78 protein-coding genes, 20 tRNA genes and 9 rRNA genes (2 of these 107 cut by a window edge) are annotated in these 115,343 nt (G+C 45.9%); 61 read left to right on the top strand and 46 right to left on the bottom strand.

All coding sequences use genetic code 11. The annotated features are described in order from the left end of the window. Positions 1-2,624 carry the 3' portion of a DNA-directed RNA polymerase subunit beta gene (rpoB, locus tag VA249_RS13805; protein ID WP_221068309.1) on the top strand. The gene continues 1,405 nt to the left of window position 1, outside the view, so 2,624 of the gene's 4,029 nt are visible here — the last part of the coding sequence; its start codon lies beyond the left edge, outside the window; its stop codon occupies positions 2,622-2,624. A 105-nt stretch (positions 2,625-2,729) separates the two neighbouring features. Beyond that, positions 2,730-6,932 (top strand): DNA-directed RNA polymerase subunit beta', encoded by a 4,203-nt coding sequence (gene rpoC, locus VA249_RS13800; RefSeq protein WP_128809899.1) that lies wholly within the window; start codon positions 2,730-2,732, stop codon positions 6,930-6,932. A 277-nt stretch (positions 6,933-7,209) separates the two neighbouring features. On the opposite strand, the gene rsd is transcribed toward rpoC, so the two are convergent. Next, positions 7,210-7,701, bottom strand: a complete 492-nt coding sequence (gene rsd / locus VA249_RS13795; protein ID WP_128812218.1) for a sigma D regulator — start codon at positions 7,699-7,701, stop codon at positions 7,210-7,212. A 177-nt stretch (positions 7,702-7,878) separates the two neighbouring features. Between rsd and nudC the strand changes: the two genes are divergently transcribed. Together nudC and hemE are read left to right on the top strand one after the other, a co-directional pair. After that, positions 7,879-8,661, top strand: coding sequence for an NAD(+) diphosphatase (nudC, locus tag VA249_RS13790; protein ID WP_221068308.1), 783 nt, complete (start codon positions 7,879-7,881; stop codon positions 8,659-8,661). Between the two features lie 262 nt (positions 8,662-8,923). Next, positions 8,924-9,991 carry a uroporphyrinogen decarboxylase gene (gene hemE, locus VA249_RS13785; RefSeq protein WP_221068306.1) on the top strand — a complete coding sequence of 356 codons (1,068 nt, stop codon included), beginning with the start codon at positions 8,924-8,926 and terminating at the stop codon, positions 9,989-9,991. A 239-nt stretch (positions 9,992-10,230) separates the two neighbouring features. Here the strand turns inward: hemE and VA249_RS13780 are convergent, their stop codons facing one another. Then, the gene (locus VA249_RS13780; RefSeq protein ID WP_009697536.1) at positions 10,231-10,803 is read right to left on the bottom strand and encodes a uracil-DNA glycosylase family protein; all 573 of its coding nucleotides are present in this window, start codon (positions 10,801-10,803) and stop codon (positions 10,231-10,233) included. Between the two features lie 7 nt (positions 10,804-10,810). Next, complete coding sequence (locus tag VA249_RS13775; RefSeq protein WP_221068304.1) at positions 10,811-11,734, bottom strand: D-2-hydroxyacid dehydrogenase; 924 nt, start codon at positions 11,732-11,734, stop codon at positions 10,811-10,813. A 66-nt stretch (positions 11,735-11,800) separates the two neighbouring features. Between VA249_RS13775 and VA249_RS13770 the strand changes: the two genes are divergently transcribed. Together VA249_RS13770 and VA249_RS13765 are read left to right on the top strand one after the other, a co-directional pair. Then, positions 11,801-12,388, top strand: a complete 588-nt coding sequence (locus tag VA249_RS13770; RefSeq protein WP_128809904.1) for a YjaG family protein — start codon at positions 11,801-11,803, stop codon at positions 12,386-12,388. A gap of 117 nt (positions 12,389-12,505) precedes the next feature. After that, complete coding sequence (locus VA249_RS13765; protein WP_221067583.1) at positions 12,506-13,942, top strand: IS1182 family transposase; 1,437 nt, start codon at positions 12,506-12,508, stop codon at positions 13,940-13,942. A gap of 119 nt (positions 13,943-14,061) precedes the next feature. Here the strand turns inward: VA249_RS13765 and VA249_RS13760 are convergent, their stop codons facing one another. Continuing rightward, the gene (locus VA249_RS13760; protein ID WP_128809905.1) at positions 14,062-15,192 is read right to left on the bottom strand and encodes a CNNM domain-containing protein; all 1,131 of its coding nucleotides are present in this window, start codon (positions 15,190-15,192) and stop codon (positions 14,062-14,064) included. Positions 15,193-15,445: 253 nt separating this feature from the next. On the opposite strand from VA249_RS13760, the gene hupA reads away from it, so the two are divergent. The 3 genes from hupA to VA249_RS13745 all read left to right on the top strand — a co-directional run bounded on the left by hupA (position 15,446) and on the right by VA249_RS13745 (position 18,033). Further along, the gene (gene hupA, locus VA249_RS13755; RefSeq protein WP_005433627.1) at positions 15,446-15,718 is read left to right on the top strand and encodes a nucleoid-associated protein HU-alpha; all 273 of its coding nucleotides are present in this window, start codon (positions 15,446-15,448) and stop codon (positions 15,716-15,718) included. A 39-nt stretch (positions 15,719-15,757) separates the two neighbouring features. Beyond that, positions 15,758-16,456: a DUF1481 domain-containing protein gene (locus tag VA249_RS13750; RefSeq protein WP_221068299.1), complete on the top strand. Its 699-nt coding sequence runs from the start codon at positions 15,758-15,760 to the stop codon at positions 16,454-16,456. A gap of 140 nt (positions 16,457-16,596) precedes the next feature. Further along, positions 16,597-18,033: an IS1182 family transposase gene (locus VA249_RS13745; protein ID WP_221067583.1), complete on the top strand. Its 1,437-nt coding sequence runs from the start codon at positions 16,597-16,599 to the stop codon at positions 18,031-18,033. A gap of 128 nt (positions 18,034-18,161) precedes the next feature. Here the strand turns inward: VA249_RS13745 and purD are convergent, their stop codons facing one another. After that, complete coding sequence (purD, locus tag VA249_RS13740) at positions 18,162-19,451, bottom strand: phosphoribosylamine--glycine ligase (protein WP_221068297.1); 1,290 nt, start codon at positions 19,449-19,451, stop codon at positions 18,162-18,164. A gap of 94 nt (positions 19,452-19,545) precedes the next feature. Next, positions 19,546-21,153: a bifunctional phosphoribosylaminoimidazolecarboxamide formyltransferase/IMP cyclohydrolase gene (purH, locus tag VA249_RS13735; RefSeq protein ID WP_221068292.1), complete on the bottom strand. Its 1,608-nt coding sequence runs from the start codon at positions 21,151-21,153 to the stop codon at positions 19,546-19,548. A 282-nt stretch (positions 21,154-21,435) separates the two neighbouring features. On the opposite strand from purH, the gene zntR reads away from it, so the two are divergent. The 19 genes from zntR to rrf (VA249_RS13640) all read left to right on the top strand — a co-directional run bounded on the left by zntR (position 21,436) and on the right by rrf (VA249_RS13640) (position 45,392). Continuing rightward, positions 21,436-21,846: a Zn(2+)-responsive transcriptional regulator gene (gene zntR, locus VA249_RS13730; protein ID WP_221068291.1), complete on the top strand. Its 411-nt coding sequence runs from the start codon at positions 21,436-21,438 to the stop codon at positions 21,844-21,846. A gap of 143 nt (positions 21,847-21,989) precedes the next feature. Next, positions 21,990-23,564: a lysine decarboxylation/transport transcriptional activator CadC gene (cadC, locus tag VA249_RS13725; protein WP_221068290.1), complete on the top strand. Its 1,575-nt coding sequence runs from the start codon at positions 21,990-21,992 to the stop codon at positions 23,562-23,564. Positions 23,565-24,381: 817 nt separating this feature from the next. After that, positions 24,382-25,725: a cadaverine/lysine antiporter gene (gene cadB / locus VA249_RS13720; protein ID WP_128809910.1), complete on the top strand. Its 1,344-nt coding sequence runs from the start codon at positions 24,382-24,384 to the stop codon at positions 25,723-25,725. 117 nt (positions 25,726-25,842) lie between these two features. After that, a complete protein-coding gene (locus tag VA249_RS13715) occupies positions 25,843-27,978 on the top strand; it encodes a lysine decarboxylase CadA (protein ID WP_221068289.1) in 2,136 nt (711 codons plus the stop codon). Positions 27,979-28,841: 863 nt separating this feature from the next. Continuing rightward, positions 28,842-30,396 (top strand): 16S ribosomal RNA (locus tag VA249_RS13710). An 89-nt stretch (positions 30,397-30,485) separates the two neighbouring features. After that, a tRNA-Glu gene (locus VA249_RS13705) sits at positions 30,486-30,561 on the top strand. A 327-nt stretch (positions 30,562-30,888) separates the two neighbouring features. After that, positions 30,889-33,781 (top strand): 23S ribosomal RNA (locus VA249_RS13700). 91 nt (positions 33,782-33,872) lie between these two features. Further along, positions 33,873-33,989: ribosomal RNA gene (rrf, locus tag VA249_RS13695) — 5S ribosomal RNA — on the top strand. Between the two features lie 367 nt (positions 33,990-34,356). Beyond that, a 16S ribosomal RNA gene (locus tag VA249_RS13690) occupies positions 34,357-35,909 on the top strand. A gap of 67 nt (positions 35,910-35,976) precedes the next feature. Beyond that, positions 35,977-36,053, top strand: a tRNA-Ile gene (locus VA249_RS13685). A gap of 40 nt (positions 36,054-36,093) precedes the next feature. Beyond that, positions 36,094-36,169 (top strand) — tRNA-Ala (locus VA249_RS13680). A gap of 306 nt (positions 36,170-36,475) precedes the next feature. Continuing rightward, positions 36,476-39,368 (top strand): 23S ribosomal RNA (locus tag VA249_RS13675). 91 nt (positions 39,369-39,459) lie between these two features. Beyond that, positions 39,460-39,576, top strand: a 5S ribosomal RNA gene (gene rrf, locus VA249_RS13670). A 367-nt stretch (positions 39,577-39,943) separates the two neighbouring features. Continuing rightward, positions 39,944-41,496 (top strand): 16S ribosomal RNA (locus tag VA249_RS13665). 90 nt (positions 41,497-41,586) lie between these two features. After that, a tRNA-Glu gene (locus VA249_RS13660) sits at positions 41,587-41,662 on the top strand. Between the two features lie 2 nt (positions 41,663-41,664). Further along, a tRNA-Lys gene (locus VA249_RS13655) sits at positions 41,665-41,740 on the top strand. A gap of 67 nt (positions 41,741-41,807) precedes the next feature. Beyond that, positions 41,808-41,883: transfer RNA gene (locus VA249_RS13650), tRNA-Val, on the top strand. A gap of 369 nt (positions 41,884-42,252) precedes the next feature. Beyond that, positions 42,253-45,145 (top strand): 23S ribosomal RNA (locus VA249_RS13645). A 130-nt stretch (positions 45,146-45,275) separates the two neighbouring features. Then, positions 45,276-45,392 (top strand): 5S ribosomal RNA (rrf, locus tag VA249_RS13640). Together the 16S, 23S and 5S rRNA genes with 6 tRNA genes alongside form the textbook arrangement of a ribosomal RNA operon. Positions 45,393-46,008: 616 nt before the next feature. Here rrf (VA249_RS13640) and VA249_RS13635 read toward each other — a convergent pair. From VA249_RS13635 to VA249_RS13590, 10 genes are all read right to left on the bottom strand, one after another. Next, a complete protein-coding gene (locus VA249_RS13635) occupies positions 46,009-46,998 on the bottom strand; it encodes a GGDEF domain-containing protein (RefSeq protein ID WP_221068287.1) in 990 nt (329 codons plus the stop codon). A 200-nt stretch (positions 46,999-47,198) separates the two neighbouring features. Beyond that, positions 47,199-47,495 (bottom strand): DNA-binding transcriptional regulator Fis, encoded by a 297-nt coding sequence (gene fis / locus VA249_RS13630; protein WP_000462885.1) that lies wholly within the window; start codon positions 47,493-47,495, stop codon positions 47,199-47,201. 23 nt (positions 47,496-47,518) lie between these two features. Then, a complete protein-coding gene (dusB, locus tag VA249_RS13625) occupies positions 47,519-48,487 on the bottom strand; it encodes a tRNA dihydrouridine synthase DusB (protein WP_164837134.1) in 969 nt (322 codons plus the stop codon). A gap of 139 nt (positions 48,488-48,626) precedes the next feature. Continuing rightward, entirely contained in the window at positions 48,627-49,514 is an 888-nt protein-coding gene (gene prmA, locus VA249_RS13620) for a 50S ribosomal protein L11 methyltransferase (protein WP_221068286.1), read from the bottom strand. Positions 49,515-49,644: 130 nt separating this feature from the next. Beyond that, positions 49,645-50,988 carry an acetyl-CoA carboxylase biotin carboxylase subunit gene (gene accC, locus VA249_RS13615; RefSeq protein WP_128809915.1) on the bottom strand — a complete coding sequence of 448 codons (1,344 nt, stop codon included), beginning with the start codon at positions 50,986-50,988 and terminating at the stop codon, positions 49,645-49,647. 14 nt (positions 50,989-51,002) lie between these two features. After that, positions 51,003-51,467 (bottom strand): acetyl-CoA carboxylase biotin carboxyl carrier protein, encoded by a 465-nt coding sequence (gene accB, locus VA249_RS13610; RefSeq protein ID WP_221068284.1) that lies wholly within the window; start codon positions 51,465-51,467, stop codon positions 51,003-51,005. 59 nt (positions 51,468-51,526) lie between these two features. Next, positions 51,527-51,976, bottom strand: coding sequence for a type II 3-dehydroquinate dehydratase (aroQ, locus tag VA249_RS13605; protein WP_221068283.1), 450 nt, complete (start codon positions 51,974-51,976; stop codon positions 51,527-51,529). 306 nt (positions 51,977-52,282) lie between these two features. Then, positions 52,283-54,235, bottom strand: coding sequence for an acetate--CoA ligase (gene acs / locus VA249_RS13600; RefSeq protein ID WP_128809918.1), 1,953 nt, complete (start codon positions 54,233-54,235; stop codon positions 52,283-52,285). A 235-nt stretch (positions 54,236-54,470) separates the two neighbouring features. Beyond that, entirely contained in the window at positions 54,471-55,103 is a 633-nt protein-coding gene (locus VA249_RS13595; RefSeq protein WP_221068281.1) for a 3'-5' exonuclease, read from the bottom strand. 35 nt (positions 55,104-55,138) lie between these two features. Next, positions 55,139-56,965: a DUF294 nucleotidyltransferase-like domain-containing protein gene (locus VA249_RS13590; RefSeq protein ID WP_221068279.1), complete on the bottom strand. Its 1,827-nt coding sequence runs from the start codon at positions 56,963-56,965 to the stop codon at positions 55,139-55,141. 235 nt (positions 56,966-57,200) lie between these two features. Here VA249_RS13590 and VA249_RS13585 point away from each other — a divergent pair, with 235 nt between their 5' ends. After that, positions 57,201-58,391, top strand: a complete 1,191-nt coding sequence (locus VA249_RS13585) for a 3-phenylpropionate MFS transporter (RefSeq protein WP_221068277.1) — start codon at positions 57,201-57,203, stop codon at positions 58,389-58,391. Between the two features lie 136 nt (positions 58,392-58,527). After that, positions 58,528-61,959 carry a hybrid sensor histidine kinase/response regulator gene (locus VA249_RS13580; RefSeq protein WP_221068276.1) on the top strand — a complete coding sequence of 1,144 codons (3,432 nt, stop codon included), beginning with the start codon at positions 58,528-58,530 and terminating at the stop codon, positions 61,957-61,959. A gap of 53 nt (positions 61,960-62,012) precedes the next feature. On the opposite strand, the gene VA249_RS13575 is transcribed toward VA249_RS13580, so the two are convergent. The 8 genes from VA249_RS13575 to aspA form a co-directional block, all read right to left on the bottom strand. Then, entirely contained in the window at positions 62,013-62,495 is a 483-nt protein-coding gene (locus tag VA249_RS13575) for a hypothetical protein (RefSeq protein WP_221068275.1), read from the bottom strand. A 213-nt stretch (positions 62,496-62,708) separates the two neighbouring features. Next, on the bottom strand, positions 62,709-64,436 hold the full coding sequence (locus VA249_RS13570; RefSeq protein WP_221068274.1) for a sodium:solute symporter family protein: 1,728 nt from the start codon (positions 64,434-64,436) through the stop codon (positions 62,709-62,711). Between the two features lie 12 nt (positions 64,437-64,448). Then, complete coding sequence (locus VA249_RS13565) at positions 64,449-64,715, bottom strand: DUF4212 domain-containing protein (RefSeq protein WP_128809925.1); 267 nt, start codon at positions 64,713-64,715, stop codon at positions 64,449-64,451. A gap of 204 nt (positions 64,716-64,919) precedes the next feature. Further along, positions 64,920-65,543 (bottom strand): MarC family protein, encoded by a 624-nt coding sequence (locus VA249_RS13560; protein ID WP_221068273.1) that lies wholly within the window; start codon positions 65,541-65,543, stop codon positions 64,920-64,922. Between the two features lie 220 nt (positions 65,544-65,763). Beyond that, positions 65,764-66,399, bottom strand: a complete 636-nt coding sequence (locus VA249_RS13555) for a response regulator (RefSeq protein WP_211915797.1) — start codon at positions 66,397-66,399, stop codon at positions 65,764-65,766. A 193-nt stretch (positions 66,400-66,592) separates the two neighbouring features. Beyond that, on the bottom strand, positions 66,593-68,428 hold the full coding sequence (locus VA249_RS13550) for a protein-disulfide reductase DsbD (protein WP_221068272.1): 1,836 nt from the start codon (positions 68,426-68,428) through the stop codon (positions 66,593-66,595). Positions 68,429-68,590: 162 nt separating this feature from the next. Beyond that, positions 68,591-69,898 carry an anaerobic C4-dicarboxylate transporter gene (locus VA249_RS13545; RefSeq protein WP_128809929.1) on the bottom strand — a complete coding sequence of 436 codons (1,308 nt, stop codon included), beginning with the start codon at positions 69,896-69,898 and terminating at the stop codon, positions 68,591-68,593. Between the two features lie 177 nt (positions 69,899-70,075). Next, complete coding sequence (gene aspA / locus VA249_RS13540) at positions 70,076-71,527, bottom strand: aspartate ammonia-lyase (protein WP_128809930.1); 1,452 nt, start codon at positions 71,525-71,527, stop codon at positions 70,076-70,078. Between the two features lie 457 nt (positions 71,528-71,984). On the opposite strand from aspA, the gene VA249_RS13535 reads away from it, so the two are divergent. Further along, a complete protein-coding gene (locus VA249_RS13535; protein WP_221068271.1) occupies positions 71,985-72,503 on the top strand; it encodes an FxsA family protein in 519 nt (172 codons plus the stop codon). A 71-nt stretch (positions 72,504-72,574) separates the two neighbouring features. On the opposite strand, the gene trmL is transcribed toward VA249_RS13535, so the two are convergent. The 3 genes from trmL to VA249_RS13520 form a co-directional block, all read right to left on the bottom strand. Continuing rightward, complete coding sequence (gene trmL, locus VA249_RS13530; RefSeq protein WP_128809932.1) at positions 72,575-73,054, bottom strand: tRNA (uridine(34)/cytosine(34)/5-carboxymethylaminomethyluridine(34)-2'-O)-methyltransferase TrmL; 480 nt, start codon at positions 73,052-73,054, stop codon at positions 72,575-72,577. A 154-nt stretch (positions 73,055-73,208) separates the two neighbouring features. Next, the gene (gene cpxA / locus VA249_RS13525; protein ID WP_221068270.1) at positions 73,209-74,612 is read right to left on the bottom strand and encodes an envelope stress sensor histidine kinase CpxA; all 1,404 of its coding nucleotides are present in this window, start codon (positions 74,610-74,612) and stop codon (positions 73,209-73,211) included. Beyond that, positions 74,612-75,301 carry a response regulator gene (locus VA249_RS13520; RefSeq protein ID WP_128809934.1) on the bottom strand — a complete coding sequence of 230 codons (690 nt, stop codon included), beginning with the start codon at positions 75,299-75,301 and terminating at the stop codon, positions 74,612-74,614. The genes cpxA and VA249_RS13520 overlap by 1 nt, the downstream gene beginning before the upstream one ends. A 190-nt stretch (positions 75,302-75,491) precedes the next feature. Between VA249_RS13520 and VA249_RS13515 the strand changes: the two genes are divergently transcribed. The 3 genes from VA249_RS13515 (at position 75,492) to pfkA (ending at position 78,283) form a co-directional block, all read left to right on the top strand. Beyond that, on the top strand, positions 75,492-76,004 hold the full coding sequence (locus VA249_RS13515; RefSeq protein ID WP_221068269.1) for a CpxP family protein: 513 nt from the start codon (positions 75,492-75,494) through the stop codon (positions 76,002-76,004). A gap of 122 nt (positions 76,005-76,126) precedes the next feature. Next, positions 76,127-77,035: a CDF family cation-efflux transporter FieF gene (gene fieF / locus VA249_RS13510; RefSeq protein WP_221068268.1), complete on the top strand. Its 909-nt coding sequence runs from the start codon at positions 76,127-76,129 to the stop codon at positions 77,033-77,035. Positions 77,036-77,320: 285 nt separating this feature from the next. Further along, positions 77,321-78,283 (top strand): 6-phosphofructokinase, encoded by a 963-nt coding sequence (gene pfkA, locus VA249_RS13505; protein WP_128809937.1) that lies wholly within the window; start codon positions 77,321-77,323, stop codon positions 78,281-78,283. Positions 78,284-78,396: 113 nt separating this feature from the next. Here the strand turns inward: pfkA and VA249_RS13500 are convergent, their stop codons facing one another. After that, on the bottom strand, positions 78,397-79,776 hold the full coding sequence (locus VA249_RS13500) for an MATE family efflux transporter (RefSeq protein WP_221068267.1): 1,380 nt from the start codon (positions 79,774-79,776) through the stop codon (positions 78,397-78,399). Between the two features lie 228 nt (positions 79,777-80,004). Between VA249_RS13500 and VA249_RS13495 the strand changes: the two genes are divergently transcribed. The 3 genes from VA249_RS13495 (at position 80,005) to VA249_RS13485 (ending at position 83,023) form a co-directional block, all read left to right on the top strand. Next, positions 80,005-80,295 (top strand): co-chaperone GroES, encoded by a 291-nt coding sequence (locus VA249_RS13495; RefSeq protein ID WP_069490608.1) that lies wholly within the window; start codon positions 80,005-80,007, stop codon positions 80,293-80,295. A 73-nt stretch (positions 80,296-80,368) separates the two neighbouring features. Then, on the top strand, positions 80,369-82,012 hold the full coding sequence (groL, locus tag VA249_RS13490) for a chaperonin GroEL (RefSeq protein ID WP_221068266.1): 1,644 nt from the start codon (positions 80,369-80,371) through the stop codon (positions 82,010-82,012). Positions 82,013-82,459: 447 nt separating this feature from the next. Beyond that, entirely contained in the window at positions 82,460-83,023 is a 564-nt protein-coding gene (locus VA249_RS13485; RefSeq protein WP_221068265.1) for a VC2662 family protein, read from the top strand. 99 nt (positions 83,024-83,122) lie between these two features. Here the strand turns inward: VA249_RS13485 and VA249_RS13480 are convergent, their stop codons facing one another. Together VA249_RS13480 and epmB are read right to left on the bottom strand one after the other, a co-directional pair. Beyond that, positions 83,123-83,620, bottom strand: coding sequence for an MgtC/SapB family protein (locus VA249_RS13480; RefSeq protein WP_221068264.1), 498 nt, complete (start codon positions 83,618-83,620; stop codon positions 83,123-83,125). A gap of 96 nt (positions 83,621-83,716) precedes the next feature. Next, positions 83,717-84,739: an EF-P beta-lysylation protein EpmB gene (epmB, locus tag VA249_RS13475; RefSeq protein ID WP_221068263.1), complete on the bottom strand. Its 1,023-nt coding sequence runs from the start codon at positions 84,737-84,739 to the stop codon at positions 83,717-83,719. Between the two features lie 32 nt (positions 84,740-84,771). Here epmB and efp point away from each other — a divergent pair, with 32 nt between their 5' ends. Continuing rightward, positions 84,772-85,338 (top strand): elongation factor P, encoded by a 567-nt coding sequence (gene efp / locus VA249_RS13470; RefSeq protein ID WP_128809943.1) that lies wholly within the window; start codon positions 84,772-84,774, stop codon positions 85,336-85,338. Between the two features lie 118 nt (positions 85,339-85,456). Here efp and frdD read toward each other — a convergent pair whose 3' ends face one another. Genes frdD through frdA form a run of 4 tightly spaced genes read right to left on the bottom strand, consistent with a single transcriptional unit; the run spans position 85,457 to position 88,811 of the window. Then, complete coding sequence (gene frdD / locus VA249_RS13465) at positions 85,457-85,834, bottom strand: fumarate reductase subunit FrdD (RefSeq protein ID WP_211915809.1); 378 nt, start codon at positions 85,832-85,834, stop codon at positions 85,457-85,459. 12 nt (positions 85,835-85,846) lie between these two features. Continuing rightward, positions 85,847-86,230: a fumarate reductase subunit FrdC gene (gene frdC, locus VA249_RS13460; RefSeq protein WP_128809945.1), complete on the bottom strand. Its 384-nt coding sequence runs from the start codon at positions 86,228-86,230 to the stop codon at positions 85,847-85,849. Positions 86,231-86,232: 2 nt separating this feature from the next. After that, entirely contained in the window at positions 86,233-86,991 is a 759-nt protein-coding gene (locus VA249_RS13455; protein WP_221068262.1) for a succinate dehydrogenase/fumarate reductase iron-sulfur subunit, read from the bottom strand. Then, positions 86,991-88,811 (bottom strand): fumarate reductase (quinol) flavoprotein subunit, encoded by a 1,821-nt coding sequence (gene frdA / locus VA249_RS13450; protein WP_221068261.1) that lies wholly within the window; start codon positions 88,809-88,811, stop codon positions 86,991-86,993. Before frdA ends, VA249_RS13455 begins: the two co-directional genes overlap by 1 nt. 449 nt (positions 88,812-89,260) lie before the next feature. Between frdA and epmA the strand changes: the two genes are divergently transcribed. The 4 genes from epmA (at position 89,261) to VA249_RS13430 (ending at position 92,367) form a co-directional block, all read left to right on the top strand. Further along, positions 89,261-90,232, top strand: a complete 972-nt coding sequence (gene epmA, locus VA249_RS13445) for an elongation factor P--(R)-beta-lysine ligase (RefSeq protein WP_221068260.1) — start codon at positions 89,261-89,263, stop codon at positions 90,230-90,232. 9 nt (positions 90,233-90,241) lie between these two features. Then, positions 90,242-90,616, top strand: coding sequence for a VanZ family protein (locus VA249_RS13440; protein WP_128809949.1), 375 nt, complete (start codon positions 90,242-90,244; stop codon positions 90,614-90,616). Between the two features lie 21 nt (positions 90,617-90,637). Further along, positions 90,638-91,273: a TetR/AcrR family transcriptional regulator gene (locus VA249_RS13435; RefSeq protein WP_221068259.1), complete on the top strand. Its 636-nt coding sequence runs from the start codon at positions 90,638-90,640 to the stop codon at positions 91,271-91,273. Between the two features lie 137 nt (positions 91,274-91,410). After that, on the top strand, positions 91,411-92,367 hold the full coding sequence (locus VA249_RS13430) for a DHH family phosphoesterase (protein WP_221068258.1): 957 nt from the start codon (positions 91,411-91,413) through the stop codon (positions 92,365-92,367). A gap of 127 nt (positions 92,368-92,494) precedes the next feature. Here the strand turns inward: VA249_RS13430 and VA249_RS13425 are convergent, their stop codons facing one another. The 5 genes from VA249_RS13425 to VA249_RS13405 form a co-directional block, all read right to left on the bottom strand. Next, positions 92,495-93,643, bottom strand: coding sequence for a murein hydrolase activator EnvC family protein (locus VA249_RS13425; protein WP_221069956.1), 1,149 nt, complete (start codon positions 93,641-93,643; stop codon positions 92,495-92,497). 25 nt (positions 93,644-93,668) lie between these two features. After that, positions 93,669-94,490 (bottom strand): serine O-acetyltransferase, encoded by an 822-nt coding sequence (gene cysE, locus VA249_RS13420; protein ID WP_128809952.1) that lies wholly within the window; start codon positions 94,488-94,490, stop codon positions 93,669-93,671. A gap of 78 nt (positions 94,491-94,568) precedes the next feature. Continuing rightward, the gene (gpsA, locus tag VA249_RS13415; protein WP_128809953.1) at positions 94,569-95,606 is read right to left on the bottom strand and encodes an NAD(P)H-dependent glycerol-3-phosphate dehydrogenase; all 1,038 of its coding nucleotides are present in this window, start codon (positions 95,604-95,606) and stop codon (positions 94,569-94,571) included. A gap of 200 nt (positions 95,607-95,806) precedes the next feature. Then, the gene (gene secB / locus VA249_RS13410) at positions 95,807-96,271 is read right to left on the bottom strand and encodes a protein-export chaperone SecB (protein ID WP_221068257.1); all 465 of its coding nucleotides are present in this window, start codon (positions 96,269-96,271) and stop codon (positions 95,807-95,809) included. A 201-nt stretch (positions 96,272-96,472) separates the two neighbouring features. Then, positions 96,473-96,907: a rhodanese-like domain-containing protein gene (locus VA249_RS13405; protein ID WP_128809955.1), complete on the bottom strand. Its 435-nt coding sequence runs from the start codon at positions 96,905-96,907 to the stop codon at positions 96,473-96,475. Between the two features lie 486 nt (positions 96,908-97,393). On the opposite strand from VA249_RS13405, the gene gpmM reads away from it, so the two are divergent. Next, complete coding sequence (gene gpmM, locus VA249_RS13400) at positions 97,394-98,926, top strand: 2,3-bisphosphoglycerate-independent phosphoglycerate mutase (RefSeq protein WP_221068256.1); 1,533 nt, start codon at positions 97,394-97,396, stop codon at positions 98,924-98,926. Between the two features lie 92 nt (positions 98,927-99,018). Here gpmM and VA249_RS13395 read toward each other — a convergent pair whose 3' ends face one another. Beyond that, entirely contained in the window at positions 99,019-99,906 is an 888-nt protein-coding gene (locus tag VA249_RS13395) for a DMT family transporter (protein ID WP_221068255.1), read from the bottom strand. Positions 99,907-100,091: 185 nt separating this feature from the next. Here VA249_RS13395 and VA249_RS13390 point away from each other — a divergent pair, with 185 nt between their 5' ends. Then, complete coding sequence (locus tag VA249_RS13390; protein ID WP_221067583.1) at positions 100,092-101,528, top strand: IS1182 family transposase; 1,437 nt, start codon at positions 100,092-100,094, stop codon at positions 101,526-101,528. Between the two features lie 112 nt (positions 101,529-101,640). Here the strand turns inward: VA249_RS13390 and VA249_RS13385 are convergent, their stop codons facing one another. The 5 genes from VA249_RS13385 to rsgA form a co-directional block, all read right to left on the bottom strand. Continuing rightward, positions 101,641-103,521 carry a methyl-accepting chemotaxis protein gene (locus VA249_RS13385; RefSeq protein WP_221068254.1) on the bottom strand — a complete coding sequence of 627 codons (1,881 nt, stop codon included), beginning with the start codon at positions 103,519-103,521 and terminating at the stop codon, positions 101,641-101,643. A 277-nt stretch (positions 103,522-103,798) separates the two neighbouring features. Next, a complete protein-coding gene (locus VA249_RS13380) occupies positions 103,799-105,214 on the bottom strand; it encodes an SLC13 family permease (RefSeq protein WP_221068253.1) in 1,416 nt (471 codons plus the stop codon). A 174-nt stretch (positions 105,215-105,388) separates the two neighbouring features. Beyond that, a complete protein-coding gene (locus tag VA249_RS13375; protein WP_221068252.1) occupies positions 105,389-107,467 on the bottom strand; it encodes a carboxypeptidase-like regulatory domain-containing protein in 2,079 nt (692 codons plus the stop codon). A gap of 267 nt (positions 107,468-107,734) precedes the next feature. Then, a complete protein-coding gene (gene asd, locus VA249_RS13370; protein ID WP_221068251.1) occupies positions 107,735-108,592 on the bottom strand; it encodes an archaetidylserine decarboxylase in 858 nt (285 codons plus the stop codon). Positions 108,593-108,708: 116 nt separating this feature from the next. After that, positions 108,709-109,773 carry a small ribosomal subunit biogenesis GTPase RsgA gene (rsgA, locus tag VA249_RS13365; RefSeq protein WP_221068250.1) on the bottom strand — a complete coding sequence of 355 codons (1,065 nt, stop codon included), beginning with the start codon at positions 109,771-109,773 and terminating at the stop codon, positions 108,709-108,711. A gap of 129 nt (positions 109,774-109,902) precedes the next feature. Between rsgA and orn the strand changes: the two genes are divergently transcribed. The 15 genes from orn (at position 109,903) to VA249_RS13290 (ending at position 112,423) form a co-directional block, all read left to right on the top strand. Further along, positions 109,903-110,448, top strand: coding sequence for an oligoribonuclease (orn, locus tag VA249_RS13360; protein ID WP_128809962.1), 546 nt, complete (start codon positions 109,903-109,905; stop codon positions 110,446-110,448). A gap of 156 nt (positions 110,449-110,604) precedes the next feature. Then, positions 110,605-110,680 (top strand) — tRNA-Gly (locus tag VA249_RS13355). Positions 110,681-110,735: 55 nt separating this feature from the next. Next, positions 110,736-110,812 (top strand) — tRNA-Met (locus VA249_RS13350). 52 nt (positions 110,813-110,864) lie between these two features. Continuing rightward, a tRNA-Gly gene (locus VA249_RS13345) sits at positions 110,865-110,940 on the top strand. 54 nt (positions 110,941-110,994) lie between these two features. Then, positions 110,995-111,071: transfer RNA gene (locus VA249_RS13340), tRNA-Met, on the top strand. 52 nt (positions 111,072-111,123) lie between these two features. Further along, a tRNA-Gly gene (locus VA249_RS13335) sits at positions 111,124-111,199 on the top strand. Positions 111,200-111,253: 54 nt separating this feature from the next. Further along, positions 111,254-111,330: transfer RNA gene (locus tag VA249_RS13330), tRNA-Met, on the top strand. Positions 111,331-111,382: 52 nt separating this feature from the next. After that, positions 111,383-111,458 (top strand) — tRNA-Gly (locus VA249_RS13325). Positions 111,459-111,506: 48 nt separating this feature from the next. Beyond that, positions 111,507-111,582, top strand: a tRNA-Gly gene (locus VA249_RS13320). Between the two features lie 49 nt (positions 111,583-111,631). Beyond that, positions 111,632-111,707 (top strand) — tRNA-Gly (locus VA249_RS13315). A 35-nt stretch (positions 111,708-111,742) separates the two neighbouring features. Next, positions 111,743-111,818, top strand: a tRNA-Gly gene (locus VA249_RS13310). Positions 111,819-111,926: 108 nt separating this feature from the next. After that, positions 111,927-112,003, top strand: a tRNA-Met gene (locus VA249_RS13305). Positions 112,004-112,055: 52 nt separating this feature from the next. Beyond that, a tRNA-Gly gene (locus VA249_RS13300) sits at positions 112,056-112,131 on the top strand. A 54-nt stretch (positions 112,132-112,185) separates the two neighbouring features. After that, positions 112,186-112,262: transfer RNA gene (locus VA249_RS13295), tRNA-Met, on the top strand. Positions 112,263-112,346: 84 nt separating this feature from the next. Then, a tRNA-Met gene (locus VA249_RS13290) sits at positions 112,347-112,423 on the top strand. 611 nt (positions 112,424-113,034) lie between these two features. Here VA249_RS13290 and queG read toward each other — a convergent pair. Then, on the bottom strand, positions 113,035-114,162 hold the full coding sequence (gene queG, locus VA249_RS13285; protein WP_221068249.1) for a tRNA epoxyqueuosine(34) reductase QueG: 1,128 nt from the start codon (positions 114,160-114,162) through the stop codon (positions 113,035-113,037). Between the two features lie 283 nt (positions 114,163-114,445). Here queG and tsaE point away from each other — a divergent pair, with 283 nt between their 5' ends. Both tsaE and VA249_RS13275 read left to right on the top strand, forming a co-directional pair. Beyond that, a complete protein-coding gene (gene tsaE / locus VA249_RS13280; protein ID WP_128809964.1) occupies positions 114,446-114,910 on the top strand; it encodes a tRNA (adenosine(37)-N6)-threonylcarbamoyltransferase complex ATPase subunit type 1 TsaE in 465 nt (154 codons plus the stop codon). Beyond that, a protein-coding gene (locus VA249_RS13275) for a LysM peptidoglycan-binding domain-containing protein (RefSeq protein ID WP_221068248.1) crosses the window boundary here: on the top strand, positions 114,904-115,343 show its 5' portion. 1,288 nt of this gene lie beyond the right edge of the window; the window shows 440 of its 1,728 coding nt (coding positions 1-440); the start codon lies at positions 114,904-114,906; its stop codon lies beyond the right edge, outside the window. The genes tsaE and VA249_RS13275 overlap by 7 nt, the downstream gene beginning before the upstream one ends.

The following is a 115,343-nucleotide window of genomic DNA, read 5'->3' as shown; positions in this document are numbered from 1 at the left end:
TACGTGTTGAGCGTGCGGTTAAAGAACGTCTAAGCCTAGGCGATCTTGACGCAATCATGCCTCAAGACCTGATCAACGCGAAGCCAATCTCTGCAGCTGTTAAAGAATTCTTTGGCTCTTCACAGCTTTCACAGTTCATGGACCAAAACAACCCGCTATCAGAAGTAACGCATAAGCGTCGTATTTCTGCATTGGGTCCTGGCGGTCTAACTCGTGAACGTGCTGGCTTCGAAGTACGTGACGTACACGTAACTCACTACGGTCGTCTATGTCCTATCGAAACGCCGGAAGGTCCAAACATCGGTCTGATCAACTCTCTATCTGCGTTTGCGCGTTGTAACGAGTACGGTTTCCTAGAGACACCATACCGTCGCGTTGTAGATGGTGTTGTAACGGACGAAGTAGATTACCTATCTGCAATCGAAGAAGGCCAATTCGTTATCGCACAGGCTAACGCTGCGCTAACTGAAGAAGGCGGTTTTGCAGATGAGCTGATCACAGCTCGTCAAAAAGGTGAATCTGGTCTACACCCTCGTGAGCACGCTCAGTACATGGACGTTGCGACAAACCAGGTTGTATCTATCGCTGCATCGCTTATCCCGTTCCTAGAACACGATGATGCGAACCGTGCATTGATGGGTGCAAACATGCAACGTCAGGCAGTTCCAACACTGAAAGCTGACAAACCGCTTGTTGGTACTGGTATTGAACGTAACGTAGCAGTTGACTCAGGTGTAACTGCAGTTGCTAAACGTGGTGGTGTAATCCAGTCAGTAGATGCTTCTCGTATCGTTGTTAAAGTGAACGAAGAAGAGCTAGTACCAGGCGAAGCTGGTATCGACATCTACAACCTGACTAAATACACACGTTCTAACCAGAACACATGTATTAACCAGCGCCCATGTGTGATGCCAGGTGAACCTGTATCACGCGGTGACGTTCTTGCTGATGGTCCATCAACAGACCTTGGTGAACTAGCGCTTGGTCAAAACATGCGTATCGCGTTCATGCCTTGGAACGGTTACAACTTCGAAGACTCGATCTTAGTATCTGAGCGCGTAGTTCAAGAAGACCGCTTCACGACTATCCACATCCAAGAACTTACTTGTGTGGCGCGTGATACTAAGCTTGGTTCTGAAGAAATCACAGCTGATATTCCAAACGTAGGTGAATCTGCTCTGTCTAAACTAGACGAGTCAGGTATCGTTTACATCGGTGCTGAAGTTAAGGGTGGCGACATCCTAGTTGGTAAAGTAACACCTAAAGGTGAAACTCAGCTGACTCCTGAAGAGAAGCTACTACGTGCGATCTTCGGTGAAAAAGCATCGGACGTTAAAGATACGTCACTACGTGTACCTAACTCTGTATCAGGTACGATTATCGACGTTCAAGTCTTCACTCGCGATGGCGTAGAGAAAGACAAGCGTGCGCTTGAAATCGAGCAAATGCAGCTTAAAGAAGCGAAGAAAGACCTAACTGAAGAATTCCAGATTCTTGAGGGTGGCCTTCTAAACCGTGTTCGCGCTGTATTGATCGAGGGTGGTTACTCTGAAGCGAAACTAGACACGACTGATCGTAAGAAGTGGCTAGAGCTAACGCTAGAAGATGACGCACTGCAAACACAGCTTGAGCAACTAGCTGAGCAGTGGGATGAGCTGAAAGCTGACTTCGATAAGAAATTCGAAACTAAGCGTCGCAAGATCACTCAAGGTGATGATCTAGCACCTGGCGTACTGAAGATCGTTAAGGTTTACCTAGCGGTTAAACGTCGTATCCAGCCTGGTGATAAGATGGCGGGTCGTCACGGTAACAAGGGTGTAATCTCTAAGATCAACCCTGTTGAAGACATGCCATACGATGAGAAAGGTCAGCCTGTAGACATCGTACTTAACCCGCTGGGTGTACCATCGCGTATGAACATCGGTCAGATCCTAGAAGTACACTTAGGTCTGGCAGCGAAAGGTATCGGTGACAAGATCACTCAGATGGTTAAAGAGCAGCAAGAACTAGCGAAATTCCGCGAGTTCCTACAAAAAGTTTACGATCTAGGCGACACTCGCCAGAAAGTAGACATTGCTTCTCTATCTGATGACGAAGTACGTACTCTGATCAAGAACCTACGTGGCGGTCTACCGATCGCAACGCCAGTGTTCGACGGTGCTCCAGAATCGTCAATTAAAGCGCTTCTAGAGTTAGCAGACCTACCAACATCTGGTCAGCTAAAACTGTTTGATGGTCGTACTGGTGATGAGTTTGAGCGTCCTGTAACTGTAGGTTACATGTACATGCTGAAACTAAACCACCTTGTTGATGACAAGATGCACGCTCGTTCAACTGGTTCGTACAGCCTAGTAACTCAGCAACCACTTGGTGGTAAAGCTCAGTTCGGTGGTCAGCGTTTCGGTGAGATGGAAGTATGGGCACTAGAAGCATACGGTGCGGCTTACACTCTACAAGAAATGCTAACGGTTAAGTCTGATGACGTTAACGGCCGTACTAAGATGTACAAAAACATCGTAGACGGTAACCACAGCATGGAACCTGGCATGCCAGAATCGTTCAACGTATTGTTGAAAGAGATTCGCTCGCTAGGTATCAACATCGAGCTAGAAGACGAAGAGTAATCCCTTTCTCTCTTGATTAAATTCGAGAGAATCAAAAGCGATTATTTGGTAGAAGGTGCTCACTTTAGCGAGTGAGCTCCTTTTAACTCCTTACAGGAGCTGATTGTGAAAGACTTATTAAACTTTCTAAAAGCACAGCATAAGACCGAAGAGTTTGATGCAATCAAAATCGGTCTATCTTCACCAGACATGATCCGTTCATGGTCTTTCGGTGAAGTTAAAAAACCTGAAACGATCAACTATCGTACGTTCAAACCTGAACGCGATGGTCTGTTCTGTGCGCGTATCTTTGGTCCAGTAAAAGACTACGAATGTCTTTGTGGTAAATACAAGCGCTTGAAGCACCGTGGTGTTATCTGTGAGAAGTGTGGTGTAGAAGTTACACAGACTAAAGTACGTCGTGACCGCATGGGTCACATCGAACTTGCTTCACCAGTAGCTCACATCTGGTTCCTAAAATCGCTACCGTCTCGTATCGGTCTACTAATGGATATCCCTCTACGTGATATCGAACGTGTTCTTTACTTCGAAATGTACGTAGTAACTGAACCGGGTATGACTGATCTAGAAAAATCTCAGATGCTTACTGAAGAAGAGTATCTGGATCGCCTAGAAGAGTGGGGTGACGAGTTCACTGCTAAGATGGGTGCAGAAGCTATCAAGGACCTACTAGGTTCTATGGATATGCACGCTGAAGCAGAACAAATGCGCGAAGAGCTAGAAACGACTAACTCTGAAACTAAGCGTAAGAAAGTAACTAAGCGTCTTAAACTGGTAGAAGCATTCATTACTTCGGGTAACAACCCAGAGTGGATGATCCTAACTGTACTTCCAGTACTTCCGCCAGATCTACGTCCTCTAGTACCACTAGATGGCGGTCGCTTTGCGACTTCTGATCTAAACGACCTATACCGTCGTGTGATCAACCGTAACAACCGTTTGAAGCGTCTTCTAGAGCTAGCAGCTCCGGACATCATCGTACGTAACGAAAAACGTATGCTGCAAGAGTCTGTTGATGCACTACTAGATAACGGTCGTCGCGGTCGTGCGATCACTGGTTCTAACAAGCGTCCTCTGAAATCTCTTGCTGATATGATCAAGGGTAAACAAGGTCGTTTCCGTCAGAACCTTCTAGGTAAACGTGTAGACTACTCTGGCCGTTCTGTAATCACAGTAGGTCCATACCTTCGTCTACACCAGTGTGGTCTTCCTAAGAAGATGGCACTTGAGCTATTCAAACCATTTATCTACAGCAAGCTAGAGACTCGTGGTCTTGCGACTACAATCAAAGCTGCTAAGAAAATGGTAGAACGTGAAGAAGCGGTTGTTTGGGATATCCTAGACGAAGTAATCCGTGAACACCCAGTACTATTGAACCGTGCACCGACACTTCACCGTCTAGGTATCCAGGCGTTCGAACCAGTACTGATCGAAGGTAAAGCGATTCAGCTACACCCACTAGTGTGTGCGGCGTACAACGCGGACTTCGATGGTGACCAAATGGCGGTTCACGTACCTCTAACTCTAGAGGCACAGCTTGAAGCTCGTACTCTGATGATGTCGACAAACAACATTCTGTCGCCAGCGTCAGGTGATCCGATCATCGTACCTTCTCAGGACGTTGTATTGGGTCTGTACTACATGACTCGTGACAAGATCAACGTGAAAGGTGAAGGCATGTACCTTTCTGGCCCAGCAGAGGCCGAGAAAGCATACCGCACTAAGACAGCTGAACTACACGCACGTGTTAAAGTACGTATTACAGAGACAGTTGTAGACGAAGATGGCAACAGCACGACTGAAACTAAGATGGTTGATACAACTGTCGGTCGCGCAATGCTATGGCAAATCGTTCCAGCTGGCCTACCGTTCAGCATCGTTAACCAAAAACTAGGTAAGAAGCAAATTTCTAACCTACTTAACGAGGCTTACCGTAAGCTAGGTCTGAAAGACACTGTTATCTTCGCTGACCAAATCATGTACACAGGTTTCGCATACGCGGCACTATCTGGTGTATCTGTTGGTATCGACGACATGGTTGTACCGCCAGCTAAGTACACTGAAATCGCGGAAGCGGAAGAAGAAGTACGTGAAATCCAGGAACAGTACCAATCAGGTCTTGTTACTGCGGGCGAACGATACAACAAAGTTATCGATATCTGGGCATCGACCAACGATCGCGTAGCAAAAGCGATGATGGCAAACCTTTCATCTGAAACGGTAGTTAACCGTGATGGTGAAGAAGAACAACAAGAATCGTTTAACAGCATCTACATGATGGCTGACTCGGGTGCTCGTGGTTCTGCAGCTCAGATTCGTCAGCTAGCGGGTATGCGTGGTCTGATGGCTCGTCCGGATGGTTCGATCATCGAAACGCCGATCACAGCGAACTTTAAAGAAGGTCTAAACGTACTTCAGTACTTTATCTCAACGCACGGTGCTCGTAAGGGTCTTGCGGATACGGCACTGAAAACAGCGAACTCGGGTTACCTAACTCGTCGTCTAGTAGACGTTGCTCAAGACGTGGTTGTATACGAACACGACTGTGGCACGCTAGAAGGCGTTGATATGATGCCTCATATCGAAGGTGGTGACGTGAAAGTTGCACTGACAGAGCTTGCGCTAGGTCGTGTAGTTGCTGAAGACGTTCTAAAACCAGGTACTGAAGAAGTTCTGATCCCACGTAATACTCTAATTGATGAGAAGTGGTGTCAGATCATGGAAGAAAACTCAGTAGACAGCATGAAAGTGCGCTCTGTAGTTACCTGTGATGCAGACTTCGGTTGTTGTGCACAGTGTTACGGTCGTGACCTTGCACGTGGTCACCTAGTGAACCAAGGTGAAGCAGTAGGTGTAATCGCTGCTCAGTCTATCGGTGAACCAGGTACACAGCTAACGATGCGTACGTTCCACATCGGTGGTGCGGCATCGACAGCAGCGGCAGAGAACAGTGTTCAAGTTAAGAACAACGGTTCTATGAAGCTAAACAACGCTAAATTCGTACTAGCAGACGATGGTAAGATTGTTATCACTTCTCGTGCAGCAGAACTAACTATCATTGATGAGTTCGGCCGTACGAAAGAGAAGCACAAACTGCCTTACGGTACGCTACTAAACAAAGCTGATGGTCAAGCAGTTGAAGCTGGTGAAACAGTGGCAAACTGGGAAGCGCACACGCTACCAATCATCACTGAAGTAGCAGGTCGTGTTCAGTTCGTTGACATGATTGATGGTGTAACTATCTCTCGTCAAACGGATGACCTAACAGGTCTATCTTCAAGCGAAGTAACAGACCCAGCTGCTCGCCCAGCTGCAGGTAAAGATATGCGTCCAGCTATCAAACTTGTAGATGAGCAAGGTAACGACGTAATGATCCCTGGTACTGATATGCCAGCGCATTACTTCCTACCAGGTAAAGCGATCGTAAACATCGTTGATGGTGCTGAAGTTGGTGTGGGTAACACACTTGCTCGTATCCCACAAAAATCTGGCGGTAACAAAGATATCACCGGTGGTCTTCCACGCGTAGCAGACCTGTTCGAAGCTCGTAAGCCTAAAGAGCCTGCGATTCTTGCTGAACACACAGGTACAGTAAGCTTCGGTAAAGAGACCAAAGGTAAGCGTCGTCTAGTTATCACTCGTGATAGTGGTGAAGTTTACGAAGAAATGGTACCTAAGCATCGTCAGCTAAACGTGTTCGAAGGTGAGCGCGTTGAACGTGGTGATGTTATCGCTGATGGTCCAGAGTCTCCACATGACATTCTACGTCTACGTGGCGTGCATGCTGTGACGCAATACATCGCGAACGAGGTTCAGGAAGTTTACCGTCTACAAGGCGTTAAGATTAACGATAAGCACATTGAAACTATCGTTCGTCAAATGCTACGTAAATGTACAATTACTCACGCTGGTGACTCTGAGTTCCTACCTGGTGAGCAAGTTGAATACACGCAAGTTAAGATCGCTAACCGTGAACTAGAAGCTGAAGGCAAAGAGCCTGCACGTTTCGAACGTGAGCTACTAGGTATCACTAAAGCATCTCTAGCAACCGAGTCGTTCATCTCTGCGGCATCGTTCCAGGAGACAACTCGCGTACTAACAGAAGCTGCGGTTTCTGGTAAGCGTGATGATCTACGCGGTTTGAAAGAGAACGTAATTGTTGGTCGTCTGATCCCAGCTGGTACTGGTTTCGCATACCACCAAGAGCGTCAAAGCAAGCGTGCTGAAGCGCAAGAAGGTCCATCTGCTGAACAAGCAACAGATAACCTAGCGGCACTTCTAAATGCAGGCTTCTCTTCTGAAGACTAAGCTTTCTGACGAATAATCGTTAAGAAATGAAATTGAAAGGCACCTTAGGGTGCCTTTTTTGTTTCTGTTGGTTATTGGTTATTGGTTATTGGCTATTGGCTATTGATTACTGGAAATAGTGTTCTGTGGGTAATAAGCAATTTTTAGGATAAAGCAGATTTTAGGAAAAGGCATAGCTCGGACGTTAACTTCACGTCCATCTCATTACACTGCTTTCATCAGGCGAGTCACGTCCAAGGGACAATGTTTTACCATCATCCCAGAGACCACATCTTCTTCAGGCGCCAGGAGGCATCGCTAGACTGTCAGCGATTAGCTGAATCAGGTGATCTTCCACTTCAAAACGTGTTTCAATAATCTCACCGACTAACGACATATCAGCATCAAAACTTACGAGCTCATCTTCCTCTGATACGTTGGAATACTTGTCATTAAAGTTGAGGAGCGGCTCTGTGGTGAGCACAATTTTTCCATAGGTTTGGTTGATATCATCGGTCGCAACAAACCCCGTTGATTTCCACTTATCCATTACCATGTCGTAGATTTTAAAATGACCTTCGGATATGTAGTCAACAAGGTGCTGACAGAAGTGCTGAAGTTCAGCTGGAGATGGGAGTTCAATGACGTTTGTTTTCGAACAAGGTTGCAGTGCTGCAAGCTTACAATATTCGACAATCAGCGATTGTCTTGTTTCTAGCCAATGATCAATGACTTCACTTGAGCCACCCCATTGGTCTTGTGTTTGTTTGAATTTTTTTAGCATGACCATGCCCTCATGATCTGTCACCCAGTGGGTGAGGAAATCCTTTGCAAAGCAAAGTGAATGTAGTTATTACAAACTCTTGTCCTTACTAGACTTTGTTTACGCAAATTTGCGACTTACAAACTCTGGTATGAATTTAGATTGCCAGTAAAATGAATGAACTTCAAGCAAAGGGACGCAGTAATGTTAAGAAAAGGTAAAGTAGACCATATGATAAATGCATATTGGTGTGTTGTTGCAGGAAGTGAGGCCTGGTTAGTCGATGGTTCTATACCTTTTGGTACTTCGAAGGAGTTATCACTACCAGAAAACTGTGCGCGACATATTGGGGACTACCAGAATTCGCCTGTGATGTGGGTGAACTTATCCGAATTAGAACAAGACCGTCCTCTTACATCACTGCGAGATTGTTTGCACTTCCCTGAACCCATGTTTCTTCTGTTGAGTAAGGCAATTCAATATGGCCATATGACACAGAGTATGCGCTTTTGTCCCCAATGCGGCGGTCGTAATTTTCTCAATAATAATCAATTATCCATGCAGTGTGGTGAATGTCGAACATTACATTATCCGCGAATTTTTCCATGCATCATCGTCGCGGTGCGCAGAGATGAGCAAATCTTATTGGCTCAGCATCCACGTCATCGAAATGGCATGTATACCGTGATAGCGGGATTTTTGGAAGTCGGTGAAACTTTAGAAGAGTGCGTCGCGCGTGAAGTACACGAAGAAACGGGAGTTAATGTTAAAAATATTCGTTACTTTGGCAGCCAACCTTGGGCCTTTCCATCCAGTATGATGATGGCATTTCTAGCTGACTACGAGTCTGGCGAATTGAATCCAGATTACACTGAACTCTCAGATGCACAGTGGTTTGGGGTTGATGAAATGCCACCAGTAGCACCAAAAGGGACGATAGCAAGAGCTCTTATCGAACAGACGCTGCAAGATATCGAATCTAATTAGTTGAAAATGAGATAAAAAAAACCCTCCGAGAGGGAGGGGGTAAGTAAGATGTCGTTATGAGATGCCGAGTACTGGGTACTCAGTTTATAATTGTAGTTTTCGCTAGCGAACAAATTTTTAACACTGATAAAGATTGGGTGCAAATTAAGCATTGATTTAAAAGTTAATAACTTGATCCAGGTTGCAAAGCACACAGCTATTGGCCTTAAATCAGTGATAGAATACCTCCTTTCACAGAAAGCCTAACAATTGGAATTACGGAATGACTGAATTAAAAAATGATCGTTATCTACGTGCACTTCTTAAAGAGCCAGTAGACTACACGCCAGTATGGATGATGCGTCAGGCAGGTCGTTACCTACCAGAATACAAGGCAACTCGTGCGCAAGCGGGCGATTTCATGTCTTTGTGTAAGAACGCGGAGTTGGCGTCAGAAGTAACGCTTCAACCACTACGTCGTTTTCCTCTTGATGCTGCGATCTTGTTCTCTGACATCCTAACCATCCCTGATGCAATGGGTTTAGGTTTGCGCTTTGAAACCGGGGAAGGCCCGGTGTTCGATAAGCCGATCACATGTAAAGCCGACGTTGAAAAGATCGGTATTCCCGATCCAGAAGGTGAACTGCAATATGTAATGAACGCGGTACGCCAGATCCGTAAAGATTTAAATGGCGATGTTCCACTGATTGGTTTCTCTGGTAGTCCTTGGACGCTAGCGACTTACATGGTTGAAGGTGGTAGCTCTAAAGCGTTTACTAAGATCAAGAAGATGATGTACGCAGAACCACAAACTCTGCACCTACTTCTAGATAAGCTAGCAGACAGCGTTATCGAGTATCTAAACGCGCAAATTAAAGCGGGTGCGCAATCGGTGATGGTATTTGATACATGGGGTGGTGTACTGACACCTCGTGACTACAACCTGTTCTCACTGCAATACATGCACAAGATTGTAGATGGTCTGATTCGTGAAAACGATGGCCGCCGCGTACCAGTGACGCTATTCACTAAAAATGGTGGCATGTGGCTTGAGCAAATCGCAGCAACTGGCTGTGATGCGGTAGGTCTAGACTGGACAATCAACATTGCAGACGCGAAAGCGCGTATCGGCGATAAAGTGGCTCTACAAGGTAACATGGACCCATCAATGCTATACGCTTCACCAGAGCGTATCCGTGAAGAAGTAGCGGGTATTCTAGAAGGCTTTGGCGATGCAGGTACTGGTCACGTGTTCAACCTAGGCCACGGTATCCACTTGGATGTGCCGCCAGAAAACGCGGGCGTATTTGTGGAAGCGGTACACGAGCTATCTAAGCCTTACCACGAGTAAATTCGACTTTTTGAAATTAAATGCCGGCAATCAGTGCCGGTATTTTTTTTCCTGAAATTCAGTTTTTTATCTGAAACGCAAGGCTGTACAGCTCTGATAGTATTTGGTCTGCCATAATCTAATTACTATTCAATCTGTACGTTAGATGTGAAAGGTCTTTATAAACAATGGCTTATGTCAGATTGTTTTGTGCGCTAAATTTCTTGTACAGATAAATAAGCAATTAGATCATGGGTAACCTAAAGCATCGAGTGAACGCGTTTTTTAAGATATGGCACGACGTCAGATTCAAACCAAGGGTTCTTCTTTAACCACAATGTGTTACGTGGAGAAGGGTGAGGAAGCGGAATAAAGTCAGGTTCCCAATCTTGCCATTGCTGAACAGTTTGCGTGAGCGTCTTTGGTTTGTTGGTGAGATAGTATTGCTGTGAGTACTGACCAATCAGTAGCGTCAGCTCTATATTGGGCAACTGCTCAAGAATCTGTTTATGCCAAGCGGGCGCGCATTCTTTACGAGGTGGCAAATCGCCGGAGTTTCCTTTACCTGGATAGCAGAAGCCCATCGGGACAATGGCAATTTTGTTAGGGTCGTAGAAAATGTCTTTGTCGATATCGAGCCATTGGCGTAACCGATCGCCGCTTGGATCGTTCCAAGGTATCGAGGTTTTGTGTACGCGCGTCCCCGGCGCTTGTCCGATGATTAGGATGCGTGCGTCTTTTGCGGCTTGTACGATAGGGTTGGCACCTAAAGGTAAATCGTCTGCACAGATCTGGCAGGCTCGTACTTGCTTGAGCAATGTTTCTAAAGACATAAGATGGTTAATACCCTTTATCGAAATCGACCTGATTATTAAGAGAGAAGCCGTCCCGCCAACTCAAGTAGTTATCTGCAAAAATGTCGACCACTTGCTCAGGAAAACTCAATGCTGCGATGTGGGGTGTGATGGTTACCTGCGGGAGTTTCCAAAACGGATGTTGCGGCGAGAGTGGTTCTTGTTCAAACACATCGAGAAATGCGTGCTCTACCCAACGGTTTTTTAAAGCCAGTAATAAACCAGCCTCATCAATCACATCGCCTCGTCCGACATTAAATAACAGTGCCTGATTAAGGTGGCTTAGCACTTCACTATTAAGTATTCGGCGGGTATCTGGAGTACTGGGTAGTGTATTGACGATGATATCAGCTTGATGCAGGGCGCAGGCTAACTCGTTAACATGAAATGTTTGATCGAATTCGCCACCAGAAGTTGGGATGCCCGTACGATTGATCCCTACGGTTTTCATTCCCATCAATTGTGCCGCTTTACCCAAGTGGTTACCTATGCTGCCTGTACCAAGAATCAACATAGTTTTGTTTTGCAGTGAGGTATACAGATGCGGTTGCCACTGCTTGCTCTGTTGTTGCTGGTGGTATTGCATAAAATGGCGGAAGTGAGCAATGCAGTAGCCAATCACATACTCGGTAATCAATGGGCCGAAAATACCGCGTACGTTGGTTAAAGTGTAATCCTGGCGTAGATTTGGTGACATTAAGGCATTCACACCAGCAAATGTGGATTGCACCCACTCAAGCTGTGAAAACTCGTCTAACCTTTGTGATAGCAATGGTGGATCCGCCAGCACGATCTGAGCATCTTGAGGTTTGTTTGTGATGGCCAGATCGGGCAGGTTTCTCTCCGCCAGTAACGTTTCGTAGGTGTCATGATGCTCTGAGAGCAGGAAAATCTGATTTCGACGCTGCATTAACTTTTTTCCCTGTGATGAATCAAGTACACTTTCGCTGATTTTTTCTTCAATGATTGAGTGACTATGCTTAAGAATCCTCTTCAGGTTCGTTTGGAAAAACTAGAACCTTGGCAACAAATTACTTTCATGGCGTGTCTGTGTGAACGCATGTATCCAAACTATGCGATGTTTTGTGAGAATACAGAATTTGCTGAGCCACGTGCTTACCGAGCGATTCTTGATAGTGTATGGGAAATTCTGACGGTTAAGAACGCAAAAGTGAACTTCGAACGCCAACTAGAGAAGTTAGAAGAGCTATTCCCAAGTGCGGATGAGTACGACTTTTATGGTGTTTACCCTGCGATGGATGCGTGTCAGGGTTTGTCGACGCTGCTGCATGGTCTGTTGGATCGCGACTACCTTTTCGATTCAATGCTTAAAGTGAGCCAACAGTCAGTACAAACTGTCGCTGACCTAGAGCAAGCACAAGGTGCAGAACCAATCACGAACGACAATCAAAAAGAAAACGAAGCCGTATGTGAAGAGTGGGATGTTCAGTGGGCAATTTTCCGTCCACTGCGTGAAGCGGTAGAACGCGACATCAGCTTGATTAAAGATTTGCGTGAGGAATTACGCGAAGAGGGCGTGAGCAATATCGGTATCGCACTTTAATCGTTGAATAGATATGAAAAAGGCATCCTAGTTGGATGCCTCAGACTGCTGACAAAGGTCTAGCTTTCAAGCTAGACCTTTGATCTAATAGGGGTATCGAAATATGGATACTCCGACATGCTTCAAGAACCGACTCCGCAACAATACGAACTGGAAATGGTAACGATGGAACAGTTGGTTCCTAAAGACCATTTAGTGCGTAAAATCGATAATGCTATCGACTTTGAATTCATTCGTGATGAAGTCGCTCATCTTTATTGTAAAGATAATGGGCGTCCACCTGTTGACCCTGTTCGTCTCTTCAAAATCATCTTACTTGGCTACATCTTTGGCATAAAAAGTGAGCGTCAGCTCGTTAAAGAAATTGAAGTGAATGTCGCTTACCGTTGGTTCTTACGGATGTCATTAACAGAGAAAGTCATTCACGCATCTACTCTCAGCCAAAACCGCATTCGTCGCTTTAATGGCACGGATGTATTCGAACGTATTTTTATTAATATCGTAGAGCAAGCCATATCGAAAGGTTTGGTCGCGGGTCAAGAGCTCTTTACGGACAGTACTCATCTCAAAGCGAACGCCAACAAGAATAAACACACCAATAAAGTCACGGCGGTTCGCGCGAGTGCCTATCTTGATATGCTGGATGAAGACGTCACGTTAGACCGAGAAATAGCGGGCAAGAAGCCGCTTAAGGCTCGCGGATCAGAGTCAAAAACAAAGAATACTAAAACCAGTACTACTGACCCAGAGAGTGGCTTCATGACTCGTGATAATAAGCCACAAGGCTTCTTCTATCTCGACCATAGAACCGTTGATGGTCAACACGGAATTATCCTCGATACCTATACCACTGCAGGTAACATCAATGACTCACAACCTTACGTTCAACGCTTAGATTACACGCTTGCCACATTCCAATTGAACCCGATAGCTGTTGGACTGGATGCAGGCTACTTTACCGCCCCAGTGGCGGAGTCACTTGAACGTCGAGGTATTCTTGGCGTGTTCGGTTATCGACGCCCATCGAGAACGAAAAATACATTCAAAAAGAAACACTTTACTTACGACGCACAAAGAGACAGCTACCAATGCCCGAATGGTCAGGAGTTGCTTTATAAAACCACATCACGTGATGCCTACCGAGAATACCATTCAGACCCCAAAGAGTGTGCGTTCTGTCCAATGAGGAATGACTGCACTCAAAGCAAAAACATGAAGAAAGTGATTGCTCGGCATATCTATAGCGATGCAGTAGAGAGAGCAAATCAAATGCGGCTCTCTTCCTACGGAAAAAAGACTTATCGACGTCGAAGTGAAACCGTAGAACGGAGCTTCGCAGACGCCAAGCAACATCATGGTCATCGTTATGCTCGCTTTCGAGGTCTAGCCAATGTGCAAATGCAATGTTGGTTGGCAGCAGCAGCTCAAAACATCAAGAAGATAGCGTTGGTGATGAGTTATCTACGAAAAATGGGCTTAAACATGGCAGAAATAAGGCAAATACTTGCTTCTGTATGCCTATGTAATGAATGGAAACTTCTGCGCACGATATAACAAAAAATATCACGATCGCGACCTACGGTCGCTTCCAAAAAAGAACCCCGCTTAAAAAGCGGGGTTCGTCATCAATCTGAGGCATCCTAGTTGGATGCCTTTTTGCTAATTGGAAATGGTTATGAGTCCTTAGAGTCTGATTTCTTTGTTACTTGAGCTTCTTGCTCTTTCACCTGTTTCTCTTGCTCTTCTTCCTCTTCATCGTCTCGGCTTTCAATCACACCGTGCTGTTCTTTCCAATTTTCCCAACGCTGGTAAGCCAGTTCTTGCATATCTGTGCTCTTATCTGCTTCATCGATGATCTCTTCACCCAATAGGTGCTCAAAAATATCTTCTAGCGTTACTAGGCCTTGAATTGTGCCGTATTCATCGACAACCAATGCAAGTTGTAGGCGGTGGCTCATCATTTGATCAAATACGCGTGGTAAAACCGTATTGTTTAAAACCACTTGAATTGGACGCATAACAGAGCCAAGTTGCTTTTCGCCACTTCCCGATTGCTGGAGCTTAAACAGCTCTAAACGGTGCACGAAACCAACGATGTTATCTGTTTGCTCACTGTACACCAATGGACGTGAGAAAGGCGTCTCTTTGTGTTTATCAAGGAACTCATTGATGGTCATTGTTGCATCCACACGGAATACAACAGGACGTGGCGTCATCACTTGCGTTACAGGTACATCTTGAATACCAAGCAGGTTGCTTAGGATTTTTGACTCACCCTCTGCAAATTCGCCACTTTCTTTCGCTAAGATTGCCATTGCCGATAGTTCATCACGCATCTTAGGCGCTTGGTGGTTACGAGCAAGGCGTTTAGTGATCTGTTCAGAGAACCAAACGAATGGCGTTAGTGCCCATACCATCCAGCGAAGTGAAACCGCTGCGGCAGGTGCTAATTGACGCCAGTACGTTGCGCCAATGGTCTTTGGTACAATCTCAGACAAAACAAGAATTGCTAGAGTTAATACCGCAGAGAAGATACCTAGAGCTTCGCTACCAAATACGACAGCAGCTTGTGCACCCGCGGTAGCTGCACCAATGGTATGAGCAATGGTATTTAGCGTTAGGATAGAAGCCAATGGTCGGTCGATATCCGCTTTTAGTTTTTCTAACTGCGCGGAAGCAGGGTGCCCCTGTTGTCTAAGTTGAGCAATGTAGCTCGGACTGATACTAAGTAGCACCGCCTCCAGCACCGAACAGATAAATGAAACGCCGATAGCAATAGAGATATAAATGGATAACAGCAGCATAGTTGCCCTTGATTGTAGTGTGATAGAAGGTATTTGCGGCAATTATAACCGCAAAAGTGCCATATAAATTGGTTTTATTGCATTAGAAAGCAAGGGGTTTACTTAAGCAAGTAGTAACAAATTGTGAGTTAATACTCATATTATGGCTAAAACTACGTCAGAAAATCGAAAGATCGCTTACAAACCTTTGCCAGATGGGGCATTTATGTTTTAGAGTGAGACGAATTCGATAACATATGAGAAGGGAAACCTAATGAACAAGACCCAATTAATCGACTTTATTGCAGAGAAAGCAGACCTATCTAAAGCACAAGCTAAAGCTGCTCTTGAAGCAACTCTTGAGGGTGTAACTGGCGCTCTTAAAGAGGGTGACCAAGTTCAACTAATTGGTTTTGGTACATTCAAAGTAAACCACCGCGCTGCACGTACTGGCCGTAACCCTAAGACTGGCGATGAGATTCAAATCGCAGCAGCTAACGTACCTGCATTCGTAGCAGGTAAAGCGCTGAAAGAATCAGTAAACTAAGTTAAAATGCACCGAGGTCTCCTGCCTCGGTGCAATTTCATGAACAAACATCTACTCACTTCACTTCTCTTAACAAGTCTTGCTCTTGCAGGCTGTGCTTCCGTTGAAACTCCAAATCTAGAACAATTTACTCACTTCTCTGGCGGAAAAGTCATGGGAGACACGACCAGCTTGTACTGGATGACCGAGCGTCTCACTCGGGTTAGTACTGCGGCTGACTATGTCACGATGGGGGATTATGGGTATTATCAAAGTGACTACCGTTGGGACGATGGTGAATTGCGAGAGTTGATTCGAAAAGGCAAGCTACTTGATACCAAGCAAGGGTTAGTGCCTTTTCAAATCCACATTCGATTCAATAAAGATGGTGATGCGATTTATCAGCAATATCGTGTGAACGGTAAGGTGCTACCAATACAGCGTGAGCAGCTAGGACGCTACAAGGTGGAAGCGAATGGTGTTGTTGACTCGATTAAGCAAGAATCTCGAGATGGTCAGAATCTAATACAAGGCTATTGGGATGGTGAAACATTCGAAACGTGTAAAGGACGCGAATACGCTACGTTAGAATTTAATCAAACGTTGCCGAATTTTGTCATTGATAGACTCGCTTCAGTCGATAGTTACATTGCATTTATCGGCAAAGAGTCACGTAATACAGCAACTGTTGACGAATTGTTGATGCTTAATGATGACAACTTTGATTGTATCCCACGACCAAAGCTGATCTCTGAGTAAGTTCTGAGCTTAGCTTCATGCTAGTGGAGTCACATGAATAAAAAAGGCGCTTAATGCGCCTTTTCAGACTGCTGACAAAGGTCTAGCTTTCAAGCTAGACCTTTGATCTAATAGGGGTATCGAAATATGGATACTCCGACATGCTTCAAGAACCGACTCCGCAACAATACGAACTGGAAATGGTAACGATGGAACAGTTGGTTCCTAAAGACCATTTAGTGCGTAAAATCGATAATGCTATCGACTTTGAATTCATTCGTGATGAAGTCGCTCATCTTTATTGTAAAGATAATGGGCGTCCACCTGTTGACCCTGTTCGTCTCTTCAAAATCATCTTACTTGGCTACATCTTTGGCATAAAAAGTGAGCGTCAGCTCGTTAAAGAAATTGAAGTGAATGTCGCTTACCGTTGGTTCTTACGGATGTCATTAACAGAGAAAGTCATTCACGCATCTACTCTCAGCCAAAACCGCATTCGTCGCTTTAATGGCACGGATGTATTCGAACGTATTTTTATTAATATCGTAGAGCAAGCCATATCGAAAGGTTTGGTCGCGGGTCAAGAGCTCTTTACGGACAGTACTCATCTCAAAGCGAACGCCAACAAGAATAAACACACCAATAAAGTCACGGCGGTTCGCGCGAGTGCCTATCTTGATATGCTGGATGAAGACGTCACGTTAGACCGAGAAATAGCGGGCAAGAAGCCGCTTAAGGCTCGCGGATCAGAGTCAAAAACAAAGAATACTAAAACCAGTACTACTGACCCAGAGAGTGGCTTCATGACTCGTGATAATAAGCCACAAGGCTTCTTCTATCTCGACCATAGAACCGTTGATGGTCAACACGGAATTATCCTCGATACCTATACCACTGCAGGTAACATCAATGACTCACAACCTTACGTTCAACGCTTAGATTACACGCTTGCCACATTCCAATTGAACCCGATAGCTGTTGGACTGGATGCAGGCTACTTTACCGCCCCAGTGGCGGAGTCACTTGAACGTCGAGGTATTCTTGGCGTGTTCGGTTATCGACGCCCATCGAGAACGAAAAATACATTCAAAAAGAAACACTTTACTTACGACGCACAAAGAGACAGCTACCAATGCCCGAATGGTCAGGAGTTGCTTTATAAAACCACATCACGTGATGCCTACCGAGAATACCATTCAGACCCCAAAGAGTGTGCGTTCTGTCCAATGAGGAATGACTGCACTCAAAGCAAAAACATGAAGAAAGTGATTGCTCGGCATATCTATAGCGATGCAGTAGAGAGAGCAAATCAAATGCGGCTCTCTTCCTACGGAAAAAAGACTTATCGACGTCGAAGTGAAACCGTAGAACGGAGCTTCGCAGACGCCAAGCAACATCATGGTCATCGTTATGCTCGCTTTCGAGGTCTAGCCAATGTGCAAATGCAATGTTGGTTGGCAGCAGCAGCTCAAAACATCAAGAAGATAGCGTTGGTGATGAGTTATCTACGAAAAATGGGCTTAAACATGGCAGAAATAAGGCAAATACTTGCTTCTGTATGCCTATGTAATGAATGGAAACTTCTGCGCACGATATAACAAAAAATATCGCGATCGCGACCTACGGTCGCTTCCAAAAAAGAACCCCGCTTAAAAAGCGGGGTTCGTCATCAATCTGAAAAGGCGCTTAATGCGCCTTTTGTCTTTTTAGCCAACTGAAGTTGTTTTTATTTTTCTTGCTCACGTGCGATTGCACGGTAGCCGATATCGTTGCGATGGAACATGCCATCCCAACTGATCTGTTTTGCAAGTTCATAAGCGCGTTGCTGTGCTTCTGATACGCTGTTACCAAGTGCTGTTGCACAAAGTACACGGCCGCCGTTTGTCACAATGTCGCCGTCTTTGTTGTGTGTACCTGCGTGGAAGACCTTCTCACCTTCAATTTCAACTTGTGGAAGACCTGAGATAATGTCGCCCTTGTTGTACGCAGCAGGATAGCCTCCGGCGGCTAACACAATACCAATCGATGCTTGTGGATCCCATTTTGATTCCACTTGATCCAGTTTGGCATCAATAGCAGCCAGACATAGATCAACAAGATCCGATTCCATGCGCATCATGATCGGTTGCGTTTCTGGATCACCAAAGCGGCAGTTGTACTCGATCACTTTCGGCGTACCGTCTTTATCGATCATTAAACCCGCGTATAGGAAACCTGTGTAAGGGTTGCCTTCTGAAGCCATCCCACGCACTGTTGGGTAAATCACTTCTTCCATGATGCGGTTATGAATTTCAGATGTTACCACTGGAGCAGGAGAATAAGCGCCCATGCCGCCTGTGTTTGGACCGGTATCTTTGTCGCCTACGCGTTTGTGGTCTTGGCTGGTGGCCATTGGCAAAACGTTCTCACCATCCACCATCACGATGAAGCTTGCTTCTTCGCCATCTAGAAATTCTTCGATAACCACACGGCTGCCTGCATCACCAAAGGCATTGCCTGCTAGCATGTCCTTGATTGCGTTTTCGGCTTCTTCTAGTGTCATCGCAACGATAACGCCTTTACCGGCGGCAAGGCCGTCAGCTTTCACCACAATCGGCGCACCTTGTTCACGTACGTAAGCCAGTGCAGGTTCAATTTCAGTGAAGTTTGCGTATGCCCCCGTCGGGATTTGGTGACGAGCAAGGAAGTCTTTAGTAAACGCTTTAGAGCCCTCAAGCTGCGCTGCTGCTTGTGTCGGGCCAAAGATTGGCAGACCGGCTTCGCGGAAAGCATCCACAACACCGATAACCAGCGGCGCTTCAGGACCAACGATGGTCAGTTCAATGGCTTTCTCTTTTGCAAAAGCAACTAAACTAGCAATGTCTTCTACCGCGATATTGACGTTTTCTAGCTTAGGCTCAAGTGCAGTACCGGCATTACCCGGAGCAATGAAGATAGTCTCAACATTTGGGTTTTGTGCTGCTTTCCAACCTAGCGCGTGTTCACGACCGCCTGAGCCAATGATTAAAACTCGCATATTAAAATCCTTTATAAATGATTCTGTTTAGCCCTGATTAAGGCAGGGCTATTAACCACCCAAGGGCCTAGTAATTAGGACCTAACAATATGAATTAGTGGCGGAAGTGACGCATACCCGTAAAGATCATTGCCATGCCGTGTTCGTCTGCTGCAGCGATAACCTCGTCATCACGCATAGAACCGCCAGGCTGAATCACACACTTGATGCCAGCTTCTGCTGCTGCATCGATACCATCACGGAATGGAAAGAACGCATCAGAGGCCATCACACTACCAGCTACCTCTAGACCTTCGTCTGCGGCTTTGATGCCAGCAATTTTTGCTGAGTAAACGCGGCTCATTTGACCTGCGCCGACACCGATAGTCATGTCACCTTTGGCATAAACAATCGCATTTGATTTAACGTATTTCGCGACTTTCCAGCAGAATAGGGCATCTTTCAGCTCTTCTTCTGTTGGTTGACGCTTAGAAACCACTTTCAGGTCATCTAGGTTTACCATGCCTTGGTCACGGTCTTGAACCAGCAGACCACCGTTGACGCGCTTTACATCAAAGCCAGTTGTCTTCGTTGACCATTCGCCACACTCAAGTAGACGTACGTTCTTCTTCGCCGCAACCACTTCAATCGCTTCAGCAGAAACAGACGGCGCGATGATCACTTCAACAAATTGGCGTTCAACAATTGCTTGCGCTGTTTCAGCGTCTAGCTCTTGGTTGAATGCAATGATGCCGCCGAATGCAGAGGTTGGGTCAGTTTGGTAAGCGCGGTTGTACGCTTCTAGGATGTCCTTACCTAGAGCTACACCACATGGGTTCGCGTGCTTTACGATCACACATGCTGGCTCGTTGAACTCTTTCACACACTCAAGTGCTGCGTCAGTGTCTGCGATGTTGTTGTAAGAAAGGGCTTTACCTTGGATTTGGCGAGCAGTAGAAACAGAGGCCTCTTGTGGGGTTGCTTCTACGTAGAAAGCGGCTGCTTGGTGGCTGTTCTCACCGTAGCGCATGTCTTGCTTCTTCTCGAACTGTTGGTTGAATGTGCGAGGGAATTTACTCTTGTTTTCAGGAGAAAGTTCATCACCCTCTTCGTTCTCACCATAAGATGGAACCATAGTGCCGAAGTAGTTTGCGATCATGCCATCGTAAGCTGCAGTATGCTCAAATGCAGCGATAGCAAGGTCAAAGCGAGTTTCTAGAGTTAGAGATTGTTCGTTTGCATCCATCTCTGCAATTACGCGTCCGTAATCGCCTGCGTTAACGACGATAGTCACGTCTTTGTGGTTTTTCGCAGCAGAGCGAACCATAGTAGGACCACCGATATCGATGTTTTCAACCGCGTCAGCAAGAGTACAACCTTCGTTGGCAACGGTTTCTGCAAATGGGTATAGGTTAACGACGACCATGTCGATTGGATTGATGCCGTGCTTTTCCATTACGTCATCATCTTGACCACGACGACCTAGCACACCACCGTGAACTTTTGGGTGAAGCGTCTTAACACGACCGTCCATCATTTCTGGGAAACCAGTGTAATCAGAGACTTCAGTCACGGCGATGCCTTGCTCTGCAAGTAGACGAGCAGTACCACCAGTCGATAGGATATCGACACCGCGCTCAGCAAGAGCTTGTGCAAACTCAACAATACCTGTTTTGTCTGATACGCTGATAAGCGCACGGCGAATAGGACGAGCGTTGTTCATGCTTCCATTTTCCTCAAATTCACGGAGTTAAAGATGTTTGCCAAAAATGAACTTGTTTTTACCTCTTGGGGTAAAATATTGGCCAGTTTTGGTAAAGACCTTTGTTGAGAGCTTTTTAGGTCGATAGCTCTCTGGCTATAAAGCAGCCTCCACTATTTGATGGCGCGTATTCTAACCAATTTATTACAAAAAAGCTCGCGCAATCGTTTGGCATCTCAAAAATAATTATGAAAACCACGATATTTAGCTTTTAAAGTAACGAGATAGTTAATAAGGGAAGTTATGTTTCAGATAGGTGAACTGGCAAAACGCTGCGGTGTGACTGCCGATACATTACGTTTCTACGAAAAAAATACATTGATTAAGCCTGCAGGACGAAGTGACTCGGGCTATCGTCTATATAATGAAGAGAACCAAAAGCAAGTGCGCTTCATTCTTAAAGCAAAAGAGTTGGGCTTAAGTTTAGAAGAGATTAAAGAGCTTCTAGAGATAAAATTAGAGGCCACTGAACACAGCTGTGCAGAGGTAAAAGCCATTACTTCTGCTAAGTTAACGTTGATAGATGACAAGATTGCTGAACTCAATAGAATTCGTACGGCATTAAAGAGAATTAACGATGCTTGTTGTGGGCACAACAACGATGATGCCAGCCATTGTTCTATCCTTGCGGCACTGGAATCGTCTGACACTTAACTTAAGTTTGCATTTTTGACGGCTTGCTTTTCTAGGTCCAGGCCGTTTTACCGCCTATAATCTCGCCTTTAGCCGACCCAAAGAATACGTAATTCCACTTATTCCTAAACGGCGCTGTCTTTTAGATACGAGAGTTTTCATACATGGTTGGAGTCTATTTTCAGATCAATGATTGGGTTTTAAGCGTTGATGAAAATAAGCTGTATCGACAAGACAGGGAAGTTTCCGTTGAACCGCGCTTAATTAACCTGCTGCACTTTCTTGCTGAGCATGCCAGTGAAGTGTTCAATCGCGAAGAGCTGATCCAATACGTTTGGGCGGGTGCGATTGTGACTGACCAAGTGGTAACGCAGTCTATCTTCGAGCTGCGTAAGTTGTTGCGTGATGGCAGAGAAGAAAACATCAGCTATGTGATCACTGTGCCTAAACGAGGTTATAAGCTGGTGGCTAATGTCACGCCAATGACGCACGAGGAATTTCTGGCAAGCCGTCATTGTGATGCAGAGGCTCTTTTTCCGGATGTTGAAAGCGTTGAAGAAGTCAGACTTGATGCGCCAACACCTAGTATTGCATTCCCAGCAGGGCCTTTAACTCGTGCGGTGTGCGAGATGTCAAAAGAGAAAAAAAAGGCTCCTCGTAAACCCAACAAAATCAGTCCTTGGCGTTTAGGTTTTATGAACTTCATTTGGATCAGTCTTTTGGTCGTGGTGATGGGAGTATTTACCTACAAGCAGTCAGAAGTTCGTATTACTCAAGCCATTGATACTCATTTAATCGAGTTCAAGTTCCAAGATGATTTTAGTCGAGACAGTTTAAGCTACGAGCTTGCAGATGGTTTTGCTCAGAAATTGATGGCGGATATTGCCCAAGTCAGTGATTATCGGGTGATGCTCAAGAAAGCCACCTTTACTAATGGCATCGTACCCGGGAAATCGGTAGTGGTTCGAGTGAAAGCGAACGAGGGTGGTAATTTTCTAGAAGTTGAGTATCGCAACAATTCCTCAGAAAAAGTACTGTTCAGTCGTCAATATGCATTGGCAGATAATCATTTGAAGACCGTACTACAGCAAGCCTCTTTGGATTTGATGCATGTTCTGAAAGTTCCAGATGCTAAAGAAAAGTCTCAGGTGCTGGTGGCGGGAATGCCAACTAATCCTGAAGCGCTCAAATTATTTATCCAAGCGAACCATTACTTGAATGTATCAGATGTGAATCAATTCCAACGTGGCATTGACTTAATGGAGAGTATTCTAGAAATCGAGCCAGAGAATGCATATGTACAAGCTGAATTATTGATTGCTTACCATGTGCAGAAAGCACTTGATCCAGCTCTAGAGTTGCGAAAGGGAAGAGTACAACAACTCAGTGATGCGCTGGAAACGAATTCAGAAGTGATGGTTGGGCCTATTCAGCCCCGTATCTTTGAGGCATTGGCGCTGCATGAAACCATCGTTGGGGATGTTGATACCGCAAAACAGCATTTAAATCAGGCGCTTGAAATTAGAGATTCAGTGTTGTCTTACGTGATCAGAGGCAAGCATGCTGAATTGGATGGCGACTTGGATTGGGCAAGTGAGTCTTACAGTGAAGCATTTTATATTGATACTTCTGTTGAAACCTATCTGTTGTGTGAGAACTTGGTCTTCCCAAGTAACATGAAAGCCATTGATTACGCTATGTATCGAGCCGTGCACCCGTCAGTTGTACGCATGTTGTAATGTGAGCGCTTTGCTAAAACGGTATATAGTAATACTGTTTGATATCTAATGTTTTAATGAATGTAGATTAAGCCTTTCACTTTGGTGGAAGGCTTTTTGCTATCTATTGTCTTATTGCCCTATTGCCCTTGCCTCGTCCTGAAATGTGACAGATAAAATTGTTGCATCTTTCCCGCTCCACTCATCGTTAGATTACTTGAGAAATATGGTTTGACGTGATGGTTTCTATGGAGAGTTATTGGCTTACTGCTTACTGCTTACTGCTTACTACTTACTACCTGTCCATTCCGTTATGCCTAAACTCATAAGGTTGAACCTCGTTCAGTGTTGAAATGATCTTGTAAGTAGCAATTGCAAGGTTATTTATCCGCAATAAGAGCGGTCTTTATTCATTAATGAGCAATGAACTATCACAACATTGATGCACATCAATTGCTGTTGGCCAGGGGTAAGAGCATTCATCAACAGTTTGAGTAATTAATACGCCCTTTTATTGGAATGATGGTGGATTATGAGGTTTATGGAAAATAGGCTGAGGTTGATATTTTTACCTTTTGAATATGAGTACTTTAGCTTTTAAGTTTAAGTGTTTGTATATATTGATTTTATGTTTTTTAGTTTATCAGGTTTATCTCAGTTTTATACCGATGGGCTAATTATTTTATTGATAACCCCAAGTTTATTTTTTTCCCAGTTTTTGGGCGTAGTCTTCACTTCGAAATTTAGCGAGGTCGAGCAGGTTCTTCCTCATAGCATCTCGCTAATAACCGTTCAGTTTGAGTCATGTTGACTCGAGTAGAATAGATTTGGAGATGTTATGTCATCGAATGCGAAAAAAATCGGCCTTATTGCCTGTACGGGTGTCGTAGCCGGTAACATGATGGGTAGTGGTATCGCACTATTACCTTCTAGCCTTGCTTCTGTAGGCTCTGTTTCAATCTTCAGTTGGCTGATCTGTTTGGTCGGTGCACTGAGTCTGGCGTTTGTTTACGCTCGTCTGGCAACCAAAAACCCTCAAGAAGGTGGTCCTATCGCTTACGCTGGCGAAGTATCTCCTGTATTTGGTTTCCAAACGGGCGTTCTTTATTACCATGCGAACTGGATTGGTAACCTGGCTATTGCTATTACAGGTGTTTCTTACCTTTCAGTATTCTTCCCTGTGCTTAATAACCCAATCCCAGCAGGTATTGCGACGATTGCATCAGTATGGATCTTCACTCTTGTTAACCTACTTGGTGGTAGCTGGGTAAGCCGTCTATGTACGCTTGGTCTAGTTCTTATTCTTATCCCAGTTGTTGGTACAGCCGCATTTGGTTGGACGCACTTCGATACTGCGCTTTACAGCCAAAACTGGAACGTATCAGCAGGCACTGACAGCCACGCGGTAGTAACAGCGGTTCTTATCTGTCTATGGTCATTCGTAGGTGTGGAATCAGCAGCGGTATCTACTGGTATGGTAGAGAACCCTAAACGTACTGTACCACTAGCAACTATGTTAGGTACTGGTATCGCAGGTGTGATTTACATCCTATCAACTCAAATGATCAGCGGCATGTTCCCAGCATCAGAAGTTGCGGCATCAGGTGCGCCATTTGCACTAGCAACCACTGAGCTATTCGGTAGCTGGACAGCACCATTCGTATCAGCATTCACAGCGCTAGCATGTTTCACTTCGCTAGGTTCTTGGATGATGTTAGTAGGTGAAGCGGGTAAACGTGCAGCAAACGACGGCAACTTCCCTAAAATCTACGGCGAAACTGACAAAAACGGTGTGCCTAAAAAAGGTCTAATCCTTGCATCAATTAAGATGACTGCACTGATGGTTGTACTGATGTTCTTCAGCTCTAAAACAGCACACGCATCAGACCTATTCAACCAGCTAACAACTGACGCGGTTCTACTAACTATGCTGCCTTATTTCTACTCAAGCATTAACTTGATTCGCTTCGAAGGTATGACAACACGCAACGGCTTCGTAATGCTGTTCTCTGGTGTGGCTTGTCTGTTCTGCTTCATCGCACTAGCGGGTGCAGAGGGCGGTACGCTAACAGCAACTTTCATCGTTTCTCTCGTTATCTTGATGTTCTACAGCAAAAAAGCAGGTCTTGCTCAGTACGTGAAAATGCACGCTGACGACATGCCTGCCCAAGCAAGCAACTAATCCCCAAAACGCTGGCACTACGGTGCCAGCCCATAAACCCCAAATTCACGCGGCGCTCACCTTACTCATTGCCTGTAAATGGCAAAGAGCGCCCTCATTCGCCTTGGAGATGTCCAAATGAATATATTCGCTATCTTGAACCACATGGGTGTGTTCTTTAAAGAAGAGCCAGTTCGTCAACTTCACGCTGCTCTTGAGAAAGCGGGCTACGAAGTGGTTTACCCAGTAGATGATAAAGACTTGATCAAAATGATTGAGATGAACCCACGCATTTGCGGTGTGTTGTTCGACTGGGATAAATATTCACTAGAGCTATGTGAACGTATTAGCCAAATCAACGAAAAACTGCCTGTTCACGCATTTGCTAACGAACAGTCTACTCTAGACATTTCACTAACAGACCTACGTCTAAACGTGAGCTTCTTCGAGTACGCTTTAGGTATGGCTGACGACATCGCTATCAAAATCAACCAAGCGACTGAGGCATACAAAGATGCAATCATGCCTCCATTCACTAAAGCGCTATTCAAATACGTAGAAGAAGGTAAATACACTTTCTGTACTCCAGGTCACATGGGTGGTACTGCATTCCAGAAAAGCCCTGCTGGTAGTATCTTCTATGATTTTTACGGTCCAAACACATTTAAAGCGGACGTATCAATCTCAATGCCTGAGCTAGGTTCTCTACTAGACCACTCAGGTCCACATAAAGATGCAGAAGAATACATCGCACGTACATTCAATGCAGACAGCTCTTACATCGTAACCAACGGTACGTCTACATCGAACAAAATTGTCGGTATGTACTCAGCACCAGCGGGTAGCACAGTACTGATTGACCGTAACTGTCACAAATCTCTGACTCACCTAATGATGATGAGCGACGTGACACCAATCTACTTCCGCCCAACTCGTAACGCATACGGCATTCTTGGTGGTATTCCCCAAAGTGAATTCAGCCGTGATGTAATTGCAGAGAAAGTTTCGAAAACACCAGGTGCAACAGCACCATCTTATGCAGTAGTGACTAACTCAACTTACGATGGCCTGTTGTACAACACACAATTCATCAAAGAGTCGCTAGATTGTAAACACATCCACTTCGACAGTGCTTGGGTGCCTTACACTAACTTCAACCCAATTTACGAAGGTAAATGTGGTATGAGTGGTGAAGCGATGCCAGGCAAAGTGTTCTATGAAACACAATCAACACACAAACTGTTGGCGGCATTTTCACAAGCTTCAATGATCCATGTGAAAGGTGATTTTGATAAAGAATCTTTCAACGAAGCATTCATGATGCACACTTCAACTTCACCTCAGTACGGTATTGTTGCTTCTACTGAGACTGCAGCGGCAATGATGCGCGGCAACACGGGTAAGAAGTTGATGCAAGACTCTATCGATCGCGCAATCCGCTTCCGTAAAGAGATCAAACGTCTGGAAGCAGAAAGTGACAGCTGGTTCTTCGATGTATGGCAACCAGAAAACATCGATACCACTGAATGTTGGAAACTGGATCCTAGCGACACATGGCACGGCTTCAAGAACATGGATGACAATCACATGTATCTTGACCCAATCAAAGTAACGCTACTGACTCCAGGGATGAATAAAGAAGGAGAACTAGAAGAATCAGGTATTCCTGCTTCGCTGGTGGCTAAATTCCTAGACGAGCGCGGCATCGTGGTAGAGAAAACAGGTCCATACAACTTGTTGTTCCTATTCTCAATCGGTATCGACAAATCAAAAGCAATGCAATTGCTACGTGGCCTAACTGAATTTAAACGTGGCTACGACTTGAACCTAACCATCAAGAGCTTCCTACCTTCGCTATACAACGAAGACCCAAGCTTCTATGAAGGCATGCGCGTTCAAGAACTAGCACAAGCAATTCATGACCTAACTAAGAAATACAACCTACCAGAGCTAATGTACAAAGCGTTCGATGTACTTCCAGAAATGAAAGTAACACCACACGCAGCATGGCAAGAAGAGCTTCGTGGCAACATCGAAGAAATCAAACTGGAAGAAATGGTTGGCCGCGTAAGTGCGAACATGATCCTTCCTTACCCTCCAGGTGTGCCACTAGTACTTCCTGGTGAAATGGTGACTCAAGAGTCTCGCCCTGTGCTGGACTTCCTAGAGATGCTTTGTGAGATCGGTGCGCATTACCCTGGTTTCGAAACCGACATCCACGGTCTATACCAACAAAAAGATGGTAGCTACACCGTAAAAGTATTGAAGAACTAAGTTCTTGACCGAAGATGACGCTTTGAGAATGCAAGCATGCTCCACTCATATCAGTTCAAGGCGCCATTTAATCACTACGACATTTATAGGTATCCCCAACTAATCTGTCGTAAAAGTAGAGCAAGGAAGCTCTGCTCTTTTCTTCTATATATAGAAGAAACATATTTCCAAGATTTCACCTGAAATACCCCAAGTAAAAAGCAAAGACCAAAGAGCAGTTCGTTATCGTTCTGCTCTTTTTTTATTGCTTGCAAGAGTAGGTGGTGGAAAAACGATGCAGAAAACGAGAACAGCGACAGAATTTGCAAAGAAACAAGCCGTTTTTATTTATGTAAGTGATAGTTTTTTTGTAGGAATAAAGGGAGTGGGTACGAAAAAATGGAGGAAATTGCTGAACAAATACACATGGTGTTTATTATTTGTGCGGTTGAGTTTTTTTTTGCAAAAAATGCTTGTGCTAATTTCTCAGTTCCCTATACTGCGCATCCACCGACACGGAGTGAGACGAAAGTCACACAGCGAGTTGGCAAGAGAGAAAAAGAAGTTTGAAAAACGCTTGACTCTCAAATTGGAAAGCGTATTATACGCACCCCTAGCGACGAGACGCTGAAGCGGCAAGTTAGTTAGAAAGCTCTTTAACAATATAGACCTATCAATCTGTGTGGGCACTCGTTGATGATAATCCAATTAGAAACTTCGGTTTCAAATTAGGTTTCAATGAACTGAGTGACCAAACGAGTCGAAAGACTTGGCACAGTCAATTCATTATCGTTCTGTTGGAGCGATAATAGCTTTAAAATTACTTCTTACTTTCGAGTAAGAGCAGTTTTGAAGTCAGTATTCATTGAGCCGAACAAAATCTTAAATTGAAGAGTTTGATCATGGCTCAGATTGAACGCTGGCGGCAGGCCTAACACATGCAAGTCGAGCGGCAGCGACAACATTGAATCTTCGGAGGATTTGTTGGGCGGCGAGCGGCGGACGGGTGAGTAATGCCTAGGAAATTGCCCTGATGTGGGGGATAACCATTGGAAACGATGGCTAATACCGCATGATGCCTACGGGCCAAAGAGGGGGACCTTCGGGCCTCTCGCGTCAGGATATGCCTAGGTGGGATTAGCTAGTTGGTGAGGTAAGGGCTCACCAAGGCGACGATCCCTAGCTGGTCTGAGAGGATGATCAGCCACACTGGAACTGAGACACGGTCCAGACTCCTACGGGAGGCAGCAGTGGGGAATATTGCACAATGGGCGCAAGCCTGATGCAGCCATGCCGCGTGTGTGAAGAAGGCCTTCGGGTTGTAAAGCACTTTCAGTAGGGAGGAAGGTTCATGCGTTAATAGCGTATGGATTTGACGTTACCTACAGAAGAAGCACCGGCTAACTCCGTGCCAGCAGCCGCGGTAATACGGAGGGTGCGAGCGTTAATCGGAATTACTGGGCGTAAAGCGCATGCAGGTGGTTTGTTAAGTCAGATGTGAAAGCCCGGGGCTCAACCTCGGAATTGCATTTGAAACTGGCAGACTAGAGTACTGTAGAGGGGGGTAGAATTTCAGGTGTAGCGGTGAAATGCGTAGAGATCTGAAGGAATACCGGTGGCGAAGGCGGCCCCCTGGACAGATACTGACACTCAGATGCGAAAGCGTGGGGAGCAAACAGGATTAGATACCCTGGTAGTCCACGCCGTAAACGATGTCTACTTGGAGGTTGTGGCCTTGAGCCGTGGCTTTCGGAGCTAACGCGTTAAGTAGACCGCCTGGGGAGTACGGTCGCAAGATTAAAACTCAAATGAATTGACGGGGGCCCGCACAAGCGGTGGAGCATGTGGTTTAATTCGATGCAACGCGAAGAACCTTACCTACTCTTGACATCCAGAGAAGCCAGTAGAGATACAGGTGTGCCTTCGGGAACTCTGAGACAGGTGCTGCATGGCTGTCGTCAGCTCGTGTTGTGAAATGTTGGGTTAAGTCCCGCAACGAGCGCAACCCTTATCCTTGTTTGCCAGCGAGTAATGTCGGGAACTCCAGGGAGACTGCCGGTGATAAACCGGAGGAAGGTGGGGACGACGTCAAGTCATCATGGCCCTTACGAGTAGGGCTACACACGTGCTACAATGGCGCATACAGAGGGCAGCCAACTTGCGAAAGTGAGCGAATCCCAAAAAGTGCGTCGTAGTCCGGATTGGAGTCTGCAACTCGACTCCATGAAGTCGGAATCGCTAGTAATCGTGGATCAGAATGCCACGGTGAATACGTTCCCGGGCCTTGTACACACCGCCCGTCACACCATGGGAGTGGGCTGCAAAAGAAGTAGGTAGTTTAACCTTTCGGGGAGGACGCTTACCACTTTGTGGTTCATGACTGGGGTGAAGTCGTAACAAGGTAGCGCTAGGGGAACCTGGCGCTGGATCACCTCCTTATACGATGATTACTCACGATGAGTGTCCACACAGATTGATACGGTTTATAAGTAAAAGAGACGAAGATATCCCAATATCTTCAATCCAGTGTCCCGTTCGTCTAGAGGCCTAGGACACCGCCCTTTCACGGCGGTAACAGGGGTTCGACTCCCCTACGGGATACCATCTTTAAGCACACTTTCTTTTAATAGAAAGCAGAGTGTTTTTAAAAATGGTTACTTCATGAGAAGTGATTAGCTCTTTAACAATTTGGAAAGCTGACAAAACAAATCTTGTCTTAAATAGATAAGCATTTGTTTGTAAAGTTCTCAAAGTATTCATTTCGATGAATACACAAAAACACATTCAAGTGTTCTTGGGTTTTGCGAAAGCAAAACATATTTGAGTCCGGCAAAATCGATAGCTATCTCGCTCATTCAAATAATGAGATAGCAACTTTGGTTGTTTAAACAACAAACTCAAGATTTCTTCTGAAACTCTTTGGGGTTGTATGGTTAAGTGACTAAGCGTACACGGTGGATGCCTTGGCAGTCAGAGGCGATGAAAGACGTAGTAACTTGCGATAAGCCCAGATTAGGTAGTAACAACCATTTGAGTCTGGGATTTCTGAATGGGGAAACCCACTAGCATAAGCTAGTATCATTAACTGAATTCATAGGTTAATGAGGCGAACCGGGGGAACTGAAACATCTAAGTACCCCGAGGAAAAGAAATCAACCGAGATTCCGAAAGTAGCGGCGAGCGAAATTGGACTAGCCCTTAAGCTTTATATGCGTTAGACGAACGGTCTGGAAAGTCCGGCGATACAGGGTGATAGCCCCGTAGTCGACAACGCACATTCAGTGAAATCGAGTAGGGCGGGACACGTGATATCCTGTCTGAATATGGGGGGACCATCCTCCAAGGCTAAATACTACTGACTGACCGATAGTGAACCAGTACCGTGAGGGAAAGGCGAAAAGAACCCCTGTGAGGGGAGTGAAATAGAACCTGAAACCGTGTACGTACAAGCAGTAGGAGCAGGCATTGCGTCCTGTGACTGCGTACCTTTTGTATAATGGGTCAGCGACTTATATTCAGTGGCAAGGTTAACCATCTAGGGGAGCCGTAGGGAAACCGAGTCTTAACTGGGCGTTCAGTCTCTGGATATAGACCCGAAACCAGGTGATCTAGCCATGGGCAGGTTGAAGATTGAGTAACATCAATTGGAGGACCGAACCGACTAATGTTGAAAAATTAGCGGATGACTTGTGGCTAGGGGTGAAAGGCCAATCAAACCTGGAGATAGCTGGTTCTCCCCGAAAGCTATTTAGGTAGCGCCTCGGACGAATACTACTGGGGGTAGAGCACTGTTAAGGCTAGGGGGTCATCCCGACTTACCAACCCTTTGCAAACTCCGAATACCAGTAAGTACTATCCGGGAGACACACGGCGGGTGCTAACGTCCGTCGTGGAGAGGGAAACAACCCAGACCGCCAGCTAAGGTCCCAAATTATTACTAAGTGGGAAACGATGTGGGAAGGCTCAGACAGCCAGGATGTTGGCTTAGAAGCAGCCATCATTTAAAGAAAGCGTAATAGCTCACTGGTCGAGTCGGCCTGCGCGGAAGATGTAACGGGGCTAAGTAATAAACCGAAGCTGCGGCAATGAAGTTTACTTCATTGGGTAGGGGAGCGTTCTGTAAGCCGTTGAAGGTGTGTTGTAAAGCATGCTGGAGGTATCAGAAGTGCGAATGCTGACATGAGTAACGATAAAGGGGGTGAAAAACCTCCTCGCCGGAAGACCAAGGGTTCCTGTCCAACGTTAATCGGGGCAGGGTAAGTCGACCCCTAAGGCGAGGCCGAAAGGCGTAGTCGATGGGAAACGGGTTAATATTCCCGTACTTCTTACAATTGCGATGGGGGGACGGAGAAGGCTAGGTGGGCCTGGCGACGGTTGTCCAGGTTCAAGTGCGTAGGCTTAAGAGTTAGGTAAATCCGGCTCTTTTTAAGGCTGAGACACGACGTCGAGCTACTACGGTAGTGAAGTCATTGATGCCATGCTTCCAGGAAAAGCCTCTAAGCTTCAGATTGTAAGGAATCGTACCCCAAACCGACACAGGTGGTCGGGTAGAGAATACCAAGGCGCTTGAGAGAACTCGGGTGAAGGAACTAGGCAAAATGGTACCGTAACTTCGGGAGAAGGTACGCTCTTGATGGTGAAGTCCCTTGCGGATGGAGCTGACGAGAGTCGCAGATACCAGGTGGCTGCAACTGTTTATTAAAAACACAGCACTGTGCAAAATCGTAAGATGACGTATACGGTGTGACGCCTGCCCGGTGCCGGAAGGTTAATTGATGGGGTTAGACTTCGGTCGAAGCTCTTGATCGAAGCCCCGGTAAACGGCGGCCGTAACTATAACGGTCCTAAGGTAGCGAAATTCCTTGTCGGGTAAGTTCCGACCTGCACGAATGGCGTAATGATGGCCACGCTGTCTCCACCCGAGACTCAGTGAAATTGAAATCGCTGTGAAGATGCAGTGTACCCGCGGCTAGACGGAAAGACCCCGTGAACCTTTACTACAGCTTGGCACTGAACATTGACCCTACATGTGTAGGATAGGTGGGAGGCTTTGAAGCAGGTACGCTAGTATCTGTGGAGCCGTCCTTGAAATACCACCCTTGTAGTGTTGATGTTCTAACGTCGACCCCTTATCGGGGTTGCGGACAGTGCCTGGTGGGTAGTTTGACTGGGGCGGTCTCCTCCCAAAGAGTAACGGAGGAGCACGAAGGTGGGCTAATCACGGTTGGACATCGTGAGGTTAGTGCAATGGCATAAGCCCGCTTGACTGCGAGAATGACAATTCGAGCAGGTGCGAAAGCAGGTCATAGTGATCCGGTGGTTCTGAATGGAAGGGCCATCGCTCAACGGATAAAAGGTACTCCGGGGATAACAGGCTGATACCGCCCAAGAGTTCATATCGACGGCGGTGTTTGGCACCTCGATGTCGGCTCATCACATCCTGGGGCTGAAGTCGGTCCCAAGGGTATGGCTGTTCGCCATTTAAAGTGGTACGCGAGCTGGGTTTAGAACGTCGTGAGACAGTTCGGTCCCTATCTGCCGTGGGCGTTGGAGAATTGAAAGGGGCTGCTCCTAGTACGAGAGGACCGGAGTGGACGAACCTCTGGTGTTCGGGTTGTGTCGCCAGACGCATTGCCCGGTAGCTAAGTTCGGAATCGATAACCGCTGAAAGCATCTAAGCGGGAAGCGAGCCTTGAGATGAGTTCTCCCTGATACTTTAAGTATCCTAAAGGGTTGTCGGAGACTACGACGTTGATAGGTCAGGTGTGTAAGTGCTGTGAGGCATTGAGCTAACTGATACTAATTGCCCGTGAGGCTTAACCATACAACACCCAAAGGGTTTTGATGGACTCAAAGCAAGAACAGACTTGATTGTGTAGAGAACACAGAAACAGCTTTCCAGATTAAAGAATTTGCTTGGCGACCATAGCATTTTGGACCCACCTGATTTCCATTCCGAACTCAGAAGTGAAACGAAATAGCGCCGATGGTAGTGTGGGGCTTCCCCATGTGAGAGTAGGACATCGCCAGGCTTTAATTTTGCACTTGCTTAATATTTAAGCAAGTCACCATAAAGTTCTGAATTTTTTTAGAGTTTTATGTTGACTTTCAAAGTGAAAAGCGTATTATACGCACCTCGCTTAAGTGCTAAGGCACTGAAAGCCAAGCTCTTTAACAATATAGACCTATCAATCTGTGTGGGCACTCGTTGATGATAATCCAATTAGAAACTTCGGTTTCAAATTAGGTTTCAATGAACTGAGTGACCAAACGAGTCGAAAGACTTGGCACAGTCAATTCATTATCGTTCTGTTGGAACGATAATAGCTTTAAAATTACTTCTTACTTTCGAGTAAGAGCAGTTTTGAAGTCAGTATTCATTGAGCCGAACAAAATCTTAAATTGAAGAGTTTGATCATGGCTCAGATTGAACGCTGGCGGCAGGCCTAACACATGCAAGTCGAGCGGCAGCGACAACATTGAATCTTCGGAGGATTTGTTGGGCGGCGAGCGGCGGACGGGTGAGTAATGCCTAGGAAATTGCCCTGATGTGGGGGATAACCATTGGAAACGATGGCTAATACCGCATGATGCCTACGGGCCAAAGAGGGGGACCTTCGGGCCTCTCGCGTCAGGATATGCCTAGGTGGGATTAGCTAGTTGGTGAGGTAAGGGCTCACCAAGGCGACGATCCCTAGCTGGTCTGAGAGGATGATCAGCCACACTGGAACTGAGACACGGTCCAGACTCCTACGGGAGGCAGCAGTGGGGAATATTGCACAATGGGCGCAAGCCTGATGCAGCCATGCCGCGTGTGTGAAGAAGGCCTTCGGGTTGTAAAGCACTTTCAGTAGGGAGGAAGGTTCATGCGTTAATAGCGTATGGATTTGACGTTACCTACAGAAGAAGCACCGGCTAACTCCGTGCCAGCAGCCGCGGTAATACGGAGGGTGCGAGCGTTAATCGGAATTACTGGGCGTAAAGCGCATGCAGGTGGTTTGTTAAGTCAGATGTGAAAGCCCGGGGCTCAACCTCGGAATTGCATTTGAAACTGGCAGACTAGAGTACTGTAGAGGGGGGTAGAATTTCAGGTGTAGCGGTGAAATGCGTAGAGATCTGAAGGAATACCGGTGGCGAAGGCGGCCCCCTGGACAGATACTGACACTCAGATGCGAAAGCGTGGGGAGCAAACAGGATTAGATACCCTGGTAGTCCACGCCGTAAACGATGTCTACTTGGAGGTTGTGGCCTTGAGCCGTGGCTTTCGGAGCTAACGCGTTAAGTAGACCGCCTGGGGAGTACGGTCGCAAGATTAAAACTCAAATGAATTGACGGGGGCCCGCACAAGCGGTGGAGCATGTGGTTTAATTCGATGCAACGCGAAGAACCTTACCTACTCTTGACATCCAGAGAAGCCAGTAGAGATACAGGTGTGCCTTCGGGAACTCTGAGACAGGTGCTGCATGGCTGTCGTCAGCTCGTGTTGTGAAATGTTGGGTTAAGTCCCGCAACGAGCGCAACCCTTATCCTTGTTTGCCAGCGAGTAATGTCGGGAACTCCAGGGAGACTGCCGGTGATAAACCGGAGGAAGGTGGGGACGACGTCAAGTCATCATGGCCCTTACGAGTAGGGCTACACACGTGCTACAATGGCGCATACAGAGGGCAGCCAACTTGCGAAAGTGAGCGAATCCCAAAAAGTGCGTCGTAGTCCGGATTGGAGTCTGCAACTCGACTCCATGAAGTCGGAATCGCTAGTAATCGTGGATCAGAATGCCACGGTGAATACGTTCCCGGGCCTTGTACACACCGCCCGTCACACCATGGGAGTGGGCTGCAAAAGAAGTAGGTAGTTTAACCTTCGGGAGGACGCTTACCACTTTGTGGTTCATGACTGGGGTGAAGTCGTAACAAGGTAGCGCTAGGGGAACCTGGCGCTGGATCACCTCCTTATACGATGATTACTCACGATGAGTGTCCACACAGATTGATACGGTTTATAAGTAAAAGAGACGATACTGGGTCTGTAGCTCAGGTGGTTAGAGCGTTCGCCTGATAAGCGAGAGGTCGGTGGTTCGAGTCCACTCAGACCCACCACTTCCTTTTAGGAATTGGTATGCAGTATCGACACCTAGATGGGGCTATAGCTCAGCTGGGAGAGCGCCTGCCTTGCACGCAGGAGGTCTGCGGTTCGATCCCGCATAGCTCCACCATCTTTAAGCACTCTTACGAGAGTTTTTAAAAATGGTTCTTAATGAATCTAGCTCTTTAACAATTTGGAAAGCTGACAAAACAAATCTTGTCTTAAATAGATAAGCGTTTGTTTGTAAAGTTCTCAAAGTATTCATTTCGATGAATACACAAAAACACATTCAAGTGTTCTTGGGTTTTGCGAAAGCAAAACATATTTGAGTCCGGCAAAATCGATAGCTATCTCGCTCATTCAAATAATGAGATAGCAACTTTGGTTGTTTAAACAACAAACTCAAGATTTCTTCTGAAACTCTTTGGGGTTGTATGGTTAAGTGACTAAGCGTACACGGTGGATGCCTTGGCAGTCAGAGGCGATGAAAGACGTAGTAACTTGCGATAAGCCCAGATTAGGTAGTAACAACCATTTGAGTCTGGGATTTCTGAATGGGGAAACCCACTAGCATAAGCTAGTATCATTAACTGAATTCATAGGTTAATGAGGCGAACCGGGGGAACTGAAACATCTAAGTACCCCGAGGAAAAGAAATCAACCGAGATTCCGAAAGTAGCGGCGAGCGAAATTGGACTAGCCCTTAAGCTTTATATGCGTTAGACGAACGGTCTGGAAAGTCCGGCGATACAGGGTGATAGCCCCGTAGTCGACAACGCACATTCAGTGAAATCGAGTAGGGCGGGACACGTGATATCCTGTCTGAATATGGGGGGACCATCCTCCAAGGCTAAATACTACTGACTGACCGATAGTGAACCAGTACCGTGAGGGAAAGGCGAAAAGAACCCCTGTGAGGGGAGTGAAATAGAACCTGAAACCGTGTACGTACAAGCAGTAGGAGCAGGCATTGCGTCCTGTGACTGCGTACCTTTTGTATAATGGGTCAGCGACTTATATTCAGTGGCAAGGTTAACCATCTAGGGGAGCCGTAGGGAAACCGAGTCTTAACTGGGCGTTCAGTCTCTGGATATAGACCCGAAACCAGGTGATCTAGCCATGGGCAGGTTGAAGATTGAGTAACATCAATTGGAGGACCGAACCGACTAATGTTGAAAAATTAGCGGATGACTTGTGGCTAGGGGTGAAAGGCCAATCAAACCTGGAGATAGCTGGTTCTCCCCGAAAGCTATTTAGGTAGCGCCTCGGACGAATACTACTGGGGGTAGAGCACTGTTAAGGCTAGGGGGTCATCCCGACTTACCAACCCTTTGCAAACTCCGAATACCAGTAAGTACTATCCGGGAGACACACGGCGGGTGCTAACGTCCGTCGTGGAGAGGGAAACAACCCAGACCGCCAGCTAAGGTCCCAAATTATTACTAAGTGGGAAACGATGTGGGAAGGCTCAGACAGCCAGGATGTTGGCTTAGAAGCAGCCATCATTTAAAGAAAGCGTAATAGCTCACTGGTCGAGTCGGCCTGCGCGGAAGATGTAACGGGGCTAAGTAATAAACCGAAGCTGCGGCAATGAAGTTTACTTCATTGGGTAGGGGAGCGTTCTGTAAGCCGTTGAAGGTGTGTTGTAAAGCATGCTGGAGGTATCAGAAGTGCGAATGCTGACATGAGTAACGATAAAGGGGGTGAAAAACCTCCTCGCCGGAAGACCAAGGGTTCCTGTCCAACGTTAATCGGGGCAGGGTAAGTCGACCCCTAAGGCGAGGCCGAAAGGCGTAGTCGATGGGAAACGGGTTAATATTCCCGTACTTCTTACAATTGCGATGGGGGGACGGAGAAGGCTAGGTGGGCCTGGCGACGGTTGTCCAGGTTCAAGTGCGTAGGCTTAAGAGTTAGGTAAATCCGGCTCTTTCTAAGGCTGAGACACGACGTCGAGCTACTACGGTAGTGAAGTCATTGATGCCATGCTTCCAGGAAAAGCCTCTAAGCTTCAGATTGTAAGGAATCGTACCCCAAACCGACACAGGTGGTCGGGTAGAGAATACCAAGGCGCTTGAGAGAACTCGGGTGAAGGAACTAGGCAAAATGGTACCGTAACTTCGGGAGAAGGTACGCTCTTGATGGTGAAGTCCCTTGCGGATGGAGCTGACGAGAGTCGCAGATACCAGGTGGCTGCAACTGTTTATTAAAAACACAGCACTGTGCAAAATCGTAAGATGACGTATACGGTGTGACGCCTGCCCGGTGCCGGAAGGTTAATTGATGGGGTTAGACTTCGGTCGAAGCTCTTGATCGAAGCCCCGGTAAACGGCGGCCGTAACTATAACGGTCCTAAGGTAGCGAAATTCCTTGTCGGGTAAGTTCCGACCTGCACGAATGGCGTAATGATGGCCACGCTGTCTCCACCCGAGACTCAGTGAAATTGAAATCGCTGTGAAGATGCAGTGTACCCGCGGCTAGACGGAAAGACCCCGTGAACCTTTACTACAGCTTGGCACTGAACATTGACCCTACATGTGTAGGATAGGTGGGAGGCTTTGAAGCAGGTACGCTAGTATCTGTGGAGCCGTCCTTGAAATACCACCCTTGTAGTGTTGATGTTCTAACGTCGACCCCTTATCGGGGTTGCGGACAGTGCCTGGTGGGTAGTTTGACTGGGGCGGTCTCCTCCCAAAGAGTAACGGAGGAGCACGAAGGTGGGCTAATCACGGTTGGACATCGTGAGGTTAGTGCAATGGCATAAGCCCGCTTGACTGCGAGAATGACAATTCGAGCAGGTGCGAAAGCAGGTCATAGTGATCCGGTGGTTCTGAATGGAAGGGCCATCGCTCAACGGATAAAAGGTACTCCGGGGATAACAGGCTGATACCGCCCAAGAGTTCATATCGACGGCGGTGTTTGGCACCTCGATGTCGGCTCATCACATCCTGGGGCTGAAGTCGGTCCCAAGGGTATGGCTGTTCGCCATTTAAAGTGGTACGCGAGCTGGGTTTAGAACGTCGTGAGACAGTTCGGTCCCTATCTGCCGTGGGCGTTGGAGAATTGAAAGGGGCTGCTCCTAGTACGAGAGGACCGGAGTGGACGAACCTCTGGTGTTCGGGTTGTGTCGCCAGACGCATTGCCCGGTAGCTAAGTTCGGAATCGATAACCGCTGAAAGCATCTAAGCGGGAAGCGAGCCTTGAGATGAGTTCTCCCTGATACTTTAAGTATCCTAAAGGGTTGTCGGAGACTACGACGTTGATAGGTCAGGTGTGTAAGTGCTGTGAGGCATTGAGCTAACTGATACTAATTGCCCGTGAGGCTTAACCATACAACACCCAAAGGGTTTTGATGGACTCAAAGCAAGAACAGACTTGATTGTGTAGAGAACACAGAAACAGCTTTCCAGATTAAAGAATTTGCTTGGCGACCATAGCATTTTGGACCCACCTGATTTCCATTCCGAACTCAGAAGTGAAACGAAATAGCGCCGATGGTAGTGTGGGGTTTCCCCATGTGAGAGTAGGACATCGCCAGGCTTTAATTTTGCACTTGCTTAATATTTAAGCAAGTCACCATAAAGTTCTGAATTTTTTTAGAGTTTTATGTTGACTTTCAAAGTGAAAAGCGTATTATACGCACCTCGCTTAAGTGCTAAGGCACTGAAAGCCAAGCTCTTTAACAATATAGACCTATCAATCTGTGTGGGCACTCGTTGATGATAATCCAATTAGAAACTTCGGTTTCAAATTAGGTTTCAATGAACTGAGTGACCAAACGAGTCGAAAGACTTGGCACAGTCAATTCATTATCGTTCTGTTGGAACGATAATAGCTTTAAAATTACTTCTTACTTTCGAGTAAGAGCAGTTTTGAAGTCAGTATTCATTGAGCCGAACAAAATCTTAAATTGAAGAGTTTGATCATGGCTCAGATTGAACGCTGGCGGCAGGCCTAACACATGCAAGTCGAGCGGCAGCGACAACATTGAATCTTCGGAGGATTTGTTGGGCGGCGAGCGGCGGACGGGTGAGTAATGCCTAGGAAATTGCCCTGATGTGGGGGATAACCATTGGAAACGATGGCTAATACCGCATGATGCCTACGGGCCAAAGAGGGGGACCTTCGGGCCTCTCGCGTCAGGATATGCCTAGGTGGGATTAGCTAGTTGGTGAGGTAAGGGCTCACCAAGGCGACGATCCCTAGCTGGTCTGAGAGGATGATCAGCCACACTGGAACTGAGACACGGTCCAGACTCCTACGGGAGGCAGCAGTGGGGAATATTGCACAATGGGCGCAAGCCTGATGCAGCCATGCCGCGTGTGTGAAGAAGGCCTTCGGGTTGTAAAGCACTTTCAGTAGGGAGGAAGGTTCATGCGTTAATAGCGTATGGATTTGACGTTACCTACAGAAGAAGCACCGGCTAACTCCGTGCCAGCAGCCGCGGTAATACGGAGGGTGCGAGCGTTAATCGGAATTACTGGGCGTAAAGCGCATGCAGGTGGTTTGTTAAGTCAGATGTGAAAGCCCGGGGCTCAACCTCGGAATTGCATTTGAAACTGGCAGACTAGAGTACTGTAGAGGGGGGTAGAATTTCAGGTGTAGCGGTGAAATGCGTAGAGATCTGAAGGAATACCGGTGGCGAAGGCGGCCCCCTGGACAGATACTGACACTCAGATGCGAAAGCGTGGGGAGCAAACAGGATTAGATACCCTGGTAGTCCACGCCGTAAACGATGTCTACTTGGAGGTTGTGGCCTTGAGCCGTGGCTTTCGGAGCTAACGCGTTAAGTAGACCGCCTGGGGAGTACGGTCGCAAGATTAAAACTCAAATGAATTGACGGGGGCCCGCACAAGCGGTGGAGCATGTGGTTTAATTCGATGCAACGCGAAGAACCTTACCTACTCTTGACATCCAGAGAAGCCAGTAGAGATACAGGTGTGCCTTCGGGAACTCTGAGACAGGTGCTGCATGGCTGTCGTCAGCTCGTGTTGTGAAATGTTGGGTTAAGTCCCGCAACGAGCGCAACCCTTATCCTTGTTTGCCAGCGAGTAATGTCGGGAACTCCAGGGAGACTGCCGGTGATAAACCGGAGGAAGGTGGGGACGACGTCAAGTCATCATGGCCCTTACGAGTAGGGCTACACACGTGCTACAATGGCGCATACAGAGGGCAGCCAACTTGCGAAAGTGAGCGAATCCCAAAAAGTGCGTCGTAGTCCGGATTGGAGTCTGCAACTCGACTCCATGAAGTCGGAATCGCTAGTAATCGTGGATCAGAATGCCACGGTGAATACGTTCCCGGGCCTTGTACACACCGCCCGTCACACCATGGGAGTGGGCTGCAAAAGAAGTAGGTAGTTTAACCTTCGGGAGGACGCTTACCACTTTGTGGTTCATGACTGGGGTGAAGTCGTAACAAGGTAGCGCTAGGGGAACCTGGCGCTGGATCACCTCCTTATACGATGATTACTCACGATGAGTGTCCACACAGATTGATACGGTTTATAAAGTAAAAGAGACGAAGATATCCCAATATCTTCAATCCAGTGTCCCGTTCGTCTAGAGGCCTAGGACACCGCCCTTTCACGGCGGTAACAGGGGTTCGACTCCCCTACGGGATACCATTGGGTCGTTAGCTCAGTTGGTAGAGCAGTTGACTTTTAATCAATTGGTCGCAGGTTCGAATCCTGCACGACCCACCATTCTTCTCCACGAAGCATGGCTCTTTATTTTCACTTTTAGAAAGTGAAGGCAAAGGGAAACTTATGTGGGCGATTAGCTCAGTTGGGAGAGCACCTGCCTTACAAGCAGGGGGTCACTGGTTCGAGCCCGGTATCGCCCACCATTCTCTAAGTATTTTTGGATAGGAAAGTCCAAACCACTTCAGTAAAACGGATGTGGTTGGAATTATCGACTCTGAAAGTCTTTAGAAAATGTACTTCCTTGTGAAGAAACATAGCTCTTTAACAATTTGGAAAGCTGACAAAACAAATCTTGTCTTAAATAGATAAGCGTTTGTTTGTAAAGTTCTCAAAGTATTCATTTCGATGAATACACAAAAACACATTCAAGTGTTCTTGGGTTTTGCGAAAGCAAAATATATTTGAGTCCGGCAAAATCGAAAGCTATCTCGCTCATTCAAATAATGAGATAGCAACTTTGGTTGTTTAAACAACAAACTCAAGATTTCTTCTGAAACTCTTTGGGGTTGTATGGTTAAGTGACTAAGCGTACACGGTGGATGCCTTGGCAGTCAGAGGCGATGAAAGACGTAGTAACTTGCGATAAGCCCAGATTAGGTAGTAACAACCATTTGAGTCTGGGATTTCTGAATGGGGAAACCCACTAGCATAAGCTAGTATCATTAACTGAATTCATAGGTTAATGAGGCGAACCGGGGGAACTGAAACATCTAAGTACCCCGAGGAAAAGAAATCAACCGAGATTCCGAAAGTAGCGGCGAGCGAAATTGGACTAGCCCTTAAGCTTTATATGCGTTAGACGAACGGTCTGGAAAGTCCGGCGATACAGGGTGATAGCCCCGTAGTTGACAACGCACATTCAGTGAAATCGAGTAGGGCGGGACACGTGATATCCTGTCTGAATATGGGGGGACCATCCTCCAAGGCTAAATACTACTGACTGACCGATAGTGAACCAGTACCGTGAGGGAAAGGCGAAAAGAACCCCTGTGAGGGGAGTGAAATAGAACCTGAAACCGTGTACGTACAAGCAGTAGGAGCAGGCATTGCGTCCTGTGACTGCGTACCTTTTGTATAATGGGTCAGCGACTTATATTCAGTGGCAAGGTTAACCATCTAGGGGAGCCGTAGGGAAACCGAGTCTTAACTGGGCGTTCAGTCTCTGGATATAGACCCGAAACCAGGTGATCTAGCCATGGGCAGGTTGAAGATTGAGTAACATCAATTGGAGGACCGAACCGACTAATGTTGAAAAATTAGCGGATGACTTGTGGCTAGGGGTGAAAGGCCAATCAAACCTGGAGATAGCTGGTTCTCCCCGAAAGCTATTTAGGTAGCGCCTCGGACGAATACTACTGGGGGTAGAGCACTGTTAAGGCTAGGGGGTCATCCCGACTTACCAACCCTTTGCAAACTCCGAATACCAGTAAGTACTATCCGGGAGACACACGGCGGGTGCTAACGTCCGTCGTGGAGAGGGAAACAACCCAGACCGCCAGCTAAGGTCCCAAATTATTACTAAGTGGGAAACGATGTGGGAAGGCTCAGACAGCCAGGATGTTGGCTTAGAAGCAGCCATCATTTAAAGAAAGCGTAATAGCTCACTGGTCGAGTCGGCCTGCGCGGAAGATGTAACGGGGCTAAGTAATAAACCGAAGCTGCGGCAATGAAGTTTACTTCATTGGGTAGGGGAGCGTTCTGTAAGCCGTTGAAGGTGTGTTGTAAAGCATGCTGGAGGTATCAGAAGTGCGAATGCTGACATGAGTAACGATAAAGGGGGTGAAAAACCTCCTCGCCGGAAGACCAAGGGTTCCTGTCCAACGTTAATCGGGGCAGGGTAAGTCGACCCCTAAGGCGAGGCCGAAAGGCGTAGTCGATGGGAAACGGGTTAATATTCCCGTACTTCTTACAATTGCGATGGGGGGACGGAGAAGGCTAGGTGGGCCTGGCGACGGTTGTCCAGGTTCAAGTGCGTAGGCTTAAGAGTTAGGTAAATCCGGCTCTTTTTAAGGCTGAGACACGACGTCGAGCTACTACGGTAGTGAAGTCATTGATGCCATGCTTCCAGGAAAAGCCTCTAAGCTTCAGATTGTAAGGAATCGTACCCCAAACCGACACAGGTGGTCGGGTAGAGAATACCAAGGCGCTTGAGAGAACTCGGGTGAAGGAACTAGGCAAAATGGTACCGTAACTTCGGGAGAAGGTACGCTCTTGATGGTGAAGTCCCTTGCGGATGGAGCTGACGAGAGTCGCAGATACCAGGTGGCTGCAACTGTTTATTAAAAACACAGCACTGTGCAAAATCGTAAGATGACGTATACGGTGTGACGCCTGCCCGGTGCCGGAAGGTTAATTGATGGGGTTAGACTTCGGTCGAAGCTCTTGATCGAAGCCCCGGTAAACGGCGGCCGTAACTATAACGGTCCTAAGGTAGCGAAATTCCTTGTCGGGTAAGTTCCGACCTGCACGAATGGCGTAATGATGGCCACGCTGTCTCCACCCGAGACTCAGTGAAATTGAAATCGCTGTGAAGATGCAGTGTACCCGCGGCTAGACGGAAAGACCCCGTGAACCTTTACTACAGCTTGGCACTGAACATTGACCCTACATGTGTAGGATAGGTGGGAGGCTTTGAAGCAGGTACGCTAGTATCTGTGGAGCCGTCCTTGAAATACCACCCTTGTAGTGTTGATGTTCTAACGTCGACCCCTTATCGGGGTTGCGGACAGTGCCTGGTGGGTAGTTTGACTGGGGCGGTCTCCTCCCAAAGAGTAACGGAGGAGCACGAAGGTGGGCTAATCACGGTTGGACATCGTGAGGTTAGTGCAATGGCATAAGCCCGCTTGACTGCGAGAATGACAATTCGAGCAGGTGCGAAAGCAGGTCATAGTGATCCGGTGGTTCTGAATGGAAGGGCCATCGCTCAACGGATAAAAGGTACTCCGGGGATAACAGGCTGATACCGCCCAAGAGTTCATATCGACGGCGGTGTTTGGCACCTCGATGTCGGCTCATCACATCCTGGGGCTGAAGTCGGTCCCAAGGGTATGGCTGTTCGCCATTTAAAGTGGTACGCGAGCTGGGTTTAGAACGTCGTGAGACAGTTCGGTCCCTATCTGCCGTGGGCGTTGGAGAATTGAAAGGGGCTGCTCCTAGTACGAGAGGACCGGAGTGGACGAACCTCTGGTGTTCGGGTTGTGTCGCCAGACGCATTGCCCGGTAGCTAAGTTCGGAATCGATAACCGCTGAAAGCATCTAAGCGGGAAGCGAGCCTTGAGATGAGTTCTCCCTGATACTTTAAGTATCCTAAAGGGTTGTCGGAGACTACGACGTTGATAGGTCAGGTGTGTAAGTGCTGTGAGGCATTGAGCTAACTGATACTAATTGCCCGTGAGGCTTAACCATACAACACCCAAAGGGTTTTGATGGACTCAAAGCAAGAACAGACTTGATTGTGTAGAGAACACAAAAACAGCTTTCCAAACTTTTTGTTTTCCCTTTTTTCGAAAAAGCGAAAGTAAAAAGACAGAATTTGTTTGGCGACCATAGCATTTTGGACCCACCTGATTTCCATTCCGAACTCAGAAGTGAAACGAAATAGCGCCGATGGTAGTGTGGGGCTTCCCCATGTGAGAGTAGGACATCGCCAGGCTTTAATTTTAGAAAAAGCCCATTCGAAAGAATGGGCTTTTTTGCATTTGGAGCAAAGCAAACTTAATCTGATGATACTAATCTGAAAAATTGACTGATTAGGGTAATTCACTCTCTGTACACCGTTGTTACTATATCGGTGCTTTCCAAGAAGCAAAGCCATGCACTCCACACCTTCTCTATAATATCCTTGTACTCCGTAAACGCTTGTGCGTTCGTAACTAATGCCATGCTTACTCTATTGGTTTTAGCTCCGGTGAATTGGGGGGAGCTTGCTAATACTCATCTTGTTAAATTTCTCGGCAACGTTATCTGTATACCATCCTTGATCACAACAACATTATGACTAAACTCAGTGCTTGAGAGATTTGATTAAAGAGCTTAATCATCATTTCTTTATTGATCCAAGGTGCAGTGATTGGGTTTCCAATCTCCCTTACTATGCTGACGGAACCAAACGAATAAGCATACTCAAATTGTTGTTACTTCAGCGCTTGAGGCCTTACAGTACGTTCTGAATCTATGATTTAATATTGTTTAAGCTTGGTTGGCTAAGTGCTTTGGAAAGTGAGTAAATGGACAGCAGAACAAAGAAATAATGAAGTTATAGAGAAAGGCTAAGAAACTTTTTGGATTCTTAGATTCGATGATGGCTGTGATTTGATATCAGGGATGTTTTTGTGGTGTAAGGTCGTCAGATTTCGCCCTGTATGCTTAGAGTAATACATAGCTTTATCGGCACGAATCATCAGTTGCCTTGCCGTTGGGTTTTCTTCATCGTGTTCTGCTACACCAATGCTGACAGTGGTGTTGATCTCAATATCATCTACCTGACATGAAGTGTTTTGAACCGATTGTCTGATCCTTTCAGCCACGTCATAAGCTTGTATCGCACTCGTATTTGTTAATATTACTGCAAACTCTTCTCCGCCCAGTCGGCCAATGAAGTCACTACTACGTATTGCACTTTGGCAGATTTTTGCAACATCGCAGATCACCTTGTCACCGGAGAAGTGCCCGACTTGATCATTAATCTCCTTAAAGTGATCAATATCGATCATGATGCAAGATAGTGTTTGAGAGCGGCTAGATTGCGCACTCAGAGCATCGTCAAGGCGACTTAGGAATGCACGTCGATTGAGCATACCTGTTAACTCATCAGTCTCAGAGAGTTGTTTCAGGCGCTTTTCGAGCAGGTGAGTTTTGGTCACATTTCTTACCGACCAAGTCACCCAGTTATTATTGTTTTCAGGATTTTCTACTGGTTGAATAATCGCTTCAAACCAAGTTTCTTCCGGGTTTTCTAAGGCTTCTAGCTCTTCGATAGGCATCAACAAGTGATCTTGTAGGGCGATACTATACTTAACAACTTTCGGTTGCTTAGAGCGTATTACATCATCAATATAACCGAGAAGCTCGGATGCTTTTTGAGGCGATAAAACATCGTTTAGGTAAAGGTTGGTATAACTTTCAGCATTGAAGTTATTAGAGTGATATGTTCCGCCAAAACTTTCGATATAGCGGCCTTGTTCATCTAGGATAAAGACATGATCTGGGAGAGAGTTTAAGATAGCGTGAAGCCAATCTCCTCTTTCTTTAAGTATCATTTAGTCTATTCCTATATTTTTGTAAGCCTTTGATTATATCTGTTTTTTACCTCCTCTCAATCCGTTAAGATCACATTTTATGTTACTAATTCTCTCTAAAACGTAGGCTTCTTTAAAAGCCCGTACGTATTTTTGTTGGAAATAAAAAAGGCTTAGTCATTTTAGACTAAGCCTTTTTTACAAAAGTACTGTATGAACGATTAGTTCATGCCGTATTTTTTAAGTTTCTTGCGAAGAGTACCGCGGTTGATACCCATCATAGTTGCTGCGCGAGTTTGGTTACCGCGAGTGTACTGCATGATGGTATCTAGTAGTGGCTGTTCAACTTCAGCTAGAACTAATTCGTATAGTTCTGTTACTTCCTGGCCGTTTAGCTGAGCTAGGTAGTTTTTAAGAGACGCTTTAACAGAGTCACGTAAAGGCTTCTGAGTAATCTGGTCTTGTGACGTTACTGTAGTTACTGTTAATGCTTCTGAAGTCAGATTTTGTTCGAACATATTCGGTCTAGCTCTTCTCTTAATTATGATGCAACGTTATCAAAATAACCTTCGAGCGCCTCAAGTTGCAGCGGAGCTGCATCGATAGCGTTGAAGGTACGGCGAAACTCACTCGCTTGTTCATGTTCTTTTAGGTACCAGCCTACGTGCTTGCGCGCGATTCGTGGTCCTAAGAACTCTCCATAGAAATCATGCAGAGCGTTAACATGACCAAGCATAATGGCTTTCACTTCCTGATTTGGAAGCTCATCCATCGTGGTGCCGTTTTCCAAATAGTGATGGATTTCCTGGAAAATCCAAGGACGACCTTGGGCAGGACGTCCAATCATTAAAGCGTCTGCGCCGGTGTACTCCAGTACAAACTTTGCTTTCTCCGGGCTATCGATATCACCGTTTGCGATAACCGGAATGGAAATAGCTTGTTTTACCGCTTTAATGCTGTCGTATTCGGCCTCACCTTTGTACATACAAGCTTTTGTTCGGCCATGCAGAGCAAGAGCTTGTATGCCGCAGTCTTCGGCTAATTTAGCGATTTGAACACAGTTTTTATTTTCTGTATTCCAGCCAGTTCGGGTCTTTAACGTTACAGGAACGTCTACTGCATTCACTACGGCAGTCAAAATCTCTTTGATGATGTCTGGGTATTGAAGCAGTGCAGAGCCAGCTAGCTTTTTATTCACTTTTTTTGCTGGGCAGCCCATGTTGATATCAATGATTTGTGCACCATTTTCAACACTAAACTGAGCTGCATCCGCCATAAGCTGTGGGTCGGAGCCTGCAATTTGTACTGAACGAATGCCCGATTCGCCTTCATGTACCATGCGTTGCTTCGATTTCGACGTTCCCCATAGTTTTGGGTTGGAGGACATCATTTCACTGACGGCCATTCCCGCACCATAGCGAAGACACAACTCGCGAAACGGTCTATCCGTTACACCAGCCATAGGGGCTACGATTAGATTGTTCTTAAGTTGATAGTTTCCGATTTTCAAAACGTCATCACAGTTCTGTACCAGCAAGGGCGCGCATTTTACGCATTTTTTTGCTGCGTGAAAAGACTAATATTTGAGCATTTACAAATTGTTTTTGTAATTAGCATGAAATTCAAACAATTAGCCTTGAAAAGCTTACTTAGCCTTGCTTGCGACCTGAGATGCGGCACCATTCACTTTGTTCAATAATTGGGTCGATGTGAAGCTCATCACGATAATGATTCGCCACATCCTCTGCTTGTGTATCAAGTACACCAGACATTGCGAGATCACCATTTGGCTTTACAAGACTTTTGATAATAGGTGCTAGATCGCGTAATGGACCAGCAAGAATGTTAGCAACAACAACGTCTGCAATTAGTCCCTCAGGTTGGTTTTGAGGGAGGTAGACTTCTAGTTTATCTGCTACGCCATTGCGTTCTGCGTTGTCACGAGAAGCCTGTAGTGCTTGAGGATCAATGTCGATCCCGACCACTTTTTCTGCGCCTAGTTTGATCGCTGCGATCGCAAGGATGCCTGAGCCACAGCCGAAGTCGATAACTGTCTTACCTGAAAGGTCTAGACCTTCTAACCATTCAAGACATAATGCGGTTGTTGGGTGCGTACCTGTGCCAAATGCTAAACCAGGATCCAGCATAACGTTAACCGCGTCAGGTTCTGGTACGTCACGCCAGCTTGGGCAAATCCATAGACGTTCACCAAACTTCATAGGGTGGAAGTTTTCCATCCACTCACGTTCCCAGTCTTTGTCTTCTAGCTGCTCAACTTTGTAAGCAAAATCGTCAGCAAGCATATTGCTTGCTTTGATTTGTGTGATGATGAAGTCTGTGTCTGCTTCTGCATCGTACAATGCCAGAATATCAGTATCGCCCCATAAGCGAGTCTCGCCAGGTAGAGGTTCGAATACTGGTGTATCCTGCGCGTCTAAGAACGTTACAGACAGCGCGCCAGTCTCTTCCATTAGCATGTCGCCGATTAGCTCAGCGTTTTCATTGGTCGCGTTGAGTTTGATTTGAATCCAAGGCATTTGTTTTTGCTCTCAAAGTGAATGAAGTGGCGCAGAGTTTACCAGAACTCTGCGATTTGTTTGAGTATAGATAGTATACAAAACAAAAATGCCCACAGATGTGGGCATTTATCATGAGGTTAGCGATGGCTTATTGTAGGCCAAGCTTCTTCTCTAGGTAGTGAATGTTCGCACCACCATGTTGGAAGTTCTCATCATTCATGATTGACTCTTGTAGAGTAACGTTAGTCTTGATGCCTTCAATGATCATCTCGCCTAATGCGTTCTTCATACGTGCAATCGCTACATCACGGTTCTCACCGTACGTAATCAGTTTACCAATCATTGAATCGTAATGAGGTGGTACTGTGTAGCCTGTGTAGATGTGAGATTCCCAACGAACACCCATGCCGCCTGGCGCGTGGAAGCGTTCAATCTTACCTGGTGAAGGTAGGAAACGTTCTGGGTCTTCTGCGTTGATACGACACTCAATCGCATGGCCGCGGATCTTGATGTCATCTTGAGTGAATGACAGTGGTTGACCTGCTGCTACGCGCAGTTGTTCTTTGATTAGGTCAACACCGGTAACCATTTCTGTTACTGGGTGCTCAACCTGAATACGTGTGTTCATTTCGATGAAGTAGAACTCACCGTTCTCGTATAGGAATTCGAACGTACCTGCGCCGCGGTAGCCGATCTCTAGACATGCACGAGTACAACGTTCGCCGATGTACTTACGCATTTCTTCTGTGATACCTGGTGCTGGTGCTTCTTCAACAACCTTCTGGTGACGACGCTGCATAGAGCAGTCACGTTCACCTAGGTGGATAGCGCCGCCTTGACCGTCAGCAATAACTTGTACTTCAACGTGACGAGGGTTTTCTAGGAATTTCTCCATGTAAACCATGTCGTTATTGAATGCCGCTTTTGCTTCTGCACGAGTCATAGCGATAGCTTGAACAAGGTCCGCTTCAGAACGTACAACACGCATACCACGGCCACCGCCACCACCAGAGGCTTTGATGATTACCGGGTAGCCGATACGTTTAGCGTGAGCTTTGTTTTTGTCTTCGTCGTTATCTAGTGGACCATCAGAACCTGGTACACAAGGAACGCCTGCTTTTTTCATTGCGTTGATTGCTGACACTTTGTCACCCATCATGCGGATGGTGTCTGCTTTAGGACCAACGAAGATGAAACCGCTGCGCTCTACTTGTTCAGCAAAGTCTGCGTTCTCAGATAGGAACCCGTAACCCGGGTGAATCGCAATTGCCCCCGTCACTTCTGCTGCAGAAATGATACGAGGGATGTTTAGGTAGCTGTCGATACCACGAGCAGGACCGATACATACTGTTTCGTCTGCGAGTAGTACGTGCTTAAGATCGCGGTCAGCGGTTGAGTGAACGGCGACGGTCTTGATTCCTAATTCTTTACAAGCGCGAAGGATACGAAGTGCAATTTCACCTCGGTTCGCGATGACTACTTTATCTAGCATAAGGCAAGCCCCGCTTATTCGATTACAACGAGTGGTTGGTCGAATTCAACTGGTTGGCCGTCTTCAACTAGGATTGCAGTTACCACACCTGATTTGTCTGCTTCAATTTGGTTCATCATCTTCATTGCTTCAACGATACATAATGTGTCGCCAGCATTCACACTTTGACCAACTTCAATGAATGATTTTGAATCAGGACTAGGAGAACGGTAGAAAGTGCCCACCATTGGAGAAAGAACTTGGTGACCTGCAGGTACTGCTGCTGGAGCTTCAGGTGCTATTGCTGGCACGTCTGCTACTGGTGCAACCGCTGGAGCAGGTGCTGCAATTGGAGCTGCTGCGTAGTGAACTGGTGCTGGCGCAGCGATTGTGCCGTGACGACTGATTCGTACCGACTCTTCACCTTCAGAAATCTCTAGCTCAGCAATGCCAGATTCTTCAACTAACTCAATTAGCTTTTTGATTTTACGAATATCCATCTTTTCTTTCTCTTTTATCTTGTGATTAAGACAACCCATTGGGCTGCAGAGTGTTTGGTTTACCTTGCCTGCAATTTTGCGATTGCGGCAGACAAAGCGAATTCATAACCTTGTGCACCTAGTCCACAAATCACCCCTTCCGCTTTATCTGATAGGTAAGAGTGATGACGAAACGGTTCTCGCGCATGAACGTTCGATAGGTGCACTTCAATAAATGGGATGGCAACGCCAAGTAATGCATCACGTAGGGCAACACTGGTATGTGTGAAAGCCGCTGGGTTGATGATGATGAAGTCCACTTTGCCATATGCGGCGTGGATAGCTTCAATCAGTTCGTACTCGCGATTCGATTGCAGGTGTTCAAGTTCTACTCCAGACTTGTGAGCCTGTTCAGCCAAAGCGTCAACAATCTGTGCTAGGGTCTTGTTACCATAGTGTGTTGGTTCTCGTAGGCCTAATAGATTAAGATTTGGCCCATTTAGAACTAGAATCCGTGACTTTGCAGACATTGTGTTGCTATCTTCCTTTATCGTGAGCAGAACGTTTATATTCCCAAATATACGATAAATCAGCACGATTTTTTTGTTAAAACCGCGCAAATTTTAAAAAATCGACCAAGATTATAGCTAATTCACAGCAATTAGCAGCAATTTACTGGTCTAATCTCCCAATAGCGCCCACCGTTTCTGTAACCAAGTTAACAAAAACAACATAATTGCCACGTAGTTTTTAGGGGCTCTTTTGCATCCACGCACAAAAAAACCGCCATATGCAATGGCGGCTTTTAGGATTAGCGGTTCAAAAAGGGCTGAGCGTTATGCCAGTTCCGCTTTCTCTGCGATCAATTTATCTACCACGCTTGGATCTGCCAGTGTTGAGGTGTCACCTAAGTTGCTGGTATCTCCAGTGGCAATCTTACGCAGGATACGACGCATGATCTTACCTGAGCGCGTTTTTGGTAGAGAGTCAGTCCAATGTAAAACATCTGGTGTTGCGATAGGGCCAATCTCTTTGCGTACCCAGTCTTTTACTTCTTTGTGCAATTCAGCCGATGGGAACTCGCCATCATTAAGCGTGACGTAAGCGTAAATTGCCTGACCTTTGATGTCATGAGGAATGCCCACAATCGCTGCTTCTGCGATCTTATCGTGTGCAACCAGGGCGGATTCAATTTCTGCCGTCCCCATTCGGTGACCGGATACGTTTAGCACGTCATCAACACGGCCAGTAATCCAGTAGTAGCCATCTTCGTCACGACGTGCGCCATCACTGGTGAAATACATGCCTTTAAAGGTTGAGAAGTAGGTTTGCTCGAATCGTTCGTGATCGCCATACACCGTGCGCATCTGACCAGGCCATGAATCGAGAATGACCAAGTTCCCCTCTGCCGCAGTCTCTTCAATGATGTTACCCATGTTATCGACAAGGGCAGGTTGCACACCAAAGAATGGACGAGTTGCAGAGCCTGGTTTTAGATCTGTGGCTCCAGGTAGTGGGGCAATCAAAATACCACCCGTTTCGGTTTGCCACCAAGTATCAACGATAGGTGACTTTTCGTTACCAATAGTTTTGTAGTACCACTCCCACGCTTCAGGGTTGATTGGTTCACCAACGGAACCCATGACACGTAGGCTTGAACGAGATGTGCCGGCAACCGCTTCATTTCCTTTCGCCATCAGGGCGCGAATAGCCGTTGGTGCGGTATAAAGAATGTTAACTTGGTGTTTATCGACCACTTCGCTCATACGTGCTGTGCTTGGGTAGTTTGGTACACCCTCGAACAAAATGGTTTTGGCGCCGTTTGCAAGAGGGCCATAAATTAGGTAAGTATGACCTGTGATCCAACCTACATCTGCCGTACACCAGAATGTCTCACCCTCTTGATAATCAAACACGTATTTAAATGTCATAGTCGCATAGACGAGGTAGCCACCAGTGGTGTGCAATACACCTTTTGGTTTGCCTGTTGAGCCTGATGTGTAAAGGATGAATAGAGGGTCTTCGGCTTTCATCTCTTCCGGTGGACATACATCAGAAACAACGGCGGTTGCTTCATGCCACCAAACATCACGATGCTCATGCCACTCAATATCACCACCCGTGCGCTTTAGTACCACTACTTTTTCTATCGTTTTTACTTCAGGATTTGTCAGGGCTTCATCGACATTTTTCTTTAGAGGAACCGCGCGACCGCCTCGAACGCCTTCATCAGCGGTAATGACGACTTTTGAATCAGAGTCAATGATGCGTCCAGATAGTGCCTCTGGAGAAAAACCGCCAAAAACGACGGTATGGACAGCGCCGATTCGAGTACATGCCAGCATTGCAACGGCAGCTTCAGGAACCATCGGCATGTAAAGACAAACGACGTCACCTTTTCGTACGCCTTGTTGTTTGAGTGCGTTAGAAAATTTACATACTTCTTTGTGCAGTTCATTGAATGTTAGTGTTTTGTCGTCAGCAGGGTCGTCGCCCTCCCAGATGATTGCGACCTCATCGCCACGTTCGGCAAGGTGACGATCAATACAGTTTGCAGACACGTTCAGTGTGCCGTCTTCGAACCAACGAATATCGACGTGGCCAGTATCAAAAGAGGTGTTTTTTACTTGAGTGAATGGTTTTATCCAATCGACGACTTTGCCGTGTTCACTCCAGAAGCCCTCAGGGTCGGTGACTGACTGCTGATACATGGCTAGGTAAGTGTCATTATCCGCATGCGTATGATTTTTAATATTCTCTTTTACCGGATAAACGTGGGCTTCGCTCATGGCTTCTCTCCTTGTGCCTATAATTCTCGACCTGAGTCTTTTGTAGGGCGGTTTCACGCTCTTTGTTGTCAATTGAATAAAGAACCAATTGAGTTAAGAACGATGCTGTGCGTATAACTGTCCGTCACAGCGGTTATTTCTACAATTAGACTTTAGGATGAGAGCGAGTGATGTGCTGAAAATTTGCGGAAATAAACCAGATTCTGGGAGGTTGGTCGAAAGTGTATTATCGAGATTATTGGGTGTACGGTACGCTAAATTTTGGTAAGTCACCTTTCGTGAGGCGCACATATACTAACGCGGCAGACTTAGCATCTTGCAGGGCATCATGTTTGTCTTGAATCGGCAGTTCAAGGTGCTTACAAATTGCATCAAGACTTAAGTCGAAGTAGGCGTTGGGCAAATGACGTTCTAGCTTGTCGTGATAAATCTGGCTCACTTCGATGAGAGGGTTCGGTAGTGGGAAGCCTAAATGCCTCAGACAGGCGAGATCGAGGATCTTTTTGTCATAGCGGATGTGGTAGCCGACCAAAGGACGATTGCCGATAAAGTCGAGCAGTTTGATCAGCGCTTCTTTTTCGCTAATACCATCAACCAAATCTTGGTGGCGGATATGGTGAATCTTTACCGAGCCTGAATCGAGTGATTGCGGGGCGCGAAGTCGAACTTCAAATGGCTTGCTGGTGATGATGCGGTTGTCGATGATTTTAGTTGCGGCGATAGTGACCAGCTCGGCGCGATTTGGGTCCAAGCTGGTGGTTTCGCAATCGAGAGAGACAAACTCGCTTTTTTGCGGCGAACAAAATAGTGGCTGATAAGGTGAGCCTTTCAGCTTGTAATGCCAGTATTTTCTTTGTAGCCAATTCATCCCTGTCACCTCTCGTCTTATTTGCCTAAAAGACTCTAATCACGGATTTGATAATGGAAGCCTAAGAACTGTTTAAACTTCTTTACCACGTGTAAGCTGTGGCGCAGCAGGTCTCGTGCTGTCCTATCTAACTGTTTGATGTCGATGTTGTTCAGGGCTTCTTGCTTACTCAATTGCTGGTTCAAACGGATCTTGAAGAACAGCTTTAGCGCCTCATTGAGGTTATCTGCGGTTTCCGGTTCTAAGATGCGTTTTTTTCTCAGTGCTTCGATACGCTCAAAGGTGTTCTTCTCTTCAATTGCGTATTCCAATGACAAGGTGCGAATGCCATGTACGATTGGGAAGATGCCGCCACGCTTGATATCTAGCCCATCCTTAGCGCTTTTTACGTTACCAAATAGAGTAAGAGGCACGGAAAATTGCAGAGCAGGGCGAGTGAAATCAGACAGAATCAACATGCGATCTTCCATGCTGTCTCTGAGGTGCTCGGCGATAGGCGTGAGAAGATCTCGATTGCCTGCGACCGCGTGAGCATCACTGAATATGGCTAAATCCATGATTTGTTCAGGCTGTGCTTTAGCAATCCAATTATCGATAGTTTTAATCCACTCTTGCTGCGTTCTGACCCACTTCGGATTGTTAACCATCACTTTACCAGGACAGAGTGGATAGCCAAGTTGCTGCAAGGTGTGCGTTAGGTTTTGCATTACGGCGGTACAATGTTCCCATTCCAAACCATCTTGAATAATCAAGGCATTATCTTGGTCAGTTTTAAGGATTTGTTCACCACGCCCCTCAGAACCTAGGACAATCAAGCAACAGTGGTCGTGCAATGCTGGTGGCACGACAAGCTCAAACGCTTTCTCTATGATTTGTTCGTTGACTGCGGATATCAGCTCCATGATGAAGCGAGTACGGATGCCGTTGGTCAGCAAGCTGTCCACCAACTGACGCTGTCGATTGGAAGCCATTGCAAGTTCTTCTACGCTGCTTGCTCTTGCGATACTGAGTGTCAGTACGTGAGAGTGCGTCGAGAAAGCACTGAGGATCTGAGTCATATCTAACATGCCGATGGCTTCGTTTCCATCGCATACCATCAGGCGCTTCATGCGGTTTCGTGTCATGGTGATCATGGCATTAAACAGAAAATCGCCCTGATCGACGTGATAGACAGGGAATGTGGCGATTTCATTAACTGGAGTGTCAAGGTGATGCCCATCTAACATGACGGCATGCAGCATGTTAGTTCGAGTTACAATCGCGTAGGGATGTGCCGATGGATATTGCTCTAAGCGTGGGTCCTCTTGGCTAAGCTGAACCAAAGCAGCATCGATGCTATTGTCTTTGAGTGTTTTGGTGACTTCATTAATTGGCATATCAGGAGCCAATAACATTGGCGGATGATAGATGCTGTTATCAACCTTCGTCAGAATGAATTCGGCAAGGTTTTGCTGCTGCTGAGCTGCTTCAACGAGAGCTTGGCGTTTTGATAAGTTGTTATCGAAGTAGGCGGCGAACTGTCCGTTCTCGCTATACAGCTCAAGGAATACTTCTTTGGGCAGTAAGTACGAGAGGGTATCTTCCAGTGCCACATACTGATGGCGGACGCTTTCTTCGAATAAGGATCGCACATCAAACATATCGTCATTGGCGTAGTGAGCAAACACTTCGTCTTGATCTTTTGAGCGTTCTTCAACAGCGCCTTTAATCAGCACATGCAGGTGAGGGTTGTCTTGTCCACAAGCTAAGATGACATCTCGTGTTCGGTAGTACGCCACATCGAGAGACGAGCGCAGTCGATTTTGCTGTGCGTCAGTTAGGCGATTGAACGGTGGAGATTGCATATTAAATTTGTCAGGCATGAAAGCACCTACATGTGATGGGAATACTCTTTAAGTCTGACAACTTTCTCCATTGAAGCCAGACGACTTTGGTCTAAATCGATGTAATCTATTTTTGCTGAAATCATGTGCCATAGAGGAAAGAGGAAATGGCCGATTCTTCCCTTTTTCTAGGACACATTGCGATCCATAATTCACTCTCCCAATCGTTTACGTGACGAAACTTGTTCGTTTTTGCCGTTTTAGGATGTCAGTGATGTTGAAACCCTCTCCGTATGGCTGGATTTCCCAGTATTTTCTCGGATTCTTTTTTGCATATGGCGTATACCTGCCATTTTGGTCGTTGTGGTTTAAAGAGCAGGGTGTCTCTGCAACAGACATCGGTTTACTTGTGGGGCTTGGTTTAGCTACGCGTTGCGTCGCGAATATGGTGATTACACCACGTGTGCATAAAGTCGAACACTTAATGCCAGCATTGCGTTGGTTAAGTTTTGCAGCCCTTATCTTTGTCGGTTTTCACTTTTTTACGGGTGGCAATTTTTGGCTAATGGCATTGGTGACCGTATTGTTCAATCTCTGTTGTGGCCCAGTGGTTCCGTTATCGGATGCGATGGCGAATTACTACTCTCGTTTGAAAATGCTCGATTATGGACGTACTCGTCTATGGGGCTCTGTTGCGTTTATCGCAGGTTCTACCGTGGTCGGTTTTCTAGTGGCAGAATTTGGCTCTGACATGATCTTGTACACGGCGATGGTGGGAGTCTTCATTTCATTGCTGCTTGCGATGCGTAACACAAATCCAATGCCAGTGACCCAGAGTGGTCAGCATACGCAACGCCCGAAGCTATCGGCATTATTGACAGACAAACCGGTTGTGAAATTTCTCGTATTAGTTGCATTGATTCAAGGGAGTCATGCGGCTTACTACGGATTTAGTGCCATTCATTGGAAAGCCGCAGGTCACTCTGAAAATGTGATTGGCTATTTGTGGAGCTTAGGTGTCGCGGCAGAAGTCGCCGTTTTTGCGTTTAGTAAGCGTTTATTTGCAGGTTGGGCATTACGATCGTTATTTGTCGTCGCAGCGGGTGGTGTGATGTTGCGATGGGGAATGACGGCAGCAACCACGTCAATTTTTGCGTTAGTTATGGTTCAACTGCTTCATGGCGTGACATTTGCAACTGCCCACATTGCCGCTATTCAATACATTCAAAATTCTGCAGAGAACAAGATGGTGGCATTGCAAGCACTGTATAACGCAATTCCATTGGGCGCTGTTATTGCACTTATGACTGTGATCAGTGGTTGGGGATACGAGCATTGGGGGGCGAATATTTTCTGGGTTATGGCGTCTATGGGCTTTTTTGCATTGTTCATTAAAGTCGAACCTCAGGATGCTCAGTGTAACGTCGTCGATGTATCAGAAAGTGCAGTAGAAGCACAGAATTAAGCTTCTGTGACAGAGATTAAAAACTAATCTTTGTCTCTGTTGTGAAAGCAGTGTTAAATGAAACCTCTCCCTTACGGAGAGGTTTTTTTGAGCCTTTTAAATCACGAATGGCAACAGAGGTAAGAAAGGATATCGAATGCAAGGATGGCTCGTAATTCCCGTTTCTTTAGCGTATTTGGGAATTCTATTTTTTATCGCTTGGTACGGTGACAAACAAAAGAGGTGGTTGGCGCGTTGGCGACCGTGGATCTACAGTTTGTCGATTGCAGTGTATTGCACCTCATGGACGTTTTACGGCACAGTTGGGCAAGCGAGCAATAATCCGTGGTCTTTCTTACCGATCTATATCGCGCCCATTCTTGTTTTTACGATTGGTTGGCGGGTATTGGCTCGTCTCATTTTGATTGCTAAGCGAGAGCATATTACCTCGATCGCAGACTTTATCGCTGCGCGCTATGGTAAATCTCAAGGTATTGCAGTTGCGGTGACGTTAATTGCTGTTGCAGGCATTTTGCCTTATATCGCGTTGCAACTGCGTGGTATTACCATGGGGTTAGAAATCATCGCTCCAGATCTACCCTCTCAGTTAGGCAGTGAAAATTTCAGCGTTTCTTGGTTTGTTGTTGGAGCACTGGCGATTTTTACCATGCTATTTGGTACTCGCCACATTGATAACACCGAGCACCACCGCGGTATGATGATGGCGATTGCATTTGAATCCGTTCTCAAATTGGTGGCCTTTTTGGTTGTCGGTGTATTTATTGTGTGGCTTGCAATCGATACGGAAAGTTTCCATCTTGCAGATATTGCAACTCAGACCTATGAATCGCCAAATATTCCAACCTTATTGATCCACACAATACTGACTATGTTGGCGATTGTCTGTTTACCGCGTCAGTTTCATACCATGGTTGTTGAGAACGAGCGAGCTCAGGATTTACATGTCGCACGTTGGCTGTTTCCACTGTATTTGATTTTAATGGGCATTTTTGTTCTGCCGATTGCATGGGTAGGGCAAAGCTTGCTCAGTGGAAGCCCTGCAGATACTTACGTGATCAGCGTACCAATGGCGGTGGGCGCTAACGATATTGCTCTATTAGCATTTTTAGGTGGTACGTCTGCTGCGAGTGGTATGGTCATTGTTTCCACGATCGCCTTAGCCATCATGGTGTCTAATGACTTGGTCATGCCACTGATCTTGCGTCGCATGAAGTTGTCTCAACGCAATCATCATCACTTTTCTGAACTGTTACTGCGCATTCGTCGTGGCTTAATTCTGTTGCTGTTAGTTGGAGCGTGGGGTTTTTATCAGGCGCTAGATAGTATTCACTCACTCTCCGCGATAGGTTTCCTCTCATTTGCTGCCATCACTCAGTTTGCCCCTCCTTTGATTGGTGGCATGTATTGGCGACAGGGAAATAAGAAAGGTGTTTATGTTGGGTTATTGGTTGGCTTCACCATTTGGTTGATAACCTTGATGAGCCAAACGGGCATGTTAGCTGGTGATGCGAGTAACAATTTATTGATTTGGCTGATCACACCACCTGACTTACTGACGGATCTTGGCATCGCAATCTCTGATTGGGGAATGATTGTGAGTGTTACCGCAAATGCTCTGTGTTTTGTGTTGGTTTCGTTAGCGACGCGCCCAAGCTTGAGTGAACGCTTACAATCTGCCTCATTTGTTGGTACGCCGTTGCCTGAAAGTGAAAACATCAGTTTGTATCAAAGCCGTGTCACCGTGAGCGAACTGGAGATGCTCGCTTCTCGCTTTGTTGGGCGTACACGAGTGAAATCGGCGTTTCAAACATACTGGAATCAACAACCAGAAGCGTTGTTGCCAAACCAACAGGCACCATCCTCCTTGATTAGGCATACTGAGCGCGTACTTGCAGGCGTGTTTGGCGCGTCTTCAGCAAAGTTAGTACTTACTTCGGCTTTGCAAGGAAGAAACATGCAGCTTGAAGAAGTTGCCACTATTGTTGATGAAGCATCGGAATTGTATGACTTCAGTCGTGGATTGTTGCAAGGTGCAATTGAGCACATTGGGCAGGGTATCGCTGTTGTCGATAAACAGCTGCGGCTGGTGGCATGGAATCAGCGTTATCTGGAACTGTTTGTTTTTCCTCCTGGACTCATTCAAGTTGGTCGTCCTATTGCGGATGTGATTCGTCATAATGCTGAGCAAGGTCTGTGTGGACCCGGAGATCCAGAAGATCATGTTCGTCGACGTGTTTTTCATTTAGAACAAGGTACGCGTCATACTTCTTCGCGTATTCGACCGGATGGTCGGGTTATTGAAGTGCAAGGAAACCCGATGCCTGGTGGCGGTTTTGTGATGAGTTTTACTGATATCACCGTATTTCGAGATGCAGAACAAGCGCTAAAAGATGCCAATGAGACCTTAGAGGAGCGTGTTCGTGTTCGTACTCGCGAGTTGGAGCAACTGAACAAGCAGTTGGTTGCGGCCACGCAGCGGTCAGAACATGAATCTCAATCTAAATCTCGATTTCTGGCTGCGGTTAGCCATGATTTGATGCAACCGCTTAATGCCGCGCGATTGTTTGCTTCTTCGTTATCGGAAGTCGCTAAAGACAATGAAACACAAAAACTTTCTACTCATATCGAGAGTGCACTTGGCGCTGCGGAAGATTTAATTGGTGACTTACTGGATATTTCGCGTTTGGAATCAGGGAAATTAGATGTTCATGTTCATGCTTTCGCCGTGAACGATGTCCTTGCGAATTTGAATGCGGAATTCAGCGCGTTGGCGAAACAGCAAGGGATTGATTTTATGATGATCCCCTCGTCCCTAATGGTGAAATCCGATCCGAAGTTGCTGCGTCGAGTGGTTCAGAATTTCTTAACCAATGCGTTTCGTTATAGCCCAAATGGTAAGGTGGTATTGGGTGTACGGCGTGTGCAAGGTAATGTGCGTATCGATGTGTGGGATAACGGTATGGGCATTGAGCAAGAGAAGCAGCAAGAAATCTTTGAAGAGTTTAGCCGTGGTACGCAAGTTCGTTCCGATCAAGGTTTAGGGCTTGGTCTTGCCATATCGAAAGGTATTGCTCAAGTTCTTGGGCATGAGATATCGATGCGCTCTTGGTTTGGTCAAGGTAGTGTGTTCTCGATTACTTTAGATAAAGCAGAAAGAGTACACGTACAACCAAGTGTTACAGTAAAGAGCAAGCAATCAGATTTGAGTCATATCCGCGTCTTGTGCGTTGATAACGAACCTGAAATTTTGGTCGGTATGGAAAACTTGCTTTCACGTTGGGGATGCGACATTCGCCTAGCGACTGATATCGTTGAAAGTTTAAAAGTGCTTGAAGATGACTGGACTCCGGACGTGATTTTCTCCGACTATCGTCTTGATAATGGTCGAACGGGGCTAGAGGTGTTGCAGCAATGTCGTTTGCGCTTAGGTAACCGCTTCGAAGGTGTCATTATCAGTGCAGATCGAACCGATGACATGATGGATGGGATCAAAGCAAATGGCTTTAGTTTCATCGCGAAACCAGTAAAGCCCCTAAAGTTGCGCTCTGTGCTTAATCGAGTTGCATAAAAGCGGCCTCCCTTAGGCGGCCGCTTTTGGCGGTATTTCGCGTCGATGGATGATTATTCTGTAAATAACGTTTCGTATTTCACAAATGCCGTTTGTGTCTCGCCGTAGTATAGCGTTCCTTCTGATTGAATCGCTACACGTAACCAGCTTTCTTCAGATGCAGGCTTAGGAAGCGTGATGGTCCAATTTTGGCCAGCGTTATCAGCGCGAGTCATCTCAAAAGGCTGAGTATTTTGTGCTTGGTCATCAACGACAGAAATTTTCACCCCCTCCAGTGGGTAGGCAGCATTGAGTGATAACTCCAAACTGTCTTTCGTGAGCTTTTCTGAGCGAAACTTCACTTTGAAGTCACCATTTTCCATATCACACAATCCACTGGTGTAACGGCAGTTGGATTTTCCGACTAACTTGTAACTCTCCCCTTCTTTGGCGACTTGAGGTTTTTCACTGAGAGCCATGTCAGTGCCGAAATACGCGATCAGAGAAAGAATCGGTGCCACTAACAGGGCGATCGTAATATGCTTGTTTTTGAACATCTTGGCTTCCTTGCTACAACGGTATACCTAAGAAACCTCATACCTAATCTGGCAGAGATAAAGTTGCTTGGGTATACCATGTCTAAAATTGGATTGAGTTGTTTTACCGTGGCTTTGTATTCGTATTTACTATTGAAATTGATATGAGCTACGTTAACCTAATTGAGTGAATAAAAAAGCCCCAAAAGGGGCTTTTGTGGTGTGAGTTGAGATTTAGTGGTCTACTGCATCGCCTGCGCCAACTGGTACACGAACGTGCTCAACGAGATCTTTCACTTCTTGTGGCGTTTCAGCCGTTACTTTTGATACCGCGAATGCCACGACAAAGTTGAATACTGCACCGATAGCACCAAATGCATTTGGCTCGATACCTAGGAACCAGTTTTGTCCCCAGCTCTGTAGGTATTTCCATTCTGGAATGAATAGGATGCCTTTGTGTTGGAATACGTAGAATAGTGTGATGCTAATACCCGCAACCATACCCGCGATAGCGCCTTCCTTGTTAATACCTTTGCTGAAGATACCCATCATCAGTGCCGGGAAGATAGATGAACCAGCCAGACCAAACGCTAATGCTACGGTTCCCGCGGCAAAGCCCGGTGGATTGAGGCCAAGATAACCCGCAAACGCAATGGCCACCGCCATCGATATTCGGCTAGCGAGCAGTTCTTTCTTCTCGGAAATATTTGGATTGATAACCCCTTTAATTAAGTCATGGGATATGGCAGATGAGATTGCCAACAACAGACCTGCTGCGGTAGATAGCGCGGCTGCCAAACCACCAGCTGCGACTAATGCGATGACCCAATTTGGCAGTTTAGCAATCTCTGGGTTTGCTAATACCATAATATCACGGTCAACTTTTAGTTCGTTGGTTGCAGGGTTTGAAGTGTATTCAATCAGACCATCGCCATTTTTATCATCGAAGCCAAGTAGGCCCGTTTTTTCCCAGTTCTTAAACCAGTCAGGGCGCTCATCATAAGCAAGGTGCTGACCTGGTGCAGGATTAACGGTATCCATCAGATTCAAACGAGCCATTGCAGATACGGCTGGCGCGGTTGTGTATAGAATTGCAATAAAGAATAGCGCCCAGCCTGCAGATGTACGAGCATCACGAACTTTAGGCACGGTAAAGAAGCGGATGATAACGTGCGGAAGGCCTGCGGTACCGATCATAAGAGACATGGTGTATACGAACATGTTTAGTGTGTCGCCTCTGACGGCGGTCGTATATTCACTAAAGCCAAGTTCGGTGACGACTTGGTCAAGCCGATCGAGCAGGTAGACGTCAGTGCCTTGAATGGTACTGCCGAGGCCGATTTGTGGTAGAGGGTTACCTGTTAGTTGCAGAGAGATAAAGATTGCTGGAATAGTGTAAGCTAAAATGAGTACGCAATATTGAGCAATCTGCGTGTAGGTAATGCCTTTCATTCCACCCATTACGGCGTAGATGAACACGATACACATACCGATGCCTAGACCTGTTGCGTAATCGACTTCTAGGAAGCGACCAAACGCAACGCCAACCCCTTTCATCTGACCGATTACGTAAGTGACCGATGCGATGATCAGACACACAACCGCAACGATACGAGCCGCGTTAGAATAGAAGCGTTCACCGATAAACTCAGGTACAGTAAATTTACCAAACTTACGCAAGTACGGAGCGAGAAGCATAGCTAGCAGAACGTAGCCACCCGTCCACCCCATTAGGAAGACACTACCGCCGTAACCCATAAAGGCAATCAAACCAGCCATTGAGATAAAAGATGCTGCTGACATCCAATCCGCTGCGGTTGCCATGCCGTTTGCTACAGGGTTAACACCGCCACCAGCGACATAGAACTCTTTTGTTGAGCCTGCTCGAGCCCAAATCGCAATCCCAATGTACAGGAGGAAAGTTGAGCCAACCACCAGGTAGGTTATCGTTTTCAAATCCATCTGAGTTACTCCTTACTCATCATCTACGCCGAATTCACGGTCAAGTTGGCGCATTCTCCACGCGTAGTAGAAAATAATGCCTAGGAAAGTGTAGATGGAGCCTTGCTGAGCAAACCAGAAGCCTAGTTTGTATCCACCTAGTTGAAATTGATTCAGTACGTCGACAAATAAAATGCCGCAGCCAAAAGATACGACGAACCAGATCACCATCAGGCGAACCATGATTTTCACGTTCTTATCCCAATAGGCTTTGGCTCTTTCTTCGCTTTCAAATGCCATTGCCGTCTCCTTACGATCGGTATTGTTGTTAAAAAAATGTTTCACCATGTACCTTAGCAAGGTGTTGGCAAGAACTCTTTTCAACTTTAGTCGGGGCAATGAAAAGCAAAAATGCCCATGTTTAGGGCGTTTAGGTGAAATAAGAGATAAAAACGTGATGTTAATTTGATGTTAAATTAGCCAAAGGTCTAAGAGTTTTACTTATCAAAGGTAAAAGTCTCTGATCCCAAGTAGCAAATTGTTGAGTGCCACCGCTGAGAGGATTAAGCCCATCACACGGCTGATGATGGCGGCTCCAACATTGCCGATTACTTTTTGGATGGTATTTGCGCCTAGTAGCAAGAGTAACGTTATCAATAGCACCACAATCATGACACCAGCAGTCATGGCTTGATCGACTAAAGAGTTACGGTTGTTGTCGGTTAACATCACTATCGCCATCATTGCTCCCGGAGAGGCGATCGAGGGGATCGCTAACGGGTACACTGCGAGATCGGCAAGAGCTGATTTATCCAACTCTTTCTGCATTTTCTGTTCTTGTTCTGGTTTTGCTTCACCAAAGATCATAGTGAGTGCGAATAGGAGCAGTACTAATCCGCCAGCGGCTTGAAATGCAGGAAGTGGGATTTGCATGGCTTCAAGTAAAAGTTGACCCGCAACTAGAAAGAAAAGTAATACGCCGGCTGAAATCGCAATCGCCTTTAGGGCAACGAGTCGACGCTGTTTGGCACTAAGGTGTTGGGTTTGGGACAGATACACAGGCACAGAACCGACAGGATCGATGACTGCCCATAAGACGACGAATTGAGTGATGAGAATACTTAGCAAAGTATGGCCTCCCAGAGTTAGAGGTTTAACAGAGGGATGAAAAGGCTGCGTAGTGCAGTCCACACCAATGCTCGTAAACAGTGGGTCATTCTAGCTTGTGAAAACGTTCGATAACGACGCTGTTCGTGCGCGTCTCATGAGCACTGACCTACGATGGTTGGTATATTATTTTAACGTCTGTTGTTCTTTTTAAGTCATATAAGTGTGAATAATTAATAGGTTATTGCTCAGGCTCTATCTGCTGAAGCAAGATGACGGCTTGAGTTCTATTTTTCACCCCAAGTTTGCGGAAAATGGCGGTCATATGCGCTTTGATCGTTGCTTCTGAGACATTCAGCTCATAAGCAATTTGCTTGTTGAGTAGTCCATCAGAAAGCATGCCCAATACTTTGTACTGCTGTGGGGTTAATGCGGCTATTTTTTCGGCTAAATCATTGCAAGCAGCATTATTCGTGATGAGTCCATCTGGGAAGAATGGGTCGCCGTTGAGGACTTGATTAAGCGCGCTTACCAGCTCGCGCATGTCGCTCGATTTAGGAATAAAACCGAATGCTCCATGGCTTTTGACTTGAGTGACGACAGCAGGCTCTTCGCTCGCAGAGACAACCACAATCGGTAAGTCTGGGTATTCTGCACGTAAGTGAATTAAGCCGGACATGCCATTTGCCCCTGGCATTTTTAGATCCAATAAGACGAGGTCGGGTTCTTCTTCTTTTTTCAGTAAAGCGAGCAGTGCGTCTAAAGAGTCAGCTTCGAGAAGATTAGCACCACTCACTGCCATGTGTACCGATTGGAACAAGGCATTGCGGAAAAGAGGGTGATCATCAGCGATGATTATGGTGTAGGTCGAATCCATGACGTTAAACACTTTTGACTATTTAGTTAAAGGAATTATTGTCGATCTTTGAGAGGTTGGACAATAAGTATCCGCTAAAAGTCTGAACCAAATCGACTTTTATTAGCAATTTTGCATATAAACGCATTTTTCTTGAAAATCAGAACAATAAAAAACGCCAGTGTTTAATCACTGGCGTTTGAATGATTCATGATCAGAATCGGTTGATGTGCTCTAAGAAAGGCTCGGCTTGCATGAAACCAGTTAAACGAGCATTTGAAATGTGTTCACCGCTTGCATCCCAAAATTCGATGGTCGGTAAACCGAGTACATTCATATGCTTAAGCAATTCGATATCTTGTACTTGATTCTTCGTCACGTCCGCTTGCAGAAGCACGAAGCCTCGCAGCTTGGCTTCGACACTCGGCTCATGGAAAGTGTACTTTTCGAACTCTTTGCATGCCACGCACCAATCCGCGTAGAAGTCGAGCATCACAGGCTTACTGGCTTGTTTTGCCAAAGCTAATTGCTCTTTAAGTTCTGCTACGTTGGTCACTTGAATAAAGTCCACAGTTGTCTGTTGAGCTTGTACGGTAGTGCTATTTCCAAACCAATAGTTCAGTACGGGTTGTGCTGAAGCAAATAAACCCAATACAGCAACAATACCTACGGCGCTTTGTTTCCAGCCACCAAACGGTAAGTTGTTTTTAAGGTGATATAGCCAACCGAAAGCGGCGATTCCTAAAACTGACCATAAAGTCGTAGCCCACACTTCTGGCAAGATGCGCTCTAGTAAGAAAATAGGCGCGGCAAGCAGAATAAAACCAAACAACGTTTTAACGCGGTCCATCCAACCTCCTGCTTTTGGTAGCAGTCTGTTGCCGAATACTGCAACCAGAATCAGTGGGATTCCCATACCCATCGCGAGTGCGTAAAGGGCAATCCCTCCAGTGAGTAAATCTCCACTTTGTGCCACATAAAGCAAAGCGCCAGAAAGTGGTGCAGTAGTACATGGCGAGCAAACTAATCCAGAGATCGCGCCCATCGCGAAAACGCCTGCGCTGCTGCCACCTTGTTGCTTGTTACTTAAGTTGTTGAGCCAAGTTTGGACGCTGCTTGGTAGTTGTAGGGTGTAAACGCCAAACATAGAAAGTGCTAGCACAACGAATAATGCGCTCAACCCAATCAATACATAAGGATGCTGCATAGCGGCTTGGAACTGCATACCCGCAGACGCAACAACAAGACCAAGTAGGGTGTAAGTCAGTGCCATGCCCTGCACATAAACAAATGATAACCCTAGCGCACGGCGTTGGCTTAGTTTTCCGCTGCCAAGTACGATGCTGGTTAAAATTGGGTACATCGGTAACACACAAGGTGTGAATGCCAAACCAATGCCTAGTGCTAAAAATAGGAATGGTGTCCACCAGTTGTCGGCAAGATTTTCAGCAAGGCTGTCTTGTTGCGTGACTGGTATTGATGATCTGCTTGTTGAGCGAGAGGATTCTGCTGCTGGTGGCGCAACCGTAAGTTTTGCTTCTGCCGCCGATGCGCCCGGTGTCATCGTAGGATCAGAGTTTGACGGAGTAAATGCACGGATAGGAATCACGTGGGTTTCTGGTGGGTAACAGAAGCCTGCTTTGGCACAGCCTTGGTACTGCACCACCACGCGTGCACCATCTTGCCAATCATGCATTGGTACGTTGACGAAGAGAGGTTGAGTGTAGATATGCACATCACCAAAGAATTCATCTTTATGTGGCGTTCCGTCTTCCATCTGCAGTTCGCCTAGCGATACTTTCTCGCCAGTTACCGACAAGCGTTCTTGATACAAGTAGTAACCATCACGTACCTGCCAATCCAGCATCAGTTTGCCGTCTTGCTGGTAGTAGTTGAATGGGAAAGCCTGATCGACAGGCACAAAACTGTCATTGCTACTGCCAAAAGTATTGTTGGTCGTATTCCCTAACTGATCGTTCCCAAACAAAGCCATTGATGGCGCAGAAAAGGTAATAAACCCCAGGAGTAAGACGGAGAGTAATGCACGCATAAAAAGGTTCAATTCATCTTAGATAATTGTCATTAGTGTAACTCAATCAGACCTTGAATTGAGCCAATTAGTTTCATGACATTGCAGATTTGTTGTGCATCATTCGATGTTACGAACAATAAAAAAGGGAGCCGAAGCTCCCCGAGTAAGACTCTGTTTCTACTAGATCAGTAGACCACCGAATGCGAAGCCAAGTGCTACCGCTGATGCGATAGTAACAACACCAGGTACAAAGAATGGGTGGTTGAATACGTACTTACCGATACGAGTTGAACCCGTGTCGTCCATCTCAACCGCGGCAAGTAACGTTGGGTAAGTTGGTAGTACGAACAATGCACTTACTGCTGCGAAAGACGCAACGGCGGTAAGTGGTGCCACACCGATTGCTAGTGCTGCTGGCATAAGCGCAACAGTGGTTGCACCTTGCGAGTAAAGTAGCATTGAAGCGAAGAATAGAACAAGTGCTAGCATCCATGGGTAGTCAGCAAGCAGTGCACCAGCGACTTCTTTGATGCCATCAACGTGTGCGTTCACGAATGTAGAACCTAGCCATGCCACACCAAGAACACACACACACGCTGTCATACCAGAGCGGAATGTCGCCGCTGATGGGATTTTGCCAGCATCGATTTTGCAGCTCATTACGATTGCTGCTGCGGCAGCTAGCATTACCGTCATGATGGCTTCGTTACGACCCAGAGCAGGGTTCTCGATAAGGCCGACAGAACCAGAAATTGCTGCTGCGTAACATACTACGAATGCGATTGCGCCTAGGAAGATGAATGTTGCTTTCTTCGCGGTTGGCAGGATTTCGCGTTTAGATTCTGTACTTAGCTTGATCAGGCCGTTTTCTAGACGATGTTGATATTCAGGATCGTCTTTAAGTTCGCTGCCCATGAAGTTAGCGACGAATGCACCGATCATACAAGCAATGAACGTGGTTGGGATACACACCGCAAGAAGCGTTAGGTAGTCAACGCCAAATGGGTGCAGCATTGCTGCGAACGCCACAACTGCCGCTGAGATTGGCGATGCAGTGATTGCAATTTGTGATGCGACAACCGCGATAGACAGAGGACGAGATGGACGAACACCTTGGCCTTTTGCTACTTCTGCGATTACTGGCAGAGTCGAGAATGCCGTATGGCCCGTACCCGCTAGCAGTGTCATTAGGAATGTTACGATAGGTGCGTAAAAAGTGATGCGCTCTGGATGTTTACGCAAAAAGTCTTCCGCAACCTGTACCATCCAATCCAAACCTCCGGCTACTTGCATTGCTGCGATAGCGGTAATTACAGACATGATGATCAGAATTACATCGACGGGGATGTAAGACTGGCTTGTCGGAACGCCTAGGATTAAAGACAACGCAATGACCCCGGCACCACCGGCAAAACCAATGCCGATACCACCGATTCTTGCCCCCAAATAAATGAAGAGCAGAACCACGAAGAGTTCGACCATTACCATATTGATACCTCTTTTTAGTTTTTTATTGATCCTGATTTTGTGAACACTTGAGCTGAGAATAAGTGTTTAGAAAATCAGAATCGCCGTGGCTCACGGTAATAAAAGCTTAGAAAAAGTGTGGTTAACCGTATGAGAGCCTAAAAAAGGGCCCCGTATGGGACCCCTTATTTAATGATATTACTCGTAGCGTTTCGCTTTATAAGTCGGATGCATGAAGTTTTCAACCGATAAGATGTCATCTAGCTCTTCTGCAGTTAATAAACCACGCTCTAGAACAACATCACGTACGCTCTTACCTGTTTCAGCACAGATCTTACCAACAATGTCGCCCTCATGGTGGCCGATGTATGGGTTAAGGTAAGTCACGATACCGATAGAGTTGTAAACGTAGTTCTCACAGATTTCTTTGTTTACCGTGATGCCATCAATACATTTATCACGTAAGTTCACACACGCATTGTGTAGAAGAGAAATTGACTCAAATACACTTTGTGCGATGACAGGTTCCATTACGTTTAGCTGTAGCTGGCCGCCTTCTGCTGCGAAAGAAACCGTATTGTCGTTACCTAGAACTTTGAAGCAAACTTGGTTTACTACTTCAGGGATAACTGGGTTTACTTTAGCTGGCATGATAGAAGAGCCTGCTTGCATTTCTGGTAGGTTCAGTTCGTTTAGACCTGCACGTGGACCAGAAGAAAGAAGACGAAGGTCGTTACAGATCTTCGATAGTTTCACCGCTAGGCGTTTTAGTGCGCCATGCGTCATTACGTAAGCACCACAGTCAGAAGTCGCTTCGATCAAATCTTCTGCAGGAACCACTTCTAGGCCTGTTACTTCTGCTAGGTGTTTCACTGCGAGCGCTTGGTAACCTTTTGGCGCATTTAGACCAGTACCGATTGCCGTCGCACCTAGGTTAATCTCTAGCAATAGCTTAGATGTGTAATCTAAGGCACGAATTTCTTCGTTTAATGTTACTGCCCATGCATGGAACTCTTGGCCCACTGTCATAGGAACGGCATCTTGAAGCTGAGTACGGCCCATTTTCAAGATGTCTTTGAATTCTTGTGCTTTAAGCTCGAATGCACCTTTTAGGTACTCGATCGCTTCCATCAATTGATGAACACTGTTGTAAACCGCAATACGGAAACCCGTAGGGTAAGCACAGTTGGTTGACTGGCTCTTGTTCACGTGATCGTTCGGGTTGATGAACTGGTACTGGCCTTTTTCTTTGCCCATGAGTTCAAGTGCAACGTTCGCGATAACTTCATTGGTGTTCATGTTTACCGAAGTACCAGCGCCACCTTGGAATACATCTGATGGGAACTGATCCATGCACTTACCTGTTTCAAGGATCAAATCACACGCTTCAAGGATGTAGTTTGCAACGTCTTTTGGAATCGCACCTAGTTCTTTGTTTGCTAATGCAGCGGCTTTCTTCGTCATCACCATGCCGCGTACAAATTCAGGGACGTCAGAAATAGTACTGCTTGAGATATTGAAGTTCTCAATCGCACGAAGAGTATGGATGCCGTAGTATGCATCTGCAGGAACGTGACGTTCACCTAATAGGTCTTCTTCAATACGAGTGGCTTGGTTTGCTGTTTTTGGAGCATCAGATAGGGTAGCCATAACAGGATCCTTAGATGATAATTCTGATAATAAAGTTATTTATTAGCCATTTCTGCATTCAAGAATCCGTTCATCAGAATTTTTGGCTGGAAAATCCGTCCTGACTTATGTGAAACATGATACTGCACTTGGCGCATAAAAATAGTAACTAGATCACCTTTTTCGCTTTTGATGCGTCAATATTTTGCAAAGTATGAATGAGATATGAATAACGCTTTGTGGGTAGGCACTTTTTATCTACATGGATGCATTTTTAGAGTGCAAAAATGGAAGATTACCCTCCTTGAACTCGTATCAGCGTTCATCATTTCATGCCGATGGATGAGGGAGATCGAACGATATCAATATGCCTCTTCTTGGTGGGTTGCGATGTTTAGTATGAACACGCTTTTTTACAACGATTCGTTTGAGCTTAGTGGGCGTTTGCCATTAAACTTATTGAAACAAAGGAGGGCGTGTGTTTCCTATCTTATTATTGGCGTTTATCTTCGTCCCGATCATCGAAATCGGCCTATTTATTCAGGTGGGAGGTTTCTTAGGGCTGTGGCCTACGATTGCTTTGGTTTTGATTACGGCATTTGTTGGCGCATCTTTGGTTCGTAGCCAAGGTATTCAGACTCTAATGTCGGTACAAAACCGCCTAGAGCAAGGTGAGCTTCCTGCTCAGCAAATTTTTGAAGGTGTCATGCTTGCAGTGGCTGGTGTGCTGCTATTAACGCCGGGTTTCATGACAGATGCGCTAGGTATGATTGTCCTACTACCAGCTCCGAGAGCGTTGATTGCTAAGTACCTCATGAGCAAGATGGTCGTAAAAACGGTTCATGGAGGTGGTTTCCAAGGTGGCTTTTCAAACCAAGGGCCATTTGAGCAAGACCCGTTTCGTCGTGATCCATTTGATTCTCAATCGGACAATGGCAACACGTTTGAAGGGGAGTATGAGCGTAAAGACGACAATGACCGTAACAAGCTCAACTAATACTTTTCTTGGACGTTAAAATGTAAAAGGGCGCATCGTGCGCCCTTTTTAGTTTCCGTTATTCGGTGTGCTTACAGCGCGCCGTCAAAGCCCATTTGACGCCATGCCTCAAAGGCGATGATGGCGACGGCATTGGATAGATTTAAGCTGCGAGCATCAGGCATCATCGGAATACGAATACGCTGTTCCATCGGCAAGCTTTCAATGATTTCAGCAGGTAGACCGCGAGTTTCCGGGCCGAACATCAACACATCGCCTGCTTGATACGTCGGATCCACATGGTGACCTGTCGTCTTGGTCGTGCAAGCGAATAGGCGGTAGTTGCCTTGCTTCTCTTTTTCTAGATATTCGATGAACGCTTGATAGTTCTTATGACGAGTGACGCGTGCTAAATCGTGGTAATCCAAGCCTGCACGGCGGACTTTTTTCTCTTCAAGATCAAAACCTAGTGGCTCGATTAAGTGGAGATTCGCACCACAGTTAGCACACAGGCGAATGATGTTGCCGGTGTTCGGCGCAATTTCTGGTTCGTATAGAGCGATATCAAACATGGTATTGGAATAGATTGGTCAAAAGAGGTGAGCAGTATATACCCAATAGTAAGGGGATGGGTATAGATGAGGAAGTCGAGTTCTGCCGTCCCCCCTCTATCTTGGAGGAGACGGTAATATCACACCATAAAAGTGGATGCTGATCTCGGTGAGGTTAGTGACTGATTTTGATCAGAGGCAGAACAATCTGAACTTGTAATCCTCCAAGTGGGCTCCGGCTAGCAACAATGGAACCGCTGTGTTGGCGAATCGCACTTTCAGTTATTGTTAGGCCAAGCCCTGTGCCTCCAGAGTGACGATCTCGTGCCGTCGATACACGGTAGAATGGACGAAATATTGCGTCGAGCTCTTCTTCTGGCACTCCCTCTCCATTGTCATCAACCGTAATGCTCAGTGCGTCGGCATTGTCTTGAATATCGATCTTCACCTCGTCTTTACCGTAGTAAATGGCGTTGCGAATGATGTTCTCTACTGCACTCATCAACAATTTAGGGTTTCCCGAGATGCTGCGATCAGGTAACGCAGAGTAGCTGAGCGTTTTACCCATTTGCTCTGCTTCAAATTGCGCATCTTTGATGATTTCTTCCCATAAGCTAGCAATAGGTTGAGTCTCACGCGTCATGTGACTGTTCACTTGCATGCGCGACAGCTCAAGCAATTCAGCAATCATCTGCTCCAAACGCTGAGCTTCTGTATCAATACGAGTTAACTCTGGGCTTTCACCTTGCTTACGTGTGGCCAGTGCATTTGCCATGCGCAATCGAGTTAATGGTGAGCGCAACTCATGCGAAATATCTGAGAGCAAGCGTTGCTGACCAGAAATCATTTGATTCACGGCTTCGACCATTTGGTTGAAGCTGGTTCCTGCTTGACGAAACTCGGAGGTACCTTTTTCTAGGTTTGGGTCGATAACAAACTCCCCTTTAGCAACGCGTTGTGCCGCAGTTTCCAGTCGGCGAGCTGGTTGACTCAGTGCCCATGCTAACCACAATAATAGCGGTGTACTCACCAGCATGACCGCGAGTAGCAATTGTAATGGGTGGTCAAACAGACGCAGTAGGATTGGTGGTGGCTCGTTCCACTTTACACCGACATACATCAGCAGATCTGAGTTGGCGATATTGATCGGCATTGGACCGGCAATCATATAACGACCGTAAAGCTTCTGTTTTGGCTGTTTTAGGTCATCAATACTGGTAACGAAGTTTTGTAACGCGCGTAGTTGAAAGTCTTTACGGTTTGACGTCGTTAATACATTACCTTCAAGGTCCGAAAAGAAGACACGAGGCCTAGGGTCGTGCTTACTACGTTTGTGTCCTTCAATACTAAATAAGATCTTGCCGAGATTGTCTTGTTTACGAAACTTTTTCTCTATGCCATCACGTATTTCAATCATTCGTTGATAATGATCGGTAGGAATATCACGAGCTTTACGTGGGTCAAGGTGTGGCAGTGATAATACCGCCATCAAAACCAAAAACATGGTGAACCAAAAGATGGCAAAGATGCGCCCATACAAGCTGTTTATCTTCGGAAGTTTGAAGCGTGATCGTCGCATTAGTCTTCCTCAATCAACATATAACCACGCCCACGTAGGGTTTTAATGCGTGGCTTACCGTTATTTTGATCTGGCAGCTTTTTGCGTAAGTTGGATACATGCATGTCGATCGCCCGGTCAAATGCGGCTAAACGCTTGCCAAGTACATCTAAGCTTAAGGCTTCTTTAGTGAGCACCTGCCCAGGGTTTTGCACAAAGTGTGTCAGCAATGCGAACTCGGTAGTTGTAAGATCGAGTAATGCTTGTTCGCAATAGGCTTCTTGCTTACCTGGGAACAGTTTGATTTCATGGTACTCAATGCAATCGCTGTTTTTCGTGCTCTTTTGGTTACTGCTGGTGCGGCGTAATATCGCTCGAATACGTGCAAGTAATTCACGGTCGCTGAATGGCTTTGGTAAGTAGTCATCAGCGCCAAGTTCTAGGCCGATCACTCGATCTATCTCTTCACCTTTCGCCGTTAGCATAAGTACAGGCGTTTCCCAGTTTTCACGTAGGCGTTTTAGGGTTTCCATTCCATTGAGCTTCGGCATCATCACATCAAGTAAGATAAGATCGATCTCGCTGTTGATGGCTTCTAATCCTGCTTCGCCATCGTTGGCTTCACTGACATTGAATCCCTCAAAAGTCAGCACTTCCTTAAGCAGGCTAGTAAGCTCGATATCGTCATCAATTAAAAGAATGTTCGCCATTTGAGTACCTATCAATTACTTCTTCAGTCTTAATATTACATGGTAATAGCTGTTAAGAATGAGCGTAAAAATGACTCTTTACGATTCTTTACGCTCTCTATACGTTGCTTTACCGACAAGCTCGTATTCTACACTCAAGCGCTGTGAGAACAGCTCAGAAGAGTCACTAAACTGTGTAAGGAATCAAATTATGAAATCTGCAAAAAAACTTGTGCTAGCTGCGGTTGTTCTACCTCTAACTCTTGGTGCGGCGAGTGCGTTCGCATTTGGTGGTAAAGACCATCACAAAGGTCCTAATGGTGAGTGTGGTATGGGAATGGACCGCGGCATCATGCGCCAACTTGACCTGACTGATGCACAAAAAGACCAACTAAAAGAAATGCGTGAAGCGAACAAAGCAGAGATGAAAGCAAAATTTGCTGATGGTAAAGAAGCACGCATGGCTGAGCGTCAAGCGCACCATGATAAAGTTCAAGCGCTTCTATTGGCAGACAACTTCGATGAAGCAGCAGCAAACGACCTAGCAAAAGAGATGGTAGAAAAACAAACAGATCGTCGCGTTAAAATGCTAGAGAAAAAACATCAAATGTTGAGCGTGCTAACGCCAGAGCAAAAAGCAAAATTTGTTGAGCTGCAAAAAGAGCGTCAACAAAAGTGTGGTGAGAAAATGCAAAAACGCATGCAAAAGCATCACAATAGCTAATTGCGAATTAGGTAACATAGAAAAGGCAACCAGTGAGTTGCCTTTTTTGATTGAGTGATTTCATACTCATTGCACGGCCGACAAGGTATACTTGATAAATGGTTTGAGTTAACTCTTTGATTATGAAACACGAATACGCACGCTTGGTCACGACAGCAGCTTGGACGGCAACCATTGTCGCGACGCTTCTTCTCATAGTAAAAGTCATCACGTGGTGGGTAACGGGGTCAGTAAGCTTATTAGCCTCTCTTATCGATTCCATGTTGGATATTGCCGCTTCCGTGGTGAACCTCATCGTGGTGCGTTATGCACTACAGCCTGCAGACAAAGAACACACTTTTGGTCACGGTAAAGCGGAATCGTTAGCCGCGTTGGCACAGGCGATGTTTATCTCTGGCTCTGCTGTTTTCCTAATCCTGAATGGTATTGAGCGATTTTTCCGTCCGCACGAACTGAATTCGCCTGAACTCGGGGTTTATGTTTCTCTCTTTGCCATCGTTGTCACTTTGGGATTAGTGATGTTCCAAAAACATGTGGTACGCAAGACCGGAAGTCAGGCGATTGCGGCGGACTCCCTGCATTATCAAACTGACTTATACATGAACGGTGCGATTATGGTGGCGCTGGGGCTGAGTTACTTTGGGGTGACACAAGCCGATGCGGTATTTGCCGTTGGGATTGGCGTTTTTATTCTGTATAGCGCGTTTAAAATGGTCAGCGAAGCAATTCAGACCTTGTTGGATAGAAAACTTCCTGATGAAGAGTTAGAGCAGATTCGCAAAGAGTGCCTAAAAGTGGATGGGGTGCTAGGGGTGCATCAACTGCGCACTCGAATGTCTGGGCCAACGCGTTTTATTCAATTGCACTTAGAATTGGATGATAACTTGCGTTTGATTGATGCCCACCAGATAGCGGATAAGGTGGAAGACAATGTGCTTTCTTTGTTCCCGGATGCAGACGTCTTAATTCATCAAGACCCACTATCGGTCGTTTTTGGCCCAGAGAGAGAGCAAAAGGCACAAGATTGGTAGAGGTCTAAAAATTACACGAAAGCTAGCGACAAATAAGCGTTGGTTGACTATCTTTCCATCACTACTTATTAAGAATCGTGATCCTGATGTGAATCAACGAAGTTGCTATAAGGAACTGTAATACTCTTACATAAGTAGAAAAGTTACATAAAAAAGTGTGTTTTCATTGGTATTCCTGTAGAGGAAATGTAACATAACGCACAGTTCTGGATTATGCAGGTTGCTTGGTAACAAGGGGCCTAGAAGAAAATTAAATAAATTGATTGCCAAAGATCGAGGGTGAGCATGATTAAGAAGATCGGTGTTTTAACAAGTGGCGGTGACGCACCTGGTATGAACGCTGCAATACGCGGCGTAGTTCGTACAGCACTATCTGAGGGATTGGAAGTTTACGGTGTTTATGATGGCTACCTAGGTCTTTATGAAGGTCGTATCGAACAGCTAGATCGTTCTAGTGTTTCTGATGTGATCAACAAAGGTGGTACATTCCTAGGCTCTGCACGTTTCCCTGAATTCAAGGAAGTAGCGGTACGCGAAAAAGCAATTGAGAACCTGAAAAAACACGGCATCGATGCACTTGTTGTTATCGGTGGTGATGGTTCTTACATGGGTGCTAAAAAACTGACTGAAATGGGTTACCCATGTATCGGTCTACCAGGCACAATCGACAACGATATCGCAGGTACAGATTACACCATCGGTTACCTAACCGCGCTAAACACCGTTATCGATGCAATCGACCGTCTACGCGACACGTCTTCTTCTCACCAACGTATTTCTATTGTAGAAATCATGGGTCGTCACTGTGGTGACTTAACTCTGATGTCTGCAATTGCAGGTGGCTGTGAGTACATCATCACTCCAGAAACTGGTCTAGATAAAGAGAAGCTAATCAGCAATATCCAAGATGGCATCTCTAAAGGTAAGAAACACGCAATCATCGCACTAACTGAGCTGATGATGGATGCAAACGAACTTGCGAAAGAAATTGAAGCGGGAACGGGTCGCGAAACTCGCGCAACGGTTCTTGGTCACATTCAACGTGGTGGTCGTCCAACAGCATTTGACCGTGTTCTAGCATCTCGCATGGGTAACTACGCGGTTCACCTACTAATGGAAGGTCATGGTGGCCGTTGTGTTGGTATCGTGAAAGAGCAACTTGTTCACCACGACATTATCGATGCAATCGAAAACATGAAGCGTCCAGTACGTAATGACCTATACCAAGTTGCTGAAGAGCTATTCTAAGCCAGCTTACTAAAGTAAAAGTCTAAAAAAACCGCGGTTATCCGCGGTTTTTTGTTATCTGAAACTTGTCTAAGCTTAAGTCAGTCTGAGATTGAGACTGACTTTATATGGAACTAAAAGCTCGAGTGCTCTGCTAATGTCATACGACGCTCGCGCAGGGCAAAGAGATACCCTAGCAACCCGCCTAGTGTGTTGCCCAGAGCAATGCCAATAAACAAACCTTCGATGCTATAAAGCTGACTGCCAATCCATGCCGCTGGCAACGTAAAGATGAACAAGCGCATAAAGCTCCATTGGAATGCGCGCAGCGGTTTGTGCATCGCGTTATAGCCACTGACTAACATCATCACAATCCCTTGGAAACCATAGCTAAATGGCACAACGAGCAAATAATGCCACAGCAGATCTTTTACCGTTGCTTCTTGTGAGAACAGCGCTGCAAGGGGAATGCTGAGTGGTACCATCATCAAGAAGATAAAGCCTTGGAACACGACAGCAAAACGCATGCTTAGGAACCAACCAGTAAAGGCTCGCTTAGGGTTTTTAGCCCCAAAGTTCTGCGCCATAAATGGCGTAAGAGCAGAGGTTAGAGACATCAAGACCAGAATTAAAATCGACTCAATACGTTGTGCTGCACCATAAGCGGCCACGGCAGCGGTTCCATGGCTTGATAACATCATCATTAGAATCGCCCCCGATAATGGGTTCATTGCATTAGAAAGTGCTGCAGGCGTGCCAATTTTCAACGTTTGTTGCCAATCTTGTTTTATGAACTGCCATTGAGGTGGAGCTAGCAGCTTTTCGCGTCTTATCAATACATAGAAAGAGCCAAACAACGCGCCAAGCCAACTGAATGCGCTGGCGATTGCTGCCCCTTGAATGCCTAGCTCAGGAAAAGGGCCATAACCAAAGATAAGCAATGGATCGAGTATGCCGTTGATAAGCCCAGCTAGCATCATGATTTTGGCCGGAGTTTTGGTATCGCCTGTGGCTCTAATGGCACTGTTACCTGCCATAGGAATGACGAGTAGAGGAATGGTCAGATACCAAACTTGCATGTACTGCTCAATCAGTGGGATGGAATCTTCTTTGGCACCTAATAAGCGGAATAAGGGTTCAATCGTGAAAAAGCCAAGTGATGAGGCGATAGTCACTAAAGTGATAGCAAGCAATAAGCCGTGAGTGGTAAAGCGTGCTGCTTGTGGGGCGTGGCCTTGTCCAAGCAGTCGACCGATATTGGTCGAAAGGCCCATACCAATCCCCATGGTGATGCAGTTCACCGCGAATGTCACTGGAAAGGTATAACTGATCGCAGCAAGCGCCTGAGTGCCGAGCAGTGAAATGAAAAAGGTATCCACCAAGTTGAACATCAAAATGGCGATCATGCCCATCGTCATAGGAATGGTCATTTTTCGCAAGGTGTCAGGAATGGGCGCGGTCAACAAACCATGCTTATCTTCAGCCTGATTGTCTGGCTTGTGTTTTTCCAGCATTTTCGACGTCTATCTGGTGAGGGAGTGGCAAGGATACAAGAAAGCCACAGGACGAGCGAGTGGGCATTTTGCACGCAAACCGTTGCTTAACTGTTCGTTCTTTTAACTAAGTCACAAAAAACTCTCCGTTTACCCTTGGGATCCTTGGTCTCGCCCCTTATATAGTGATCACGTGCCCCAAGCGGGTAATTATCAAATAAACATGAAAACTTTCAGGAGAGACGACCGATGAACATTCGTCCATTACATGACCGAGTTATCGTTGAACGTAAAGAAGTTGAATCTAAGTCAGCTGGTGGCATCGTTTTAACTGGCTCTGCTGCGGAAAAATCGACTCGCGGTGTTGTTTTAGCTGTAGGCAAAGGCCGCATCCTAGAAAACGGTACAGTGCTACCGCTAGATGTTAAGGTTGGTGATACAGTGATCTTCGCTGAAGGTTACGGTACTAAGACTGAGAAAATCGACGGTAAAGAAGTGCTGATCATGTCTGAAAACGACATCATGGCGATCGTTGAGTAATAGCAATCGTTGAGTAATTTTTTGCTCTGATTTAAAACGAAATCGAAAACAGAATTTAGAAAGGAAATCAAAGATGGCTGCTAAAGACGTTAAATTTGGTAATGACGCACGAGTTAAAATGCTAGAGGGTGTAAACATTCTAGCGGATGCAGTAAAAGTAACACTAGGCCCTAAAGGTCGTAACGTGGTTCTAGACCGCTCTTTTGGTGCTCCAACGATTACTAAAGATGGTGTATCAGTTGCACGTGAAATTGAACTGGAAGACAAATTCCAGAACATGGGTGCACAAATGGTTAAAGAAGTAGCGTCTAAAGCCAACGACGCTGCGGGTGACGGTACAACAACAGCAACAGTGCTGGCTCAATCTATCGTAAATGAAGGCCTTAAAGCGGTTGCTGCGGGTATGAACCCAATGGATCTTAAGCGCGGTATCGACAAAGCGGTTATCGCCGCGGTTGAGCAACTAAAAGAGCTATCTGTTGAGTGTAACGATACTAAAGCCATCGCACAGGTTGGTACGATCTCTGCAAACTCTGACGTAAGCGTTGGTAACATCATTGCTGAAGCAATGGAAAAAGTAGGCCGTGACGGTGTTATCACGGTTGAAGAAGGTCAAGCGCTACAAGATGAGCTAGACGTAGTTGAAGGTATGCAGTTTGACCGTGGTTACCTATCGCCTTACTTCATTAACAACCAAGAAGCCGGTTCTGTTGATTTAGAAAACCCATTCATTCTTCTAGTAGACAAGAAAATCTCGAACATCCGTGAGCTTCTTCCTGCACTAGAAGCAGTAGCGAAAGCATCTCGCCCACTACTGATCATCGCTGAAGATGTTGAAGGTGAAGCGCTAGCAACACTTGTTGTGAATAACATGCGTGGCATCGTGAAAGTGGCAGCAGTAAAAGCACCTGGTTTCGGTGACCGTCGTAAAGCAATGCTACAAGACATCGCTATCCTAACTGGCGGTATCGTGATTTCTGAAGAAGTGGGTCTAGAGCTAGAAAAAGTCGCTCTAGAAGATCTAGGTCAAGCGAAGCGCGTTGCGATCACCAAAGAAAACACCACTATCATCGATGGTATGGGTGAAGAAGCGATGATCCAAGGTCGTGTTACTCAAATCCGTCAACAGATTGAAGATGCAACGTCAGACTACGACAAAGAGAAACTACAAGAGCGCGTTGCTAAGCTAGCAGGTGGTGTTGCAGTGATCAAAGTTGGCGCGGCAACTGAAGTTGAAATGAAAGAGAAGAAAGACCGCGTAGAAGATGCACTACACGCAACTCGTGCAGCGGTTGAAGAGGGCGTTGTTGCTGGTGGTGGTGTGGCGCTAATTCGTGCGGCATCTAAGATTGTTGACCTACAAGGTGACAACGAAGAGCAAAACGTTGGTATCCGCGTTGCACTACGTGCAATGGAAGCACCAATCCGTCAAATCACGAAGAACGCAGGTGACGAAGAGTCAGTAGTAGCGAACAACGTGAAAGCGGGTGAGGGTTCTTACGGCTACAACGCAGCAACTGGCGAATACGGCGACATGCTAGAGATGGGTATCCTAGACCCAACTAAAGTAACGCGTTCTGCTCTACAATTCGCAGCATCAGTAGCGGGTCTAATGATCACGACTGAAGCAATGGTGACTGACCTACCACAAAAAGACGGCGGCATGCCTGACATGGGTGGTATGGGCGGTATGGGTGGTATGGGCGGCATGATGTAATTTGCTGCTTGTCTTGTCGCTTTAACCCCTTATAGCGGCATCGAAAGTGCTCATTTACATGCGTAAACTCCGCGCTTTCTCTTTGCTCTAAGGCGTTATAGTTTAAAGACAACCGACCAAACCAAACTATTAAGCCGAGGTGAATGCCTCGGTTTTTTTGTATTTGTTGTTTAGACATTTTTTTGTTGGCGTTTGCTATCTCACGGTGGTTAGGTATGAAAGAATTTTTACTGATTTGTGAGGAGGAAATGGCATTGATTTTGTGCCGTTTTGTCACGATTGTGGACAAGAATAGGATAAATGCTTTAAAAATCAGAGTTATGAATATATTTGTCTGCATGCAGAATCATAAAATATGACTTCACGCTAACATCTATTCGGTTAAAATAGCGCAGAATCTGAACACTACACTGTGTTGTAAATTATATACTTCCTCCGGAGATTAAAATGAAAAAGTTAATGACGTCACTGGCCGTTGCTGCCGTTATCGCTTCACCTCTTGCTCTTGCAGATAGCTCACCAGTGATGTTCTCTACTATCGACAATACTAACGCGCCGTCAAATTCTTCTGTTGGTGGTGTTCGTCTGTCTGTTCTTCACGGTCAAGTAAATGAAGTGAAAGGTGTCGACTTCTCTCTACTAGGTATGTCTGAAACAGACCGCACTACAGGTGTGAACTTTGGTCTGCTTTTTGGTGCATCTAAAGTAAACCAAGAAATGAAAGGTGTGTCGCTAGGTCTATTCAACTGGAACCAAGGCCAAACAACGGGTCTTAACTTAGGTGCGGTAAACGTGACTAACAACGTTGAAGGTCTAAACTGGAGTGCTGTGAACTACTCTGAAGGCTACACAATGGCAGATATCGGTCTGGCAAGTATCTCTAAAAAATCTAACTTCCAGCTAGGTTTCTTCAACATGACTGATCAAATTGACGGTGTTCAAATTGGTCTTCTAAACTGTGCAGACAACGGTTTCTTCAAGTGTTTCCCTATCGTGAACTTCGCTAAATAATCAGCGAACTTCACCAAAAGTTAAGTGACCTTCTTAGCTTAACGCCAGATACAAAAAGACCCCGGTATGATGCGGGGTCTTTTTTATCATTCGGATATTTTATTTTAGGATTCGTGTCGAAGTTTTGCGTTGTTGCATCTTTTGGTGAACACCACGACGCAGCGCTTTTATTCGGTTTTCCGCTCTGTCTACGCCGAGTAAAACGGTCAGTGCTAATACGGTGATAATAATGGATTGAGCTAGGTAGCCTAAACCGATCATTAATCCCAATCCGGCTAAGACCCATATAACGGCCGCAGAGGTAACACCGTGGATCTTGCCATCTTGCGTCATCATCACGCCAGCACCTAAGAAGCCAACACCCGTAATGATCTGACCGAGTACACGAGCTTGATCTAGCGTATTTGGCGACAAAGAGACGGCCATCGACATAAACAGATAAGTACCTGAGATAACTAATATAGCCGTACGAATACCAACGGGTTTACCGCGAGTCTGACGCTCAATGCCTATCATCAAACCATTGATGGCACAGCAAAGCAGCGCTGCCCAACTGAATGGGCCAAGATCGAGATAGTGTTCAAAAGTTGCTTGCATCTTAACCTCCAAATTTGCGGAGTATGCATAGAGAAGACCGTTCGATCGAACAAAAGCTTTTGCTCGTAACGATAATATAATTATACGGCTAGCAACTTACTCTAGATGCAGATCCAGTGGGGTTTTGCTTGGGCGACCGCCAATTTCGCGGGTTAGCTTAGGCACCAAGTAACCAGAAACTCGCGTGATCACGCCGCGCATGATTGCTTTGGCTTCTTCATCGGAAACAAAGTAGTGAGCTGCACCTTGGACTTTATCTAAAACGTGTAAGTAGTAAGGCAAAATACCTGCATCAAACAAGGCTTCGTTTAGTGCTACTTGTGCCTCAATGCTGTTGTTAACGTCTTTAAGCAGAACACCTTGGTTTAGCAGAGTGACACCCGCTTGCTTTAGCTTCGCCATTTGAGCAGCAAATTCAGCGTTAATTTCGTTAGCATGGTTGATATGCGTCACCAAGACAATTTGCAGACGAGAAGTTCGAAGTAGGTGACATAGCTCATCAGTAATACGAGCTGGGATTACGACAGGTAAACGGCTGTGAATACGCAGGCGTTTGATATGTGGGATTTGTGCTATGTGCTCCAAAAGCCAGTGGATCTCATCGTCTTTTGCCATCAAAGGGTCGCCACCAGAGAAGATTACTTCATTTAGTTCTGGTTGCTGTGCCATGTACTCTAAGCACTTTGTCCATGCTTGCTTACCGCTTTTGTTTTCTTGGTAAGGGAAGTGGCGACGGAAGCAATAACGGCAATTTACTGCGCAACCACCCTTTATGATCATTAGGGCACGGTTGCGGTATTTGTGCAGTAATCCCGGAACCTCGTTATCTTGTTCTTCCAGCGGATCATTGGAGTAACCCTCATGGACCTCAAACTCTTCGCTCAAAGGTAATACTTGGCGTAAAAGTGGATCGTAAGGATTGCCTTTTTCCATTCTATCGACAAAACTTTGCGGTACACGCTGTGCAAACAGCTTACGCGCAGCAAACCCGTCCTGCCACGGCGATGGATTTATTTCCAACATTTCCAGCAATTTTGCAGGATCAGAGATCCCATTCGCTAACTGTTTGAGCCAGTTTTGCTCAACAGATTCGACTTTTCGGGTTATTATGTGCGGCATTGAATTTAGCTCTAAGAATGTAAGAGGACAAAATGGCTACAGTTAGCACCAATGAATTTAAAGGCGGCCTTAAGTTAATGCTTGATAACGAGCCTTGTGTAATTCTGGAAAACGAATACGTTAAACCAGGTAAAGGCCAAGCGTTCAACCGCGTTAAAATTCGTAAACTTCTTTCTGGTAAAGTGCTAGAGAAAACATTTAAGTCTGGTGACACTTGTGAAGTGGCAGACGTAATGGATATCGACCTAGATTATCTATATTCAGACGGCGAATTCTACCACTTTATGAACAACGAGACGTTCGAACAGATCGCTGCAGACGCAAAAGCTGTAGGTGAGAACGCTAAGTGGTTGGTAGAAAACAACACTTGTATGATCACGCTTTGGAACGGTAACCCAATTACTGTTACACCACCAAACTTTGTTGAACTAGAAGTTACTGATACAGACCCAGGTCTAAAAGGTGACACTCAAGGTACAGGTGGTAAGCCTGCAACACTATCAACAGGTGCTGTTGTACGTGTTCCACTATTCATCTCTATCGGTGAAGTGATCAAAGTAGATACTCGTAGCGCTGAATACGTAGGTCGTGTGAAGTAATTTGTAGCTTCTCATAGAAAGGTCGCTTTGGCGGCCTTTTTTATTGCGTTGTAATTATTCTATTACTGAAACAAAAAAAGCTGGCGTGTTGCCAGCTTTTTACATTTAGGTCAGTATCTTAAATCATGAAGATAAAGATCACAGCGAGTGCAGAAATCAGACCTGCAAACGCGTAACATGCGATTTTACCAACCACACCTGTGTGGAATTTAAGATCGTGCATGCCATGGTGTAGGCGGTGCATTGCATGCCACATTGGCAATGCTAGCGTACCAATGATGAACAGTGCGCCAATGATGCTGGTTGCGAATTCAGACACGCGCTCATAGCTCATTGCTTCTGCATCAATTACGCCGAGTGGCACTAGGATCCCCAGTACCAGTACTGTGATTGGCGTAATCATTGCAAACCAAGTACCACCGGCACCAAATAGACCCCACCAGATTGGCTCATCAGAACGTTTCGGCGCTGTATTAACACTATAATTCGGTTTCATTACTCAAGCTCCTTACACCACGATGAGAACGATCAGTGAGATGAACGCTACTGCTGCCCACTGAGTCAGAACGATGATTTTCTTGTCCACTGGTTTGCCTTTCAGACGAATTGGCATAACCTGTGGCATCATGCTGAAGAAAGTTTGTGCATGGAATAGGCTACCTAGCAGTGCAACGATGTTGATCGCTACCACGATAGGGTTTGCCATGAATTCCAACCAACCTTGCCAAGCTTCAGGACCTTTTACTAGTGAACCTAGACCGAAAGTCAGGAAAATAGTGAATAGGATCAAAGGAAGCACTGTCGCTTCACGTAGCATGTAGAAGCGGTAGAAAGGATGATCTTTCCACCAAGTGCGTTTTACTTCACGAACGTAAGGTTTACGGTTGCTCATCCTTATGCCTCCACTTTTTTCGGTGAACCATCAGGTTTCAACATAGCAATCACGAAGTCCATTGAAGACTCCACTTTGCCTTGGTTTACTGCCGCTGCAGGATCGACGCTCTTCGGACAAACTTCAGAACAGTAACCTACGAACGTACAACCCCAAGCGCCGTTTTCACCGTTGATCAGCTTCATGCGCTCATCTTTACCGTTGTCGCGGCTATCTAGGTTGTAGCGGTGTGCCAGAGTCAGAGCAGCAGGACCGATGAACTCAGGGTTCAAACCGAACTGAGGACATGCTGCGTAGCACAGACCACAGTTGATACAGCCAGCAAACTGCTTGTATTTCGCCATTTGCTCTGGCGTTTGTAGGTTTGTACCGTCTTCTGGCTTACGATCATTACCAATGATGTAAGGTTTGATGGCTTCTAGGCGCTCGATGAACGGCGTCATATCAACGATCAAATCTTTCTCGATTGGGAAGTTCGCGAGTGGCTCGATAGTCACGCCATTTGGGTAGTCACGTAGGAAGCTCTTACATGCTAGCTTAGGTACGTTGTTTACCATGATGCCGCAAGAACCACAGATCGCCATACGGCAAGACCAGCGGTAAGACAGGTTTTTATCTAAGTGGTCCTTGATGTAGCCTAGCGCATCAAGCACAGACATGGTTTCATCAAATGGCACTTCGAATGTTTGGGTGTATGGTTCTGCGTCTTTTTCTGGGTCGTAACGCAGAACGTTCACTTTTTGAATGCGGTTTGCTGACATTATGCTTGCTCCTCTGCGTTCTTCGCTTCTGCTTCAGCGGCTTTTTCTGCTGCTGCCGCTTTCTCTGCCGCTTCACCGTATAGACGTGCTTTTGGCTGAGACTTGGTGATCTTCACGCCGCTGTAGTCGATAGTTGGTGCTGCGTCTTCTTGGAAGAAAGCAAGTGAGTGCTTCAAGAAGTTCTCATCGTCACGCTCTGTACAGCCGTCATCTAGACGCTGGTGTGCACCACGAGATTCTTTACGTAGGATTGCAGAGTGGACCATTGCTTCTGCAACTTCTAGGCCGTAGCCCACTTCAATTGCGTATAGAAGGTCAGTGTTGAATACTTTGCCTTTATCTTTGATGCTGATCTTTTTGTAACGAGCTTTAAGTTCCGTGATCTTATCAATCGTTGCTTGCATCAAATCTTCTTGACGGTATATACCACAGCCCGCTTCCATGGTGTGACCCATTTCAGTGCGGATATCCGCCCAGTTTTCGTCGCCATCTTGGTTCATTAGTGCTTCGATGCGAGCTTCAACCGCTTTCACTTGAGCTGCGATAGCTTCTTCGTTCCAGCCTTTGAATTCCGCTGCGCGTTTCACTGCTTGTTCACCCGCAACGCGGCCAAATACGACGAATTCTGCTAGTGAGTTAGAACCTAGACGGTTTGCACCGTGAAGACCCACAGATGCACACTCACCAACCGCAAATAGGCCTTTAATGCGAGTCTCACATTCGCCGTTGGTTTCAATACCACCCATGGTGTAGTGAACCGTTGGACGAATTGGAATTGGCTCTTTTGCTGGGTCAACGTTCACGTAAGCTTTCGCTAGCTCACAGATGAACGGTAGACGCTCTTGTAAATACTCTTCACCAAGGTGACGAAGGTCTAGGTGCACCACATCACCAAGAGGGTGTTTGATGGTGTTGCCTTTCTGCTGTTCATGCCAGAAAGCTTGAGAAACTTTGTCTCGTGGACCCAGTTCCATGTATTTGTTTTTCGGCTCGCCCACTGGAGTTTCAGGACCCATGCCGTAGTCTTGTAGGTAACGGTAACCGTTTTTGTTAACGATGATACCACCCTCACCACGACAGCCTTCTGTCATTAGGATACCTGTACCTGGTAGACCTGTTGGGTGGTATTGAACGAATTCCATATCACGTAGAGGAACGCCGTGGCGGTAAGCCATCGCCATGCCGTCGCCCGTTACGATGCCGCCGTTAGTGTTACAGTGGTATACACGACCAGCACCACCTGTCGCTAAAACAACAGACTTCGCTTTAATCGTAACTAGCTCGCCCTCTGACATGTGGATTGCAATCAGACCTTGCACTTCACCGTCATCAACAAGCAAGTCAACAACAAAGTACTCATCGAAACGTTTGATGTTGTCGTACTTCATCGATGTCTGGAATAGCGTGTGAAGCATGTGGAAGCCAGTTTTATCGGCAGCGAACCAAGTACGTTCAACTTTCATACCACCAAAGCGGCGCACGTTGACTTCACCGTTCTCTTTACGACTCCATGGGCAACCCCATTGTTCCATCTGGATCATTTCGCGAGTCGCGTTCTCTACAAAGTACTCAACAACGTCCTGTTCACATAGCCAGTCACCACCGCCAACAGTATCGTTGAAGTGATTATCTAAGCTATCTTCATCCTTGATAACTGCTGCTGAGCCCCCTTCTGCCGCTACCGTGTGGGAACGCATTGGGTAAACTTTCGAAATAAGTGCTACTTCTAAGTCAGGGTTAGCTTCAGCCGCTGCAATAGCAGTACGAAGACCAGCGCCGCCAGCGCCGATGACTGCGATATCTGTGGTGATAATTTGCACAGTTATCCTCCAGTGTGTGATTGCGGAAATCCGCTTGTTATTGTGAGTGTGGGGGAGGGTGTTTTAGGTAATCCCCCTAAAGTAGTAAGGTTAGTGTAGGGTAGGCGTGTGGCAGAAAAATTGATGTATTTGGGTTTTTTCTCCGGTAATGCACACGGGAGCATAGAAATTCTAGGTTATGTGACTGCTATCACGGCACGAAACGTTTGAGGTACAAACGTAAAGCTCATCAATGTTACGCGACTGTTGCCTAACATTACCCTCATTGATAATAGGCTTAATTGTGGTGATTTAATGTACTGTAGAACGTAGAATGCTTGCTTCAAATTTAATCGATTTTTATTCGTATTTAGTTTGAGAAAATTGAGTCGATTCCCCCCTCGCTGAGCTAGGCAAACCATGCCAAAATTGCTATTTTTCCTGCTCACTAACCTTTTAAGAGTTTTGTTATGCAAACGAACTGGCAACCTACTGCTTCTATGGAGCAACTTCGTCAACGCGCGGCTTTGATTAGCGCAATTCGTCAATTCTTTGCCGAGCGACAGGTGATGGAAGTTGACACGCCAGCCATGAGTCACGCTACGGTGACTGACATTCATTTGCATACTTTCCAGACTGAGTTTGTGGGGCCGGGTTATGCTGATGGTAGCAAGCTGTTCTTTATGACCAGTCCCGAATTTCACATGAAGCGCTTGCTAGCTGCAGGCAGCGGCTGTATTTACCAAATTAACAAAGCTTTCCGTAATGAAGAGAATGGCCGCTACCATAATCCTGAATTCACTATGTTGGAGTGGTACCGCATTGGGTTTGATCACCATAAGCTGATGGACGAAATGGATGACCTGCTTCAATTGGTACTGAAATGTGGCGCGGCGGATCGTATGACTTACCAGCAAGCTTTTATTGATGTGCTAGGCGTGTGCCCACTAGAGGGCTCAATGCAAGAGCTAAAAGTGGTCGCGGCTAAGCTAGGGCTGAGTGACATTGCAGAGCCAGAACAAGATCGCGATACCTTGCTGCAATTGCTGTTCAGTATTGGTGTGGAAGCAAAGATTGGTCAGCAAGTACCTGCATTTGTTTATGACTTTCCTGCATCGCAAGCGGCACTGGCGAAGATTAATCCACAAGACCACCGTGTCGCGGATCGCTTTGAGGTGTACTTCAAAGGCATTGAACTGGCAAACGGCTTCCATGAGTTGGATAACCCGAAAGAACAATTGGCTCGTTTCGAACAAGATAATGCCAAGCGTTTGGAAATGGGGATAAAACCACAACCGATTGATTACCACTTGATTGGTGCATTAGAAGCGGGCCTACCAGATTGTGCCGGCGTCGCATTAGGTATTGATCGTCTGATTATGTTGGCACTGGGTTGTGACCATATTGACCAAGTCACCGCATTCCCATTTCCAATTGCTTAAGGATTGACGATGAACCTTGCCGCTGCTCGTTTTATTTTGTTTAGCTATGCTGCTTTGATTGCTTACCTCTCCTTGAGTTCTGGGGATTTACAGAATTGGGGAGACGTTGCCTATCTAGATAAGATGCAACATGCGATGGCATACAGTGGTTTTGCCTTTTTAGGTAGCTTTTGTGTGTTGCAGTGGCGGCAGCGTTACTATGCAGCGATGGTGATTTTGTCTTTTAGTGCCGTGATTGAAGTGTTGCAAGGTTATGTTGGTCGACAGACGTCTTGGCATGACCTTATAGCGAATACCATGGGCATTTTAACTGGTCTGCTATGTTACCGTATTTGGACCCTCTATCGATCTAGATGGGTGAAGTCGTTATACTCGATCAGATAGTCAAGAGGGAATACGATAAAGATGAAAACGCGCGACAGAATCGTCTATGCAGCACTGGACTTGTTCAACCAACATGGTGAGCGAAATATTACGACTAATCACATAGCCGATCACATTGAAATTAGCCCAGGTAATTTGTACTACCACTTCCGCAATAAACAAGAAATCGTGCGTGAGATTTTTGCGCTTTACTCTGCAGAGTTATTAGAGCGTTTTACTCCGATTCAAGGCTCTCAAGAAAGCCTGACCATGTTAAAAAGCTATCTTGATTCTATCTTTACCTTGATGTGGAAATATCGTTTCTTCTACGCCAACTTACCGGAAATTTTGTCGAGAGACGAACAGTTGCACGATGAATACATCGATGTTCAAGACAAGCTACAGGCTAACTTGATTGCGATTGTGCAAGAGTTTGTTTCTCTGAAGTTGCTGCATATTGACGATACTCAGTTGAAGTCTCTGGTTTGTACCTTACATTTAATCGCATGCAGTTGGTTGGCGTATCAATCAGCCATGTCTCCAAAAACTGACATCACAGAGCAAATGGTTAAGCAAGGCATGTTGCAAATGCTGAATGTTGTTAAGCCCGTTGCCACAGAACAAGGTTTGGAGCAGCTGCAACTGTTAGAAGAAGCACTGAGCACTCTTCATTGTTGATGTGCATAGTGAATCTGGTTAGACCTGTTGATTTTTTTTTTGAGCTGAGCTCTCATTTCTCTTCACCTCGTAAGTTGACTTGCTCGGCTCTCTGAGCACAATAAAGTATGAATTATCGGTAAGGGAACTATCGTTTAATGAACTACGATGTCTTTAATGGTGATGCTGATGGCATCATTGCTTTGCTTCAATGGCGTTTTGCTGATCCTCTGGAAACACAGTTAGTGACTGGCGTTAAGCGCGATATTAAGCTCGTCGAACAAGTGGAAGTGCAAGCTGGCGATGAGCTTGCTATTTTCGATGTGTCGATGGAAAAAAACATGAGCGCTCTGGAACAAGCTCTGGCTCAAGGTGCTCACGTTTTCTATGCGGATCACCACCGTTCCGGCACTATCCCATCGCATGGTAATCTTGATGCACACATTGATCTTGATGCGAATACTTGTACGGCTTTGATTGTCGATAAGTTGTTGAAAGGGCGTTTTCATACATGGGCGATCACGGCCGCTTATGGAGATAACTTGATTGCTAAAGCGGATGAGTTAGCGGATAAAGCAGGCCTAGATGCAGGGCAGAAAGCGCAGCTAAAAGAACTCGGTACATTGATTAACTACAATGGCTATGGCTCAAAAGTTGATGATCTTCATTTCCATCCTGCAGACTTGTACCAAGCCTTAAAGCAATACGTCTCACCATTCGATGCAATCGCAGACAATGCATCGCCATATTACCAATTGCAGTCCGCTTATCAGCAAGATATGAATGCAGCTCAAGCAGTACCAGCCGTTCATGAAAGTTCAAAACTCAAGCTTTTTGTATTGCCAAACAATGCCGCATCACGTCGAATTAGCGGTGTCTATGGCAATTGGCTTGCAAACCAAAATCCAGATTCAGCTCATGCCGTATTAACCGAAAATGCAGACGGTACTTATACCGTTTCACTCCGCGCACCACTCAGCAACAAACAAGGAGCAGTGGCAGTTTGTGGTCAGTTCTCCACGGGCGGCGGCCGAGAAGCAGCAGCAGGCATTAATGAATTAAGTAAGGATGATTTGGCGGCCTTTATTGATGCGGTAGAGACGTACTACGCATAGGGTTTCTTGAATGTAGGGGTTTCTTTAATGCGAACGCAACGAAGGCGCTGGTTGGCTCCTTCGTTTCTTGTGGTTCGACGTTTTTTTGTAAAGGCGGTTGGTTTAGAGCAGGAATTACAAACGGCAGCTATAAACGCTTTAACCAAGATTTCGGGTTTTGCGCTTCACTGTTGCGACGAATTTCAAAGTACAGTGATGGTCTGTCTTGACCACCGGTATCACCCGCAAGGGCAATGACTTCACCGGCGGTTACTCTATCGCCTTCTTTTTTCGTTAACGCTTGGTTGTAGCCGTATAACGTCATATCGCCTTTGCCATGATCGAGTAGCACGACCAAGCCATAACCACGTAGGTATTCAGCAAACACCACCGTACCAGGGTAAACTGCTTTGACTTGCTGACCATAGTTGGCAGAGAGCACCATGCCTTTCCAGTTTACTTGGCCAGTTTGTTTGGTACCAAAGTTATGCAATACACGGCCTTTTATTGGCCATGGCAGTTTGCCACGTTGCTTTGCGATACCGTCCATAGGTACAGCGTTACGTTTCGCAGCTTTCGCTATTTCTGCTTTTAGACGAGTTTCATTGCGCTGAAGCTCTGCAAGATAGCGTTTGTCGTCTGTGATGCTTTTTTGAATCTTGCTCAACGTACCTTTACGTTGCGATTGTGTGCTTGCCAAAGACGAACGTTTTTCCGATTGCTGTTTCAGCAAGCTTTCAATCTGTTCTTTTTCTAATTCAAGTTGGTTTTTATTGTGTGCCAACTCTTGAGTGGTTTTAGTAATGGCATCAATAACCTCCGCACGTGCTTTCGCTAAGTGTTGGAAATATTGACTGATGCGATCCTCTTCAACCCCTTCATTGAGCAGATGTCCATTGGCTTTGGCGCGTTCTGTCACGTAGTAGGTTTGAATGAGCTGTTTTAGCTCTTCCTCTTGCGCTTGGCGCTGGCCTTCTTGCAGTGCAATTTTCTCTTCCAACTTATTAATGTTCTGATCGGCTTGCGCTAATTCTGCCTTAGTTTGCTTAATTTCTCTTTCTAGTTTCGAGATACCAAGCTCTTGGTCTTTAAGCGACTTTTGCAGATCGTTAAGTTGTTTTTCTTGAGAAGTGAGCGATTTACGCTGACGGCTGATTTCGCTAGAAACCCCTTTTAACTCTTGCTGACTGGCAGCAGAAGAGGTGAGGGGATAAGTGGCAGATAAAACACAAGTTAATAAAATAGCCGAGCGTAGCACGGAGTGATTTTGTTTTCGCACTTGAGAGTTTCCTACCACGTATGTATCAAATAAGAAGAAATGACTAAATGCCATCACCATGGATAAAGCTTTGTGATTTACCATTAAAGCCTTGATCCATGTCGAGAGATGGTTTGTCTGTTTTTGGGCGACCAACGATTTTTGCAGGTACACCTGCGACTGTCGTATGCGGAGGTACCGCTTGTAGCACCACAGAACAAGAGCCAATTTTCGCGCCTTCACCGACTTCGATGTTGCCGAGGATCTTTGCTCCAGCGCCAATCATTACGCCTTCACGAATCTTAGGGTGACGGTCGCCACCCTCTTTACCTGTACCGCCTAAGGTCACATCTTGCAAAATAGAAACGTCGTTTTCAACCACGGCAGTTTCACCGATCACGATGCCGGTTGCGTGGTCTAACATGATGCCACTACCGATACGTGCGGCAGGGTGAATGTCGACCTGACACGCGACGGATATTTGATTCTGCAAGTACGTTGCTAGGGCATGACGGCCTTGTTTCCACAACCAGTTTGCCACGCGGTAACCTTGAAGAGCGTGATAGCCTTTTAGATACAGTAGTGGCATTGAGTACATTGAAACCGCTGGGTCGCGATTGACCGTGGCACAAATATCGCACGCGGCAAAATCCGTGATGTTAGGATCCGCCGCAAAGGCTTCCTCAACCACTTCACGCACCGCCATTGCAGGCATGGATGCGGTGTTTAATTTGTTTGCCAGAATGTAGCTCAGCGCGGCACATAAGCTTTCATGCTTGATGATCGTCGCATGATAAAAGCTTGCCAACATCGGCTCTTGCTCTGACATTTCACGGGCTTCTGAAACAATTTTGTTCCAGACTTTTTGTTTTTCGCAGTGTTTCATTCTCAATATCCTGAGTGGTTCTTCCGTGACCCGACAACGTTTAATCTTCTCAGATGAGGTTCAAAAGGCGTTAGAGTGCTACTTCCCTTCCGCTTTTTTGTCACGAGCAAGTAAATCTTGCGCTGCCAGGTGTGCATCTTTCCCTTGATACAGTACTTGATAAATTTGGTCAACTATTGGCATTTCAACGCCCATTCGTTGAGAAAGCATCCAAACTTCTTTGGTGTTGCGGTAACCCTCTACAACCTGACCGATCTCTTCTTGTGCCGTATCGACATCTTTCCCTTGACCGAGTGCCAAACCAAAACGGCGGTTACGTGATTGGTTATCGGTACAAGTTAGAACAAGATCGCCAAGGCCGGCCATGCCCATAAAGGTTTCTGGTTGTGCACCAAGCGCAGCGCCTAGACGGCACATTTCAGCAAGGCCACGAGTAATCAGTGCAGTACGTGCATTGGCACCAAAACCAATACCGTCAGACATGCCAGCGCCAATAGCGATGACGTTTTTCACCGCGCCGCCAAGTTGCATGCCAATGAAATCGTTGTTTGCGTAGACACGGAAAGTTTTGCTGCAGTGGATTTTTTCTTGCAGATCAGCGACGAACTCCGCATCAGGAGAAGCGACAGAAATCGCGGTTGGCATGCCCATAGCGAGTTCTTTGGCAAACGTAGGGCCAGATAGCACTGCTAATGAGTAGCTGTCGCCAATAATATCGAAAGCGACTTCTTTGAGTAGGCGTCCGGTTTCTGGCTCAAGGCCTTTGGTTGCCCAACAGATGCGAGAATCTTCGCGCAAGAAAGGTTTGCAGCTGTTCAGTACAATACCGAAAACATGGCTCGGAACGACAACTAACAAGTCACGGCTTGCTTGAACGGCTTTTTCTAAATCTGATTCAATGATCAAGCTCTCTGGAAAATCAATCCCAGGTAGGAATTCATGGTTAGCACGGTCTGCTTCTAGGCGTGCCATGTGCTCTGGCTCATGTCCCCAAAGGATGACGTTCGCGCCGTTACGAGCAAGCGAGATTGCTAAAGAAGTACCGTATGATCCTGCGCCAATCACCGTCATTGCGATGTCTTTACCGTAAGCATTGTTGGTATTTGCGTGTGTCATGCTACCGCCTAATTGTCTTTCTACTAGTAGAATCTAGTTCATAATCGCCAGATTTTACGATCTCTAGGGATTAGGAACTAGGATCTTTCAGAAATAAAAAATGCACATCGCATCGCTAATTGGACGCTTTGTGCATTTTTTCAAGTATAGGACGTGAATTCATTCATTTGGAATGCAACACGTCACTTACAAAGCGTGAATTACGCTTCAGCTTCGCCTTGTTGAGTTTGCTGTTGTAGGTAGTTCATGAATAGCGCGTCGAAGTTAACTGGCGCTAGGTTCAGTTGAGGGAACGTACCTTTTACCACTAAGCTTGAGATAGTTTCACGAGCGTATGGGAATAGGATGTTAGGGCAGAATGCGCCTAGGCAATGTGCTAGTTGGCCTGCTTCCATTTGCTCAGCAGTGAAGATACCACCTTGTTGAACTTCACATAGGAACGCGGTTTCTTCTTCGTTCTTTACAGTAACGGTTAGACGTAGGATAACTTCGTAAACACCCTCGCCAAGTTCACGGCTTTGAGTATCTAGGTCTAGTTTAACGTCAGGGTTCCACTCTTTTTGGAACATTACTGGTGAGTTAGGCGCTTCGAAAGAAACGTCTTTTAGGAAGATGCGTTGAATTGCGAAGTTTTGTTGTGCTGCTTGTGGTGCTGCTTCAGCCATTTTTAAATCCTTAATAAAAATTTGTTAGGTCTAGAACCTCTAAACCTCGAAATATGTTTTGTCCTGAGACTAACTGAGCAAATTTGCCTTGACTAGGTGAAGCGTTCATTACGTGCAAAGCATCACAACTTAACGCGTCAACTGCTTTCAATTTGCTCAGTTTATAAAAACGAGGCTGGTAAAATTGTTTTCACCGCGACCTTATTTCTTACCACGTACGAGTGGAAGGTTCGCTTCGTTCCACGCAATCAAACCGTTTTTCAGTAGGCTTACATTTTCAAAGCCCGCTTTTGCTAGTAGGTTTGCGCTTTCTTGAGCGGTTTGGCCCGTTTTGCATACCACAATGATTGGGTTTGATTTTTGGTTTTCAAGGCTACCAAAGTTACCCGCTTTGATATCTGATGGCAAAATGTGAACTGCGTCGGTGATATGACCTTTTTTGAATTCATCTTTCGCGCGGATATCCACCACAATACCGTTTTCACGGTTCATAAGATGAGTCAGTTGGTTAACGTTGATTTCTTTGTATGCTGAGGTCGCTGATTTCACGATACTCATGATGAAAGCGACAAGAAGACCTACCCATACTAAGGATAGAATCATGTTCTGTTGGAAAAATTCAATGTACTCTTGCATGTCCTGAGCTCTTACACTGTTGGCGGAAAAATAAAGCAGGAGTATAGCGAGGTTAATCGTCTTAGGCGAGAGGGTTAAAATTTTCTAACCTATAATTGAGATCTCATCGCTTGCGTTAAGGCTCTTTTGGAGTGGTTATTCCTGCAATCATAGTATCGACGTTTCCTATCAATCTAATCGGTGTAATTGACTTCACTTCTACGTTCAAAAGCGCAATATAGGTATTAACAAAAAGTTTTTCACCTAAGTATTTCGGTGGTTATACAAAGCATCTTGAAAGTGACTATGCTTGTGGAACACGTTTGCAGACAAAGTCGTATTGCTTGCTAACTTGTAAGATAGCAACAATAAATCGCAAACATTATTTGATCTTAACCTACAGTTCTGGTTAAAAAGTGTAGTAAAATTACGCTAGTTTTGTTTCAAGGTTAGATGGGCAATGAAGCCCTACGCCGAAAGTTACTTAAATTTGATGAGGTCATCACTATGTCTGCTAAGAAGCCATTGGCTCTAGTTATCCTTGACGGTTACGGTTACCGTGAAGACACAGCAAGTAACGCAATTGCAAATGCTAAAACACCAGTTATGGATGCACTGATTGCGAACAACCCTAACACTCTAATCTCTGCTTCAGGCATGGACGTTGGTCTACCTGACGGTCAAATGGGTAACTCAGAAGTTGGTCACACCAACATCGGTGCAGGTCGCGTTGTATACCAAGATCTAACTCGTATTACTAAATCTATCGCTGACGGTGAATTTGCTGAGACAGCTGCACTAGTAGAAGCTATCGATTCTGCAGTAAAAGCTGAGAAAGCAGTACATATCATGGGTCTTATGTCTCCAGGCGGTGTTCACTCTCATGAAGATCACATCTACGCAGCGGTTGAAATGGCAGCAGCTCGTGGCGCTGAGAAAATCTACCTACACTGCTTCCTAGACGGCCGTGATACGCCACCACGTAGTGCTGAAAACTCACTACAACGTTTCCAAGATCTATTTGCGAAACTAGGTAAAGGTCGCGTTGCTTCTCTAGTTGGTCGTTACTACGCAATGGACCGTGACAACAACTGGGATCGCGTTCAAGTTGCTTACGATCTTCTAACTCAAGCGAAAGCTGAGTTTACTTTCGATACGGCAGTTGCAGGTCTAGAAGCGGCTTACGCTCGCGGCGAAAATGACGAGTTCGTTAAAGCAACGGCAATCAAAGTAGATGGTCAAGAAGACGCAATTATGCAAGATGGCGATGCGGTTATCTTCATGAACTACCGTGCTGACCGTGCACGTCAAATCACTCGTGCATTCGTTCCTGCATTTGACGGCTTCGAGCGCGCTGCATTCCCAGCAATCAACTTCGTGATGCTGACTCAATACGCAGCTGATATCCCTCTAGCTATCGCATTCCCACCTGCGTCTCTAGAAAACACTTACGGTGAGTGGCTATCTAAGCAAGGTCAAACTCAGCTACGTATCTCTGAAACAGAGAAATACGCACACGTGACTTTCTTCTTCAACGGTGGTATTGAGAACGAATTCGAAGGCGAAGAGCGTCAACTTGTTGCTTCTCCAAAAGTAGCAACTTACGACATGCAGCCAGAAATGAGCTCTCCAGAACTAACAGAGAAGATGGTTGCGGCTATCAAGTCTGGTAAGTACGACACTATCATCTGTAACTACCCGAACGCAGATATGGTTGGTCACACTGGCGTTTACGAAGCGGCTGAGCAAGCTATCGAAGCACTAGACGAAAGCGTTGGTAAAGTGGTTGAAGCAATCAAAGAAGTTGGCGGTCAAATGCTAATTACTGCGGACCACGGTAACGCAGAGATGATGATCGACCCAGAAACTGGCGGCATCCACACTGCTCACACTAACCTACCAGTGCCTCTAATCTACGTAGGTGACAAAGCGGTTGAGTTCAAAGAAGGCGGTAAACTGTCTGACCTTGCACCAACAATGCTTTCTCTAGCAGGTCTAGAAATCCCTGCAGAAATGTCTGGTGAAGTGCTAGTTAAGTAATTAACTGACGATTCAGAATGATAGAAGCCCGAGTTCGACTCGGGCTTTTTTGTGTCTAAGGTTTGGCGCTTAATAGAGCGGTGTTCGGCACGTTATCGCACCAAGATACCAGTACCAATCACGGCTAAGGCTGCTCCAAACCAGGCAAAGCGATTTGGGCGTTTCTTGGTGTAAACCCACAACAATGGCAGCAACATGATCGGCGTTGTTGAAGAAAGCAGAGCCACCATCCCGACATTACCCTCACGCAGGGCATAAAGAATCAACGTCATACCTACCGCCATGGCCAAAAAGCCATTTAATGCAGTAATACCAAAAACTTTCCACGTGATGGTTTGCGTTGCGCGAGCCACTTTCGCACCAATTAACCAGAGCGCATAGTGCGCGATGAAAGCACTGATCATACGAATGGCAGAGGCGGCGACAGGGTCAACAGTGGTTTGCATGACAGGTTTAGCGATGATGCCGCCCAGAGCCTGACACATAGCGGCGGTTAAACCGAGCCCGATACCAATCCAAACGTTGCCTTTGATCTCTTCTAGCGCGTTGCTAGCTTGCCCGCGTCGACCATAGAAAATCGCCATTACGACACCGCTGAAGACTAAGGTTGCACCAATCAACTCCGTGCCAGTCATGCTTTCGCTAAATAGGAAGTAACCCAAGATGGCAGAGAACACCGCATGGCAAGAAAACAACAAGCCTGCTTGGCGTGGTCCCATGCGATTCAAACAGGCGAACAACGCGGTATCGCCAATAAAAATGCCAATTAAACCGGACGCCATCATTGGCGTAATATGTTCGGTGGAGACACTTAGCCAGCCCCCCGTGAACCACGCCATCGTGGAGAGGATGACCGCGGTACAGCCCATACGCCATCGACTATAAGCAAACGCCCCGAGATGCTGCGCGGGAACAACAGAAATTAAGCTAGAAACAGCCCATAAGAAAGCGGCGCACAGCGCCAGCCATTCATAACCCATGATTGCGAGACATCCTTGTAGAGCAGGGGAGAGGCTTTAATATGCATGAATTTATAAAGATCTAAAAGCGCATATTTATGCCAATAAAAAAGCAGCTCAACGAGCTGCTCAGACTGCTGACAAAGGTCTAGCTTTCAAGCTAGACCTTTGATCTAATAGGGGTATCGAAATATGGATACTCCGACATGCTTCAAGAACCGACTCCGCAACAATACGAACTGGAAATGGTAACGATGGAACAGTTGGTTCCTAAAGACCATTTAGTGCGTAAAATCGATAATGCTATCGACTTTGAATTCATTCGTGATGAAGTCGCTCATCTTTATTGTAAAGATAATGGGCGTCCACCTGTTGACCCTGTTCGTCTCTTCAAAATCATCTTACTTGGCTACATCTTTGGCATAAAAAGTGAGCGTCAGCTCGTTAAAGAAATTGAAGTGAATGTCGCTTACCGTTGGTTCTTACGGATGTCATTAACAGAGAAAGTCATTCACGCATCTACTCTCAGCCAAAACCGCATTCGTCGCTTTAATGGCACGGATGTATTCGAACGTATTTTTATTAATATCGTAGAGCAAGCCATATCGAAAGGTTTGGTCGCGGGTCAAGAGCTCTTTACGGACAGTACTCATCTCAAAGCGAACGCCAACAAGAATAAACACACCAATAAAGTCACGGCGGTTCGCGCGAGTGCCTATCTTGATATGCTGGATGAAGACGTCACGTTAGACCGAGAAATAGCGGGCAAGAAGCCGCTTAAGGCTCGCGGATCAGAGTCAAAAACAAAGAATACTAAAACCAGTACTACTGACCCAGAGAGTGGCTTCATGACTCGTGATAATAAGCCACAAGGCTTCTTCTATCTCGACCATAGAACCGTTGATGGTCAACACGGAATTATCCTCGATACCTATACCACTGCAGGTAACATCAATGACTCACAACCTTACGTTCAACGCTTAGATTACACGCTTGCCACATTCCAATTGAACCCGATAGCTGTTGGACTGGATGCAGGCTACTTTACCGCCCCAGTGGCGGAGTCACTTGAACGTCGAGGTATTCTTGGCGTGTTCGGTTATCGACGCCCATCGAGAACGAAAAATACATTCAAAAAGAAACACTTTACTTACGACGCACAAAGAGACAGCTACCAATGCCCGAATGGTCAGGAGTTGCTTTATAAAACCACATCACGTGATGCCTACCGAGAATACCATTCAGACCCCAAAGAGTGTGCGTTCTGTCCAATGAGGAATGACTGCACTCAAAGCAAAAACATGAAGAAAGTGATTGCTCGGCATATCTATAGCGATGCAGTAGAGAGAGCAAATCAAATGCGGCTCTCTTCCTACGGAAAAAAGACTTATCGACGTCGAAGTGAAACCGTAGAACGGAGCTTCGCAGACGCCAAGCAACATCATGGTCATCGTTATGCTCGCTTTCGAGGTCTAGCCAATGTGCAAATGCAATGTTGGTTGGCAGCAGCAGCTCAAAACATCAAGAAGATAGCGTTGGTGATGAGTTATCTACGAAAAATGGGCTTAAACATGGCAGAAATAAGGCAAATACTTGCTTCTGTATGCCTATGTAATGAATGGAAACTTCTGCGCACGATATAACAAAAAATATCGCGATCGCGACCTACGGTCGCTTCCAAAAAAGAACCCCGCTTAAAAAGCGGGGTTCGTCATCAATCTGAGCAGCTCAACGAGCTGCTTTTGATGGGGAGGATTACACTTTAAAGCGACTGATGTTTTCACGCATCGTATTGGCGGTATCGTACATCTGACGTGCGCTTTCGCTGCTTTTGAGTGATTGCTCGGCAATGACGTCAGCATCGTCTTTGATGCCTTGTGTATTGCGGCTGATGTCTTCGCTCACGGCACGTTGCTCTTCTGCTGCGCTTGCGATCTGCATTGCCATGTCGTTGATTTCTGTGATTGAGTTAGTGATGCTCGTTAGGCTGTCGTGTGCCTGCTGAGCATAATCAACGCTGGTATCTGCCAAGCTGGTGCTGCTTTGCATGCTATGAACCGCCAGTTTAGTGTTGTTTTGCAATGTTTCGATCATGGTACGGATTTCTTCCGTTGAACCATGAGTGCGTTGGCTCAGTACGCGTACTTCATCTGCAACCACGGCAAACCCACGGCCTTGCTCACCAGCACGCGCGGCTTCAATTGCGGCATTGAGTGCCAACAAGTTGGTTTGCTCTGCAATACCTTGGATGGTTGACAGGATTTGGTTGATGCTTTGCGTATTCGCTTCCAACTCAGAAATCACGCTTGCGGCATCGCTCACTTGTTCTGCTAACTCGACAATCGCTTCACGGTTCTTCTGAATGACATTTTGTCCCTCAATACATGCCGATGCAGAGTTTTGTGAAGCACTTGCCGTCAGTTCTGCGTGGCTTGCGACTTCTGCCGCTGTTGCTGACATTTCGTGAATCGCTGTCGCAATTTGGTTGACATCATTTTGTTGATGTTCAACATGCCCAGCCGCCGTTGCGGACAACTCGTTTGCTTGGTTTGCTTGCTCTGAAAGTTGTTCGCTGTTTTCTACAATGCCTTTTAGCATGGCTTGCATCTGCGCTAAAAATTGATTCACGTGCGTTGCCAGCTCACCAATTTCATCCATACGTTCAATCTTAATGCGTTGAGTTAAATCCCCCTCGCCTTGAGACAGTTCAGAAATAGCCTCGGATAACGTTTGGAGAGGGCTGAGCAAGCGCGTGATGATGTAAGTACTGATCGCTGCGATAATCAAGTACAGCACGATAGAGGTCATCATGGTAAAAGTCATTTGTTCGGAAACTGAGGCAAATGCCATTTCTTTGTCTTGAACGATGCCTAATGACCAATCTGTGCCCGGCACGTTGGCGACATAAATCAGCTTGTCACCTTGATTTGGCCATGAGATCGTATCCAATTTAGCATCATTGGCTAGGTCCATCATGGTGCTTTGCGTAAGGCTAGGGTTAAGGTCAGTGAGAGGCTTTTGGCTCAAATTTTCATCTTTGTAAGCAACAAGGTTGTTGTTTCCATCGACGAGAAATGCAAATCCATCGTTATCTATTTTAATATTCAACACTTCATTGATGATATCGGTAACGGTTAGATCAGCAGCCAGTACACCTTGTTTTCCTTGGTTAAAGGCTTTTGCAAAACTCACAACAACACTGCCATCAAAATCTTGATAAGGCTCAGTGATGATCAGCTTAGATTGAGACATCGCATCTTGGTACCAAGGGCGAGTACGCGGGTCATAATCGGATGGCCAAGATTCTGTCTTGTCTCCGTAGGCGATAGTGCCGTCAGAGAATCCCGCGTATACCGAAAGGAATTTACCTGCTCGTTTCGTTAATAGCATTTCCCTATCCGCATCGTCAGCGTTTGCGATCAGGTTTTCGTTGGCGAGCATCATGTCGCTGCGAATCGCAAGCCAATCACTGATGTAATTACCTGTGGAGTAAGAAATGTTTTGGATTTCGCGGTTCAGCGTTGAGGACGTTTCTTCACGCAGTTGATTTACTGACACCCAAGCTTGAACGCCGCTAACAATGGCGATAATGATTGCAATCGCAATCTGTATTTTTAATTTTATTGTGTTTCTCATTGTCCTACCTTCATAAAACAGACAAGAAGTTCAATGTCACTATCAGTGACTCCAAGTGATATGAGACGATTCAAGTACGAATAGTGACATGAAAGGCTGTAAGGTATATATCGACATTCATTCGATATACTTGAGGAAATTCGTGCAAATAATGCTCAAAAATTTGTTGAATGAATATGAGAGCGGACTCTAAAGAAAATTGGTTTATAGATCAGATAGTAAAGAAATCGTTGAAGACCCACTGAGGTGTTTGTTCACACCTCAGTGGGTCCGCGTTCTAGAATAATATGAGAACGGCGCCGTAAACGATAAATAAACCAACTAAGCCGATGATTAAGCCGACTTTGGCCATGTCTTTACTTTCGATTAAGCCTGTTGAATATGCCAGTGAATTTGGCGGTGTTGAAACGGGTAAAATCATACCTAGTGATGCAGAGAACGCGACAACAACAAGTAACCCTTGTAACCCTCCAATGGCTGCCAAGCTAGGCATAGATACACCAATGGCCGCCGCGATGGGCATTAATAGGTTCGCAGTTGCCGTATTGGACATGAAGTTCGCCATCAACCAACACACTATGGAAAGTGCAACCACAACCGCAAATGGCGACAATGCTTCGTAATCAATGGCGTGGGCTAGGGCTTCTGCCAGTCCAGTTTTATCCAGAGCAATACCAATGGCAATACCACCGGCCACTAACCACAGCACATCCCAGTTAATCAGCTTTAGCTCCTCTTTACCCATGATGCCGGTAAGGGTGAACACTGCAAGTGGGATGATGGCGACAACGTAGGTATTCATCCCGTGTATTTTGGTTGTCATCCACAGTACGATCGTCATGGCGAAGGTGATATAAACCACAATGGCACGCCAACTCTTCTTAAACGTACCATTTAATCGCAACTTCATCTCTGGTTCGCTACTAGGGAATAGTTTTTGTAGTAAGAACCAAGCAATGGTGAGCTGCACTAACACGAAAGGTAAGCCCATCATCATCCAAGAAAGGAAATCGATACTGTTATCACCCGTTAAGTATTGAAGTGCAATTGCGTTAGGAGGGGTCCCGATTGGTGTTGCTATACCACCAGTGTTTGCGGCAATAGGAATGCACAACACTAACGCCTTAACACCTAAATCCCCTTTTGGTGCAGCGGCCACGATGGGGCCGAGCAAAGCGAGCATCATCACGGTTGTTGCGGTATTCGACATGAACATGGAAAACACAGCCGTGATCAACATTAAACCTAACATGATGAACTTAGGTTGAGTGCCAAATGGTTTGAGCAATACGCGGGCGAGATTATTATCAAGTTCGTATTTTGAAGCGGAAATCGCGAGAGCAAAACCGCCCATGAATAAAATGATGATAGGGGAGGAAAAGGCGGAAAAAATATCGGTGTACGCAATCAAATCGCCTAAATCGTGTCCTGGTGGAGGATTGCGAAACAAGTGTAACCCTTTGTCTGAGATCATGATTAATTCGAGAGCGATAATCAGAATTGAAGTAGCAAAAACGGGGACGGGCTCAAGTACCCACAGCAATGCTGCAAGAAGAAATATTGCCAGAAGACGATGTTGGATTAAGGTGAGGTCGTCAATTGGAATCATATCGATCGGCATCATCAAGACGCCCAGTGGAACTAATAAGCACACCAGTAATTTAACCAGTGTGTCCGTATTCATCTTCGGCATCGGCTGCCCCTTACACAGTTCATTCCTGATGCTAGATTAAACGATTGAGTTTTTAGGGACTTAGAGGTGAGTATGAGTTTGGATAAGAAAGGTTAAATTTCGAACAGAGTTTTGTTTTTTGTCAAAAAAGCCCCTAAGTAAAAACTCAGAGGCTTTATACATGCCAAAGTAGGCTTATTCAGTAATTGAACCTTTCTCTTTGCTTAACTGGTATGCCTCTTCATATACCGAAAGATCAATTGGTTTGAGTACATTTATACGAGGGAATACCCAATAACCTTCCTCGAAACTGTTCGGGTCTACAGGGTACCCTTGGCGCATGTGTGAATACTCCAAAACGAGGTGCTGCCCGTTTTCTAGTGTGCCAATTGTTGTCCATGTGCGTTCACGCTCACGTATGTAATCACCATAGTTAACGTTTCCTGTCAGGAGGTATTGATGTTCTTCGGGAGTAGACCATTGCTGGAATGTGCTCTCTTCTGTGAAGAAGTAAGGTTTATTTTCCTCATCGTACATTGTCCATACCCAAGACGCTTCGCCATTTTCGGTAAAGTTATAACCATAAACGCTGCCAATATCCGGTAATTCAGCATTATTGTCACTTACTCTCCAGGCGTTAATCCATGCCCCTAGTATATTTGGCATTTCTTGGACAAAGTCGTCAGCAAGAGTGCTTTCTTGTTGAGCGAATGGCGCTATCCATTTTAAGGAATGTTGCTGTTTGTCATCGATGCTTACTGACACCTGGGCACTAATGAGTCCGTCAACTTTGGTATATGGTTGGTAAGAGATACTCCAATCATCAGGGGAAGTGATGGTTAGCTTGCCTGATTCAAAAGCCCACTTTCCTAAGTCATTGCCTGCAGAGTCCAAAACAGACATGTTGTCATCGAGTTTTACTTGCTGGTGAACAATATAAGGTAGGGCTGTTTGATCGTAGAGTCCTTTTATGTCACTGATCACTGGTAGCACCCAGTCTCCGCTAGGGGCTTCTTGCCAAATGAGGTTTTCTTGGTCGGTTTTACTTAACACTGCCGTTTGATCAGATTCAATGGTGGTGGTTGGCAGACCATCAGGCCAAGCGACATCGGCTAATTCTGGGTCATCAAGCGTTTTCTGGTAGATGTATTTCGCGGCAACTTTACTTTCTTTACCTTTCGTTAATTTGGTCAATTTAATGCCTCTTAACGTTTCAATCACTCTGTATGACGGACTATGAGGTTGAGGAAGCGTCGCGAGTATCTCTTCTCCAAAAAAATCAACGATGTCGTCAAGCGACCAGTAGTTTTGGGATTCATTGCTATTCAAAGACGAAATATAGAGTTGTCCTGTCGGCATGACCGTCCAGTTAGCGTCATCATCATTCGTAAGGTCATAATATCGAGAGGTATCAGTTACCCAAGCTTGGCTATTTTCATTGATGCGTAGGACATCGCCATAAGCAGGAACCCAACCATCAGCCACAGAGGCATGGAGTACGTAAGTACCCTCAATCTCATCACGAGTAAAGTTAGGAGTTACTGATGGATCTTCAATGGTTTGTTGCTTTGCTTGTTCAACAGCTTTTAATAACTCAGGAATCAATTCCCCCGATTCATCAAGCATTTTGTTTTTAGCAAAGTAATCCTCTAAGGAAGTCTCGACACCTTGATCAGAGGCGGTAAGTATATCCAAGATACTTTCCTCATTTTCTGGTGTGTAATCAGGGTTGTCGGCTAAAACTTTAATAATGGCACTGATTTCAAGTAGTGTTTCTACATCGACAGATGATTCGGCCGCCATAAGTGCTTCATCGCTAGTAATATCTTTACCAAGTTGCTTAGTTAAGACATGCATCGCCGTGCTGATTTGAGTGATCGCTGTTCGTGAAGATTCTTCTTGCTCTAGCGTTGCGTCGTCACCTGCTTGTTCGATTAGAGATCCAAATGAACCGAGTTGACTTGTGAGTTCAATATGAGCTTGGTCCCCTTCCCCTTTGGCGGTGATTTGTACCATTTCGGAGCCAGTTAACGAGCCGTCTTCATATTCAAAATCAAGAGAATATAAGCCGGTAGCATTTGCAGTCGTGGTAATGACTTTGTCACCAATTGTGGCCGTGATTGCTGCATTTGAAACTGGTGCATCAGTCGCGATACCTTGAATGGAAAAATTGAGTTTGGCGGGTTCAACCACACTTGGTGATGAATCATCGTCACTACAGGCTGAAGCCAGGAGGGCCGCGGACACCGCGAAACCAACTTTCGTTAAACGCATTACATGTTCCTTATAATTTATTCATCCATAACGTGAGCATAAGTGCCACGTATTACTTCTAAATGGTTAGAAGAGTGAATACTTTAATAAGCAATATTTACCATATCAATGTGATACACGTGGTTGTGTTAAATTTTTTGATCTAAATTGTATTTTTATTGTTTGATTTTTAGTTAAGAAATGGAGTGGGTAATGCGTGTTTTGGAGAATGGAATAGTAAAAGCCCCCGAGAACGGAGGCTAGTTAAGATAGATTTGAGCGAAGAGTTTACTGCTGATGAGCGTAAGGGGTTCCCATTACCGTCGGCTTGCCATTTTCCATGCTTTCGTCGAATGCGATAGCATCTTTAGCAAACAGGTTAATAACGGTTGACCCAAGCTTGAAGCGACCCATTTCTTCGCCTTTCTTCAAGATAACGGCTTTGTCACCCTCTGCAGGGTAATCCCATTTGAACACCGTGTTACCACGAGGTGGCGTGATGGTGCCAGCCCATACTTGTTCGATGCTACCGACGATGGTTGCACCAACCAGTACTTGTGCCATTGGGCCAAACTCTGTGTCAAAGATGCATACTACGCGCTCGTTGCGTGCGAAAAGGTTCGGTACGTTCTCTGCGGTTAGTGGGTTCACTGAGAACAGATCACCAGGAACGTAAATCATCTGGCGTAGAGTTCCGTCACATGGCATATGAACACGGTGGTAGTCACGAGGCGACAGGTACAAGGTTGCGAAAGAACCGTCTTGGAACTCTTCTGCCAGTTTTGCGTCCCCACCAAGTAGTTCCTGTGCTGAGAAGTTATGACCTTTAGCTTGGATTAGCTGACCATCTTCAATCGGACCGAATTGGCTTACGCATGCGTCCGCAGGGTGAGTAATCACTTTTTCACCATCAGTAATTGGACGTGCGCCATCTTTGAGCTCACGAACAAAGAACTCGTTAAAGGTTTTGAAGTGTTTAGGATCGGAGTGCTTTGCCTCATCCATGTTCACATTGTATTGTTTGATAAACCAGCGAATGATTGCTGTTGTTAGACCGCCAGCCTCAGCTGAAGCCAGTTTACCCACAAGGCGCGTTAGCCCGTGTTGTGGGATCCAGTACTGCAGTCCAACTTTAATCTTGTCCATCTTTATTTCCGATACTTCTGTTAGATTCTCGCTTTAGGGCGCGTGATGTTACTGAAATTTAATCTGCTTGTCAGTATTAGGTGATGTTTTCTTACACAATCGCAGACTCTACTCAGTTACAAGTCTGCCTTTTTGCTGCGTGAGTACTGACGGTTTGCTTTGTTTTCTCCCATGCTTTCTAGAATGCGATGGTAGTTTTCAAAGCGCGTTTCATTGATGTCACCTTTCTCAACCGCTTCACGCAGAATGCAGCCAGGGTCATCGTTGTGTTTGCAGTCACGGAACTTACAGCCACCAAGATAAGGGCGGAATTCTACGAAAGCTTTGGTGACTTCTTCCGCCTCTAAATGCCAAAGTCCAAACTCACGTACTCCCGGTGAATCAATAAGGTCGCCACCAGTTGGGATATGGTAAAGACGTGCCGCAGTGGTCGTATGTTGCCCTAATCCGGAGTTTTCGGATACTTCACCCTCTTCCACTTCTTGTTCTAGTTCTGGCATCAGCGCATTGACAAGGCTGGATTTTCCGACACCGGATTGCCCAACAAAGATATTGATACGATCTCTTAGTTGCACCTCAAGCTCAGCAATACCTTCCCCTGTTTTTTTACTAACAAACAGAACTTTATAGCCGATGCGCTGATATTCAGTCAGCCATTGTTCATACGTTGCGCGGTCTTTTTCTTCTAACAGGTCAACCTTGTTCAAGACGAGCAATGGCGCAATACTGAGCGTTTCTGAAGCAACTAAGTACCGGTCAATGATATTAAGAGAAAGCTCTGGTAGCACTGAAGAGACGATCACCATCTGGTCGATGTTGGCAGCAACCGGTTTTAGGCCATCGTAATAGTCTGGGCGAGTGAGCATCGATGAACGAGGCTCCACCGCTTCAACAACGCCGGAGATCCCTGCCATGGACTCTAGCCCCTCTCGCCAAAGCACGCGATCACCAGAAACCAGTGACTCAATGCCGCGACGAAGGTTACAGCGCTGTATTTCACCCGTTTCTAAATCTTCGATATCAGCGTGCTGACCAAAGCGAGTGATGACCAATCCCTGTTTGCTTGCGCCAAGCATGCTTTCATCCCATTGAACGGAATCTTCTTGCTTCTTAAGACGCTTTTGTTGGTTGCTGCGTACGCGACGCACTTGACCTTTGGTTAACTTTTTCTTTTTTGCCACAATGTTGTACTTAATATGGGGTCAATCAAACGATTGAGTTCGATCTCGACTCAGGTTTGTGAGTATCGTGTTTCAAGTATTTTCAGGTATAGTACCTCTTTTATCGATAAACAAATAGGCAGTGTAACCATGTCCTTTAGCGATCAAAATTTAATTTGGGTTGATTTAGAGATGACAGGACTTGATCCTGAGACGCACAAAATCATTGAAATCGCCTCTATCGTCACTGATAGTGAACTAAACATTTTGGCAGAAGGTCCAGTACTAGCAGTACATCAGCCTGAAGATGAATTGGCTAAGATGGATGATTGGTGCACGAATACCCATACAGCAAGCGGCTTGGTTGAACGTGTACGCAATAGTGACATTACAGAACAAGATGCAGTAGCGAAAACCATCGAATTTCTGGAAAAATGGGTGCCTAAAGGTGTATCTCCGATCTGTGGTAACAGCATTGGTCAAGACCGCCGTTTTCTTTATAAACACATGCCAGAGCTCGAAGAGTATTTTCATTACCGCTATCTAGACGTAAGCACGCTAAAAGAACTGACACGCCGTTGGAAACCAGAAGTCCTCGATGGTTTTTCTAAACAAGGAACACATTTGGCACTGGATGATATTCGAGAGTCAATTGCAGAGCTTAAGTACTATCGTGAAACGATCTTTACGATCTAACTGTTAAGGCTGTGATCCAAATTGTTGTAATAAATGAACGTTTTGCTTGCTTTTTCGTCGATCAGTAAAAATTTAAAGATTTTTTGAACGAAGGACTTGCATCACAAAAAAATGCTCTTATAATTCGCAGCCCTGAACAGCGGAAACGTTGTTGATGCGACACTAGCTCAGTTGGTAGAGCGCAACCTTGCCAAGGTTGAGGTCACGAGTTCGAACCTCGTGTGTCGCTCCACTTTCTTTAAGTAGAAAGTATAAGTTATCATCATGCTTAAAATGGTGATCATGGACGCGGGATGGAGCAGCTTGGTAGCTCGTCGGGCTCATAACCCGAAGGTCGTTGGTTCAAATCCAGCTCCCGCAACCAAATTCAAGACAGTTTGAATGTTATCTAGCATAACACTCAGGCAGTTTGCGATGCGACACTAGCTCAGTTGGTAGAGCGCAACCTTGCCAAGGTTGAGGTCACGAGTTCGAACCTCGTGTGTCGCTCCACTTTCTTTAATTAGAAAGTATAAGTTATCATCGTACTTAACGGTGAAATACGGACGCGGGGTGGAGCAGCTTGGTAGCTCGTCGGGCTCATAACCCGAAGGTCGTCGGTTCAAATCCGGCCCCCGCAACCAAATTCAAAACAGTTTGAATGTTATTTAGCATAACGCTCAGGCAGTTTATGATGCGACACTAGCTCAGTTGGTAGAGCGCAACCTTGCCAAGGTTGAGGTCACGAGTTCGAACCTCGTGTGTCGCTCCACTTTCTTTAAGCAGAAAGTACAAGTTGTCATCGTACTTGACGATGAAATACGGACGCGGGATGGAGCAGCTTGGTAGCTCGTCGGGCTCATAACCCGAAGGTCGTTGGTTCAAATCCAGCTCCCGCAACCAAATTCAAAACAGTTTGAATGTTATTCAGTATAACGCTCAGGCAGTTTATGATGCGACACTAGCTCAGTTGGTAGAGCGCAACCTTGCCAAGGTTGAGGTCACGAGTTCGAACCTCGTGTGTCGCTCCACTTTCTCAAGTGGATAAAATAGTTTTCATTGTACTTAACAGTGACATTGCGACACTAGCTCAGTTGGTAGAGCGCAACCTTGCCAAGGTTGAGGTCACGAGTTCGAACCTCGTGTGTCGCTCCACTTTCTTTAAGTGGACAAGATAGTTTTCATTGTACTTAACAGTGATATTGCGACACTAGCTCAGTTGGTAGAGCGCAACCTTGCCAAGGTTGAGGTCACGAGTTCGAACCTCGTGTGTCGCTCCAACTTTATAGCCCTCATTGTGCTTAACAGTGATTTTGCGACACTAGCTCAGTTGGTAGAGCGCAACCTTGCCAAGGTTGAGGTCACGAGTTCGAACCTCGTGTGTCGCTCCAACTTTATAGCTTTCATTGTGCTTAACAGTGCATTGTAATTCTCACCTGATAAATGATACGCTTTTGCGTAGATTTTGTTTTTCAGCCAGTTTTACAATAATATACGGACGCGGGGTGGAGCAGCTTGGTAGCTCGTCGGGCTCATAACCCGAAGGTCGTCGGTTCAAATCCGGCCCCCGCAACCAAATTCAAAACAGTTTGAATGTTATTTAGCATAACGCTCAGGCAGTTTATGATGCGACACTAGCTCAGTTGGTAGAGCGCAACCTTGCCAAGGTTGAGGTCACGAGTTCGAACCTCGTGTGTCGCTCCACTTTCTTTAAGCAGAAAGTACAAGTTGTCGTCGTACTTGACGATGAAATACGGACGCGGGATGGAGCAGCTTGGTAGCTCGTCGGGCTCATAACCCGAAGGTCGTTGGTTCAAATCCAGCTCCCGCAACCAATTTTCTTAGAGAATGTATGTAGTCCTACTTTCTCTTATGCGAAAACAAAGTTCACATCGTACTTAACGGTGATGCAATACGGACGCGGGGTGGAGCAGCTTGGTAGCTCGTCGGGCTCATAACCCGAAGGTCGTCGGTTCAAATCCGGCCCCCGCAACCAATCTTTAAGATAGCTACTTAGTTTTATCGTATTTAAGCCATCTTTGGATATGAAACTCAGACTTATTCCTGGTTTCTAGATCCCACTCATTTCGCTCTTTTCATAATGCTGAGAAGCATCAATCCCAAAAATAAGCTTTTAATCAACATCATCAGATGTTGGGCGATTTTGTCTGTGTATTAAACAGTGCAAGAGCTCGTTCAATAATCAATGACTTGGTGTTTGGTTGAGTTTAACCTATTCAATTCACAGAGTTATCCACATACATCGTTCTGTGGATAAGTTGGTTGATAAAGTGTTTTTAGCTAGGTTTTTAAAAGAAGAAAAGAAAGATCTTTTTTATTTTTGCAGATAATAAGGTCAGACATTTGACTTATAAGTCATTGTTTATAAATAAAAATACCGCCAGGAGTGGGGATCGAGTACGTTAAATTAGGATCATTAACTTGCATTTTTTTGATCCTAGTCATTTCCCGAAGTTGTGTTTAACTTTTTTTTATACCCCATTTTGTTCTGGGTGCTTTTTGTTTTTCCACATTTCAGAATTGAGAACAGCATCATGAATTGAGCATGTAATTGTTGTTTTCAATTGCATGCATATACGCTAGGTCTTAAGCGTCTCTAGGAAGTCCTTTTTCAACAATTCGAATTAATCGTTTCTGCTTGGTTTCAATAGACCCCGTACTTTCTAATGGCGTTTGATTAAACTGTTGAGTTAATGCCCATTCAATATGTTCATCTAGCATTGGGTTTTCACCTTGGCGCGTTTCTAGCGCTTCTACCACACGCAGACTATATTCAGAATTGCCAAGTGCAATGGCAATATTACGTAGCCATTGTAGGTGTCCGATTCGTCTGATCGCAGAACCTTCCATTTGTTTTAGAAAACGGGATTCATCCCATAGAAACATCGTAACGAGATCGGGCTCGATAAAACCATCTCTGCGATGGAAGTCTTCTTGTTCGGTGATTTCCGCATGGCGATTCCAAGGGCAAACCAACTGGCAATCATCACAACCATAAATGCGATTCCCCATAGGTTTCCGGAACTCTTCTGGGATCACGCCATCAAACTCGATGGTGAGATAAGAGATGCAGCGTCGAGCATCGACAACTTTGTCATCCACAATGGCTTGAGTTGGACAAGACGTTATACATGCTCGACATTTTCCACATTGGTCAATGCTTGCTTCGTCGATGGGCAATGGCAAGTCGATAAGTAATTCACCAAGGAAAAACCATGAACCACAGTCTTTATCTAAGATGAGGGAGTGCTTGCCCGTCCAACCCAGCCCAGCCTTTTGGGCTAATGGACGTTCGAGAATTGGTGCAGAATCGACAAAGGGGCGATAGCCCAATTGATCAACTTCTTGTTCGATAAGTTGCCCAAGTTTGTTTAATTGTTTTCTTACGAGCTTGTGGTAATCACGTCCTAGTGCATAACGACTAATGTAAGCGTGGTTTTTGTTCGCTAAATTAGAGGCAAACTTTGCTTCCGGTGGCAAATAGTCCATGCGTACGCTGATTACGCGTACGGTTCCTGGTAAAAGCTCACTGGGTCTCGCGCGCATCATGCCATGACGAGCCATCCAGTCCATTGAGCCGTGATAACCAGCGTCCAACCATTTTTGCAGAGCGGCCTCATGTTCACTAAGATCAACATCGCAGATACCAACTTTCTGAAAGCCGAGCTCTTTACCCCAAATTTTGATTTGTTGTGCGAGTTGTTCGTAGTTCATGTTTTACCACCAAGATAAAGGGGGGCGGATCTTAACGGATCTTAGGAGTCGGTGCTACCAGAAAGTCTCGGAATAGGTTTTGAACCCAGCGAATAAAAACGGAAAGTGTTATGGTCAAGACCGTTAACGTACTTAACAAGATCATAGGATTAGCTTTCATCATTTTGGCTACTTTTTTCGCACATATGACATTTGAAAGCTTGTCTCTCAAAACCAACACAGTTTACTATTCCTGTTCTTTTGATTTTTATATAGTCAACGATCATCAGTTAGAGAAACATTAATGAGCACGAAACAATTTAATCTTAAAGATGAGCATGAAACGGTAGCTCTGGGCACCGCATTAGCTCAGCTTTGTTCTCAACAGACCACCATTTACCTGCATGGCGATTTAGGCGCAGGTAAAACAACATTCAGTCGTGGTTTTGTCCGTGCTCTTGGTCATCAAGGAAACGTAAAAAGCCCAACCTATACTCTGGTTGAGCCTTACCAGTTAGATAAATGGCAAGTTTACCATTTTGATCTTTACCGACTTGCCGATCCTGAAGAATTGGAATTTATGGGTATTCGAGATTACTTTACGGATGATGCAATTTGTTTAGTCGAATGGCCTGAAAAAGGGCATGGATTGCTGCCACAACCTGATTTAGATGTGGACATTCGCTACCAAGGCGAGCAGCGTGTTGCCGAATTAACGGCGAATAATGAATATGGTGTACAGTTACTCAGTCGATTGGAGCTATGTTGAGTCTTTCTAAATTTAGAGCAGTGGCGGCGTTAGTCGCCACTTTTCTCCTTATCATCCCCAATTTAGCATTTGCTAACGTCGTTAAAAGTTTCCGAGTTTGGCCGTCCCCAGATGAAACGCGTGTTGTCATCGATCTGAGCTCGGAAGCGGACTATTCTTATTTTTCTCTCTCTGGACCAGATCGGCTAGTGGTGGATATTAATAACACCGTGATGAAAGCTAAGTTGCCTGTGACGGTAACGGATAGTCCAGTATTAAAGCTTGTTCGCAAGAGCTCTCCGCCAGATAAAAATACGTATCGTTTGGTATTTGAGTTAAAGAAAAGTGTGAAAGCTGAAGTCTTTAAATTGAAGCCAACGCCTGGTGGCCAGTATGGTCATCGTTTGGTCATTGATTTGCCACACGGTAAAACAACATCAACGGCGCCAGCAAA

The sequence above is a fragment of the Vibrio alfacsensis genome (assembly GCF_019670485.1).
Classification (GTDB): Bacteria; Pseudomonadota; Gammaproteobacteria; order Enterobacterales; family Vibrionaceae; genus Vibrio; species Vibrio alfacsensis.
This window is presented reverse-complemented; position numbering and strand designations above follow the sequence as displayed.

Bases quoted from the DNA above. Each gene is read 5' to 3' on its own strand.
- rsd (WP_128812218.1), bottom strand. From the start codon at position 7,701: ATGGTCATGCTAAAAAAATTCAAACAAACACAAGACCAATGGGGTGGC.
- hemE (WP_221068306.1), top strand. From the start codon at position 8,924: ATGACTGAATTAAAAAATGATCGTTATCTACGTGCACTTCTTAAAGAG.
- frdD (WP_211915809.1), bottom strand. From the start codon at position 85,834: ATGAAACCGAATTATAGTGTTAATACAGCGCCGAAACGTTCTGATGAG.
- tsaE (WP_128809964.1), top strand. From the start codon at position 114,446: ATGAGCACGAAACAATTTAATCTTAAAGATGAGCATGAAACGGTAGCT.
- aroQ (WP_221068283.1), bottom strand. From the start codon at position 51,976: ATGTCTGCAAAGTCACGGATTCTAGTTCTAAATGGGCCAAATCTTAAT.
- asd (WP_221068251.1), bottom strand. From the start codon at position 108,592: ATGGACAAGATTAAAGTTGGACTGCAGTACTGGATCCCACAACACGGG.
- zntR (WP_221068291.1), top strand. From the start codon at position 21,436: ATGTTTCAGATAGGTGAACTGGCAAAACGCTGCGGTGTGACTGCCGAT.
- VA249_RS13745 (WP_221067583.1), top strand. From the start codon at position 16,597: ATGCTTCAAGAACCGACTCCGCAACAATACGAACTGGAAATGGTAACG.
- cpxA (WP_221068270.1), bottom strand. From the start codon at position 74,612: ATGCGACGATCACGCTTCAAACTTCCGAAGATAAACAGCTTGTATGGG.
- VA249_RS13555 (WP_211915797.1), bottom strand. From the start codon at position 66,399: ATGGATTCGACCTACACCATAATCATCGCTGATGATCACCCTCTTTTC.
- VA249_RS13750 (WP_221068299.1), top strand. From the start codon at position 15,758: ATGAACAAACATCTACTCACTTCACTTCTCTTAACAAGTCTTGCTCTT.
- VA249_RS13405 (WP_128809955.1), bottom strand. From the start codon at position 96,907: ATGCAAGAGTACATTGAATTTTTCCAACAGAACATGATTCTATCCTTA.
- VA249_RS13765 (WP_221067583.1), top strand. From the start codon at position 12,506: ATGCTTCAAGAACCGACTCCGCAACAATACGAACTGGAAATGGTAACG.
- VA249_RS13575 (WP_221068275.1), bottom strand. From the start codon at position 62,495: ATGTTCAAAAACAAGCATATTACGATCGCCCTGTTAGTGGCACCGATT.
- queG (WP_221068249.1), bottom strand. From the start codon at position 114,162: ATGAACTACGAACAACTCGCACAACAAATCAAAATTTGGGGTAAAGAG.
- VA249_RS13715 (WP_221068289.1), top strand. From the start codon at position 25,843: ATGAATATATTCGCTATCTTGAACCACATGGGTGTGTTCTTTAAAGAA.
- VA249_RS13595 (WP_221068281.1), bottom strand. From the start codon at position 55,103: ATGAATTGGCTACAAAGAAAATACTGGCATTACAAGCTGAAAGGCTCA.
- VA249_RS13780 (WP_009697536.1), bottom strand. From the start codon at position 10,803: ATGTCTTTAGAAACATTGCTCAAGCAAGTACGAGCCTGCCAGATCTGT.
- secB (WP_221068257.1), bottom strand. From the start codon at position 96,271: ATGGCTGAAGCAGCACCACAAGCAGCACAACAAAACTTCGCAATTCAA.
- VA249_RS13375 (WP_221068252.1), bottom strand. From the start codon at position 107,467: ATGCGTTTAACGAAAGTTGGTTTCGCGGTGTCCGCGGCCCTCCTGGCT.
- VA249_RS13495 (WP_069490608.1), top strand. From the start codon at position 80,005: ATGAACATTCGTCCATTACATGACCGAGTTATCGTTGAACGTAAAGAA.
- VA249_RS13430 (WP_221068258.1), top strand. From the start codon at position 91,411: ATGAACTACGATGTCTTTAATGGTGATGCTGATGGCATCATTGCTTTG.
- aspA (WP_128809930.1), bottom strand. From the start codon at position 71,527: ATGGCTACCCTATCTGATGCTCCAAAAACAGCAAACCAAGCCACTCGT.
- cysE (WP_128809952.1), bottom strand. From the start codon at position 94,490: ATGAAACACTGCGAAAAACAAAAAGTCTGGAACAAAATTGTTTCAGAA.
- accC (WP_128809915.1), bottom strand. From the start codon at position 50,988: ATGCTAGATAAAGTAGTCATCGCGAACCGAGGTGAAATTGCACTTCGT.
- VA249_RS13380 (WP_221068253.1), bottom strand. From the start codon at position 105,214: ATGCCGAAGATGAATACGGACACACTGGTTAAATTACTGGTGTGCTTA.
- efp (WP_128809943.1), top strand. From the start codon at position 84,772: ATGGCTACAGTTAGCACCAATGAATTTAAAGGCGGCCTTAAGTTAATG.
- accB (WP_221068284.1), bottom strand. From the start codon at position 51,467: ATGGATATTCGTAAAATCAAAAAGCTAATTGAGTTAGTTGAAGAATCT.
- orn (WP_128809962.1), top strand. From the start codon at position 109,903: ATGTCCTTTAGCGATCAAAATTTAATTTGGGTTGATTTAGAGATGACA.
- VA249_RS13390 (WP_221067583.1), top strand. From the start codon at position 100,092: ATGCTTCAAGAACCGACTCCGCAACAATACGAACTGGAAATGGTAACG.
- VA249_RS13775 (WP_221068304.1), bottom strand. From the start codon at position 11,734: ATGCAGCGTCGAAATCAGATTTTCCTGCTCTCAGAGCATCATGACACC.
- prmA (WP_221068286.1), bottom strand. From the start codon at position 49,514: ATGCCTTGGATTCAAATCAAACTCAACGCGACCAATGAAAACGCTGAG.
- VA249_RS13440 (WP_128809949.1), top strand. From the start codon at position 90,242: ATGAACCTTGCCGCTGCTCGTTTTATTTTGTTTAGCTATGCTGCTTTG.
- fis (WP_000462885.1), bottom strand. From the start codon at position 47,495: ATGTTCGAACAAAATCTGACTTCAGAAGCATTAACAGTAACTACAGTA.
- epmB (WP_221068263.1), bottom strand. From the start codon at position 84,739: ATGCCGCACATAATAACCCGAAAAGTCGAATCTGTTGAGCAAAACTGG.
- VA249_RS13480 (WP_221068264.1), bottom strand. From the start codon at position 83,620: ATGCAAGCAACTTTTGAACACTATCTCGATCTTGGCCCATTCAGTTGG.
- hupA (WP_005433627.1), top strand. From the start codon at position 15,446: ATGAACAAGACCCAATTAATCGACTTTATTGCAGAGAAAGCAGACCTA.
- VA249_RS13565 (WP_128809925.1), bottom strand. From the start codon at position 64,715: ATGGCATTTGAAAGCGAAGAAAGAGCCAAAGCCTATTGGGATAAGAAC.
- VA249_RS13515 (WP_221068269.1), top strand. From the start codon at position 75,492: ATGAAATCTGCAAAAAAACTTGTGCTAGCTGCGGTTGTTCTACCTCTA.
- trmL (WP_128809932.1), bottom strand. From the start codon at position 73,054: ATGTTTGATATCGCTCTATACGAACCAGAAATTGCGCCGAACACCGGC.
- VA249_RS13770 (WP_128809904.1), top strand. From the start codon at position 11,801: ATGCTTAAGAATCCTCTTCAGGTTCGTTTGGAAAAACTAGAACCTTGG.
- VA249_RS13435 (WP_221068259.1), top strand. From the start codon at position 90,638: ATGAAAACGCGCGACAGAATCGTCTATGCAGCACTGGACTTGTTCAAC.
- nudC (WP_221068308.1), top strand. From the start codon at position 7,879: ATGTTAAGAAAAGGTAAAGTAGACCATATGATAAATGCATATTGGTGT.
- VA249_RS13545 (WP_128809929.1), bottom strand. From the start codon at position 69,898: ATGGTAATGGTCGAACTCTTCGTGGTTCTGCTCTTCATTTATTTGGGG.
- fieF (WP_221068268.1), top strand. From the start codon at position 76,127: ATGAAACACGAATACGCACGCTTGGTCACGACAGCAGCTTGGACGGCA.
- purD (WP_221068297.1), bottom strand. From the start codon at position 19,451: ATGCGAGTTTTAATCATTGGCTCAGGCGGTCGTGAACACGCGCTAGGT.
- VA249_RS13760 (WP_128809905.1), bottom strand. From the start codon at position 15,192: ATGCTGCTGTTATCCATTTATATCTCTATTGCTATCGGCGTTTCATTT.
- gpsA (WP_128809953.1), bottom strand. From the start codon at position 95,606: ATGACACACGCAAATACCAACAATGCTTACGGTAAAGACATCGCAATG.
- cadC (WP_221068290.1), top strand. From the start codon at position 21,990: ATGGTTGGAGTCTATTTTCAGATCAATGATTGGGTTTTAAGCGTTGAT.
- VA249_RS13550 (WP_221068272.1), bottom strand. From the start codon at position 68,428: ATGCGTGCATTACTCTCCGTCTTACTCCTGGGGTTTATTACCTTTTCT.
- VA249_RS13395 (WP_221068255.1), bottom strand. From the start codon at position 99,906: ATGGGTTATGAATGGCTGGCGCTGTGCGCCGCTTTCTTATGGGCTGTT.
- cadB (WP_128809910.1), top strand. From the start codon at position 24,382: ATGTCATCGAATGCGAAAAAAATCGGCCTTATTGCCTGTACGGGTGTC.
- VA249_RS13570 (WP_221068274.1), bottom strand. From the start codon at position 64,436: ATGGATTTGAAAACGATAACCTACCTGGTGGTTGGCTCAACTTTCCTC.
- VA249_RS13485 (WP_221068265.1), top strand. From the start codon at position 82,460: ATGAAAAAGTTAATGACGTCACTGGCCGTTGCTGCCGTTATCGCTTCA.
- groL (WP_221068266.1), top strand. From the start codon at position 80,369: ATGGCTGCTAAAGACGTTAAATTTGGTAATGACGCACGAGTTAAAATG.
- acs (WP_128809918.1), bottom strand. From the start codon at position 54,235: ATGAGCGAAGCCCACGTTTATCCGGTAAAAGAGAATATTAAAAATCAT.
- epmA (WP_221068260.1), top strand. From the start codon at position 89,261: ATGCAAACGAACTGGCAACCTACTGCTTCTATGGAGCAACTTCGTCAA.
- VA249_RS13520 (WP_128809934.1), bottom strand. From the start codon at position 75,301: ATGGCGAACATTCTTTTAATTGATGACGATATCGAGCTTACTAGCCTG.
- VA249_RS13455 (WP_221068262.1), bottom strand. From the start codon at position 86,991: ATGTCAGCAAACCGCATTCAAAAAGTGAACGTTCTGCGTTACGACCCA.
- VA249_RS13635 (WP_221068287.1), bottom strand. From the start codon at position 46,998: ATGATACTTAAAGAAAGAGGAGATTGGCTTCACGCTATCTTAAACTCT.
- VA249_RS13385 (WP_221068254.1), bottom strand. From the start codon at position 103,521: ATGAGAAACACAATAAAATTAAAAATACAGATTGCGATTGCAATCATT.
- purH (WP_221068292.1), bottom strand. From the start codon at position 21,153: ATGAACAACGCTCGTCCTATTCGCCGTGCGCTTATCAGCGTATCAGAC.
- VA249_RS13580 (WP_221068276.1), top strand. From the start codon at position 58,528: ATGCAAGGATGGCTCGTAATTCCCGTTTCTTTAGCGTATTTGGGAATT.
- pfkA (WP_128809937.1), top strand. From the start codon at position 77,321: ATGATTAAGAAGATCGGTGTTTTAACAAGTGGCGGTGACGCACCTGGT.
- VA249_RS13585 (WP_221068277.1), top strand. From the start codon at position 57,201: ATGTTGAAACCCTCTCCGTATGGCTGGATTTCCCAGTATTTTCTCGGA.
- gpmM (WP_221068256.1), top strand. From the start codon at position 97,394: ATGTCTGCTAAGAAGCCATTGGCTCTAGTTATCCTTGACGGTTACGGT.
- VA249_RS13500 (WP_221068267.1), bottom strand. From the start codon at position 79,776: ATGCTGGAAAAACACAAGCCAGACAATCAGGCTGAAGATAAGCATGGT.
- VA249_RS13590 (WP_221068279.1), bottom strand. From the start codon at position 56,965: ATGCCTGACAAATTTAATATGCAATCTCCACCGTTCAATCGCCTAACT.
- frdC (WP_128809945.1), bottom strand. From the start codon at position 86,230: ATGAGCAACCGTAAACCTTACGTTCGTGAAGTAAAACGCACTTGGTGG.